This window comes from Streptomyces sp. NPDC055632 (genome assembly GCF_053618675.1).
The window spans coordinates 1-115343 of record NZ_JBSHHY010000023.1; the positions used below are offsets into that span (position 1 = coordinate 1).

The 115343-nt window shown below is 71.8% G+C and carries 87 protein-coding genes and 2 pseudogenes (1 of these 89 running past the window's edge); 24 read left to right on the forward strand and 65 right to left on the reverse strand.

Annotated features, from left to right (window positions below; genetic code table 11):
• The first annotated feature begins 146 nt into the window (after positions 1-146).
• The 3 genes from ACWGSR_RS25735 to ACWGSR_RS25745 all read left to right on the forward strand — a co-directional run bounded on the left by ACWGSR_RS25735 (position 147) and on the right by ACWGSR_RS25745 (position 4989).
• A complete protein-coding gene (locus ACWGSR_RS25735; protein ID WP_453569341.1) occupies positions 147-1430 on the forward strand; it encodes an HRDC domain-containing protein in 1284 nt (427 codons plus the stop codon).
• Positions 1431-1648: 218 nt separating this feature from the next.
• Positions 1649-2863: a thiolase family protein gene (locus tag ACWGSR_RS25740; protein ID WP_383158934.1), complete on the forward strand. Its 1215-nt coding sequence runs from the start codon at positions 1649-1651 to the stop codon at positions 2861-2863.
• Positions 2860-4989, forward strand: coding sequence for a 3-hydroxyacyl-CoA dehydrogenase NAD-binding domain-containing protein (locus ACWGSR_RS25745; protein WP_453569344.1), 2130 nt, complete (start codon positions 2860-2862; stop codon positions 4987-4989). The genes ACWGSR_RS25740 and ACWGSR_RS25745 overlap by 4 nt, the downstream gene beginning before the upstream one ends.
• 99 nt (positions 4990-5088) lie before the next feature.
• Here the strand turns inward: ACWGSR_RS25745 and ACWGSR_RS25750 are convergent, their stop codons facing one another.
• From ACWGSR_RS25750 to ACWGSR_RS25775, 6 genes are all read right to left on the reverse strand, one after another.
• A complete protein-coding gene (locus ACWGSR_RS25750) occupies positions 5089-6360 on the reverse strand; it encodes a phosphodiester glycosidase family protein (RefSeq protein WP_376232162.1) in 1272 nt (423 codons plus the stop codon).
• A complete protein-coding gene (locus tag ACWGSR_RS25755) occupies positions 6353-7081 on the reverse strand; it encodes a hypothetical protein (protein WP_376232161.1) in 729 nt (242 codons plus the stop codon). Before ACWGSR_RS25755 ends, ACWGSR_RS25750 begins: the two co-directional genes overlap by 8 nt.
• The gene (locus tag ACWGSR_RS25760) at positions 7078-7842 is read right to left on the reverse strand and encodes a rhamnogalacturonan acetylesterase (RefSeq protein ID WP_453569349.1); all 765 of its coding nucleotides are present in this window, start codon (positions 7840-7842) and stop codon (positions 7078-7080) included. The genes ACWGSR_RS25755 and ACWGSR_RS25760 overlap by 4 nt, the downstream gene beginning before the upstream one ends.
• A gap of 31 nt (positions 7843-7873) precedes the next feature.
• Positions 7874-12307: a bifunctional glycosyltransferase/CDP-glycerol:glycerophosphate glycerophosphotransferase gene (locus tag ACWGSR_RS25765; protein WP_453569352.1), complete on the reverse strand. Its 4434-nt coding sequence runs from the start codon at positions 12305-12307 to the stop codon at positions 7874-7876.
• Complete coding sequence (locus ACWGSR_RS25770) at positions 12304-13686, reverse strand: CDP-alcohol phosphatidyltransferase family protein (RefSeq protein WP_453569355.1); 1383 nt, start codon at positions 13684-13686, stop codon at positions 12304-12306. Before ACWGSR_RS25770 ends, ACWGSR_RS25765 begins: the two co-directional genes overlap by 4 nt.
• Before the next feature lie 200 nt (positions 13687-13886).
• Complete coding sequence (locus ACWGSR_RS25775) at positions 13887-15461, reverse strand: hypothetical protein (RefSeq protein WP_453569358.1); 1575 nt, start codon at positions 15459-15461, stop codon at positions 13887-13889.
• A 237-nt stretch (positions 15462-15698) separates the two neighbouring features.
• On the opposite strand from ACWGSR_RS25775, the gene ACWGSR_RS25780 reads away from it, so the two are divergent.
• Positions 15699-16781 carry an LCP family protein gene (locus ACWGSR_RS25780; RefSeq protein WP_376232154.1) on the forward strand — a complete coding sequence of 361 codons (1083 nt, stop codon included), beginning with the start codon at positions 15699-15701 and terminating at the stop codon, positions 16779-16781.
• A gap of 67 nt (positions 16782-16848) precedes the next feature.
• Here ACWGSR_RS25780 and ACWGSR_RS25785 read toward each other — a convergent pair whose 3' ends face one another.
• The 12 genes from ACWGSR_RS25785 to ACWGSR_RS25840 form a co-directional block, all read right to left on the reverse strand.
• Positions 16849-17937, reverse strand: a complete 1089-nt coding sequence (locus tag ACWGSR_RS25785) for a hypothetical protein (RefSeq protein WP_453569361.1) — start codon at positions 17935-17937, stop codon at positions 16849-16851.
• A gap of 109 nt (positions 17938-18046) precedes the next feature.
• Complete coding sequence (locus ACWGSR_RS25790) at positions 18047-19561, reverse strand: amino acid permease (RefSeq protein WP_376232151.1); 1515 nt, start codon at positions 19559-19561, stop codon at positions 18047-18049.
• A gap of 164 nt (positions 19562-19725) precedes the next feature.
• Positions 19726-21672, reverse strand: a complete 1947-nt coding sequence (dxs, locus tag ACWGSR_RS25795) for a 1-deoxy-D-xylulose-5-phosphate synthase (RefSeq protein ID WP_453569364.1) — start codon at positions 21670-21672, stop codon at positions 19726-19728.
• Positions 21673-21957: 285 nt separating this feature from the next.
• Positions 21958-23277: a sugar ABC transporter permease gene (locus ACWGSR_RS25800; RefSeq protein ID WP_376232147.1), complete on the reverse strand. Its 1320-nt coding sequence runs from the start codon at positions 23275-23277 to the stop codon at positions 21958-21960.
• Complete coding sequence (locus ACWGSR_RS25805; protein WP_376232146.1) at positions 23274-24062, reverse strand: ATP-binding cassette domain-containing protein; 789 nt, start codon at positions 24060-24062, stop codon at positions 23274-23276. The genes ACWGSR_RS25800 and ACWGSR_RS25805 overlap by 4 nt, the downstream gene beginning before the upstream one ends.
• Positions 24063-24370: 308 nt before the next feature.
• The gene (locus tag ACWGSR_RS25810) at positions 24371-25435 is read right to left on the reverse strand and encodes a sugar ABC transporter substrate-binding protein (protein ID WP_453569369.1); all 1065 of its coding nucleotides are present in this window, start codon (positions 25433-25435) and stop codon (positions 24371-24373) included.
• A 122-nt stretch (positions 25436-25557) separates the two neighbouring features.
• Positions 25558-26769, reverse strand: a complete 1212-nt coding sequence (locus ACWGSR_RS25815) for an ROK family transcriptional regulator (protein WP_376232143.1) — start codon at positions 26767-26769, stop codon at positions 25558-25560.
• Between the two features lie 225 nt (positions 26770-26994).
• Positions 26995-27933, reverse strand: a complete 939-nt coding sequence (locus ACWGSR_RS25820; RefSeq protein ID WP_376232141.1) for a carbohydrate ABC transporter permease — start codon at positions 27931-27933, stop codon at positions 26995-26997.
• On the reverse strand, positions 27933-28862 hold the full coding sequence (locus tag ACWGSR_RS25825) for a carbohydrate ABC transporter permease (protein ID WP_376232140.1): 930 nt from the start codon (positions 28860-28862) through the stop codon (positions 27933-27935). Before ACWGSR_RS25825 ends, ACWGSR_RS25820 begins: the two co-directional genes overlap by 1 nt.
• Before the next feature lie 106 nt (positions 28863-28968).
• Positions 28969-30411, reverse strand: coding sequence for an N-acetylglucosamine/diacetylchitobiose ABC transporter substrate-binding protein (gene ngcE / locus ACWGSR_RS25830; RefSeq protein ID WP_376232139.1), 1443 nt, complete (start codon positions 30409-30411; stop codon positions 28969-28971).
• Between the two features lie 458 nt (positions 30412-30869).
• Positions 30870-33584: an aconitate hydratase AcnA gene (acnA, locus tag ACWGSR_RS25835; RefSeq protein ID WP_376232137.1), complete on the reverse strand. Its 2715-nt coding sequence runs from the start codon at positions 33582-33584 to the stop codon at positions 30870-30872.
• Positions 33585-33734: 150 nt separating this feature from the next.
• Positions 33735-34361: a GNAT family N-acetyltransferase gene (locus tag ACWGSR_RS25840; RefSeq protein WP_453569375.1), complete on the reverse strand. Its 627-nt coding sequence runs from the start codon at positions 34359-34361 to the stop codon at positions 33735-33737.
• Positions 34362-34459: 98 nt separating this feature from the next.
• Here ACWGSR_RS25840 and ACWGSR_RS25845 point away from each other — a divergent pair, with 98 nt between their 5' ends.
• Positions 34460-34816 carry a VOC family protein gene (locus ACWGSR_RS25845; protein WP_376232134.1) on the forward strand — a complete coding sequence of 119 codons (357 nt, stop codon included), beginning with the start codon at positions 34460-34462 and terminating at the stop codon, positions 34814-34816.
• Between the two features lie 51 nt (positions 34817-34867).
• Complete coding sequence (locus tag ACWGSR_RS25850; protein WP_353796556.1) at positions 34868-36397, forward strand: helix-turn-helix domain-containing protein; 1530 nt, start codon at positions 34868-34870, stop codon at positions 36395-36397.
• A 63-nt stretch (positions 36398-36460) separates the two neighbouring features.
• On the opposite strand, the gene ACWGSR_RS25855 is transcribed toward ACWGSR_RS25850, so the two are convergent.
• Positions 36461-36673 carry a DUF397 domain-containing protein gene (locus tag ACWGSR_RS25855; RefSeq protein ID WP_376232116.1) on the reverse strand — a complete coding sequence of 71 codons (213 nt, stop codon included), beginning with the start codon at positions 36671-36673 and terminating at the stop codon, positions 36461-36463.
• Positions 36655-37497, reverse strand: coding sequence for a helix-turn-helix domain-containing protein (locus ACWGSR_RS25860; protein ID WP_453569380.1), 843 nt, complete (start codon positions 37495-37497; stop codon positions 36655-36657). Before ACWGSR_RS25860 ends, ACWGSR_RS25855 begins: the two co-directional genes overlap by 19 nt.
• 203 nt (positions 37498-37700) lie before the next feature.
• Here ACWGSR_RS25860 and ACWGSR_RS25865 point away from each other — a divergent pair, with 203 nt between their 5' ends.
• From ACWGSR_RS25865 to ACWGSR_RS25875, 3 genes are read left to right on the forward strand one after another with little or no spacing between them, the layout of a single operon-like run.
• Positions 37701-37943 carry a hypothetical protein gene (locus ACWGSR_RS25865; RefSeq protein ID WP_453569383.1) on the forward strand — a complete coding sequence of 81 codons (243 nt, stop codon included), beginning with the start codon at positions 37701-37703 and terminating at the stop codon, positions 37941-37943.
• The gene (locus ACWGSR_RS25870) at positions 37940-38176 is read left to right on the forward strand and encodes a hypothetical protein (RefSeq protein WP_453569386.1); all 237 of its coding nucleotides are present in this window, start codon (positions 37940-37942) and stop codon (positions 38174-38176) included. Before ACWGSR_RS25865 ends, ACWGSR_RS25870 begins: the two co-directional genes overlap by 4 nt.
• 49 nt (positions 38177-38225) lie before the next feature.
• Complete coding sequence (locus ACWGSR_RS25875; RefSeq protein ID WP_453569389.1) at positions 38226-39005, forward strand: hypothetical protein; 780 nt, start codon at positions 38226-38228, stop codon at positions 39003-39005.
• On the opposite strand, the gene ACWGSR_RS25880 is transcribed toward ACWGSR_RS25875, so the two are convergent.
• The 3 genes from ACWGSR_RS25880 to ACWGSR_RS25890 form a co-directional block, all read right to left on the reverse strand.
• Positions 39002-40561 carry an MFS transporter gene (locus ACWGSR_RS25880; RefSeq protein ID WP_453569392.1) on the reverse strand — a complete coding sequence of 520 codons (1560 nt, stop codon included), beginning with the start codon at positions 40559-40561 and terminating at the stop codon, positions 39002-39004. The genes ACWGSR_RS25875 and ACWGSR_RS25880 overlap by 4 nt on opposite strands.
• Before the next feature lie 98 nt (positions 40562-40659).
• Positions 40660-41073: a RidA family protein gene (locus ACWGSR_RS25885; protein WP_376232094.1), complete on the reverse strand. Its 414-nt coding sequence runs from the start codon at positions 41071-41073 to the stop codon at positions 40660-40662.
• A complete protein-coding gene (locus tag ACWGSR_RS25890; protein WP_453569395.1) occupies positions 41070-42359 on the reverse strand; it encodes an acyl-CoA dehydrogenase family protein in 1290 nt (429 codons plus the stop codon). Before ACWGSR_RS25890 ends, ACWGSR_RS25885 begins: the two co-directional genes overlap by 4 nt.
• A 696-nt stretch (positions 42360-43055) precedes the next feature.
• On the opposite strand from ACWGSR_RS25890, the gene ACWGSR_RS25895 reads away from it, so the two are divergent.
• From ACWGSR_RS25895 to ACWGSR_RS25910, 4 genes are all read left to right on the forward strand, one after another.
• On the forward strand, positions 43056-44678 hold the full coding sequence (locus ACWGSR_RS25895; RefSeq protein WP_453569398.1) for an AMP-binding protein: 1623 nt from the start codon (positions 43056-43058) through the stop codon (positions 44676-44678).
• Positions 44679-44838: 160 nt separating this feature from the next.
• Positions 44839-45666: a PaaX family transcriptional regulator gene (locus ACWGSR_RS25900; RefSeq protein ID WP_432087405.1), complete on the forward strand. Its 828-nt coding sequence runs from the start codon at positions 44839-44841 to the stop codon at positions 45664-45666.
• A 181-nt stretch (positions 45667-45847) separates the two neighbouring features.
• A complete protein-coding gene (locus ACWGSR_RS25905) occupies positions 45848-46411 on the forward strand; it encodes a dihydrofolate reductase family protein (protein WP_453569401.1) in 564 nt (187 codons plus the stop codon).
• 82 nt (positions 46412-46493) lie between these two features.
• On the forward strand, positions 46494-48002 hold the full coding sequence (locus ACWGSR_RS25910; protein WP_453569404.1) for a DUF4246 domain-containing protein: 1509 nt from the start codon (positions 46494-46496) through the stop codon (positions 48000-48002).
• A 16-nt stretch (positions 48003-48018) separates the two neighbouring features.
• Here the strand turns inward: ACWGSR_RS25910 and ACWGSR_RS25915 are convergent, their stop codons facing one another.
• The 22 genes and pseudogenes from ACWGSR_RS25915 to ACWGSR_RS26020 form a co-directional block, all read right to left on the reverse strand.
• Positions 48019-52344: an nSTAND1 domain-containing NTPase gene (locus ACWGSR_RS25915; protein ID WP_453569407.1), complete on the reverse strand. Its 4326-nt coding sequence runs from the start codon at positions 52342-52344 to the stop codon at positions 48019-48021.
• A 48-nt stretch (positions 52345-52392) separates the two neighbouring features.
• On the reverse strand, positions 52393-52782 hold the full coding sequence (locus ACWGSR_RS25920; RefSeq protein ID WP_453569410.1) for a CU044_2847 family protein: 390 nt from the start codon (positions 52780-52782) through the stop codon (positions 52393-52395).
• 100 nt (positions 52783-52882) lie between these two features.
• A complete protein-coding gene (locus ACWGSR_RS25925; protein ID WP_453569413.1) occupies positions 52883-55204 on the reverse strand; it encodes a bifunctional salicylyl-CoA 5-hydroxylase/oxidoreductase in 2322 nt (773 codons plus the stop codon).
• The gene (locus tag ACWGSR_RS25930; protein WP_376232077.1) at positions 55189-56016 is read right to left on the reverse strand and encodes an enoyl-CoA hydratase family protein; all 828 of its coding nucleotides are present in this window, start codon (positions 56014-56016) and stop codon (positions 55189-55191) included. The genes ACWGSR_RS25925 and ACWGSR_RS25930 overlap by 16 nt, the downstream gene beginning before the upstream one ends.
• Positions 56017-56170: 154 nt before the next feature.
• A complete protein-coding gene (locus ACWGSR_RS25935) occupies positions 56171-57574 on the reverse strand; it encodes an amino acid permease (protein WP_376232076.1) in 1404 nt (467 codons plus the stop codon).
• Between the two features lie 121 nt (positions 57575-57695).
• A complete protein-coding gene (gene argF, locus ACWGSR_RS25940) occupies positions 57696-58718 on the reverse strand; it encodes an ornithine carbamoyltransferase (RefSeq protein ID WP_453569417.1) in 1023 nt (340 codons plus the stop codon).
• 188 nt (positions 58719-58906) lie between these two features.
• Positions 58907-60139 carry an arginine deiminase gene (locus ACWGSR_RS25945; RefSeq protein ID WP_453569420.1) on the reverse strand — a complete coding sequence of 411 codons (1233 nt, stop codon included), beginning with the start codon at positions 60137-60139 and terminating at the stop codon, positions 58907-58909.
• A gap of 97 nt (positions 60140-60236) precedes the next feature.
• The gene (locus tag ACWGSR_RS25950; RefSeq protein ID WP_453569423.1) at positions 60237-62843 is read right to left on the reverse strand and encodes a polynucleotide kinase-phosphatase; all 2607 of its coding nucleotides are present in this window, start codon (positions 62841-62843) and stop codon (positions 60237-60239) included.
• Complete coding sequence (locus ACWGSR_RS25955; RefSeq protein WP_453569425.1) at positions 62840-64321, reverse strand: 3' terminal RNA ribose 2'-O-methyltransferase Hen1; 1482 nt, start codon at positions 64319-64321, stop codon at positions 62840-62842. The genes ACWGSR_RS25950 and ACWGSR_RS25955 overlap by 4 nt, the downstream gene beginning before the upstream one ends.
• Positions 64322-64469: 148 nt before the next feature.
• Positions 64470-65405 (reverse strand): homocysteine S-methyltransferase, encoded by a 936-nt coding sequence (gene mmuM, locus ACWGSR_RS25960; protein WP_453569428.1) that lies wholly within the window; start codon positions 65403-65405, stop codon positions 64470-64472.
• 17 nt (positions 65406-65422) lie between these two features.
• Positions 65423-66346 carry an LLM class F420-dependent oxidoreductase gene (locus tag ACWGSR_RS25965; protein ID WP_376232069.1) on the reverse strand — a complete coding sequence of 308 codons (924 nt, stop codon included), beginning with the start codon at positions 66344-66346 and terminating at the stop codon, positions 65423-65425.
• 135 nt (positions 66347-66481) lie between these two features.
• On the reverse strand, positions 66482-66973 hold the full coding sequence (locus tag ACWGSR_RS25970; protein WP_376232170.1) for a DUF6099 family protein: 492 nt from the start codon (positions 66971-66973) through the stop codon (positions 66482-66484).
• 304 nt (positions 66974-67277) lie between these two features.
• A pseudogene (locus ACWGSR_RS25975) lies at positions 67278-67610 on the reverse strand (nucleotide pyrophosphohydrolase); the annotation flags it as partial.
• A 26-nt stretch (positions 67611-67636) separates the two neighbouring features.
• Entirely contained in the window at positions 67637-69094 is a 1458-nt protein-coding gene (locus tag ACWGSR_RS25980; RefSeq protein WP_453569431.1) for an ATP-binding protein, read from the reverse strand.
• A 55-nt stretch (positions 69095-69149) separates the two neighbouring features.
• Positions 69150-69581, reverse strand: coding sequence for a cell division protein SepF (locus ACWGSR_RS25985; RefSeq protein WP_376232067.1), 432 nt, complete (start codon positions 69579-69581; stop codon positions 69150-69152).
• A gap of 159 nt (positions 69582-69740) precedes the next feature.
• The gene (locus ACWGSR_RS25990) at positions 69741-70973 is read right to left on the reverse strand and encodes an aminotransferase-like domain-containing protein (RefSeq protein WP_453569435.1); all 1233 of its coding nucleotides are present in this window, start codon (positions 70971-70973) and stop codon (positions 69741-69743) included.
• Between the two features lie 153 nt (positions 70974-71126).
• A complete protein-coding gene (locus ACWGSR_RS25995; RefSeq protein WP_376232064.1) occupies positions 71127-71813 on the reverse strand; it encodes a GntR family transcriptional regulator in 687 nt (228 codons plus the stop codon).
• A 100-nt stretch (positions 71814-71913) separates the two neighbouring features.
• Positions 71914-72918, reverse strand: coding sequence for a proline racemase family protein (locus ACWGSR_RS26000; RefSeq protein WP_453569438.1), 1005 nt, complete (start codon positions 72916-72918; stop codon positions 71914-71916).
• A 122-nt stretch (positions 72919-73040) separates the two neighbouring features.
• Complete coding sequence (locus ACWGSR_RS26005) at positions 73041-73955, reverse strand: dihydrodipicolinate synthase family protein (protein WP_453569441.1); 915 nt, start codon at positions 73953-73955, stop codon at positions 73041-73043.
• 88 nt (positions 73956-74043) lie between these two features.
• The gene (locus ACWGSR_RS26010; protein ID WP_453569445.1) at positions 74044-75630 is read right to left on the reverse strand and encodes an FAD/NAD(P)-dependent oxidoreductase; all 1587 of its coding nucleotides are present in this window, start codon (positions 75628-75630) and stop codon (positions 74044-74046) included.
• Positions 75611-75931: a (2Fe-2S)-binding protein gene (locus tag ACWGSR_RS26015; protein WP_366378229.1), complete on the reverse strand. Its 321-nt coding sequence runs from the start codon at positions 75929-75931 to the stop codon at positions 75611-75613. The genes ACWGSR_RS26010 and ACWGSR_RS26015 overlap by 20 nt, the downstream gene beginning before the upstream one ends.
• Positions 75928-77124 (reverse strand): NAD(P)/FAD-dependent oxidoreductase, encoded by a 1197-nt coding sequence (locus ACWGSR_RS26020; RefSeq protein WP_453569448.1) that lies wholly within the window; start codon positions 77122-77124, stop codon positions 75928-75930. Before ACWGSR_RS26020 ends, ACWGSR_RS26015 begins: the two co-directional genes overlap by 4 nt.
• A 251-nt stretch (positions 77125-77375) precedes the next feature.
• On the opposite strand from ACWGSR_RS26020, the gene ACWGSR_RS26025 reads away from it, so the two are divergent.
• Positions 77376-78623 (forward strand): SLC13 family permease, encoded by a 1248-nt coding sequence (locus tag ACWGSR_RS26025; RefSeq protein WP_453569451.1) that lies wholly within the window; start codon positions 77376-77378, stop codon positions 78621-78623.
• 86 nt (positions 78624-78709) lie between these two features.
• Positions 78710-79165, forward strand: coding sequence for a tellurite resistance TerB family protein (locus ACWGSR_RS26030; protein WP_453569454.1), 456 nt, complete (start codon positions 78710-78712; stop codon positions 79163-79165).
• Positions 79166-79331: 166 nt separating this feature from the next.
• Here ACWGSR_RS26030 and ACWGSR_RS26035 read toward each other — a convergent pair whose 3' ends face one another.
• The 4 genes from ACWGSR_RS26035 to ACWGSR_RS26050 all read right to left on the reverse strand — a co-directional run bounded on the left by ACWGSR_RS26035 (position 79332) and on the right by ACWGSR_RS26050 (position 82736).
• Positions 79332-80282, reverse strand: coding sequence for a M48 family metalloprotease (locus ACWGSR_RS26035; RefSeq protein WP_453569457.1), 951 nt, complete (start codon positions 80280-80282; stop codon positions 79332-79334).
• A gap of 5 nt (positions 80283-80287) precedes the next feature.
• A complete protein-coding gene (locus ACWGSR_RS26040) occupies positions 80288-80719 on the reverse strand; it encodes a BlaI/MecI/CopY family transcriptional regulator (protein WP_453569460.1) in 432 nt (143 codons plus the stop codon).
• 231 nt (positions 80720-80950) lie between these two features.
• On the reverse strand, positions 80951-82243 hold the full coding sequence (locus ACWGSR_RS26045) for a cation:proton antiporter (protein ID WP_376232052.1): 1293 nt from the start codon (positions 82241-82243) through the stop codon (positions 80951-80953).
• A gap of 7 nt (positions 82244-82250) precedes the next feature.
• On the reverse strand, positions 82251-82736 hold the full coding sequence (locus tag ACWGSR_RS26050; RefSeq protein ID WP_376232051.1) for a cation:proton antiporter regulatory subunit: 486 nt from the start codon (positions 82734-82736) through the stop codon (positions 82251-82253).
• A 449-nt stretch (positions 82737-83185) separates the two neighbouring features.
• Between ACWGSR_RS26050 and ACWGSR_RS26055 the strand changes: the two genes are divergently transcribed.
• The gene (locus ACWGSR_RS26055; RefSeq protein ID WP_453569512.1) at positions 83186-84187 is read left to right on the forward strand and encodes a histidine kinase; all 1002 of its coding nucleotides are present in this window, start codon (positions 83186-83188) and stop codon (positions 84185-84187) included.
• 143 nt (positions 84188-84330) lie between these two features.
• A complete protein-coding gene (locus ACWGSR_RS26060; protein WP_453569465.1) occupies positions 84331-84990 on the forward strand; it encodes a response regulator in 660 nt (219 codons plus the stop codon).
• Here ACWGSR_RS26060 and ACWGSR_RS26065 read toward each other — a convergent pair.
• Entirely contained in the window at positions 84950-86284 is a 1335-nt protein-coding gene (locus ACWGSR_RS26065; protein WP_376232048.1) for a preATP grasp domain-containing protein, read from the reverse strand. The two genes, ACWGSR_RS26060 and ACWGSR_RS26065, sit on opposite strands and share 41 nt — an antisense overlap.
• Positions 86284-87969, reverse strand: a complete 1686-nt coding sequence (locus tag ACWGSR_RS26070) for a PP2C family protein-serine/threonine phosphatase (protein ID WP_376232046.1) — start codon at positions 87967-87969, stop codon at positions 86284-86286. The genes ACWGSR_RS26065 and ACWGSR_RS26070 overlap by 1 nt, the downstream gene beginning before the upstream one ends.
• Positions 87970-88659: 690 nt before the next feature.
• Here ACWGSR_RS26070 and ACWGSR_RS26075 point away from each other — a divergent pair.
• Entirely contained in the window at positions 88660-90042 is a 1383-nt protein-coding gene (locus ACWGSR_RS26075; RefSeq protein ID WP_453569470.1) for an SMI1/KNR4 family protein, read from the forward strand.
• Positions 90043-90081: 39 nt separating this feature from the next.
• On the opposite strand, the gene ACWGSR_RS26080 is transcribed toward ACWGSR_RS26075, so the two are convergent.
• On the reverse strand, positions 90082-91014 hold the full coding sequence (locus ACWGSR_RS26080) for an NAD(P)/FAD-dependent oxidoreductase (RefSeq protein ID WP_376232044.1): 933 nt from the start codon (positions 91012-91014) through the stop codon (positions 90082-90084).
• A 611-nt stretch (positions 91015-91625) separates the two neighbouring features.
• Here ACWGSR_RS26080 and ACWGSR_RS26085 point away from each other — a divergent pair.
• From ACWGSR_RS26085 to ACWGSR_RS26100, 4 genes and pseudogenes are all read left to right on the forward strand, one after another.
• Positions 91626-91805 (forward strand): annotated as a pseudogene (locus tag ACWGSR_RS26085) (restriction endonuclease fold toxin-2 domain-containing protein); the annotation flags it as partial.
• A gap of 487 nt (positions 91806-92292) precedes the next feature.
• Positions 92293-92589, forward strand: a complete 297-nt coding sequence (locus ACWGSR_RS26090) for a restriction endonuclease fold toxin-2 domain-containing protein (protein WP_376232043.1) — start codon at positions 92293-92295, stop codon at positions 92587-92589.
• 67 nt (positions 92590-92656) lie between these two features.
• A complete protein-coding gene (locus ACWGSR_RS26095) occupies positions 92657-93115 on the forward strand; it encodes a hypothetical protein (RefSeq protein WP_376232042.1) in 459 nt (152 codons plus the stop codon).
• A 956-nt stretch (positions 93116-94071) separates the two neighbouring features.
• Positions 94072-95418: a hypothetical protein gene (locus ACWGSR_RS26100; protein ID WP_376232041.1), complete on the forward strand. Its 1347-nt coding sequence runs from the start codon at positions 94072-94074 to the stop codon at positions 95416-95418.
• Between the two features lie 63 nt (positions 95419-95481).
• Here ACWGSR_RS26100 and ACWGSR_RS26105 read toward each other — a convergent pair whose 3' ends face one another.
• From ACWGSR_RS26105 to ACWGSR_RS26145, 9 genes are all read right to left on the reverse strand, one after another.
• Complete coding sequence (locus tag ACWGSR_RS26105; protein ID WP_453569475.1) at positions 95482-96570, reverse strand: tyrosine-type recombinase/integrase; 1089 nt, start codon at positions 96568-96570, stop codon at positions 95482-95484.
• 66 nt (positions 96571-96636) lie between these two features.
• Complete coding sequence (locus ACWGSR_RS26110) at positions 96637-96843, reverse strand: helix-turn-helix domain-containing protein (protein ID WP_376242050.1); 207 nt, start codon at positions 96841-96843, stop codon at positions 96637-96639.
• A gap of 228 nt (positions 96844-97071) precedes the next feature.
• Complete coding sequence (locus ACWGSR_RS26115; protein ID WP_376242052.1) at positions 97072-97689, reverse strand: tyrosine-type recombinase/integrase; 618 nt, start codon at positions 97687-97689, stop codon at positions 97072-97074.
• Between the two features lie 1034 nt (positions 97690-98723).
• Entirely contained in the window at positions 98724-100178 is a 1455-nt protein-coding gene (locus ACWGSR_RS26120; protein WP_376242054.1) for a hypothetical protein, read from the reverse strand.
• 310 nt (positions 100179-100488) lie between these two features.
• A complete protein-coding gene (locus ACWGSR_RS26125) occupies positions 100489-103632 on the reverse strand; it encodes a type I restriction endonuclease subunit R (protein ID WP_453569480.1) in 3144 nt (1047 codons plus the stop codon).
• Positions 103632-104828 (reverse strand): restriction endonuclease subunit S, encoded by a 1197-nt coding sequence (locus ACWGSR_RS26130; protein ID WP_453569483.1) that lies wholly within the window; start codon positions 104826-104828, stop codon positions 103632-103634. The genes ACWGSR_RS26125 and ACWGSR_RS26130 overlap by 1 nt, the downstream gene beginning before the upstream one ends.
• Complete coding sequence (locus ACWGSR_RS26135; RefSeq protein WP_453569486.1) at positions 104825-106492, reverse strand: N-6 DNA methylase; 1668 nt, start codon at positions 106490-106492, stop codon at positions 104825-104827. The genes ACWGSR_RS26130 and ACWGSR_RS26135 overlap by 4 nt, the downstream gene beginning before the upstream one ends.
• A 505-nt stretch (positions 106493-106997) precedes the next feature.
• Positions 106998-108326: a class I SAM-dependent RNA methyltransferase gene (locus tag ACWGSR_RS26140; RefSeq protein WP_376242061.1), complete on the reverse strand. Its 1329-nt coding sequence runs from the start codon at positions 108324-108326 to the stop codon at positions 106998-107000.
• Positions 108327-108453: 127 nt separating this feature from the next.
• A complete protein-coding gene (locus tag ACWGSR_RS26145; protein WP_453569489.1) occupies positions 108454-110505 on the reverse strand; it encodes an APC family permease in 2052 nt (683 codons plus the stop codon).
• 234 nt (positions 110506-110739) lie between these two features.
• Here ACWGSR_RS26145 and ACWGSR_RS26150 point away from each other — a divergent pair, with 234 nt between their 5' ends.
• Both ACWGSR_RS26150 and ACWGSR_RS26155 read left to right on the forward strand, forming a co-directional pair.
• Complete coding sequence (locus tag ACWGSR_RS26150) at positions 110740-111408, forward strand: potassium channel family protein (protein ID WP_453569492.1); 669 nt, start codon at positions 110740-110742, stop codon at positions 111406-111408.
• The gene (locus ACWGSR_RS26155) at positions 111408-112079 is read left to right on the forward strand and encodes a potassium channel family protein (RefSeq protein ID WP_453569494.1); all 672 of its coding nucleotides are present in this window, start codon (positions 111408-111410) and stop codon (positions 112077-112079) included. Before ACWGSR_RS26150 ends, ACWGSR_RS26155 begins: the two co-directional genes overlap by 1 nt.
• A 185-nt stretch (positions 112080-112264) precedes the next feature.
• On the opposite strand, the gene ACWGSR_RS26160 is transcribed toward ACWGSR_RS26155, so the two are convergent.
• The 4 genes from ACWGSR_RS26160 to ACWGSR_RS26175 all read right to left on the reverse strand — a co-directional run.
• The gene (locus tag ACWGSR_RS26160; RefSeq protein ID WP_376242068.1) at positions 112265-113002 is read right to left on the reverse strand and encodes a DUF3159 domain-containing protein; all 738 of its coding nucleotides are present in this window, start codon (positions 113000-113002) and stop codon (positions 112265-112267) included.
• A 3-nt stretch (positions 113003-113005) separates the two neighbouring features.
• Positions 113006-113404: an OB-fold nucleic acid binding domain-containing protein gene (locus ACWGSR_RS26165; protein WP_376242070.1), complete on the reverse strand. Its 399-nt coding sequence runs from the start codon at positions 113402-113404 to the stop codon at positions 113006-113008.
• A 126-nt stretch (positions 113405-113530) separates the two neighbouring features.
• Positions 113531-114217, reverse strand: coding sequence for a response regulator (locus ACWGSR_RS26170; protein WP_366378253.1), 687 nt, complete (start codon positions 114215-114217; stop codon positions 113531-113533).
• A gap of 69 nt (positions 114218-114286) precedes the next feature.
• Positions 114287-115343, reverse strand: partial view of a DUF4118 domain-containing protein gene (locus ACWGSR_RS26175; RefSeq protein ID WP_453569498.1) — the 3' portion only. It continues 1490 nt past the right edge of the window; only the last 1057 of its 2547 coding nucleotides appear in the window; the start codon falls outside the window, past its right edge; its stop codon occupies positions 114287-114289.

The window sequence follows — 115343 nt, forward strand, 5'->3', positions numbered from 1 at the left end:
ACCCCGCACCCGCCCACCCCCCCGGTCTGTGCCCGGTCCCCGTGCGCCGGGGCAACCCCCTGTTTCCTCGGGTGCCCCGGGGGCGGGCACCTGTCGACGGAACGTTCCGTCGACAGGTGCCCGCCGTTCACCGATACCCTTGACGGGTGACCGACGCCCAAGAGACCGCAGCAGACACGGCACTGCGCACCACCGGGGGCGGCCCCCCGGACGACGACGTCCCTGCGAATGGGCTTCCGACCCCGTTGCTGGCGCCCCGCGAGGGGGTTCCGCCCGTCGTCGAGACCGAGGACGCCCTCGCCGGGGTGATCGCCGCCTTCGCCGCCGGAACCGGCCCCGTGGCCGTGGACGCCGAGCGCGCCTCCGGCTACCGCTACGGCCAGCGCGCCTACCTCGTCCAGCTCCGCCGCGAGGGCGCGGGCACCGCCCTGATCGACCCCGTGGGCTGCCCCGACCTCTCCGGGCTCGGCGAGGCGCTCGCCGGGGCCGAGTGGATCCTGCACGCCGCCACCCAGGACCTGCCCTGTCTGCGCGACATAGGCATGCGGCCGACCTCGCTCTTCGACACCGAGCTGGCCGGGCGGCTCGCGGGCTTCCCGCGCGTCGGCCTCGGCGCGATGGTGGAGTCCGTCCTCGGCTACGCCCTGGAGAAGGGCCACTCCGCCGTGGACTGGTCGACCCGGCCGCTCCCCGAGCCCTGGCTGCGGTACGCGGCGCTCGACGTCGAGCTCCTCGTCGACCTGCGGGACGCGCTGGAGGAGGAGCTCGACCGGCAGGGGAAGCTGGAGTGGGCGCGCCAGGAGTTCGACGCGATCGCCGCCGCCCCGCCCGCCCCGCCGCGCAAGGACCCGTGGCGACGGACCTCCGGCATGCACAAGGTGCGCCGCCGTCGCCAGATGGCGGTCGTCCGGGAGCTGTGGACGGCCCGCGACCGGGTGGCCCAGCGGCGCGACGTCTCCCCGGGCAAGGTGCTGGGCGACGCGGCGATCGTGGAGGCGGCGCTCGCGGTGCCGGTGAACCTGGCCGCGCTGACCGCGCTGACCGGTTTCGGCCATCGGATGGGCCGGCGCCAGCTGGAGCAGTGGCAGGCGGCGGTGGACCGGGCCAGGGCGCTGCCGGAGAGCGAGCTGCCCCAGCCGGGCCAGCAGCCGGCGGGGCCGCCCCCGCCGCGCGCCTGGGCCGACAAGGACCCGGTCGCGGCGGCCCGCCTGTCGGCGGCCCGCGCGGCGGTCTCGGCGCTCGCGGAGGAGCTGAACCTGCCGCAGGAGAACCTGATCACCCCGGACACCGTGCGCCGGATCTGCTGGGAGCCGCCGTCCCCGGCCGACGCCGACCGCGTCGCCGCCGCCCTGACGGGCCACGGCGCGCGCCCCTGGCAGGTGGAGCTCGTGACCCCGCTCCTGGTGAAGGCGCTGGCGACGACCGCGTAGTCCCGGGGCGGAATCCCGCTCGCGGACCCCCCGCACCCGGAAGGGTGACGGGGGCTCCGCCGTTTCCGGCCATCTGCGGCAGAGTTCCCGGTGTGACCTTCGCCGCTTGGCCCCCAGGGGGTGGGCAGCATGGTTACCCGCAAGTAGCATGGGGGAGCAAGCGCACGCTTAGCCGTGCGCCGCAGCAGTGCCATCCCGCACCCTGGAGGAGAGCCATCGTGCCTCGTACCGTCAGGGACGTCGTCTTCGTCGACGGCGTCCGCACCCCGTTCGGCAAGGCGGGCCCGAAGGGCATCTACCACGAGACCCGCGCCGACGACCTCGTCGTGAAGGCCATCCGGGAGCTGCTGCGCCGCAACCCGGGCCTCGACCCCGCGAAGATCGACGAGGTCGCCATCGCCGCGACCACGCAGATCGGCGACCAGGGTCTGACCCTCGGCCGGACGGCGGGCATCCTCGCCGGCCTGCCGCAGTCGGTGCCGGGCTACTCCATCGACCGCATGTGCGCCGGCGCGCTGACCGCCGTCACCACGGTCGCCGGCTCGATCGCCTTCGGCGCCTACGACGCCGTCATCGCCGGTGGCGTCGAGCACATGGGCCGCCACCCCATGGGCGAGGGCGTCGACCCGAACCCGCGCTTCGTGTCGGAGAAGCTCGTCGACGAGTCCGCCCTCTTCATGGGCATGACCGCCGAGAACCTGCACGACCGCTACCCGAGCATCACCAAGCTGCGCGCCGACGAGTACGCCGTGCGCTCGCAGGAGAAGGCCGCCAAGGCGTACGCCGACGGCAAGATCCAGCAGGACCTGGTGCCGATCTCGGTCCGCCGCACCTCCCCCGAGGGCGGCGAGACGGGCTGGGGCCTGGTCACCGCCGACGAGCCGATGCGCCCGGGCACCACCCTGGAGTCGCTGGCCAACCTGAAGACGCCGTTCCGCGTCCACGGCAACGTGACCGCGGGCAACGCGGCCGGCCTGAACGACGGCGCCACCGCCTCGATCATCGCCTCCGAGGACTTCGCCCGGGAGAACGACCTCCCGGTCAAGATGCGCCTGGTCTCGTACTCCTTCGCCGGCGTCGAGCCCGAGGTCATGGGCTACGGCCCGATCCCGGCCACCGAGAAGGCCCTCGCGCAGGCCGGCCTGTCCATCGAGGACATCGGCCTCTTCGAGATCAACGAGGCCTTCGCGGTCCAGGTCCTCGCCTTCCTGGAGCACTACGGCATCGCCGACGACGACGCCCGCGTCAACCAGTACGGCGGCGCCATCGCCTACGGTCACCCGCTGGCCTCCTCCGGCGTCCGTCTGATGACGCAGCTGGCCCGCCAGTTCGAGGAGAACCCGCAGGTCCGTTACGGCCTCAACACCATGTGCGTCGGCTTCGGCATGGGCGCGACGGTCATCTGGGAGAACCCCCACTGGGAGGGCAAGTGAGCACCACCGCCGAACTTCTGAAGGGCGCCGCCGAGCTCTTCCCGGACGAGGTCGTCACCAGCGCCCACGTACGGCACTTCGAACTCCCGGCGAACGCCGGTCGGTTCGCGCTGATCACGCTGGACAACGGCTTCGACCACACCAAGCCGACCACCTTCGGGCCGCAGTCCCTCGCCAACCTGAACACGGCGATCGACCAGGTCGAGGCCGAGGCCGCGAACGGCGAGATCGTCGGCGTCGGCATCACCGGCAAGCCGTTCATCTTCGCCGTCGGCGCCGACCTCAAGGGCGTCGAGCTGCTGAAGAAGCACGACGAGGCCCTCGCCATCGGCAAGGGCGGCCACGACGTCTTCAAGCGTCTGTCCTCCCTCGCCGTGCCGACCTTCGCGTACTACAACGGCGCGGCCATGGGCGGCGGCGTCGAGGTCGGTCTGCACTGCACCTACCGCACCGTCTCGAAGGCCCTGCCGGCCTTCTCGCTGCCCGAGGTCTTCCTCGGCCTGGTGCCCGGCTGGGGCGGCTGCGCCATCCTGCCGAACCTGATCGGCGCCGAGAAGGCCGTCTCGGTCATCATCGAGAACTCGCTGAACCAGAACCGTCAGCTCAAGGGCAAGCAGGTCTTCGAGCTCGGCATCGCCGACGCCCTGTTCGAGGGCGCGGACTTCCTGGAGCAGTCGCTGATCTGGACGGCCTCCGTCCTCAACGGCACCACCACCGTCGAGCGCCCCGAGGTCGACCGCGGCGAGGCCTGGGACCAGGCCGTCGCCAAGGGCCGCTTCGTCGCCGACTCCAAGGTGCACGGCGCCGCCCCGGCCGCCTACCGCGCCCTCGACATCATCGAGGCCGCCAAGGACGGGGACCTGCAGAAGGGCTTCGACGCCGAGGACCAGGCCCTCGCGGACCTGATCATGGGCGGCGAGCTGCGCTCCGGCATCTACGCCTTCAACCTGGTGCAGAAGCGCGGCAAGCGCCCCGCCGGCGCCCCGGACAAGTCGCTGGCCCGCCCGGTCACCAAGGTCGGCGTCGTCGGCGCCGGTCTGATGGCCTCCCAGCTGGCCCTGCTCTTCCTGCGCCGCCTGGAGGTGCCGGTCGTCCTGACCGACATCGACCAGGAGCGCGTCGACAAGGGCGTCGGCTACGTCCACGCCGAGATCGAGAAGCTGCTCGGCAAGGGTCGGATCAACCAGGACAAGGCCAACCGCCTCAAGGGCCTGGTCTCCGGCGTCCTGGACAAGGCCGAGGGCTTCGCGGACGCGGACTTCATCATCGAGGCCGTGTTCGAGGAGATGTCCGTCAAGCAGAAGGTGTTCGCGGAGGTCGAGGCGGTCGCTCCGGCGCACGCGATCCTCGCCACCAACACCTCCTCGCTGTCCGTCTCGGAGATGGCCTCCAAGCTCCAGCACCCCGAGCGCGTGGTCGGCTTCCACTTCTTCAACCCGGTCGCGATCCTCCCGCTCCTGGAGATCGTGCGCGGCGAGCAGACGGACGACGCCTCCCTCGCCACCGCCTTCGGCGTGGCGAAGAAGCTGAAGAAGACCGCGGTCCTCACCAAGGACGCCCCGGCGTTCGTCGTGAACCGCATCCTGACCCGCTTCATGGGCGAGATCCAGAACGTCATCGACGAGGGCACCCCCGTCGAGACCGCGGAGAAGGCCATCGAGCCGCTCGGCCTGCCGATGTCGCCGCTGGTCCTCCTGGAGCTGGTCGGCCCGGCGATCGGTCTGCACGTCTCCGAGACCCTGAACCGCTCCTTCCCGGACCGCTTCACGGTCTCCCCCAACCTGAAGGCGGTCGTCGAGGCCGGCAAGCGCGGCTTCTACGTGTACGACTCCGGCAAGCCGGAGCTCGACCCCGAGGTCGCCGCCCTCCTCAAGCAGGGCGACGCCGTCCTGACCGAGGAGCAGGTCCGCGACCGCGTCCTGGACGCGGTGGCGCAGGAGATCGGCCTCATGCTGGAGGAGGGTGTCGTCGCCGAGGCGCAGGACATCGACCTCTGCCTGATCACGGGTGCGGGCTGGCCCTTCCACCTGGGCGGCATCACGCCGTACCTGGACCGCGAGGGCGTCTCCGAACGCGTCAACGGGAAGCGTTTCCTGGCGCAGGGCGTGGCGAGCGTCCCGGCGTAACGCCTGCGGGAGCACATGAGGAGGGGCCGGTGGCACTGCCACCGGCCCCTTCTTCCGTACTGCTCGGTTCGCCCCGTTCTCCGTCCGCCCCGTCCTCCCTCAGCGGGGCAGCAGGGCCAGGACGGTGGCCACCTTCCGTTCGCCCACCGGGTCGCCCACGGCCTCCCGGGGGCGGTTGCGCAGCTCCCCGCCCACGACCATCGTCGTGGAGCCGCCGCCGTCGAGGTTGAGCCCGTCGACGGCGCCGAGGGAGCTCAGCAGCCCGGCGGACTCGGCGAGGGTGGCGCCCTCGCTCGCGCCCGGGTCGCGCCCGTCGACGGTGACCAGCAGGACCGAGCCGTCGGCGGTGACCCCGGCCAGGGTCCGCGGCGGCCGGTCGGTCGCCGCGCGGTCCCGCTCGCTCAGCACGACGCGGCCCCCGGAGAGGAGCCGCCTGCCGCCGCCCACCGCGGTGTCGACGAAGCCGGTGAGGTCCTCGCCGGAGGAGTCGGTCAGCGGGATCGAGACGTCCGGCGCGGTGCCGGGCCGGGCGTGTTCCCGCAGCCAGTCGGCGCCCTCGCCGATCCCGTACAGGACCCGGCCGTCCTTCGGCACGGGACCGCCGGCCGGGGAGCGCAGCCGGCCCACGGTGCCGTCGCCGTTCAGCACCGCCTCGACGCCGTCGCCGCTCGGGGTCGCGACGCCCCAGTCGGGCGTGAACTCGACGATCTCGTCGGGGTCCTCGCACAGCCCGGTGGCCGGGTCCTGGCGCCAGACGCGGCCCTCGGCCGCGAGCCGGTCGTGATCGGTGCCGCGGCAGGGGCGGAGCCGTCCCGCGACCCGGTCGACGCCGTCCAGCCGCCGGGTCTCCCCGTCGGCGGCGGTGATCAGGCCGGGCGTGGCGACCTCGGTGATCCGGGCCCACAGGCGCCCGTCGCGGTGGCCGAGGAGCAGGGCGGCCCCGTCGTCGCGGGCCTCGCTGAGGACCCGGCCGTTCTCGACGTACAGGCCGACGGGGTCGCCCGGGTAGCCGCTGTAGGCCTTGCCGCCCTTGATGTCGAAGTACGAGCCGTTGACGGCGGCGAGCGCCCCGGCCCGGCGCGCCGCCTGACGCACCGTCTGCGGCAGGGCCATGCTCGCGCCGTGCGCGCCGACGAGCCGGGCCTCGGCGCCCGGGGCGATCCGCAGGACGGAGATCCGCACCGGTCCGGCCGGGCCCCGGTGGACGGACTCCCGGTAGTCGACGCCGGCGGCGAGCGGCCGCTCGGCGACGGGACCGGACGGCTTCGCGGAGATGCCGGGGTCCTCCTCCGACCGGGTGCACGCCCCGGTCACGGCCAGCAGGGCGAGGGCGAGGGCGGTGACCCGGTGGCGGGCCGGAAACCTAGCCATCCGCGGGCAGCACACCGGGCGAATCGCCCAGGCCGCCGACGTGGATGGTGATCTCCTGCCGGACGCGGTGCCCGCCCTCGTCCTCGAAGACGCAGGCGAAGCCGTCGTAGCCCAGGAAGTCGGGGGCGGCCTGGTAGGTGAGGCCGCCGCCGGGCGCGTGGAAGAGCGTGCCGTGGGCGGGGAACGAGTTACCGGTGAACCGCAGGCCGTCGGCGGGCTGGTAGTCGGCCGGGACGGTGAAGCGCCCGCCGGGGTTGAGGATCATGGACCGGCCCGCCAGCCAGTGCCTGCGGACCCGGAATCCGAGGTGGGAGTTGGACATCGAGGAGACCAGCCCCTCGTCCTCGGTGCGCTTGACGCCCACGACGATCCGCGGCAGGAGGTACGAGGCCTCCGGCGCGTCGTCGTCGATCTTGACGGTCATGGTGGCGGTGCGCGGCTCGGCGCCGGAGGAGTAGGTCGCGTAGCGCCCGTTGCCGAGCTTGCCCAGGCCCTTGTGCCGGAGGACCTTCGTCACGCCTTCGAAGATGTCGCCGAGCAGATAGCCGTAGACCCGGTAGGGGGCGTCCTGCGGCGTGATGGAGAGCGCGAACTGGAACTTCTGCCCGGGGACGAGCGGGCTTCCCGGGTCGACGTCGGAGAAGAGCTCCAGGTGGCCGCCGTACTGCGGAGTCTCCGGGTGGCCGACCCAGGAGCGGGCCAGGGGGTACCAGTCGCTCATCGCACTACCTCGCTCACGCGGGACTTGGTCAGGTGCTCGAAGACGTCGTCGGACAGCCAGCCGACCTCCTGCTCCGGCACGTGCGCGTCGAGGTTGCGGAAGCTGTTCGGGTGCAGCAGGCCCTGTCCGTACATCTCGCGGGAGACGAAGCGGGCGCACTCGATCACGCCCTGCGGCCTGAGGTGGGTGTTGTCCTCGACGCCGTCCGGGTAGTTGGGGCTCTCCCCGGGCTGGAGGTAGACGAAGAGCTTCTTGCTCTCCTCGGCGCCCAGCTGCTGCCACCAGTTGGAGGAGAACTCGTGCAGGTCGATCAGCGGGACGGAGAGGGTCCGGGACAGCTCGCGGATGGCCTGCGGGTAGACGCCGAGGCTGCGGCGCATGTTGCCGTGGGCGTCGAACACCCGGCGCTCCTGGCCGGGGATCAGGACCGGATGGGCGCCGCGGGACCGCGCGCCGTCGACGTACTTGCGCAGGTAGAACTGGAAGTCGGAGAACGGCGCGCTGAACCGGCCGGCCTCGGAGCGCATGTCGTTGTGCCCGAAGGAGACGAGCAGCAGGTCGCCGGGGGCGATGTTCTCCAGGATCCACGCGAGCCGCCCGCGCTCGTAGAAGCTGCGCGAGCTCGCGCCGGCCCGGGCGCAGTTGACGACCTCGACGCCCTGCAGGAACAGGTGCATGGCCTGTCCCCAGCCGGCCATCGGGGCCATGCTGATCTGCCGGGTGCAGACCGAGGATCCTCCCGCCAGGAAAATTCGTTTCATCCGACCGTTCGTCCCTGCTCGCCTTGCCACTTCATGGAATCTGCACCCCGCGGTAGTCGTCGGAGTCGGGGTCCGCCACGACCGAGGAGTCCAGCGTCTCGATGACGCGGTACGCCCGTTCGCAGTTCGACGTGTCGCGCAGCACGAAGAACTCGGCCGCGCGGCGCTGGTACTCGGGTTCGACCTGGAAGCCGCGCTCGATCGAGCCGATGATCTCGTGCACGGCGTGCTCGACCGTCGCACACGCCGGGCCGAAGCCGTCCCGCCCCAGGTCGAAGTACCCGCGCTTGTAGTGCTTGCTGTAGAACTCCTCGTCGTCGAAGTTCGTGTAGACGATCGGCTTGCCCATGTAGGCCACGTCGAAGAACACGGACGAGTAGTCGGTGACCAGCATCGAGCACTCGCGCATCGCGAGCTGGACGTCCCGGCCGGTGGTGGACACCGTGATGGACGGGTGGTCGATCGTGAAGTGCTTGAGGTACGGCCGGATCTCGTAGTGCGGCATGAACTCCAGCTCGACGCCGTAGTACTCCAGGGCCCGCAGCAGGCGCTCGTCCCGCAGCAGCGAGGAGAAGAAGCGGTAGTACTGCGAGGCCGCGAAGGGGACCTCGGGCTTCGCCGCCTTGTTGTACGAGGGGGCGACGATGTCGCGCCGCCAGGTCGGCATGACCAGGATCCGGCGCAGGCCCGGCACCGGGGCGAGCGCGTCGTAGCGCGGCAGCCCGGTGGCGGCGACGCGGTCGTAGCCGTAGCCGCAGTGCTCGGCGAAGTAGGCGCGCTCGCTGCGGCCGGTGGTGAGCACCATGTCGACGTTGGTGGCCTGGGCGTGGATGGAGGCCACCACGTCGTTGTAGACGACGCCGTGCTGGAGGAAGACCCGCTTGTAGCGCAGCAGGTCTCCGTAGCCGCGCAGGAAGGCGCGCTTGGGCAGCCCGGGGAAGCCGAGGTACGCCTCCAGGTCGTAGGCGTTGATCAGGCGCTCGGCGTGGAGCAGGTAGGCGCGGTGCTTCCAGGAGAGGCGGTCGATGACCTGGCCGTGCGGGGCGAGCTTGGCCCAGTCGGCCGAGGTGCGGTTGATGGAGTAGTAGACCTTGCGGCGGGGGTGGTTCTGCCGGATCCACTTGAACAGGTGGTAGCTGTTGTCCTGGGCGGTGTCCTCGCGCTCACCGATGATCCAGATGCCCTTGCGGTGCAGGAGCGGATGGGTCAGCCAGTACATCAGGCGGGTGCGCCAGCCGGGGCGGCCGGGCAGCGAGGCGCGCAGCTCCCGGAAGAAGCGGCGGCGCTTGTCCCTCCGGCGGGCGAGGAAGCCCCGGACCCAGCGGACCCTGGGCGTCTCGTCCTCCTCGACGGAGAGCACGAAGCGCTCCTTGCCCCGGGTGTGCACGCCCTTGAAGCGGTGCAGCATCTGGCGGGCGGCCAGCGGGGTGTCGTGGTGCCGGTCGCCCTCGTGGACGCGGATCGTGAGGGTGAGTTCGGCGTTGGCGAGGGCGGACGCCAGCCTGGTGGTACGGACGCGGGCCCGCCACCCGGCGTACAGGTCCTGGTCCTTGCGGGTGCGCCAGCGGTCGCGCCGGTAGACCTGCTCGACCGGGACGGCGTGCTCGCGCCGGCCGTCGGAGAGGACCAGTTCGACGCGGTTGGTGAAGGGCCGGTCGATGTCCGTGGCGGCGAGGACCAGCAGGCCCTGGAACTCGATCTCGCCGCCGGACCAGTCGAAGGTCTCCAGGACGGCGCTGATCCGCGGGACGCGCAGCAGCCCGGTGTCGATCGGGTCGCCGGCGAGCCTGCGGTAGACGCCCTCGTCGTCGAGGTAGAGGGTCGGCAGGTAGTCCGGCGTGGTCCGCGGCTCGGCGAACAGGTCCAGGTCGTTGGTGACGATCGCGTGGTGCTGGATCCGGGCCAGGGGCTGGACGGTGTACTGGAGGATCAGGTCGGCGGGTATCCCGGCGTAGATCTCGTGCAGCCAGGGCAGGGCGGCGGCGATCTCCGGCTTGCTCATGACCCGGTGCATGTTGCGCACGTAGGGCTGGAGCGAGCGCACGACGAAGCGCTGCGCGAGGCGCACCGTGCGCTCCGGTTGGTCCTGGACCGCCTTCAGCACGTGGGCGGCGAGCCGGACGAGTTCCTGGCTCTTCACCGGGTCGTTCCACGGCCGGTCGAAGAGGGAGCCCCGCAGTTCCTCGTCGCGCTCGTAGAAGCGGGCGCCGCGGGCGATCGCGATGCGGCGGGAGCGCAGCAGCGCCGGGACGGTGAACCAGTCGTCCTCGAAGCCGGGGCCCGGGCCGCAGCGGAGGCGCTGGGCGCGCACGTAGGAGGTCTTGAACAGCTTCGCGCCGAGGGAGGCGGAGAAGACCAGGTACGGCGCGTCGTCGAGGCGGTCGACGGCGCCGGTCTCCTTGAAGTACCGCTGCCAGGGCTCCTCGCCGTTCCGCTCCGGGCCGGGGAAGTTGTCGCCGCGGCCGACGACGACGTCGACGCCGGTGTCGACGCGGCGGGCGGCGGACAGCAGCCGGGCGACCGCGGCCTCGCCGAGGATGTCGCGGGCCCGCGCGAACATGACGTAGGCCGCGGTGACGTACTGGAGCCCGTGGTCGAAGGAGGAGCGCAGGCCGAGGCTGTACTGCGTGATCACGCGGGCGTTGGGGTGCCACGCGGTGAAGTCGGCGAGCAGGTACGGCGTCGCGTCGGTGGAGCCGTCGTCGACGAACACGACCTCGAGGTCGGGGAAGTTCGCCTGGGCGGAGAGCGAACCGAGGAAGTCGGGGAGGTTGTACTCGTCGTTGCGGCAGTGGACGACGACCGCCGCCGCGTACCGGCCGGGGGCGGTGGCCGGGGCCGGCGGCGGGGCGTCCTGCCACCAGAGCCACGGGGTGCCGCGCGGCTGGACCTTGGACCGGGTCTCGGTGGTCTGCGGGCGCAGGCCGAGGTTGCCGCTGACCGTCTCGTAGACCTCGTAGGTCGCCGCGTCGGCGGCGTACCGCAGGTCCTCGGTGTCGACGGCGCTGATGTTGAGCGCGGTGGAGGCGCGCTCCCCGCCGTACCGGAGCTGGACGAAGAAGTTCCAGTGGCCGCCCTGGCCGGCCTTGCCGAGGGTGGCGGCCAGGTCGATCGTGGCGTGGTAGCGGATCCAGTGCTCGTCGACCTCCACGCCGGTGGCGGGGAAGTGGTGGTCCGTCTTGGTGCTGCGGCGGCGCAACACGGCCACCAGGGAGATCTTGCCCTCGGGGTCGACCCGGCCGAACTGGTTCCTGACGGCGCCGGCGATGTGCAGCCGGTCGCCGACGATCTCGACCCGGGACGCCTCGTTGTACAGCCGCGCGTCGGCGAGCTTGGTGCCGGTCAGTTCGAGGTCGGTGACGTCGAGGAACCGCTCGGCGCCGTCGATGCCGAGCATCGAGGCCGACCAGTAGACGCGGCCGTCGCGCTCGACGACGTCGGAGCTGACGACGCTGCGGCGGCGGGTGAAGTCGGCCGCCGACACGGCGATGTCGGTCCGCCCGTGCATGAGGCCGAAGGCGCGCACCCGCTCCATGGGCCCGCACAGGTCGTAGGTCTGCGGGTTCAGGCCCTGCAGGTACGGGGCGACGGCCCGCACGAAGCCGCGGCGGTAGGTCTCGTCGCCGGTGCGCAGCTCGGGGGTGTAGAGGCGCAGGTCGTGCGTGAGGAACTTGGCGCCCTTGTGGGCGAGCAGGTCCGGGCGGCCGACGTCGGCGAGGAAGCGGTCGGTGTACTGGTGGACGAGGACCCGGTCGCGGATGCTGCGGAGCTCGTGGCGGCGGTTGGTGATGGACGGCTGGTCGCCCTCGCGCTCCCACATCCACCGGTAGACGGGGGTGGCGAGGAGGGTCAGGGAGCGGGCGTGGAAGTTCGCGACCGTCGAGAAGTAGGTGTCCTCGAAGAAGACGCCTTCGGGGAAGCGGATGCCGAAGTCGTCGAGGAAGTCGTGGCGGTAGAGCTTGCCGGCCGCGATGGGGTCGCTGAAGAGCTCGGGGAGGGCGCCGAGGCCCCCGACGGTCCGGTCCCCGGCGTAGAGCTGCGGCTGCCAGACGGTGACCTCGTCGGTGCCCAGGTTGACGCGCAGGGCGCGGCCGGCGGTGACGTCGGAGCCGGTGGCGAGCGCGGAGGAGAGCAGTTCCTCGACGGCCTTGAGCGGCAGTTCGTCGTCGGCGTCGAGGAACATCACGTACTCGCCGGTGGCGGCCTCGATGCCGTTGTTCCGGGGCGCGCCGCAGCCGCCGCTGTTCTCCGGCCGCTCGATGATCCGCACCCGGTCGTCCTGGGCGAACTGGCGGGCGGTGAGCAGCGTGCCGTCGGCGGAGCAGTCGTCGACGACCAGGACCTCGACGTTGCGGTGGGTCTGGGAGAGGGCCGACTGGAGGGCGCGGGAGAGCGTGGCACTCGCGTTGTAGGCGGGTACGACGATGCTCACGCGGTAGTGCGTGATGTCCGGCGGAACGCTCATGACCAGTTCTGCCCCGAGTCCACGTGGTACTGGCCGGGGTGGGGCTGCGCGGGGACCCGCGGGAGCCACGCGGTGTCCTGCCCGCCATGGCCGTTGTGCCCACCGTGCCCGTTGTGGCCGTTGTGGCCGTTGTGGCCGCCGTGACCGTTGTGGCCGCCGTGCCCGTCGTGGCCGTTGTACGTGTCGTGCGCGTCGTACCCGTCGTGGGTGTCGGGGTAGGGGTGCGGGTACGGCTGGAAGCCGGGGTCGTCGTCGGGTTCGGGGGCGGGGAAGCGCTGGTCCATCCACACGACCTGCTCGTTCCAGCCGTCCTGCTCCGTCCGGCCGTCCCGGGCGTACGGGTCGTCCCGGTCCGTCCACGCGTCCGGCCCGGCGTCCGGGAGGTCCTGCTCGCCCTCGCGGCGGCGGTGCCGGCCGGCCTGGAGGTGGGGCGAGATGGAGCCCGCGCGGGTGGGCACGCTGTCGGGCGCGAGGCGTTCCATCGTGCGCGTGAAGTCCCGGGTGGAGAGCCAGAACTTGAACATGATCACGAGCTCGAAGACGCCCAGGAGGATCGCGGAGACCGCGGTCGTCACCAGGACGTGGCCGACGAGGGGGCCGACGATGAAGATGAACATCTGGAACTCGATGCCGCTGATCAGGTGCGGCCGGATGCGGCTGCGCAGGAGGGCGTGGCGGAACCGGGCGTACCAGGGGAACCTCTTGCGGAACTGCTGGTGGAGGTCGATGACCTCGGGCTGGCCGGGCTTGGTGGTCGCGGCCGCCTTGAGGGTCTCGCCCTCCGCGAGCGGGTTCTCGCGGAGCAGGTCCTCCATGAAGACGACCTTCTGCTCCTCCTCGCTCACGCCGGCGTCGGCCTGCCGGGCGAGGGTGACGGCCTCGATCTTGGCGCGCATGGACATGCGCATCTTGTAGATCTGGAGCGCGTCGACGTAGCGGAGCATGTCGAGGAAGACGACGACGAGGGCGGCGAGCAGGAAGACGGGCTCGTCGGTCCGGAGGAACTGTCCGCCCATCAGCGCCAGGGCGCAGAACAGCACCCGGATGCGGTCGAAGACGTAGTCCAGCCAGCCGCCGAACACGGAGCCGTTGCCCTTGAGGCGGGCGAGCTTGCCGTCGATGCAGTCGAGGATGAAGCTGATGTGGTACAGCCCGGCGCCGATCGCCAGGGACGTGTAGTCGCCCTCCAGGAAGAAGAAGGCCGAGGCGAGGCCGACGAAGAGGGCGGCCCACGTGACGCGGTTCGGGGTGATCCAGTTGAACCGGGCGAACAGGCAGACCAGCCGGGTCGCGACGGGGTCGACGAGGAGGACGGTCCACCAGGCGTCACGCTTCTTGCACGTGAGTTTCTGGACAGCCCGGAGTGACAGCTTCTGCATGAGCCCCTCAGTCATCGGCGCACGGACATCTGGGCGGCAGGGCAGCCATTGGCCTGCCGCGCGGAGCACCCGAGCCAGGGGCCGTCCACGCGATCCACACATGTGGTCCACTTGTGGTTCACATAAAGACGGCACGACAGTAGCAAAAAAGAGCGGTGTTCGAAAGTTTGACCATGAGGGCCCGGTGGGTCCCATCTGCGTCAAAGCACTCGCCAGGGCTCGAAGTCCAGCCCCTCCGACCCTTCGCGCTGGCGCATGATCCGGGGTCTTCCGTCGGTGCCGAGGACGGCGGCCACCGCGCGTCCCGAGGCGTCCAGGGCCACCGCGGGCGCCACCAGGGAGCGCTCGCCGCCGGGCGCCCACCAGGTTCCCGTGTCGGGGCGGCCGTCGGCGTGCACCCCGATCACGGACGTCCCGTCGCCGCCCGGCCGGACCAGCACGGTACAGGACCAGCCCTGGACCGCCGCGCCGACGGCACCGGTCGCGGCGCCGCTCCCGTCGGCGCCGCCCAGGGCCTCCGGCGCGGGCGCGCCCGGTCTCCAGAGACAGAGCTCGTTGGTGTCGGCGTACCGGAACCGGACGCCGCCGGCCTCGGGGGCGGCCGCGAGGCTGCCGGGGACCATCCGCACCGGGACCGTCCGGTCCTCGGTCCAGCTCCGGGCCGCCGGGTCGTAGTGCCAGTGCACGGCCCGCGTGTGGTCGCGGCGCCGGGCCACGAGGTCGACGCCGCCGTCCGGGCCGGGGAGGGCGGCCAGCTCGTCGGCGATCCGCAGGCCGCGCAGGTGCTCCCAGCCGGTCCAGTGCCCGTTCCGGTCCTGGCGCCGGGTGCTGATGCCGCGTCCGACGTTGCGCACGAAGACGTGCAGGGTGCCCTGGGCGTCGATCGTGGCGACGGGGAAGCCGAGCTGCCGGGCCCGCTCCCACTCGCGCGCGTTCGGGTTGCCGATCGACTGCCAGGGGGCGAGCGGCCGGCCGCTCTGGTACTGGACGGCGGTGACGACCTCCAGGGCCTCGGCCCCCTTGTCCGTGGCCCTGCGCAGGCCGAAGAGCCGGACGTATCCGTCGGGGCCCTGGAGCACGGTGAGGCCCGGCATCAGCTCCGGCGGCGTCTCCAGCGACTCGGGGCCCTCCCAGTCCGGGCCCCCCGGCACGGTCTCCGTCCAGCGCAGGACGCCGGCGGCGGACAGCAGGTGGACGGAGAGCCGCCCGTCCGTGCCCCGGGTGAGCCAGCGGCTCTGCCGGGGGTACCGGGAGGCGGCCTCCCCGGGGGCGTACGGCTCGACGCCGGCGCGCCGGCAGTCCACGTAGACGGGCCGGCCGGTGCGCTCCTGGCAGGCGCGCGCCGCGTGCAGGGCGGCGCGGGCGGCGGCACCGCGACCGGGGGGTTCGAGGACCGCGTACTTCCGCTCCGCGCCCTCGACGGCGACGCTCTCCGGGTCGGGGTCGAGCGTGCCGATCCGGGTCGGGCCGAGGTCGAGGAAGAGGTCGAGCAGGCGCTCCTCGGCATCGTCCCGGGGGTCAAGCACGTACGGCTTGCCGGCGATCCGGTGTCCGCGCTCCCGTGCGGCGGCCAGGGCGGAGCCGAGCGCCTCCGTCTCGCCGGGCTCCCCCGGGCCGAGGCAGACCACGGCGACGGGCACGCCGGGCGGCTCCGCGCCGAGCGGCGCGATCGCGTCGGCGGGCGTGGCCACCACCAGGAGCAGCAGGCCCTCTCCGGGCCGGGCGTCGCCCACGAGGCGCCCGGAGCGTGCTCTCCGGTCGGTTCCGCGCGCCATCTCCGCCCCCTGTCGTCGACTGCCGTTCCCCACTGCGTCGATCGCCCTTTCGACCGACGCCTTCCGGGAACGATAGTCGGCCGCACGGGGGTCGGAAAAATCCGTCCCGGTCGTACACATTTACGACAGCGGCCTATACTGCACGGTCACAGGCGCCCGTGGCCCCTGTGAGACCCGGGGGGAAACCGGGTTCCCCATCGCCCGACGCTGCCAGCAGATGCGAGGAATCACCGCACCATGAGCCAGGACACACGCACGCCCGACACCGGCGGCCGACGTTCCGCCCGCGCCTCGCGTCCGGCCCGCAAGCGCCGCAGGACCGGCCGTATCGTCCTGCTGACGCTCCTGGTCCTGGTCCTGGCCGCGGGCGGCGGCCTGTACTGGATGTACAACAGCCTCGACGGCAACATCAAGGGCGTCGACATCGAGAAGGCGCTCGGCGACGACCGCCCGGAGAAGCTGCCCACCAGCGGCCAGAACCTGCTGGTCCTGGGCTCCGACTCGCGGGCCGGCGCCAACGGCGACCTGGCCGGCGGCGACGCCGGCGGGAGCCGTTCGGACACCGCGCTCGTCGTGCACGTGCCCGAGGGCCGGACCGAGGCCGTCGCCGTGAGCATCCCGCGCGACACCCTGGTCACCCGGCCCGAGTGCGCCCGCCGCGACGGCTCGGCCGCGCCCTCGGCCCAGCGGGTCATGTTCAACTCCGTCTACGCCCAGTTCGGCCCGGCCTGCGTGGTCAAGACCGTGGAGGCGATGTCCGGGGTCCGGCTCGACCACTTCCTGGAGATCGACTTCGCCGGGTTCAAGGACCTGGTCGACACCATCGGCGGGGTCACGGTCGACGTGAAGGAGCCGATCGACGACAAGCAGAGCGGCCTCCACCTCGCCGCCGGCGAGCAGCGGCTCGACGGCACCCAGTCCCTCGCCTTCGTCCGCACCCGCCACGGCGTCGGCGACGGCAGCGACCTCGGCCGCATCAGCCTCCAGCAGCAGTTCCTGACCTCCCTCCTCTCCGAGGTCAAGAAGCAGGACCTGCTGGGCAGTCCCACCAAGAGCTACAAGATCGCCAGCTCGGCGACCAAGGCGCTCACCACCGACTCCGCGCTGGCCTCCCTGACCGCGCTCAGCGAGTTCGGCCGGAGCCTGAACGGCGTCGACCCGCAGAACATGGAGACGATCATGCTGCCGGTCGCCTACGACAAGAAGGACCCGAACCGCGTCGTCGCCGCCGAGCCGAACGCCTCCCAGCTCTGGAAGGCGATCCGCGAGGACGCCGAGATCCCCGAGTCCGCGAAGAAGTCCCCCGCCACGGGCGGCTGACCGAGCGCCCCGGCACGACGGTGCCCCGGACCCCGGAAGGGGGTCCGGGGCACCGGTGCGTCCGGGGTCAGATCCGCGCCCACGCCCCCGGGGCGGCGTCCGTCCCGCCCTTCCCGCGCGCCACTATCGGCTCGCCGCCCGCCGCGACCGCCGCGGCGACGACACCGCCGGAGGCGTCGCTCCGCAGGGCCGGGGGGCCCTGGACGTCGGGACCGGGCGCGGACCAGCGCAGCTCCTGCGCCCCCTCCCGCTCCGCCGGGTAGGAGGCGAACACCACCCGCCCCGAGGCGTCGCGCTGGGCGATCAGCGTGTGGTCGACGCCGTCGACGGGACGGCGGACGACGGTCAGCGGGCCCTCGCCGGCCGCGTCGACGAGGGGCGTGGGCGCCAGGTCCCGCTCGGGCGACCAGGCGCACACCCTCCCCTCCCTGTCCAGGTAGAAGGCCGTGACGTGCCCGGAGGGCCCCCGCACGGCGCCCATGGTGCCCATGGTGACCGGGGCGGGCAGGAGCTCCTCGCGGAGCGGCTTCGCGCCGGACTCGCGCTGCACGTAGCGGACGAGCCCCGCGGCGTGCGAGGAGTACAGCTCGACGAAGCCCGAACCATTGGTGACGGCCACCGGCAGGGGGTCGGTCTTGGAGCCGAGCAGGTCCCACCACGGGTGCCAGCCGCCCGCGTCCTTCTGCGCCCGCACGCTGATGCCGCCGCCGCCGTTCCGGCAGAAGACGTACGCGCGCCCGATGCCGTCGACGGTCACGCTCGGGGTCCCGGTCCACCGGAAGGCGGCGCCGTTGGGGTGGGTGATCGAGCGCCACTCCAGGGCCGGGCGGCCCGTCTGGTACTGGGTGCTGTGCACCAGCTCGACGCGGTCCGGCTCGCCGCCCGCCACGGGTCGCAGACCGACGAGGTGGACGTACCCGTCGGCGCCCTGGCCCACCGAGAGGCTGGGCAGCAGCCCGCCGCTGCCGCCGCCGATCGCCTCGGGCCCGCTCCAGCCGCCGTCGGCGCCCTCGGTCCAGCGCACCGCCCCGCCGTTCCGGGGCAGGTAGACGCTGAGTCTGCCGTCCTTCCCCCGGGCCAGCCAGGAACCCCTCACTTGCGGGGTGTCGGGAGAGCCGTGGAGGTGGGTGGCGGGGGCCTCGGATCGATTCGCCATGGGAGTGCAGCGCTCCGGTCAATCAGGATGCGGGTCGGGTACGAGCCGACTGTAGCGGCCCCTTCCGACCCGCCCTCCCCGCGCCTTCGGCACCGCTCCCGGCGGCCCCTCAGTACCGGGCTTCCCGGCCCTCCTGGCCCAACCGGCTGTGACTCCGCCCGTACAGGAAGTACACGACGACGCCGATCGCCATCCAGACCGCGAACCGGAACCAGGTCTCGCCCGGCAGGTTGAGCATCAGCCAGAACGAGGCCGCGATGGAGAGGATCGGCAGCGCGGGCACCCAGGGGGTGCGGAAGGCGCGCGGCAGGTCGGGGCGGGTGCGGCGGAGGACGATGACGCCGGCCGCGACCATCACGAAGGCGAAGAGGGTGCCGATGTTCACCAGGGTCGCCAGCTCGTTGATGCTGGTGAAGCCGGCGACGATCGCGATGATCACGCCGAGCAGGATCGTCGGCCGGTACGGGGTCCTGAACCGGGGGTGGGTGACGGAGAAGAAGCGCGGCAGCAGGCCGTCGCGGCTCATCGCGAAGAAGACGCGGGTCTGGCCGAGCAGCAGGATCAGACAGACCGTGGTGAGGCCGACGGCGGCGCCGAAGCTGATCACGCCCGCGTAGAAGGGGTGGCCGGAGGCTTTGAAGGCGTCGGCGAGCGGGGCGCTGACGGACAGCTCCTTGTAGTTCTGCATGCCGGTGACGACGAGGGAGACGGCCACGTAGAGCACGGTGCAGATGAGGAGCGAGCCGAGGATGCCCCGGGGCATGTCCCGCTGCGGCAGCTTGGTCTCCTCGGCGGCGGTGGCCACCACGTCGAAGCCGATGAAGGCGAAGAAGACCACGGAGGCGGCGGTGAAGATGCCCATGACGCCGAAGTTCGTCGGCTCGTAGCCGAAGATCAGCTGGACCATCGGGGAGTCCCAGCCGGAGCCGCCGCCCTCGGGGGTGACGGCGGGCGGGATGAAGGGCTTGTAGTTGTCGCCGACGATGAAGAACAGGCCGGCGACGATCACGATCATCACCACGGTCACCTTGATCGCGACGACGAGCGCGGTGATCCGGGCGGAGAGCTTCATGCCCAGGACGAGGACGACGGTGATGACCAGGACGAGCAGGAACGCCAGGATGTCGAAGGTGCCGCCCTCGATGTCCGGGCCCTCCAGGGCGGCCGGTAGGTGCCAGCCGATGTTGTCCATGAGCGAGCGGACGTAGCCGGACCAGCCGACGGCCACCACCGCCGTCCCGAGCGCGAACTCCAGGACGAGGTCCCAGCCGATGATCCAGGCGGGCAGTTCACCGATGGAGGCGTACGCGAAGGTGTACGCCGATCCGGCCACCGGCACCGTCGAGGCGAACTCGGCGTAGCAGAGGGCGGCGAGGGCGCAGACGATGCCGGCGGCGACGAAGGCGAGGGCCGTCGCCGGGCCGGCGTTCTCCTTGGCGACCTTGCCGGTGAGGACGAAGATGCCGGTGCCGATGATGACGCCGACGCCGAAGACCGTCAGGTCCCAGGCGGACAGGGACTTCCGGAGGGCGTGCTCCGGCTCCTCCGTGTCCCGGATCGACTGCTCGACCGATTTGGTCCGGAAGACTCCGGAGTTCGCCCGTGGCTGCTGGTCCGTACTCACCGTGGTACCTCCGCGCTCCGCCCGACGTCGGTCTCGGTGCCTCCGCGGGTCGGAGGCTGTGATGACGTCTGCCCGGACAGAGCCAGAATGCACGCGAACGGGCCGGTCGGCACCCGGGAGGGTGAACCGACCGGCCCAAAGGGTGGTGCGGAGGTGGTGCGGGGTCAGTCCCGGGCGGGTTCCGCGGTCTTGGCGCCGCTCTTCTCCGCGCTCTCCCCGGCACTGTCCTCGTACCGGCCGTCGAGGCGCGAGACGAGGCCGGTGACCTGCCGGGCGACGTCCGGGGCGGTCAGGCCGATCTCGGCGAGGACCTCGGCGCGGGAGGCGTGGTCGAGGAAGCGCGGCGGGATGCCGAAGTCGCGCAGCGGGACGTCCACGCCGGCGTCGCGGAGCGCCTGGGCGACGGCCGAGCCGACACCGCCGACGCGGCTGTTGTCCTCGACGGTGACGACGACCCGGTGGCGCGCGGCGAGCGGGGCGAGGGCCTCGTCGACGGGCTTGACCCAGCGGGGGTCGACCACGGTGGTGGAGATGCCCTGCCGGTCGAGCAGGTCGGCGATCTCCAGGCACATCGGCGCGAGGGCGCCGACGGAGACCAGGAGGACGTCGGGCCTGTCGGTGCCGGGCTCGCGGAGCACGTCCATGCCGCCGACGCGGCGCAGGGCGGGGACGGCGGGGCCGACCGCGCCCTTGGAGAAGCGGACCACGGTGGGGGCGTCGGTGACCTCGACGGCCTCGCGGAGCTGGGCGCGGACCTGGTCGGCGTCGCGCGGGGCGGCGAGCCGCAGGCCGGGCACGACCTGGAGGATCGACATGTCCCACATGCCGTTGTGGGAGGCGCCGTCGGTGCCGGTGACGCCGGCCCGGTCGAGGACGAAGGTGACGCCGCACTTGTGCAGGGCCACGTCCATCAGGACCTGGTCGAAGGCGCGGTTGAGGAAGGTGGCGTACACCGCGAAGACCGGGTGGAGGCCGCCGGTGGCGAGGCCGGCCGCGGAGACCGCGCCGTGCTGCTCGGCGATGCCGACGTCGAAGACCCGCTCGGGGAAGGCCTTGGCGAACTTGTCGAGGCCGACGGGCTGGAGCATGGCCGCGGTGATGGCGACGATGTCCGCGCGCTCCTTGCCGAGGGCGACCATCTCGTCGGCGAAGACGCCGGTCCAGTCGGCGCCGGAGGTGGAGATCGGGAGGCCGGTGTCGGGGTGGATCTTGCCGACGGCGTGGAAGCGGTCGGCCTCGTCCTGGAGGGCGGGCTGGTAGCCGCGCCCCTTCTCGGTGAGGCAGTGGACGATGACGGGGCCGCCGAAGCGCTTGGCGCGCGTCAGGGCGGACTCCAGGGCCTCGATGTCGTGGCCGTCGATGGGGCCGACGTACTTGAGGCCGAGGTCCTCGAACATGCCCTGGGGGGCGATGAAGTCCTTGAGGCCCTTCTTGGCGCCGTGCAGGGTCTCGTAGAGCGGCTTCCCGACGACCGGGGTGCGCTCCAGGATGTCCTTGCCGCGGGCGAGGAAGCGCTCGTAGCCGTCGGTGGTGCGCAGGGTCGCCAGGTGGGTGGCGAGGCCGCCGATGGTGGGCGCGTAGGAGCGCTCGTTGTCGTTGACGACGATGACCAGCGGGCGGTCCTTGGCGGCGGCGATGTTGTTCAGCGCCTCCCAGGCCATGCCGCCGGTGAGGGCGCCGTCGCCGATGACGGCCACGACGTGGTCGTCCTTCTTCAGGACCTCGTTCGCCTTGGCCAGGCCGTCGGCCCAGCCGAGGACCGTGGAGGCGTGCGAGTTCTCGATGACGTCGTGCTCGGACTCGGCCTGCGAGGGGTAGCCGGAGAGGCCGCCCTTCATCTTGAGCTTCGAGAAGTCCTGGCGGCCGGTGAGCAGCTTGTGGACGTAGCTCTGGTGGCCGGTGTCCCAGAGGACCTTGTCCTTCGGGGAGTCGAACACCCGGTGCAGGGCGATGGTCAGCTCGACCACGCCCAGGTTGGGCCCGAGGTGCCCGCCGGTCTTGGAGACGGCGTCCACGAGGAACGTCCGGATCTCGTCGGCCAGCTGGTCCAGCTGTTCCGGGGAGAGCCGGTCCAGGTCTCGCGGTCCCCTGATACGGGTCAGCAGAGCCACCCGTTCCTCCTTGCGTTTGAGCTGGTCGAGCTTGCCGATTTGTCGAGTCTAATGTTCCGTCTTGGATCGTGGGCAGCGGGCCGGGGAGTGAGGCGTCACTCCGACGGTCTACGGGCCGGTGATCCGTACGGCTCCGTGCGGGCGTGTGCACTGGTCCGGACGCACCGGTGCCCGGCGCCGGTTTCACGGCGCCGGGCAGGTGTGGCGAGCGTTACGCGCGCGTGGCGGGGCTTTTCCGGGCGCGCCCGGCCGGTTTTCCGGGTGCGCCCCGCCTTCTTCCGAGCGCTACGCGCGTCCGGCCGTCTTCTGGGTCTTGCGGGAGACGGAGTCGATGATCACGGCGATGAGCAGGACCGCTCCGGTGATCATGTACTGGATCGCGTTCGAGGACAGGTTCATCTGGTTGAGGCCCTGGACGATGGACTGGATGACCAGGATGCCCAGGAGCGCCGACCAGACCTTGCCGCGTCCGCCGAACAGGGACGTGCCGCCGATGACCGCCGCGGCGATGCACATCATGAGCTGGTTGCCGCCGCCGAGGGAGCGGTCGGCGCCGCCGGTCGCGGAGGCGAGGAACAGACCGCCGATCGCGCCCATGGTGCCGGAGATCATGAAGACCGAGATCCGGATCCACGAGACGTTGATGCCGGCGCGGCGGGCGGCCTCGATGCCGCCGCCGACCGCGAAGACCTGGCGGCCGTAGGTGGTGCGGCGCAGCACGAAGTCGGTGACGAGCAGGATCACCAGGAAGATCACCAGGGAGAGCGGCAGGCCCTGCTCCTGGTTGAAGCCGTACGCGGCGACGAGGACCAGGACCGCCAGGACGGCGGTGCGCAGGATGATCTCGCTCTGCGGGCGGTGCGGCAGGTCGGCGGCCTTGCGGCGGTGCGCGTCGCGGAACTGGGCCAGGTAGAAGGCGGCGATCACGGCGACGGCCAGGCCGTAGGCGGCGGCGACGTCGGAGAAGTAGTACTTCGTCAGGTCGTTGACGAAGCTGCCGATCGGGGTGGAGATGGTGGAGCGCTCGCCCATCACCCAGGTCTGCAGGCCGGCCCAGCCGAGGAAGCCGGCGAGGGTGACGACGAAGGCGGGCACGCCGATCTTGGCGAACACGATGCCGTGGAAGGCGCCGATCAGGGTGCCGGACAGGATGCCGAGGAGGATGGCGAGGCCGTCGGGCATGTCGGTGCCGAGGACGCCCCAGACGGAGCCGGCGAGACCGGCCACGGAGCCGACGGCGAGGTCGATCTCGCCGAGCAGCAGCACGAAGACGATGCCGACGGCCATGATGCCGGGGCCGACCGCGTACAGCGTGATCTGGTCGAGGTTGTAGGAGGTGATGAAGTTGCCGGTGAGGGCCTGGAAGACGACGCCGATGACGATGAGGCCGACGACGACGGGCAGCGAGCCGATCTCGCCGGAGCGGATCTTGCGCTTGAACTCGTCGACGTAGCCCTTGAAGCCCTGCTCGCGGACGAGGAGGCGGGGGTCGACGGCGGGGATCGCGGCGGCGGCCGGGGTCTCGGTGGCCGGCGCGTCGGCGTCGGGGGTGCGGGGCTCGGGCACCGCGGCCTCTTCGCTCGCGGCGGGAGGGGTCTTGCTCACTTCGCTACCTCCGCGTTGCGGGCCTGGCGGCGGGTCACGGCGTTGTCCGTGGCACCGGTGATCGCGGCGATGATCTCTTCGTGCGTGGTGGTGGCGACCGGGAAGGTTCCGTTGTTGCGGCCCAGGCGGAGGACGGCCACGGTGTCCGCGACGGCCTTCACGTCGGCCATGTTGTGGCTGATGAGGATGACGCCGAGGCCCTGCTCGCGCAGCCGCTCGACCAGGTCGAGGACCTGGGCGGTCTGCTCGACGCCGAGGGCGGCGGTCGGCTCGTCGAGGATCACGATCTTCGGGTCGCCGACCAGGGCGCGGGCGATGGCCACGACCTGCCGCTGGCCGCCGGAGAGGGCGGCGACGGGGATGCGGACGCTGGGGATGCGGATGGAGAGGGTGGAGAGCAGGTCCTTCGCGCGCTTCTCCATGGCGACCTCGTCGAGGACGCCGCCCTTCTTGATCTCGCGGCCGAGGAACAGGTTGGCGACGACGTCGAGGTTGTCGCAGAGCGCGAGGTCCTGGTAGACGGTCGCGACGCCGAGGTTCTGGGAGTCGTGCGGGCGGGAGATCTCGACCCGCTCGCCCTCCCACTCGATGGCGCCCTCGTCGATGGGGTGCACGCCGGCGATCGTCTTGACCAGCGTGGACTTTCCCGCTCCGTTGTCGCCGACGAGCGCGACGACCTCACCTGCGTGGACTTCGAGATCGACACCGGAGAGGACCTGGACCGCTCCGAATCGCTTGAAGATCCCGCGCAACGCCAGCACGGGCGTCTGGGACACGTGAACCAACTCCTTCGCCGCCCGCGGACGGCGGCACGTCGCGCCGCCGGTGCAGCGCCAACAAAGTTCTGGGGGGTGGGCTTCGTCCGGCCCCCGGACCGACAGCGGGGTCTGGGTCGGCCGGGGACCGGACGGGCTCGGGGGAAAGGATCCCGGCCCGTCGCCGGTCGTCGTACGGGGTGTTCACCCTCTGTACGCGAGCGGCGGGGCCGCGCGTCCGGCGCCGTCTCGGTCGGGAGACGGCCGGGGGCCGGGCGGGGCCGGGCCGGGATCCGTGGTGCCGGGCCCTCGGGGGGCCCGGCGGGGTGGAGCGGGGGTTACTTGACGCCCAGCTCGGTGCACTTGGCGGCGAGGTCCGCGGTGCAGAGGTCGGCGGCCTTGTAGATGCCGTCCTTGACGACCGTGTCCTGGATGTTGGTCTTGTCGACCACGACCGGCGGGAAGAGCGTGGACGGCACGCCGTCGGTGTCGCCCTGGGCGCCGAGGTCCTTGCCCTGGAGCAGGTTCACCGCGAACTTGGCGGCCTCGGGGGCCAGCTGGAGCGGCGACTTGTAGATCGTGAAGGTCTGGGTGCCGGCGATGATGCGCTGGATGCCCGCGACCTCGGCGTCCTGGCCGCCCACCGGGATGCCCTTGATGCCGGCGTTCTCCAGGGAGGTGACGATGCCGCCCGCCATGCCGTCGTTGGCGGAGTAGACGGCGCCGATCTTGTCCTTGCCGACCGAGGAGATCGCGGCGGACATCTTCTCGCCGGCGATCTTCGGGTCCCACTCGCCGGAGGCCTCGTAGGCGATCTTGCCGACCTTGCCGTCGAGCGCGGTGTGGGCGCCCTTCTTGAACAGGGCGGCGTTCGGGTCCTTCTCGTCGCCGTTGATCATCACGACGTTGGCGGTGGCGGCCTTGCCGCCGAGCGCGGCGAGGAGGGCCTGGCCCTGGAGCTCGCCGACCTTGTTGTTGTCGTGGCTGACGTAGGCGTCGGCGCCCTTGACGGCGCGGTCGTACGCGACGACCTTGACGCCCTTGGCCTTGGCGTCCTTGACCCAGCTCTCGGCCTTGGTGGCGTCCACCGGGTCGAGGGCGATGACCTTGATGCCGTCGGCGATGAACTGGTCGAACTGCTGCTTCTGCTTGACGACGTCGGAGACGGCGTTGTTGTACACGACCTCGCAGTCGCCGCACGCGGCCTTGACGGCCTTCTCGAACTGGGGCTTGTCCAGGGCCTCGTAGCGCGAGGTCTTGTTCTCGGGCAGGAGCAGACCGATCTTGGTCGAGCTGCCCTTGTCGCCGCTGTCGTCGCCGCCGGCCTGGCCACAGGCGGCGAGCGAGAGGGCCATCGACACCGCGGCCGTGGCTATGACGGCACGACGCGTCACTGCGTTCATTTGGGGTTGCCTCCCTGACGAGGCCGCGACGTTGCGGCCGAGGTGGCACGAAGTCAACTCGGCCGCAACGTTGACGTCAAGAAGTAAATTCTTAACGAGATGACAACGGTGGTGTTCGTTATCTAAGTGAAGGCAAGCCGGGAGGTCGGCGCGGCAGCGGGCAGGGCACTCTCCAACAGGGTCGAATCACCCATTTCGCTCAGCACGAGGGCGAGCGCGCCAAGGACCTCGGCGCGCCCGCCGAGGGCCCCCTGGGCCAGCGAGAGCTGCCGGGCGGCACTGGGGATCGCGTACCGCGAGACGGAGTCCCTGATGGGCGCCAGGACCAGCTCCCCGGCCTCCGCGAGGTCCCCGCCGAGCACCACCCGGCTGGGGTTGAGGAGGTTGCAGAGGTTGGCGATGCCGCTGCCGATGTACCGGCCGACGTCCGCGATCACCCGGCGGCAGCCGGGGTCGCCCTCGCGGGCCAGCTGGACGACCCGCTCCATGGTCAGGTCGGGCCCGTGGCTCGGCTGGAGCAGCGGCAGGACGTAGCGGGCGGCCGTGAAGGTCTCCAGGCAGCCCCGGTTGCCGCAGCGGCAGACCGGCCCGGACTCGTCCAGGGTGATGTGCCCGATCTCCCCCGCGGTGCCGCCGGGGCCCCGGTAGACCCGTCCGTCTATGACCAGACCGGCGCCGACGCCGCTGGCCACCTTGATGTACGCCAGGTCCTTGACGCCCCGGCCGCCGCCCCAGACCAGCTCGCCGAGCGCGCCGAGGTTGGCGTCGTTGTCGACGTGCACGGGGACCCCGAGGCGGCCCGAGAGCTCCTCGGCGGGGTTGATGCCGCTCCACCCCGGCAGGATCGACGTCGAGCCGAGGGTCCCGGAGGAGACGTCGATCGGGCCCGGTACGCCCAGGCCCACGCCGATCACCTTGTCGGGGCCGATCCCGGTGGTCAGGACGAGCCGTTTGACCAGCTGTTCCGCCCGGTCGAAGCCCTCGGCGGCGGAGGCGTCGACGTCGAGCGGCTCGGCCTCCTCGGCGAGCACCTGGTGGGCGAGGTTGCCGACGGCGACCCGGAGGTGGGTGTGGCCGAAGTCGACGCCGATCACGATGCCGGCGTCGCCGGAGAGCGAGACGCTGCGGGCCCGGCGCCCCCCGGCGGAGGTGGGCGTGACCTCGACGGTGCCGCCGTCCTTCAGCTCCCGCACGATGTTGGAGACCGTGGCGGCGGAGAGGCCCGTCGCCCGGGCGATCTCCGCCTGGGTGAGCGAGCCGGCCATGCGCACCGCCCGGACGACCCGTTCGAGATTGGCCCTGTGCAGAGAAGTCTGCGACCCCGGAGTCTCCATCGACTCACTCACTCCCACCGTTTTCTCCAACATGTGAACTCTAAGGGGACGCTTTCGGCTTGCTCCCCGTCAAGACCTTGAGTGTCGGAGGTGAGGGTCACACGGTGTTCGCACCGGGTTTCCCGGGCCGTCCTCCCCCGGCCCCGTACCGCCGGAAGGGCCCCCGGCGCGCGGTGCGCCGGGGGCCCTTCGGGAGCGGTGGCGGGGCCGGTGCGGCCCCGGGGATCACTTCACGGCGCCGGCGGTCAGACCGGCCACCACCTGCCGCTGGAAGACGATGTACGCGACGAGGACCGGGAGCATGGCCATCACCAGGCCGGCGAAGAGACCCGACCAGTCGCCCTTGTAGCCCTGGCTGACCGCGAGCTGGACGAGCCCCTGCGAGAGCACCTTCCGCTCCGGCTCGGTGTTGAGCACGGTCGGCAGCAGGTACTGGTTCCACTGCCCCAGGAAGTTGAAGATGCCGACGCTGATGAGGCCCGGCTTGGCCATCGGCAGCATCACCTGGAAGAAGGTCCGGGTGTGCGAGGCGCCGTCCACGAAGGCCGCCTCCGCCACCGAGGTCGGCAGGGTGCGGAAGAAGGCCGTGAGGAAGAAGACCGTGAACGGCAGCGAGTACGCGATGTAGACGAGGATCAGGCCGTGCAGCGTGTTGAGCAGGGCCATGTTCTGCATCACGTAGAACAGCGGCACGAGCGCCAGGATGATCGGGAAGCTCATTCCTCCGATGAAGAGGAAGTAGAGGAAGCGGTTGCCCGGGAACTCGAAGCGGGCCAGGACGTAGGCCGCCATCGAGCCGAGGAGGAGCGTGCCGATCAGCGAGCCGCCGACCACCAGGATGGTGTTCAGGAAGTAGTCGCTCATGTGCGCCTCGGTCCAGGCGCGCGACCAGTTCTCGAAGTGCAGCCTGTCGGGCAGCGACCACGGGGAGGTGAAGATCGCCCGGTCGGTCTTGAAGGAGGTCATGACCGCCCAGAGCAGCGGCATGACGACCATGATCGCCCAGAGGATCAGGATGCCGTGGGAGAAGACGTTGAGGGTGGTGCCCTCGCCCTTCGGCTCCTTGCGGGGCGCGGGGGCGGTCGTCTTGGTGACCACGGGGTCCGGTCCCGCCGGGGAGCCGGAGTTGTCCACTCCGGCGGGGGTCGTGTCGGTGATCTTCATCAGAACTCCAGCCGCTCGCGCCGGCCCAGCTTCATCACGACGGCCGCGAAGGCCAGCGTCACGAGGAGCAGGGCGACACCGATGGTCGTGGCGTAGGCGGCCTGACCGTCCCGGAACGCCTTCTGGTACACGTACAGCGGCAGGACGATGGTCGAGTAGTCGGGCCCGCCGCCGCTGGGACCGACGGTCATGATCTGGACGACGGCGAAGGACTCGGCCCCGAGGGCGAGGATGCCCATGTAGATCCAGCCGGACTGCACGGTGTCCCAGAGCAGCGGCAGGGTGATCTTGAAGAAGGTGGTGAAGCGGTTCGCGCCGTCGAGCAGGGCCGCTTCGTAGAAGTCCTTGGGAATGGACGCCATGCCGGCCGAGAAGAGGACGACGAAGAATCCGACGGTGGACCAGACGAGGACGACCATCACGCAGATGAGGGCGAGGTCCGGGTCTCCGAGCCAGTCCGGCTGGACGCTGCCGAGACCGACGCCCTTCAGCACGGAATTGATGGCTCCGCTGTTCGGGTTGTACGCGAACTGGAAGAGCAGCGCGACGATCGCGATCGACAGCACCTGCGGGAAGAAATACACGATCTTGTAGAAGGAGGACCCGCGCACACCGGCGATGGCCGCGCCCTTGCGGCGCCGACCGCCGACATTGAGCATGAAGGCGAAGAACAGCGCGAGGCCGACGGTCACCAGCGGCAGCACCACCGCGAAGGTCAGGCTGTGCTGGAGCGATTTCCAGAAGATCTCGTCGTCCAGCATCCTGCTGTAGTTGTCGAATCCGATCATTCCGAATTCGGGGCTCAGTCCGGTCCAGTCCGTGAGGGAGTAGTAGATGGACTGGATGAACGGCCAGATGACGAACAGCGCGTAGAGCGCGAGGGGGGCCGCCAGGAACCCCACGATGAAACGGTACTTGCCGTGTTGCATGTCCTACCGACCCCGATCTTTCCCGCGCCGGGCACGCCGCTCGTGCCGCGCGCCAAGGGGCCGGGGCCCGCTCCCGGTCGGCGGGAAGGGGCCCCGGCACCGCTCATCAGTGCTTGTAGTGCTTGATCGAGGAGTCCTGGGCCGCCTCGTCGGCGAACTTCTGGATCTTCTTGATCGTCTCGGCCGGGGTGGCGCGCCCGGCCATCATCTCGCCGATGCCGGCGACGCCGATCTTCTCCTTCTGGAGGGCGACGTACCAGTCCTGGAGGCGCGGGTTGACGACGTTCTGGCCGGCCTTCTCCAGGGCGGCGACGCCGGACTTGAGGCCCGGGGAGAGCTCGATGCCGTCGGTGCCGCCGTTGAGGGCGGTCAGGGACTTCACGGACTGCGTGAAGTTCTTGGAGGAGGCCTCGCTGAGCATGATGCGGAGCTGCTCCATGCCGCCCTCGGCGTTCTTCGCCTTGGCCGGGACGATGAAGGGCTCGCCGCCGGCGGCCCAGATGGTGCCGAACGGCATCTTGTCGGAGGCGTCGAGGCCGGTCGGGCCGGAGACGGCCAGGCCGAAGTCGGCCGGCATGGTCTTCGCGGCCTCGTTCTCGACCCAGGAGCCGTTCGGGATGAACAGCGCCTTGCCCTCGGTCCAGGCGGTCTGCGACTGGATGTGGTCGAGGCCGGGGGTGCCCTTGAGGATGTAGCCCTTCTGGACCAGCTCGTAGTACGCCTCGAAACACGCCTTGACGGCGGGGTGCTCCCAGGCCTTGGGCTCCAGGTTGTCGATGGCGTCCAGGACCTCGCGGCCGCCGACCTTGCCGATCATCGGGTAGAGCGAGAAGGGGACGTAGTACGGGTGCTTGCCCGCGTACGTCCAGCCGGCGATGCCCTTCTTCTTGGCCTTCTCGCAGACGGCCAGCATCTCGTCCCAGGTCTCCGGGTACTTCGCGTCGAGCGAGTCGAGGAGCTTCTGCGAGTACCAGACGCCGTAGACGGTGTAGGCGTAGTTGAGGATCCAGCACTGCTCGCCGTCGAACTGGCCCATCTCGACGATGCCGGGCCGCAGCGTGTCGCGGACCTTCTTGCTCGGGTCGTCGACCGAGGGCGCGTCGAGCAGCGGGGTGAGGTCCGCGAGCTGCTTCTGGCCGACGAGGACGCCCATGTCCATCTGCTCGGCGCCGGAGTTGTCGATGAGGTCCGGCGGGGTGCCGCCGTTGAAGCGCGGCTGCAGCGTGGTGGTGATCTTCTGGGTCGGGGTGAACTTGACGCTGGCCTTGGGGTAATTGGTCTCGTAGACCTTGATCGCGTCCTTGGCGTACTGCTGTCCGAATCCGCCGTCGAAGAGGACGAAGTCGAGCGGCGCCGACTCGTTCACGCCGAGCGGGTTCTTGTCGGACTTCGTACCCTTCTCGACCTTTCCGTTGCCACCGCTGTCGCTGCTCGCACAGGCGGACAGGAACCCCATGGTCGGTACGGAGATCAGACCGATAGCGGCGGAACGCTTGATCAGATCGCGACGGCCGAGGCCCTCATTGGTCTGTGCGGAGGTGGATCCCATGCTCAAGTCCTCGCCTTCATTCAGGACTCAGGCGGTGTACCGGTCGCCCGTTCTCAACTCGCCACAGGCGAAGGGCCCCGCCACCGCGGTCATTTGCAGCCGGGTCGTGCAGGCGTCGGGCCGTCGTGTGTGGGAACCGACTGGCTGGACGCCGACAGGTATAGTCCACTTCCCTTCGCCTGAGCAAGATCGAAAGCAGGTTTCGACAGCCATCTTTCCCGAGTTGAGACCTGCGGGATAAGCACGCTGGATCTGCGGCGTTTCGTCCAACCATCCGTCCGTCGACACCCTTGACACCGGTCCCGGTATACCCGTACTGGGGCCCGTGGAGGCGGCGCCACCCGGACCCGCGAACGACAAATCGGACACGCCTTCGAGAATCGAAGGGAAACGCGAAGCGGGCCCCGCTCCTCGGAAAGAGGAGCGGGGCCCGCCCGGTGTCACCGGGTCCTACGGCATCAGCCGCGGATGAGGTTCCGGAGCACGTACTGCATGATGCCGCCGTTGCGGTAGTAGTCGGCCTCGCCGGGGGTGTCGATGCGGACGACCGCGTCGAACTCGACGCCGGTGTCGGTGGTGACCTTCACCGTGCGCGGCGTGGTGCCGTCGTTGAGCTCCTCGATGCCGGTGAAGGAGAAGGTCTCCTCGCCCGTCAGACCGAGGGACTCGGCCGACTGGCCCTCCGGGAACTGGAGCGGCAGGACGCCCATGCCGATGAGGTTCGAGCGGTGGATGCGCTCGTACGACTCGGTGATGACGACCTTGACGCCGAGGAGCGCGGTGCCCTTGGCGGCCCAGTCGCGGGACGAGCCGGAGCCGTACTCCTTGCCGCCCAGGATGACGAGCGGGGTGCCCTGCTCGATGTAGTTGCGGGAGGCGTCGTAGATGAAGCTGACCGGCCCGTCGGCCTGGGTGAAGTCGCGGGTGTAGCCGCCCTCGGTGCCCGGCGCGAGCTGGTTGCGCAGGCGGATGTTGGCGAAGGTGCCGCGGATCATGACCTCGTGGTTGCCACGGCGCGAGCCGTAGGAGTTGAAGTCACGACGCTCCACACCGTGCTCGGTGAGGTACTGGCCGGCCGGGGTGTCGGCCTTGATGGCGCCGGCCGGGGAGATGTGGTCGGTGGTGACCGAGTCGCCCAGCTTGGCCAGGACGCGGGCGCCGGCGATGTCGGAGACCGGGGTGGTCTCCATCGTCATGCCCTCGAAGTACGGGGGCTTGCGCACGTAGGTGGACTCGGTGTCCCACTCGAAGGTGTTGCCGGTCGGGATCGGCAGCGCCTGCCACTGGGCGTCGCCCGCGAAGACGTCCTGGTAGGACTTGTTGAACATGTCCTCGCCGATGGCGTTGGCGACGACGTCGTTGACCTCGGCCTCGGTCGGCCAGATGTCCGTCAGGTAGACCGGCTTGCCGTCCTGGTCGGTGCCCAGGGCGTCCTTGGTGATGTCCACCTTCATGGATCCCGCGAGGGCGTACGCGACGACCAGCGGCGGGGAGGCCAGGTAGTTCATCTTGACGTCGGGGTTGATGCGGCCCTCGAAGTTGCGGTTGCCCGAGAGGACCGAGGTCACGGCCAGGTCGTGGTCGTTGACCGCCTTGGAGACCTCATCCGGCAGCGGGCCGGAGTTGCCGATGCAGGTGGTGCAGCCGTAGCCGACGAGGTTGAAGCCGACCTTGTCGAGGTACGGGGTGAGGCCCGCCTTGTCGAAGTAGTCGGTGACGACCTTCGAGCCCGGGGCGAGGGTGGTCTTGACCCACGGCTTGCGGGTCAGGCCCTTCTCCACGGCCTTCTTCGCGACGAGCGCGGCGGCGACCATGACGTACGGGTTCGAGGTGTTGGTGCAGGAGGTGATCGCGGCGACGGTGACGGCGCCGTGGTCGAGCGTGTAGGTGGAGCCGTCGGGGGCGGTCACCTGGACCGGGTTCGACGGGGCCGAGCTCGCGATGGCCGGGGAGTCGGAGGCCGGGAAGGACTCCTGGCCCGCCTCGTCGACGCAGTCCACGTAGTTGCGGACGTCCTGCTTGAACTGCTCGGCGGCGTTCGCGAGGACGATGCGGTCCTGCGGGCGCTTCGGGCCGGCGATGGAGGGGACGACCGTGGAGAGGTCGAGCTCCAGCTTCTCGGAGAAGTCGGGCTCGGCGGCCGGGTCGAGCCAGAGGCCCTGCTCCTTGGCGTACGCCTCGACGAGCGCGACCTGCTGCTCGGAGCGGCCGGTGAGCTTGAGGTAGTTCAGGGTCTCGCCGTCGATCGGGAAGATCGCGGCGGTGGAGCCGAACTCCGGCGACATGTTGCCGATGGTGGCGCGGTTCGCCAGGGAGGTGGCGGCGACGCCCTCGCCGTAGAACTCGACGAACTTGCCGACGACGCCGTGCTTGCGCAGCATCTCGGTGATCGTGAGGACGAGGTCGGTGGCGGTGGTGCCGGCCGGCAGCTCGCCGGTCAGCTTGAAGCCGACGACGCGCGGGATGAGCATGGAGACCGGCTGGCCGAGCATCGCGGCCTCGGCCTCGATGCCGCCGACGCCCCAGCCGAGCACGCCGAGGCCGTTGACCATGGTGGTGTGCGAGTCGGTGCCGACGAGGGTGTCGGGGTACGCCTGGCCGTTGCGGACCATGACCGTGCGGGCCAGGTGCTCGATGTTCACCTGGTGGACGATGCCGGTGCCGGGCGGGACGACCTTGAAGTCGTCGAAGGCGGTCTGGCCCCAGCGCAGGAACTGGTAGCGCTCCTTGTTGCGGCCGTACTCCAGCTCGACGTTCTGGCCGAAGGCTTCCTTGGTGCCGAACTTGTCGGCGATGACCGAGTGGTCGATGACCAGCTCGGCCGGGGAGAGCGGGTTGACCTTCGCCGGGTCGCCGCCGAGCTCCTTGACGGCCTCGCGCATGGTGGCGAGGTCGACGACGCAGGGCACACCGGTGAAGTCCTGCATGATCACGCGGGCCGGCGTGAACTGGATCTCCTGGCTCGGCTGAGCCTGCGAGTCCCAGTTGCCGAGGGCCCGGATGTGGTCGGCGGTGATGTTCGCGCCGTCCTCGGTGCGGAGCAGGTTCTCCAGGAGGACCTTCAGGCTGTAAGGGAGGCGCGCGGAGCCCTCGACCTTGTCCAGCTTGAAGATCTCGTACGACTCGTCGCCCACGCGCAGCGTGCTGCGGGCGTCGAAGCTGTTCGCCGACACGACAGTCTCCTTCATCAATGTGCGCGTACTACCGTCATGCTGCCGCCACGACCCCTCGCGGATCCGTTAAGGTAGGGCTAAGTTAGGTAACCCTTACCGGCCGGGCGGCCACGGTGCGCCGTAAGCAGTTATCTCGATGTCGAGATAACTCTAGTGCATCCCGGTCGCTCGGTCATGCCCGGGCGCCCGCGAGGTGCGTGATGTCGCCCCCGCGCGGCGCCCCGTCGCGCGCCCGCCGCCACGGGACAGGACGAACACGAGCACGTCCCGGCGCTCGCCCCCGACCCGCAGCCACCCCTCCCGTACCCCTTCGCGCCGGAAACCCGCGCGCTCGGCGACCCGCACGGAGGCGGCGTTCCACGGCTCGACGTGCAGCGCGAGCCGGGGAACGCCCAGCTCCCCCAGGGCCCAGTCGGCGACGGCGGCGAGGCCGGCCGCGGCGGCGCCCCTGCCCCGGGCGGAGGCGACGACCCAGTACCCCAGGGTGGCGCCCGCCCCCTCCCCCGCCTCCGGCCACAGACCGACGGCGCCGACGGACCGCCCGCCGGCGTCCACGAGGACGAACGGATACCCGGCCCCGGTCTCCGCCCTCCCCCACTGGCGCTCCACGAAGGCGCGGCCCCCGGCCTCGGAGTACGGGGAGGGCACGGTCGTGACGAGCGGGATGTACGGGTCCTCCGCGGCCTCGCGGACGAGGTCGAGGTCGGACATGCGCCACGGCCGGAGGACGAGGCCGCCGGGGGCGGCCAGGTCGGGTACGCGCAGGGCTCGCTCCATGCAGGCATCCTGCCGCGCGGGGGCCGGCCGGCCGCCCGCACCCCCCGTACGGACGCGGACGACTGGCCGCCCCGGCGCGTGAGGCCGAGGATCGGACCATGTTCAGCGGCGTGCACGTGACCTTCTACAGCCGGGACGCCGAGGCGGACCGCGTCTTCCTCCAGGACGTCTTCGGGTTCGAGCACGTGGACGCGGGGGGCGGCTGGCTCGTCTTCAAGCTGCCGCCCGCCGAGATCGCGATGCATCCCGCCGAGGACGGGCCGAGGCACGAGGTGTACCTCATGTGCGACGACCTCACCCGCACCCTGACGGCCCTGGAGGACCGGGGGGCGGAGATCTCACGGGCCATCAGCGACCGGGGCTGGGGGCTGCTCGCGGCCGTCCGGCTGCCGAGCGGCACCGAACTCCCCCTGTACGAGCCGCGTCACCCGACCGCCCACGGCCTTTCACCCTGACGGCCCACCCCGAGTCCGATCTTCATCTCATATCTGAGATAACGTGACGCCATGGCAGACGACTACCTCGTACGCATCGGCAAGCTCATCCGTGACGCCCGGCAGCACCGCGGCTGGACCCAGACGCAGCTCGCCGAAGCACTGGCCACGAGCCAGAGCGCCGTCAACCGGATCGAGCGCGGCAACCAGAACATCAGCCTTGAGATGATCGCCCGGATCGGCGAGGCCCTCGACAGCGAGATCGTGTCGCTGGGATACGCGGGCCCCATGCACCTCCGGGTCGTCGGCCGCCGCCGGCTCTCCGGCGCCATCGACGTCAAGACCAGCAAGAACGCCTGTGTCGCGCTGCTCTGCGCCTCGCTCCTCAACAAGGGCCGTACGGTCCTGCGCCGGGTCGCCCGCATCGAGGAGGTCTTCCGGCTCCTGGAGGTCCTCAACTCCATCGGCGTGCGCACCCGCTGGATCAACGAGGGCGTGGACCTGGAGATCGTGCCGCCGGCCGAGCTGGACATGGAGTCCATCGACTCCGAGGCCGCCATCCGCACCCGCTCGATCATCATGTTCCTCGGCCCGCTGCTGCACCGCATGGACCGCTTCCGGCTGCCGTACGCCGGCGGCTGCGACCTCGGCACGCGCACGATCGAGCCGCACATGATCGCCCTGCGCCGCTTCGGCCTGGAGGTCACGGCCACCGAGGGCATCTACCACGCGCAGGTCGAGCGCTCGGTCTCCCCCGGCCGCCCGATCGTCCTGACCGAGCGCGGCGACACGGTGACCGAGAACGCGCTGCTGGCCGCCGCCCGGCACGACGGCACGACCGTCATCCGCAACGCCTCCTCCAACTACATGGTCCAGGACCTCTGCTTCTTCCTGGAGGCGCTCGGCGTCCGGGTCGACGGCATCGGCACCACCACCCTCACCGTGCACGGCGTGCCGCAGATCGACGTGGACGTCGACTACTCCCCCTCCGAGGACCCGGTCGAGGCGATGAGCCTGGTGGCCGCCGCCGTCGTCACCGAGTCGGAGCTGACGATCCGCCGGGTGCCGATCGAGTTCATGGAGATCGAGCTCGCGGTCCTGGAGGAGATGGGCCTCGACCACGACCGCTCGCCCGAGTACAACGCCGACAACGGCCGCACCCGCCTGGTCGACCTGACGGTCCGCCCCTCCAAGCTGGAGGCGCCGATCGACAAGATCCACCCGATGCCGTTCCCGGGCCTGAACATCGACAACGTCCCCTTCTTCGCGGCCATCGCGGCCACGGCGCAGGGCAAGACCCTGATCCACGACTGGGTCTACGACAACCGGGCGATCTACCTCACCGACCTCAACCGCCTCGGCGGCCGCCTCCAGCTCCTCGACCCCCACCGCGTCCTCGTCGAGGGCCCGACCCGCTGGCGCGCCGCCGAGATGATGTGCCCGCCGGCCCTCCGCCCCGCCGTGGTCGTCCTCCTCGCGATGATGGCGGCCGAGGGCACGTCGGTCCTCCGGAACGTGTACGTCATCAACCGGGGGTACGAGGACCTGGCGGAGCGGCTGAACTCGATCGGGGCGCAGATCGAGATCTTCCGGGACATCTGACCGGCCCGGACACGCCGACGGCCCTCGCGCTCCCGAAGGTTCGCGGGGGCCGTCGCCATGAGCTCAGCCGTTCAGCCGCCCGCCCTTGACCGCCTCGACGAAGCGGGACCAGCCGCCCGCCGGGAACACGAGGGCCGGGCCGTACGGGGTCTTGCTGTCCCGTACGGGGACGGCGAGGGGGGCGAAGTCGTCGGAGACCTCGACGCACGCACCGCCGTCCGGGTTGCTGTAGCTGCTCTTGCGCCAAGCTACGTCGCTCAGGTCGATGGGTCGCACGGCACTTCCTCCAACATGTGCAGGATGAACTTCCGCGACTCAGCGGGGGACAGGGCCATGTCGCGCACCACATCGTAGGCACGCTGCATGCGCTCGATCATCGTGCTTTCTTCGACGAGTTCGCCGCTGTGGGCGTTCTCCGTATAAGCCACCGGACGACCGTTCGCGAGGCGCAGGAACCATGCTTCCGTGCCGACCAGTCCGTGCACTCCCGCGCTCTGCGGCAGGACGTGCACAGTGATGTTCTGCCGCTCGGACATCTCCCGCAGGTACTCCAACTGTGCGCGCCACTCCTGCCCGTCCCGCACCGGTGTGCGCAAGGCCGCCTCCGCCAGGATCGTGCGGAACGGTGGCGCGTCCTCACCTTCCAGCAGCGCCTTCCGGCTCATCCTCGCCTCGACCTGCTGCTCCAGCTCCTTGCCCTTGTAACCGCCCGCAGCCAGGAGTTCCCGCGCATACTCCGGCGTCTGCAACAGCCCCGGCACCACACTCACACCGAAGTGCCACAGGCTCACCGCCTCGGCCTCCAGCGTCATGTACCGCCGGTACCGCTCCTTGAACTGGGACTTGTCCCCCGCCGCGAGCTCCCACAACGCAAGGAGCAACCCCGGCGTCTCGTAGAACGTGTCCAGGCCCTGGACGACGTCCGGGCTGCCCAGCGTCTCGCCCTTCTCCATCTTGCCGAAGAGGGACCAGTCCCAGCCGACTCGTTCGCCGAGCTGCCGGAGGCTCAGCTTCCGGGCCGTCCGGAGCCTGTACAGCTCCTCCGCGAACCGCTGGCGCGGTTCCTGGCTTCGGCCGCTGACCACTCGTCGCTGCGGCATCGCGTCGCCCTCCGCGTCGCTCGTACGGACCGGCGGTGTGGAAGGTGTGGAACCGGCGCCGTACGCCGGGGAAGCACTCCCCCGTCCACACCCGGCCCACCCGGGTCCGGGCACATCCTCGTCACACCTGGACTACGCAGCGTAATCCACCGCACGTCAACGGGTCCGTGAAACGGCGGAACCGACCCACGAGGAGTGAACCCATGGCACCCACCCCGCGCGAACCGAGCGCCACGCCCAAGATCCAGGAGGCCCTGGACGCACGGGACGCCCTCGCCGCCGCCCTCTCCCGGGCCGGCGTCCAGTTCCCCGCCATGGACATCCGCAGCCCGTGGCCGGACGAGCGCGAGGGCGAGGCCTCCTACGCACTCGTCCACCTCGGCGTCTGCTCCGCGCCCGTCGCCCACGCGCTCGCCGAGGTGATCCTGAACGGGCTCACGCGGTGACCCGTGAAGGCGGCCTCCCCCACGTCGGCGCGGTCGTCCTCGACACCACCCGCAACCTCGTGGGCCGTGTCGTGGGCGCGGACGGCCCGGACCTCCGGCTCCGTCCGCTCGGTGGCGGCGTCCCGTGGGACGTCTCCCCGGCGGACCTCCACCCCCTCACCGGCGCGGAGCTGCTGAGCGCCCTCGTCGCCGAGGCCAACGCGCGCAGTCGGCGCGGCCGGTGCGGTCGCTGATCCGGGCATAAGTCGGCGGTGGTCCGGGGAGCGGGCCTACGATCCCGGCGTGGACCCCTATGCGCCCGTGCCCCCGCCGCCCCCGTCCCCTCCGCCCGCCGCGCGTCCCTGGTGGCGGCGGCCGGGGTTCGTCGCCATGGGGGTGCTGGTCGTGTTCGGGGGCGGACTTCTGCTGTTCGGCGATCCGTCCGGAGAGCCGAGAGGGGATGTCGGAGACGCGAAGAAGGGCGGCCGGCCGGAGGCTCCCGTCTCCCCCTCCTCCGCAGAGGCCACGGCCACGGGGACCCCTTCCACGAGTCCGCCGACACCCGCCGAACCCCCGCAGCTCCTGGGAAAGGTGCTCAAGGAGGCGCAGGAGGTCGCGGACGGGGCCGGGTACGACGTCGTGACGCATGACGCGTCCGACCGGGACGACGGGCAGTGGGACGCGGACGGGTGGAAGGTGTGCTTCCAGGTGGCGGGCGGGCAGCGGGGTGGAGGGCGGCCCGTGCTGGACCTCGGGGTGGTGCGCGTCGACTCGCCCTGTCCCGCCGCGGACGGCGAGAAGGTCTCCTGGCCGTCGATGCCGGGGGTCGCCGGGGCGACCTTCGTACGGGCCGGGGAGATGCTGGAGGCGGTCGGGGTGAGGAAGGTGCGGCCGGAGAGCGTCTACACCGACGTCACGCTGCCCGCCGACCCGAGCACGTGGCGGGTCTGCTTCCAGGATCCCGCGCCCGGCAAGGAGATCGAGAACCCGCAGTACGCGACCGCCTATCTCAAGCTCGCCCCGCCGGACGCCGCCTGTCCCGCGGAGCCGTACGCCCGGCTGCGGCCCGAGCCGACGTCCTAGCCGCCGCCCGGCATCATGGCCGCGCCGCCCTTGAGGCGTTCGATGTCCGAGGCCCGGACCTGGATGACGACGAGGGCGATCAGGGCGGCCACCGCGGCGAAGATGGCCGCCGTGACGAAGCCCGCCGAGACGCCGGAGGTCAGCACCTGGTCGCCCCAGGGCGGCGGGAGCTGGCCGGTCTCGGCGAAGCGGGCCTTCTCCAAGGGGCCCGCCTGGGAGAGGAAGGCGGGGACCTGCTTCTCCGCCTCGTTGCGGCTGGCCGTGCCGAAGACCGTGACCAGGATCGACAGGCCGAGCGAACCGCCGACCTGCTGCATGGCGTTGAGCAGGCCGGACGCGGCGCCCGAGTCGCGCGGTTCGACGTTCGAGAGGGCCATGATGGTCAGCGAGACGAACATCAGGCCCATGCCCAGGCCGAAGACCAGGATCGGGCCGAGGATGCTCCCCAGGTAGGTGGAGTCCACGTCCGTCAGGGTCAGCCAGGCGAGGCCCGCCGCGGCCAGGACCGAGCCCGTCACCATGAAGGGCTTCGGGCCGTACCGGGGCAACAGGTTCGACGTGAGTCCGGCGCCGACCGCGATGATCGCGCTGACCGGCAGGAACGCCAGGCCCGCCTTCAGCGGGCTGAAGCCGAGCACCTGCTGCACGAAGAGCGTGAGGAAGAAGAACATGCCGAAGATCGCCGCCGCCAGGCACAGCATGATGGCGTAGGTGCCCGAGCGGTTGCGGTCGGCGAACATGCGCAGCGGGGTGATCGGCTGCTGGGAACGGCGTTCGACCAGGATGAACACGGCCAGGAAGACGACCGCCGCGACGAACGAGCCGATCGTGTACGGATCGCGCCAGCCCTTGTCCGCGGCGCGGATGAACCCGTACACCAGGGCCACCATGCCGATCGTCGAGGTGAGCGCGCCGGTGAGGTCGAAGTGGCCGGGGCTCGGCTCCGACTCCTTGACGTGCCGGGGCGTCAGGAAGGCGATCAGCAGGGCGATGGGCACGTTGACGAAGAAGATCCAGCGCCAGTCGAGCCACTGCACGAGCATGCCGCCGGCCACCAGGCCGATCGCGCTGCCGCCGGCCGAGACGGCGGCGAACACCCCGAAGGCGCGGTTGCGTTCGGGACCCTCGTCGAAGGTCGTGGTGATGAGGGAGAGCGACGTCGGCGAGGCGATGGCGCCGCCGACGCCCTGGAGGGCGCGGGCGGCCAGGAGTTGCCACTCGCTCTGGGCCAACCCGCAGAAGAGCGAGGCCAGTCCGAAGAGCAGCACGCCGAACATGAAGACCCGGCGGCGGCCCAGGATGTCGCCGAAGCGCCCGCCGAGGAGGAGGAGCCCGCCGAAGGTGAGCGTGTAGGCGTTGACCACCCAGGCCAGGCTGGTGGTCGAGAAGTCGAGGGCGCTCTGGATGTGCGGGAGCGCGATGTTCACGATCGTGATGTCGAGGACGACCATCAGCTGGCAGGAGGCGATCACGAACAGGGCGATGCCCTTGCCGTCTCCTCCGCTTCCGCGGGGCGCGGTCGCCGCGGGAGTCGTCGGCTTCGGGGTGCTAGACATGAGCGGTCATGGCGCGTAACGCCCTCACGGGAGGGAGCCGTGGGCCGGTCGGCCCACTTTTTCGACCCTAAGCCCGGTCCGTGAGGGCGACCAGTTGATCAAGTGTGCGCGGGCTCGTCCAGGACGGCGAAGCCGTCCAGCTCCACCAGGGCCTGTTCGTCCCAGAGGCGTACGACTCCGATCACGGCCATCGCGGGGTAGTCACGGCCCGCCAGCCTCCGCCAGATGCCGCCCAGTTCGTGGGCGTGGGCGCGGTAGTCCTCGACGTCGGTGGCGTAGACGGTGACCCGGGCGAGGTCGGCGGGGGTGCCGCCGGCGTGGCGCAGGGCGGTGAGGAGGTTGGCGAGGGCGGTGGTGAACTGCTCGGGGAGGGTCTCCCCCACGACCGTGCCGTCGGAGTCGAGCGCGGTCTGCCCGGCGAGGAAGACGAAGCGGGTGCCGGTGGCGGTGACGGCGTGGCTGAAGCCGGTGGGCGGGGCGAGGTCGGCGGGGTTGTGGCGGTGCAGGCTCATGGGGCCGGCTCCTTCCGGGGGGAAGCGTGTCCCTGTTCCCCATGGTGACGGAGTTCCTCGCGGTGACGGGCTTCCTCGCCGTGACGGGCCTCCTCGTCGTGACCGGCCTCCTCGCCGTGACGGGCTTTCTCGTCGTGGTGGGCTTCCTCGCCGTGACGGGCATCCTCGCGGTGGCGGGCGTACAGGTCCTTGGCGATGATCGTGCGCTGGACCTCGGTGGCCCCCTCGTAGATCCGGGGCGCGCGGACCTCGCGGTACAGGTGTTCCAGGAGGTGGCCGCGCTGGAGGGCGGCGGCGCCGTGGAGCTGGACGGCGGAGTCGACGACGTACTGGGCGGTCTCGGTGGCGAGGAGCTTGGCCATGGCGGAGCGCCGGGGCACGTCCGGGTCGCCCCGGTCGTACGCGCTCGCCGCCGCGTGGACGAGGAGGCGGGCCGCCTCGGTACGGGTGGCCATCTCGGCGATCCGGTGGGAGACGGCCTGGAGGTCGGCGAGGACACCGCCGAAGGCGGGGCGGGCGGCGGTGTGGGCGAGGGCCGCGTCGAGGGCGGCCTGCGCCATGCCGACGGCGAAGGCGCCGACGCTGGGGCGGAAGAGGTTCAGGGTGCGTATGGCGACCCGGAAGCCCTGGTCCGGGGCGCCGAGGAGGTCGTCGGGGCCGACGGGGACGCCATCGAAGGTGAGGGTGCCGAGCGCGTGCGGGGCGAGCATGTCGAGCGGTTCGCCGCCGAGGCCGGGGCGGTCGGCGGGGACGAGGAAGGCGGTGACACCCCGGGCTCCGGCGCCCCGGGTGGTGCGGGCGAAGACGGTGGCGAAGTCGGCCTCGGGGGCGTTGGAGATCCAGCGCTTCTCGCCGTGCAGGTGCCAGCCGCCGCGTCCGTCGGGGACGGCGTCGAGGGCGAGCGCGGCGGCGTCGGAGCCGGCGTCCGGCTCGGAGAGCGCGAAGGCGGCGACGGCCCGGCCCGCGGTGGCCCCGGGGAGCCAGCGGGCGCGCTGGGCGGGGGTGCCGAAGGCGGCGACGGGGTGGGTGCCGAGGCCCTGGAGGGCGAGGGCGGTCTCGGCCTCGGTGCAGACCCGGGCGAGGGACTCGCGCAGGAGGCAGAGGTCGAGGGCGCCGGCTCCGAAGAGGCGGGAGAGGAGGCCGAGGTCGCCCAGGGCGGCGACGAGGGGGCGGTTGACCCGGCCGGGTTCGCCCCGCTCGGCGAGGGGCTTCAGGCGCTCGGCGGCGAGGGCGCGGAGCTCCGCACACCAGGTGATCTGTTCCGGTTCGAGCGAGAATGCGGGCATGCGGGCCCTCTCCGGCGCCCTCGGGCGCCCTCGTCACGGCGCCGCCTCCGGGCGCCTCCGTCGCAGCGCCGCCTTCCGGCGCCCTCGTACCGGCGCGCGGTGGCGCCTCTGCCGGGGTGTGCCCCGGCGTCTCCGTCCCGGCGCACGGCGGCGCCCTCGTCACAGCGCTTTCCGGCGTCTCCGTACCGGCGCGCGGTGGCGCCTCGGCTCCGACGCCTCCCGGCACCTTGGTCCCGGCACCTTCCAGCGTCCTCGTCCCGGCACCTTCCAGCGTCCTCGTCCCGGCACCTTCCAGCGTCCTCGTCCCGGCACCTTCCAGCGCCCTCGTCCCAGTGCCTCCCGGCGCCCCCGCACCGGTGCCTTCCGGCCTCCTCGTGCGGGCACCTCCCGGCACTCCCGCACCGGTGCCTTCCGGCCTCCTCGTACCAGCGCCTTCCGGCCTCCTCGTCCCGGCTCCTTCCTGCCTCCTCGCCCCGGCATCCCCCGGCGCCCGCGCACCGGTGCGACGCCGTGCTCCTCTTCCGGCGTACCCCGGCGCATCGGCCCCGCCGCCCTGCGGCGATCCCGTGGCCCCGCCCTCCGGCGTCCCCTTTCCGGCGCTTCCCGGCGCCCTTGTCGCGGACCGTTGACTGTCGTCACCGACACGATACGCTCGTGGAGCGACGGGCGACCCCACCACGACAGGGGGACGGACTCATGGAGCTGACACCCTCGGCGCACCTCGACACCTTCGCCCGCGACCGGCTGCCGGCGCCGGAGCGGTGGCCCCGGCTCCTCTTCGGCCTTCCGGAGCTGGCGTACCCCGACCGGCTCAACTGCGGGACGGAACTCCTCGACCGCACGGTGGAACGGTTCGGCGCCGACCGGCCCGCCTTCCACGACGGCGACGGCACGGTCTGGAGCTACGGGGAGCTGCGGGACCGGGTCGACCGGATCGCCCACGTCCTCACCTCCGACCTGGGGCTCGTGCCCGGCAACCGGGTCCTCCTCCGCGGGCCGACCACCCCCTGGCTGGCCGCCTGCTGGCTCGCCGTGATGAAGGCCGGCGGAGTCGCCGTCACCGTTCTGGCCCAGCAGCGCGCCCCCGAACTGGCCGTCATGGCGGACGCGGCCCGCTGCACCCACGCGCTCTGCGACGCCCACTCCCTCGACGAACTCCTCTCGGCCCGGATCCCCGGGCTCCGGATCACCCCGTTCGGCGGGGACGGGCCGGACGACCTGCTCGCCCTCGCCGCCCGCCGCCCCGGCCCGTACGAGGCCGTGCCGACCGCCGCCGACGACGTGGCCCTCATCGCCTTCACCTCCGGCACCACCGGCCGCCCCAAGGGCTGCGTCCACTTCCACCGGGACGTCCTGGCCGTCGCCGACACCTTCTCCGCGCACGTCCTGCGCCCGCTGCCCGACGACGTCTTCGCCGGTTCGCCGCCGCTCGCCTTCACCTTCGGCCTCGGCGGACTCCTCGTCTTCCCCCTGCGGGCCGGCGCGAGCGCGGTCCTCCTCGAACAGGCCGGCCCGAAGCAGCTCCTCGCCGCGATCGAGCGGCACCGGATCTCGGTGCTCTTCACCGCACCGACCGCCTACCGGGTGATGCTCGACGAGCTGGCGCAGGGCGTCGCCCCCGACACCGGCTCGCTGCGCCGCTGCGTCTCCGCCGGGGAGAACCTGCCGGAGGCGACCTGGCGGTCCTGGTACGCCCGTACGGGCCTGCGCCTGATCAACGGCATCGGCGCGACCGAGCTGCTCCACATCTTCCTGTCGGCCGCCGACGGCGACATCCGCCCCGGCACCACCGGCCGCCCGGTCCCCGGCTGGCACGCCAGGGTCGTCGACCGGGAGGGCCGGGAGGTCCCGGACGGCGAGGAGGGGCTGCTCGCGGTGCGCGGCCCGGTCGGCTGCCGCTATCTGGACGATCCCCGCCAGAGCGAGTACGTGCGGAACGGCTGGAACGTCACGGGCGACACGTACGTCCGCGAGCCCGACGGCTGGTTCCGGTACGTCTCCCGGGCCGACGACATGATCATCTCGGCCGGGTACAACATCGCCGGGCCCCAGGTCGAGGAGGTCCTCCTCGACCACCCCGACGTGGTGGAGACGGCCGTGGTGGGCCGCCCGGACGAGCTGCGCGGCCAGGTCGTCGTGGCGTACGCGGTGGTGCGGGACGGGGTGCCGCGCGACGCGAGCACGGCCGCCGCGCTGCGGGCCTTCGTGCGGGCCCGCCTCGCCCCGTACAAGTCGCCCCGCGAGGTCGTCTTCCTGGACGCGCTGCCGCGCACGGCGACGGGCAAGCTCCAGCGCTTCCGGCTGCGGGAGCCGGTGTGACCCGGCGCGGGAACCGGTACGGCCGGTGCTACCGGCATCCGGCGCGGTCCGGTGACCGGCGCGGCCCGGTGACCGGCCCGGCATCCGGCGCCGCCCGTGCCCGGCGGTGACCTCACCTGACGTGTGCACATCCCACGCACCCACCGCCTAAAGTGATCACGTGGCCGAGCAGCACACCCCCCGATCCCTGATCGTCTCCCTCTACGGCGCGTACGGGCGCACGTCCGACGGTTCGCCGATGCCGGTGGCCGCGCTCGTCCGGCTGCTCGCCGTGCTCGGCGTGGACGCGCCCTCGGTGCGCTCCTCGGTGTCGCGCCTCAAGCGGCGCGGCCTGCTGCTGCCGCGCCGGACGGCGGACGGGGCCGCCGGGTACGCCCTCTCGGAGGACGCCCGCCGGCTCCTGGACGACGGCGACCGCCGGATCTACGCCCGGAGCGAGCCGAAGCTGTCCGAGGGCTGGGTCCTGGCCGTCTTCTCGGTGCCCGAGGCCGAGCGGCACAAGCGGCACCTGCTGCGCTCCCGGCTCGCCCGCCTCGGCTTCGGGACGGCGGCGCCGGGCGTCTGGATCGCGCCCGCGCGCCTGTACGAGGAGACGCGCAACACCCTGGAGCGCCTTGGGCTCTCCCCGTACGTGGACCTCTTCCGGGGCGACCACCTGGGGTACGCCGCGACGGCGGAGGCGGCGGCCCGCTGGTGGGACCTGCCCGCCATCGCCGCCCTGCACGAGGAGTTCCTGACGGTCCACGAGCCGGTCCTGCGCACGTGGCGGGCGTCCCCGGGCGACCCCGGGGACGCCTACCGCGACTACCTGCTCGCCCTCGACTCCTGGCGCCGCCTCCCCTACGCGGACCCGGTCCTCCCGGCGGAGCTCCTCCCCGACGACTGGCCGGGCCGCCGCTCGGCGGAGGTCTTCGCGTCCCTGCACGAGCTGCTGCGGGACCGGGGGGCGGAGTTCGTACGGCCCTTCCTGGCCGGGTACGGGGAGTAGGGCGCCGGGCGCCGCCCCGCTTCCGGGACCAGGGCGGCGACGGCACTTCGTCCCCAACGGGGAGGGTTCGCAGGGGCGTTCGACCGCCCACCCGGACCCGGGCGGGCGCCCGCGCGTCGTGACGGGTGCCCCGGCGCCCGGCGGCCGTACTGTCGGAACCCCGTCACCGAGGAGGCTCCCGATGCGCAGAGTGACCTATTCGATGGGCGTCTCGCTCGACGGCTACATCGTCGGGCCGGACGGCGGCTTCGACTGGTCGGACCCCGACGAGGAGGTCTTCCGCTTCTGGATCGACGACATCCGGGGGGTGGACGTCCACCTGATGGGGCGGCGGCTGTACGAGACGATGCTGTACTGGGAGACCGCCGACCAGGACCCGTCGCTCGACGCCCCGGGGCGCGAGTGGACCGCGCTCTGGAATCCGCTCCCGAAGGTGGTGTTCTCCACCACCCTGACGGAGGTGCGGGGCAACGCCCGGCTGGCCTCCGGGAGCGTGGCGGAGGAGATCGAGCGGCTGCGGGCCGAGCCGGGAGGGGGCGAGATCGCGATCGGGGGCGCGACCCTGGCCGCCGAGGCGGCCGCGGCGGGGTTGATCGACGAGTACCGGACCGTGGTCCATCCGGTGCTGGTCGGCGGCGGCGTCCCGTTCTTCCCCCGGGACGAGCGCCGGGTGGACCTCGAACTCGTCGAGAGCCGCACCTTCGGTTCGAAGGTCGTATACCTCCGCCACCGCGTGGTGCGTTGAGGTCCCGCCGGACAGGCCCTGGGTGTCGGTCCCCCGAAGTATCGTTCCCGCCATCGCACACCGACCGTGAGGAACGAGAGCATTGTCCGGCCCGTCCGCTTTCCCCTTGCCCTTCCAGTCCTCCCGCTCCATGGCGTCCGCGACGCCCAGGACGCTGCGGGAACTCCAGATGATCGAGTGCAGCGCGCACATCCGGGAGAAGCCGGACTGGTCCGAGAAGATGCACGACCCCGAGATCGTCGGCAGGTGGACGCGGGAGGCGGTCGCGCAGGGGCTCACCGAGGCGCAGGTCCGTCACGTCCTCGCCGAACTCGCGTACTACGCCGCGCTGCGGGACGGGCGGACCGGCGCCGAGGTGTCCGGCGTCGACGGCGTGTGGCAGTCGGACGCGCTGGTCGACGACGGTCTCCGGTCCCGGCTGCGCGAGGCGGTCCGGGTCCTGGAGGAGGTGCCCGAGGCGGAGAGGGACTGGCACCCCGGATCGGACGACCAGGTCCTCGACCTGGTCCATCCCTCGCTGTTCTGCCTGGTGAGGGAGGTGAGCGGGGCTCCCGAGGAGGCCTGGCGGAACCCGACGAACAGCTACGCGAAGCACGAGTTCTCGGAGCGGTTCCAGTGGCTGCCCACGGACGTCGAGGTCGACGAGGACGGCACCGTCGCCTTCCGTTCGTACGTCAACAACGTCCACCCCGAGGCCCATCGCGAGCTGGCCGCCGTCCTGCCGGAGCTGTTCGCGCGCTTCCGCCCGCTCCTGGAGAACGTGCTCACCGATCTGCGCCACCCCCGGCCGCCGCGGATCGAGGCCGACCCCTACGGGTGGTACGACTCGGAGCCGGAGTACCCGCACAAGGCCTCCTACAGCGATGAGAGGGCCTACCGCGACGCGCTCGACGCGTGGGGGCAGGCCCATGAGGAGTGGTGGGAGAACCGCCGCCCGGTCGTCCCGGACGCCCCGGACTTCACCCCGCCCGAGCCGCCCGACGCGTCCGCCCGGGTCGACCTGCGCGGCCACCGCCTCCAGGTGATCGTCAAGCTCGCCACCCTCCACCTCACCCCGGAGAAGCCCGAGTACGCCGGCGGTTCCTGGCACGTCGAGGGGATGCTGAACGAGCGGATCGTCTCGACCGGCCTCTACTACTGGGACAGCGAGAACATCACCGAGAGCCGGCTGGGCTTCCGGGCGGCGCTCGACGACCCCCACTACGCGCAGAACGACGACAACGGTCTGCGCGAGATATACGGCCTGGAGGACGAGGACGCGCTGAACCAGGTGCTGGGATCGGTGCCGACCCCGGCGGGCCGCTGCCTGGCGTTCCCGAACGCCCTCCAGCACCGCGTCGCCCCGTTCCGCCTCGCGGACCCCACCCGCCCGGGACACCGCAAGATCCTCGCGTTCTTCCTGGTCGACCCGTCGGAGCGGATCGTCTCGACGTCCGACGTGCCCCCGCAGCAGCCGTGGTCCGACACCTCGACCATGACGCGCGCGCAGGCCGAGGAGTACCGCGAGGAGCTCATGCGGGAGCGCAAGTTCTTCGTGGACGAGCACAACGAGCAGGTCTACGAGCGCGAGTTCTCCCTCTGCGAGCACTGAGCCGCCGGCGTCGCGCTCAGCGGGCGGGGCACGTCCTGTCCGGCAGCCGGCCGGACAGGCCGATGCGTTCGGCGTCGGTGAGGTCCCGGCCGAGCACGTCGCAGAGGTGCCGTTTCCACAGGGCGGGGTCGAGGCGGGTCAGGAGGAGGGGCTGCCCGCCGAACACGGAGGAGAGGGAGTCGCCCCGCTGCGGCGAGCCGAGCAGGGCCCTGCCGTCCCGGCTCGCGGCGAGGACGCGCTGGTTCTCGGCGAACTCGTAGGTGTCCCGCCGCGACGGGTCGTCCGCCCTCATGAAGGTCACGGAACTGCCGGCGGCGAGGAAGTACTCCGCCCCTCCGGGATTTCCCGTCGCCCAGTTCTGCGGGCGCAGCGGCCCGAGCGAGCCCGTCACCCGGCGCGGTGGCCGGCCCGGCTCGACGGACCACAGTTCCAGCATGCGCCCCGTGGTCAGTACGGCCAGATAGCGCGTGTCCTTGAGGAAGTACGCGGTGAGGAAGTCCTCGGCGAACCGGATGCGGAGCTCCTTCCGCTCCCGGCCCGTTCGCAGGTCGACGACGTGCAGGTCGGACTCCTCGTGCACGCTGACCAGCAGCGACTCCGGTTCGTGGTGGGGGCCCACGAAGTAGGACGGCCGGTCGCGGGTGGTCAGCCGGAGGGCGTCCAGGTCGATCGGAGGGGCGAGGCGGCGTCCCGTGCGTGCGTCCCACTGCTCGACGTGCGGACCGGCGACCGTGACGAGGCGGTCGCCGGGCAGGAGGGCGAGGTGGACGGGGCCCGGCTTCCCCTCGTCGTCCACGGGCGGTGCGGCCGTGGTGACGTCCGTCAGGCGTTCCAGGGAGGGCAGTCGGCGGACCGTCACCCGGTTCCCGTCCGACACGTCCGCCATCAGGGTCTCCGCGCCGTCGACGGCGATGAGCTGGTTCTCGGCCGGCGGTTTCCCGGCCCCGAAGGCCGCCTCGGCCAGGACGCGGTTGTCGCCCTCGGTCTCCACGACGCCCAGGGACTCGCCCTTCTTCCCGAGCCGGACCAGCATCGTGCTCCCGTCCCCGAGCAGCCTCGGCACTCCGTGGGCGGTCTTTCCCCCGGCGGACGCCAGGCGCCGTCCGGTGATCGAGTTCTCGTTCACGGCGACCACGACGGGCTCCTTCCCGGAGCCGAGCAGGGGGAGCCCTTCGGCGATGTCGAAGCGGTTCATGCCCGAGGGGGCGAGGAACTCCCGCGGCCGGGCGGTGCCGTGGGTGTCCACGACGTACCAGGCGTTGTACTCGCACACGGCGAACCGGTCGCCCGCGGCGTCGAGGATGACGGGTGCGCACAGGGTCTCGCCGGAGCGGTGGGTGCGCAGGACCCGTCCGTCCGCCACGCGTATCGCCCGGTAGAGGGCCTTGCCCGGGGGCATGGCGTCCGTCTCGCCCGGGTGGCAGGTGACCGCCGTGGTCCCGTCGCTCGACACGGTCGAACCGCCGGCGTCCATGCCCGCGTCCAGCTGCCGCGCCCCGTCGGCCCGGACGTCGAACGCCAGCAGCAGCTCGGTGCCGGTCCCGGCGCCGTTCACCAGCAGCGTGTCGCCGTCGGGGCCGAACTTCACGGACCGGATCCCGGTGATCCTGTTCGCCAGGTCGCGCGGTCGCTCCGTCTCCAGGTCCCAGACGCGTGCGGGGGACGTCGGGAAGCCGGCCTCCGCCTCGACGAGGAAGCGGGCGTCGCGCGAGAAGTCGACGAGCTTGTGAGGGCGGGCCCCGTTCCCGTCCGCCGTGTCCGGCGGGTCCTCCAGCGGATGCGCCGGCCCCAGCAGGCTCTTCCCCCCGGGGGTGACGTCGTGCCAGACGACCACGCCGTCCCCGTCGCGCACGTAGGCGACGCGCCGTCCGTCGTGGCTGACGACGGGGGACGTGGCGTTGGTGCCGAGGCGGAAGCTCTCCTGACGCACCCCGCCGTCCTCCGCGCGCGTGAACAGGGTCGCGCGTCCGACGTCGGACGCCACCAGGGTCACCGCTCCGTCCCCGCTCATGTCCGCGCCGTCCCCGCCGAGGAGCGAGCCGTTGATCATCCCCTCCGCGCCCGACAGGATCCAGGTGACGTCCTTGACCTCGGTGTAGCGGCGCAGCAGCGCGTTGCGGGCCTCCTGGGTCGGTGCGATCTCGTACGCCGCGAGCGCGGCCAGGGCGGCCTGTCCCGGGTTGGAGTCGGTCAGTCCGTCCGACTGCACCGCCAGGCTGCGCGACCGTCCCTCGGCCTCGCGCTGCGCGCTGACCCGCGACTGCTGCGCGAGGAAGGTGCCGAGGCCCGCGATCAGGGCGAGCGCCAGGGCCGCCGCTCCCCACTGCGCCCGGGTCCGCCGGGTCCGCGTGCGCTGCCGGCGCCGCGCCAGTGCGAGGAACGCGCGCTGCGGCGCGGTCAGTTCCTCCTCGCGTCCGTGCAGGCGCTTCTCCAGTGCCGTCAGGTGCGGGGACCGGGGCAGCAGGGAGGCCGGGCGGCCGGCGTCGGTCCACCGCTCCAGGTCGTGCTGCGTCTCCGCCCGTGCCGCGAGGAAGTCGGCGTCGACGCGGACCACGTCGGCCAGCGCCGGCCAGACCGTGATCAGCGCCTCGTGCGCCAGTTCGGCGCTCTCCGGGTGTCCGTCGCCGCCCGACAGCACCAGCAGACGGCGCTCGGACAGGGCCCGGGCCAGGGCCCAGCGCTCCTCCCCGGCCTCCTGGCGGGCGAGGGCCCGCCGCAGGGTGACGTCGCCGCCCGGCAGCACGCGGACCAGGCCCGCGAGGAGCCGGCGCGCCTCCGGCTCGTCCTCCGGCCTGACGCACTCCCGCCAGGCCTCCTCCGCGTGGTGCCGCAGGGCGCCGGTGACCCCGCCGGTCTCCTCGTACGCCGACGCCCGCAGCCGGCCCGCGTCGCGCCGCTCCCAGAGTCGCTCCAGGACGAAGCCGAGGAGCGGCAGGACGCCCGGTTCGCCGCCCGCGTCGTCCAGGATGCGCCGGTCGAGCCCGGGGTCGTAGTCCACCGCAGGGACGTCCCGGAGCGGTCGGGTGATCACCGCGTGGAGCTGGTCCCGGGTCATGGGCGTCAGCGGCAGCGTCGCGGACCGCCGCAGCGCCGGGCCCAGGCGGGGATGGTTCAGGGCCGCGTCCACGCAGTCGGCGCGCAGCGTCAGGAGGACCCGCAGTCCGGCGGGCGGACGCGGCGGGAAGAGCAGGTCGAGGGCGTCGGCGAGGTCGGCGTCGGGGAGGTCGAGGAGCGCCTCCGCCTGGTCGAGCACGACGAGCAGGCGCGCGGCCGGGCGGCCCGTGGCGCGGTGGAACGCGTCGGCGAGCCCCAGCCTGCCCAGCCACGCCTCCACCCGGTCGGCGTCGACGGCCCGCGGGGAGACGGCGGAGGGCGGTTCGGTCCGTACAGAGGCGGCGGAGGACGCTCCGGCCAGTGCGGAGAGTTCCGTCGCGAGCGCCGCGCGCAGGTTCTCGACGCGTCCGGAGTCGACGGTCAGCACGTCGTGTCCGGCCTCGCGCATCCGGGGCACCACGCCCGCGAAGGCGAGCGAGGACTTGCCGCAGCCGGAGGGTCCGTACAGGGTGACGGCCGGGCGGTCCCCGCGCAGCGCCGTGGCCACCCGGTCGACGTCGTCCTCCCGGCCGAAGAACACCCCGGCGTCGGCCTCCCGGAAGGCGGCGAGGCCGCGGAACGGCGACTTCGGGAGCAGGACGGCGGCGAGTGCGGGCACTTCGCGGGCCAGTGCGCCGGTGCGCAGCACGAACGCCTGCTGGGCCTCGCGCACCGGCTGGGCCGCCACGACCAGGCCGACCGCCGCGCCCAGGCGGTCGTCCCAGACGGGGCTGCCGCTGAAGCCGGGCCGGACGTGGACCGCCTGGCCGTCCGTCCGCGACAGCTGCACCCAGCCGCGCCCGGTGGGGCCGCGGAAGCGTCCCCCGTGCCAGATGCCGTCCGGGTGGTCGTCGGGGAAGCCGACGGTACGGGTCTCGTGGTCCCAGACGTCTCGGGCGTCGGCCATCGGCAGCGGGAACGCTCCGGGCAGCGGGCCGGCGAGCCGCAGCACCGCGACGTCACCGCTCTGGTCGTCCCTGGTCGCGACCCAGTGCAGGACCTCGGCGGGCGCGGCGGGGACGCCGTCGGCAAGGGGCAGGTCGACCTCGACCCGGGCGCCCGGGTCGACGGCGGTGTCCCGGGGCAGGTCGAGCGCGTCGGACACCACGTGCGCGCAGGTGAGGACCCATTCGCCGGTCACCAGGAAGCCCGCCCCGGCGATCGTGCCGTCCCGCCCTCTGATCCGGACCACCGCCGACGCGATCACCGACTCCGGTCCCCCGGCACCGGCGGGCCTCTCCTCGGTCATGGGCACCTTCCGGTCGGCAGCGGGCCTGTGCTGGGTCGGGTCCTCGTCCTAGGGGGTGTCCGACGGATCGGGGTCGGACAGGGCCTGGCCCCGGCCGTCGTCGCTCCGCGCGTGCCAGGTCAGGCTGACGGAGAAGTTCGCCGCCGCGGAGGAGCCGGCGATGAGGACCTTGGCGTCGGCCGACAGCGACATGCCGAACTCCAGGGTGGCCTCGTCCGGTGGTGTCGCCATCCCCCGGCACTGCCCGACGAACGCGTCCGCCACCGGGCGGACCACGCCGAGGACCTGGTCGAGGGACTGCTCGGCGCGCGCCACCGCGCGGCCGCCGCGGCCCACGCGCACGAGGCTCTCGTCGGCGTCGCTCACCTGGACCCGGACGACGTCGTCGCCGTCCCCCGTGGGCACTTCCACCGTGCAGAAGGGCTGTCGTTCACTCAAGAGCCGCACTTCCTTCACCTCGAAGCGGATGTCAACTCGGCCTGCGAAAAGCCCTGTTGATGCTACCGAACGACAGAGGGGGGCGGCAGGCGGCTCGGGCTCAGGGGGATTCCCGGTCGCTGCGGCCGGTGGGCGGGCGGCGGCTGCCCGCGCGGTACGGGGCCGGCCAGGGGGCCGCCGGGCCCTCGTAGCCCTGTTCGGCCGCCGCGTGGAGGGTCCAGTGGGGGTCGTAGAGGTGGGGGCGGGCGAGGGCGCAGAGGTCGGCGCGGCCCGCCAGGAGGAGGGAGTTGACGTCGTCCCAGGAGGAGATCGCGCCGACCGCGATCACGGGGATGCCGGTCTCGTTGCGGATGCGGTCGGCGTACGGGGTCTGGTAGGAGCGGCCGTACGCGGGGGTCTCGTGGGGGACGACCTGGCCGGTGGAGACGTCGATCGCGTCGGCGCCGTGCGCGGCGAGGGCGCGGGCGATCGCGACGGCGTCCTCGGCGCTCGTGCCGCCCTCGGCCCAGTCGGTGGCCGAGATCCGGACGGTCAGGGGCCGGTCGTCGGGCCACGCCTCCCGTACCGCGTCGAGGACTTCGAGGGGGAAGCGGAGGCGTCCTTCGAGGTCGCCGCCGTAGGCGTCGGCGCGGCGGTTGGTGAGCGGGGAGAGGAAGCCGGAGAGCAGGTAGCCGTGGGCGGCGTGGAGTTCGAGGAGGTCGAAGCCGCTGCGGGCGGCGCGCCGGGCGGCGGCCGTGAACTCCTCGCGCACGGCGGTGAGTCCGGCGCGGTCGAGGGCGGCCGGGCTCTGGTTGACGCCGGGCCGGTACGGGAGGGGCGAGGCGGCGACGAGGGGCCAGTTGCCCTCGGGCAGCGGTCGGTCGATCCCCTCCCACATGCGCCGGGTGGAGCCCTTGCGCCCGGAGTGGCCGAGCTGGACGCCGATCGCGGTGCCGGGCGCGCTCGTGTGGACGAAGTCGGTGATCCGGCTCCAGGCGGCGGCCTGTCCGTCGGTCCAGAGGCCGGTGCAGCCGGGGGTGATGCGGCCGGCGGGACTGACGCAGACCATCTCGGTCATGACGAGTCCGGCGCCGCCGAGGGCCCTGGAGCCCAGGTGGACGAGGTGGAAGTCGCCGGGGACGCCGTCCTCCGCGACGTACAGGTCCATGGGGGAGACCACGATCCGGTTGCGCAGGGTCAGTCCGCGCAGCCGGAAGGGGGTGAACATGGGCGGGGTGCCGGGCGGGCAGCCGAAGTCGTCCTCGACGGCGGCGGTGAGGGCCGGGTCGCGCAGGCGCAGGTTGGCGTGGGTGACGCGGCGGCTGCGGGTGAGGAGGTCGAAGGCGAAGCGGCGGGGCGGGCGGTCGACGCGGTCCGCGAGCTCCTCGAACCAGTGCAGGCTGGCGGCGGCCGCGCGCTGGGTGGAGGCGACGGCGGGGCGGCGTCCGGCCTCGTAGGCGGCCAGGGCCTCTTCCGTGGTGCCGTGCGCGTCGAGGCCGTCGGCGAGGGCGAGGGCGTCCTCGACGGCCAGTTTGGTGCCGGAGCCGATGGAGAAGTGCGCGGTGTGGGCGGCGTCGCCGATGAGGACCGTGTTGCCGTGCGACCAGCGGTCGTTGACGACCGTGCGGAAGGCGGTCCAGGCGGAGTTGTTGGCGCGCAGCCTCCGGCCGCCGAGGGCCCCGGCGAAGATCTCGGCGCAGCGGGCGGTGGACCCGGCCTCGTCCAGGGCGTGGAGGCCGGCGGCGCGCCAGACCTCCTCGCGGGCCTCGACGATGACGGTGGAGGAGCCGGGCCCGTAGGGGTAGGCGTGGAGCTGCATCACGCCGTGCTCGGTCTCGGCGGTCTCGAAGCGGAAGGCGTCGAGGGCGAAGTCGGCGGCGAGCCAGATGTAGCGGCAGCGGTGGGTGGTGATCCGGGGGCGGAAGTGCGCGGCGTACGTCTCGCGGGTGCGGCTGTGGACGCCGTCGGCGGCGACGACCAGGTCGTGTCCCGCGGCGAGTTCGGCGGCGGGCGGGGCCTCGGCGCGGAAGCGGAGCCGTACGCCGAGGTCGGCGCAGCGGGCGTGCAGGAGTTCCAGGAGCCGGCGGCGGCCGAGGGCGGCGAAGGCGTGGCCGGTGGAGGTGGTGCGCCGGCCCCGGTGGACGACGTCGATGTCGTCCCAGCGGACGAGTTCGCGGTCGAGCGCCGCGTACGCGACGGGGTCGGCCTCCCGGATGCCGCCGAGGGTCTCGTCGGAGAGGACGACGCCGAAGCCGAAGGTGTCGGTGGGCGCGTTCCGCTCCCAGACGGTGACCTCGCGCCGGGGGTCCCGCCGCTTGAGCAGGGCGGCGGCGTAGAGCCCGCCGGGGCCGCCGCCGACGACGGCGACGCGGTACGGGGACGGGGGCGCGGCCCGGGGCCCGTGGGGGGCCGGGCCCCCCGGCGCGGTCAGCGGCCCCGCCATTTCGGGGGCCTCTTCTCGGTGAAGGACGCGTGGAACTCGGCGTAGTCCTCGCCGTGCATCAGGAGGGCCTGGGTGGCCGCGTCCAGTTCGACCGAGGCGGCGAGGGGCATGTCGAGTTCGGCGGTGAGCAGGGCCTTGGTCTGGGCGAGGGCGAGCGCGGGGCCGTCCGCGAGGCGCCGGGCGAGGGCGGCGGCGCGGGCGTCGGCGGCGCCCTCCTCGGTGAGCTCGCTCAGGAGGCCGATGCGCTCGGCCTCGGCGGCGTGGACGGGCTCGCCGAGCATGAGGAGCCGGGTGGCGTGGCCGAGGCCGACGACCCGGGGCAGCAGGTAGGCCGCGCCCATGTCGCCGCCGGAGAGGCCGACCCGGGTGAAGAGGAAGGCGAAGCGGGTGGTGGGGTCGGCGATCCGGAAGTCGGCGGCGAGCGCGAGGACCGCCCCGGCGCCCGCGGCGACGCCGTGGAGGGCCGCGACGACGGGGAAGGGGCATTCGCGCAGGGCGCGGACGACCTGGCCGGTCATCCGGTTGAAGTCGAGGAGCCGGGCGGTGTCGAGGGCGAGGGTGGCGCCGATGATCTCGTCCACGTCGCCGCCGGAGCAGAAGCCGCGGCCCTCGCCGCCGAGGACGAGGGCGCGGACGGTCCGCTCGCGGGAGAGCTCGGCGAGGAGGTCGCGCAGGTCGGCGTAGGCGCCGAAGGTGAGGGCGTTGAGCTTCGCGGGCCGGGCGAGGGTGACGGTGGCGACGCCCTCGTCGACGTCCAGGCGCAGGTGTCGCCAGCGTGCGGTGCGGGGCGCGGAGCCGGTAAAGGGGCTCATTCGGAACGGCCTCCTTCCTCCGTTTCGGAGCGTATCACCGTCCTGTGACCGTCGTCACGAGTACGCGATAGGAGGGTGGCCGCTCCGCGGCTTCTCCCAGGGCGTGTCCGGCGGATCATGGCCAGGGCGACGACGCCGATCCGCCGGACGTGCCCTACCGCGCGGCGAGCCGCGAGTTGCGGCGCCCGTAGACCGCGTACAGCAGCCCGCCCGCCACCAGGAAGACCGCGAACTGGAGCCAGGTCGTCCAGCCCGTGCCCCAGATCAGGTACAGGCAGAAGCCGATGCCGAGCACCGGGCTCAGCGGGAAGAGCGGCACCCGGAAGGAGCGCGGCAGCTCGGGGGCGCGGCGGCGCAGCACCATGACCGCGAGGTTGACGACCGCCATGACGGCCAGGGTGCCGATGGTGGTCAGGTCGACGACCACGTCGAGCGGGGCGAAGGCGGCCGGCACGGCGAAGACGGCGGCGACGATCCAGGTGTTGGCGACGGGGGTCGAGGTCTTCGGGGAGACCCGCTCGAAGACCCGGGGGACGAGCCCGTCGCGGGACATCGACATCAGGATGCGGGTCTGGCCGTACATCACCGCGAGGACGACGGAGGCGATGGCGACGACCGCGCCGAAGGCGACGATCCCGCCGCCGACCGACGAGCCGGTGACCTCGTCCACGACGACCGAGAGCGCGGCCGGGCTGTTCGCGACGGCGTCGGCGCCGATCGCCCCGATCGCGGAGAGGGCGACCGCGCAGTAGAGCAGGGTGACGAGCCCGATGCAGACGAGGATGGCGATCGGGATGTTGCGGCGCGGGTTCTTCACCTCCTCGCCGGCCGTGGTGATCGCGTCGAAGCCGATGTACGAGAAGAAGGCCACGGAGGCGCCCGCGGTGATGCCGGCGGCGCCGCTGCCCGTGAACGGCGAGAGGTGCCCGTCCTGGAAGGCGGAGAAGCCGATGGCGCAGAAGACGATCAGGATGCCGATCTTGAGGACGGCCATGGCGGCGGTCGCCCGGGCGCTCTCGCGGACCCCGCGCACGAGCAGGGTGGCGGCGAGCAGGATCACGACCACGGCGGGCAGGTTGACCGCGCCGCCCTCGCCCGGTCCGGCGGAGAGCGCGGCGGGCAGCCGCAGGCCGACCAGGCTGTCCAGGAGTTCGTTGAGGTACTGGCTCCAGCCGACCGCGACGGCGGAGACGGACACGCCGTACTCCAGGAGCAGGCACCAGCCGACGAGGAAGGCGGCCCGCTCGCCGAGGCTCGCGTAGGCGAAGGAGTACGAGGAGCCGGAGACCGGGATCGCGCTGCCCAGCTCCGCGAAGGAGAAGGCGGTGAAGACGCAGGTGATCGCGGCGAGCACGAAGGAGACCACGACCGCGGGGCCGGCCTCCGCGACGCTGTCGGAGAGGCCGACGAAGATGCCGGTGCCCACGATCGCGCCGACGCCGAAGCAGACGAGCTGGAAGAGGCCCATGGTGCGCTTGAGGCCGTGGCCTTCGAGGTCGGCGCCGGACTCGGCGATGAGCTGCTGCGGCGTCTTGATCCGCGCGGCGGACGGGGGCATGCGGGGGTTCTCGTTTCTGGTGCGGGCACGCGAGAGGGGGGTTCGGGCTTACCCGCCCGAACCCCCCTGAACCGTGCGATCGTAAACCGCACCCCGCATGTTCACCCAATCGGGCGCGACGCTATGCCCCCGCCCCGGCGCCGGTCCCCGCCATCGTGGCGACCAGGACCGCCTTGATGGTGTGCATCCGGTTCTCGGCCTGGTCGAAGACGACCGAGTGCGCCGACTCGAAGACCTCGTCGGAGACCTCCAGCTCGGTCAGGCCGTGCCGGGCGTGGATGTCGCGGCCGACGGCGGTGCCCAGGTCGTGGAAGGCCGGCAGGCAGTGCAGGAAGCCGACGTCCGGGTTCCCGGTGGCGCGCAGCACGTCCATGGTCACGGAGTACGGGGCGAGGGCGGCGATCCGCTCGTCCCAGACCTCCTTGGGCTCGCCCATGGAGACCCAGACGTCGGTGGCGACGAAGTCGGCGCCCCGGACCCCCTCCGCCACGTCCTCGGTGAGGGTGACGGTGGCGCCGCTCTTCCCGGCGAGCTCGCGGGCCCGGTCGACGACCTCCTCAGCCGGCCAGTACGCCTTCGGGGCGACGATCCGGACGTCCATGCCGAGCAGGGCGCCGGTGACCAGGTAGGAGTTGCCCATGTTGAAGCGGGCGTCGCCGAGGTAGGCGAAGGCGACCTCGTCCAGCGGCTTGTCCGTGTGCTCGGTCACGGTGAGCACGTCGGCGAGCATCTGGGTGGGGTGCCAGTCGTCGGTGAGTCCGTTGAAGACGGGCACGCCCGCGAAGGCGGCGAGCTCCTCGACCGCGGCCTGGCTGTCCCCTCGGTACTCGATGCCGTCGAACATCCGGCCGAGGACGCGGGCCGTGTCCTTGACCGACTCCTTGTGGCCCATCTGGGAGCTCGCGGGGTCCAGGTAGGTCGTGGAGGCGCCCTGGTCGGCGGCGGCGACCTCGAAGGCGCAGCGGGTGCGGGTCGAGGTCTTCTCGAAGATGAGGGCGATGTTCCGGCCGTGCAGCCGCCGCACCTCGGCGCCCGCCTTCTTGGCGGCCTTGAGCTCGGCGGCGAGCGCGACCAGCCCGCGGAACTCCTCGGCGGTGAAGTCCAGCTCCTTGAGGAAGTGGCGGCCGATGAGGTCTGTGGCCATGGGTCGCGCTCCTGTGGGTACGGTCGGGGACGGCGATCGGGGACCATGGAAGTCTATACGCACTTCAACATTTATATACAGCCCCCTCCCGGGAGGCCGGCCGCCCCGCGACCCCGCCGCCCCGGGGCCCACACGCCCTCCTCCCTCCTCCCTCCTCCCTGCTCCCTCCTCCCTCCTCCCTCCTCCCCTCAGACGGCGTCCCGCTCCACCGGACAGCTCATGCAGCGCGGGCCGCCCCTCCCCCGGCCCAGCTCGCTGCCGGGGATCTCGATCACCTCGATGCCCTGCTTGCGCAGGTGCGTGTTCGTGGTGACGTTCCGCTCGTACGCGACGACCACCCCCGGCTCCACGGCGAGCACGTTGCACCCGTCGTCCCACTGCTCGCGCTCGGCCGCGTGCACGTCCTGGGTGGCGGTCAGGACCCTGATCTCCGGGAGCCCCAGGGCCGCCGCGATCGCGTCGTGCATCCGCTCCGGCGGGTGGTCGGTCACCCGCAGGGGCTGCCCCGCGTCCCCCGGCTCGATCGTGTACGAGCGGAGCATGCCGAGCCCCGCGTACTGGGTGAACGTGTCCTGGTCCACCATCGTCATCACCGTGTCCAGGTGCATGAACGCGCGCCGCTTCGGCATGTCGAGCGCGACGATCGTGCGCGCCGAACCGGCCGCGAACATGCCCCGGGCCAGCATCTCCACCGCCTGCGGGGTGGTGCGCTCGCTCATCCCGATGAGCACGGCGCCGTTGCCGATGACCAGGACGTCCCCGCCCTCGATCGTCGACGGGTAGTCCGCCTGTCCCTCCGACCAGTGGTGGAAGGGGCCCGCCTCGGGCCCGGTGAAGAGCGGGTGGTGCTTGTAGATCGCCTCGAAGTGGACCGTCTCGCGCTGCCGGGCCGGCCAGCGCATGGCGTTGATGGAGACGCCGTCGTAGATCCAGGCCGAGGTGTCCCGGGTGAAGAGGTGGTTGGGCAGCGGGCCGAGGACGAAGTCGTCCAGGTCGAGGGCGTGGAAGCGGACCGAGGTCGGCTCCCGGTGCGCCGCCAGGAACTCCCGCTTCGTCATCCCGCCGACGAGCACCTCGCCGAGCGCGACGGCGTCGAGCGAGTCGAAGGCCGCCCGGAGGTGGTCGGCGGCGAGCGGACCGTACTCCTTCTCGTCGAAGACCCGGTCCAGGACGAGCGCGCGGGCGGCCGGCACCTTGAGCGACTCGCTCAGGAGGTCCGCGAAGAGGTGCACCTCCACCCCCCGGTCCCGCAGCACGTCGGCGAAGCCGTCGTGCTCCTGCCGGGCCCGCCGCACCCAGAGCACGTCGTCGAAGAGGAGGGCGTCCTTGTTGGTCGGGGTGAGCCGCTTCAGCTCCAGATCGGGGCGGTGGAGGATGACGCGGCGCAGCCGCCCGGTCTCGGAATCGACATGGAATCCCATGGGTCCATCCTGACGGAGGGGGGCCTCCCCGGCCCGTGTTTCGGCACAGGGCGGGTGCGCGGGGGCCGTGCTCCCCGCGCACCCGTGGGGCTCCGGCTCAGAGCCTCGGGTCCACCGGCTCCGACTCCAGGGCGAGGACCGCGAAGACGGCCTCGTGGACGCGCCAGAGCGGTTCGCCGTCCGCGAGCCGGTCGAGCGCCTCCAGGCCGAGCGCGTACTCGCGCAGGGCGAGGGACCGCTTGTGGCCGAGGAAGCGCTGCCGCAGCCGCGCCAGGTTCTCCGGGCGGGTGTACTCGGGGCCGTAGATGATCCGCAGGTACTCCCGGCCGCGGACCTTCACGCCCGGCTGGACGAGCCGGCCCTTCGTGTCGCGGACGAGCGCGGCCAGCGGCTTGACGACCATGCCCTCGCCGCCCGCGCCGGTCAGCTCCAGCCACCAGTCGGTGCCCGCGCGGACCGAGGCCTCGTCGCCCGTGTCGACGACGAGCCGGCGGGTGACCTGGAGCAGCCCGGTGGGGTCGTGCTCCACGAGCCGGTCGAGCCGTGCGAGCTGCTCGTCGTGCGGCACGGCCGCGAGCGGGCGCCCGCGTGCCGCCAGGAGCTGGAAGGGCGCGAACCGCACGCCCTCCAGGCCCTCGGTCGGCCAGCAGTACCTGCGGTAGGCGGCCGTGAAGGCCTCCGCGTCCACCGCCCGCTCCCGCTGCCGGCCGAGCAGCCCGTCGAGCCCCTCGACCCCGCGCTCCACCGCCCGCCGCAGGGCGCCGGTCGCGCCGGGCAGCACGGCGCCCGAGGCGGCGCCGACCGCCGCGTACTGCGCGCGGAGCAGACCGGCCGACTTGAGCGACCACGGCATCAGCTCGCCGTCGAGCAGCAGCCAGTCCGTGTCGAGCTCCTCCCAGAGCCCGGCGGCGCCGATCGCGGTCCGCAGCCGCCCGAGGACCTCCTCGGTGACGGCGGGGTCGTCGAAGAAGGGACGTCCGGTACGCGTGTGCAGGGCGCCCGTCACCCCGTCGGCGCCGAAGCGCTCGCGGGCCGCGTCGGCGTCCCGGCAGACCAGCGCCACGGCCCGGGAGCCCATGTGCTTCTCCTCGCACACGACCCGCTCGACGCCGTCGGCCCGGTACTGCGCGAAGGCCTCGGCCGGGTGTTCCAGGTAGCCCTCCTCCTTCGAGGTGGCGGTCGGAGCCATCGTCGGCGGCAGGTAGGCGAGCAGGCGCGGGTCGACCGCGAAGCGGCTCATCACCTCCAGGGCCGCCGCCGCGTTCTCCTCGCGCACGGCGACGTTGCCGTGGTGCCGGGTCTCCACGGTCCGCCGCCCGTGCACGTCGGCCAGGTCCAGGGGCCTTCCCTGGTGCCCGCCGGGCGCGTCGGTCGCGAGCGGCCGGGCCGGCTCGTACCAGACCCGCTCGGCCGGTACGTCGACGAGCTCGCGCTCCGGCCAGCGCAGCGCGGTCATCCTCCCGCCGAAGACGGCCCCGGTGTCGAGGCAGAGGGTGTTGTTGATCCAGGAGGTGTCCGGGACGGGAGTGTGCCCGTAGACGACGGTGGCCCGTCCCCGGTACTCCTCCGCCCACGGGTAGCGCACCGGCAGCCCGAACTCGTCGGTCTCGCCGGTGGTGTCCCCGTACAGCGCGTGCGAGCGCACCCGCCCCGAGGTGCGGCCGTGGTACTTCTCCGGCAGTCCGGCGTGGCAGACGACGAGGTCGCCGCCGTCGAGGACGTAGTGGCTGACGAGCCCGTCGATGAACTTCTCCACCTCGGCCCGGAACTCCTCGCTCTCGCCCTCCAGCTGCTCGATGGTCTCGGCGAGGCCGTGGGTCCGCTGGACCTTGCGGCCCTTCAGCCAGCGGCCGAGCTTGTTCTCGTGGTTGCCGGGGACGCACAGGGCGTCGCCGGAGGCGACCATGGACATCACGCGGCGCAGGACGCCCGGGGAGTCGGGTCCCCGGTCGACGAGGTCGCCGACGAAGACCGCCGTGCGCCCCTCGGGGTGGTGGCCGTCGACGTAGCCCAGCTTGCCGAGCAGGGTCTCCAGCTCGGAGCGGCAGCCGTGGACGTCGCCGACGATGTCGAAGGGGCCGGTGAGGTGGCGCAGGTCGTTGAAGCGGCGCTCCAGGACGACCTCGGCGGCCTCGACCTCCTCGACGGAGCGCAGTACGTGCACCTTGCGGAAGCCCTCGCGCTCCAGACCGCGCAGCGAGCGCCGCAGCTCGCGGCGGTGGCGCTGGATGACGTGCGCGGGCATGTCGGCCCGGTCGGGGCGGGCCGCGTTCCGTTCGCGGCACACCTGCTCGGGCAGGTCGAGGACGATCGCGACCGGCAGCACGTCGTGCGCCCTGGCCAGCTGCACGAGCTGCCGCCGGGCCTCCTGCTGCACGTTGGTGGCGTCCACGACCGTGAGCCGTCCGGCGGCCAGGCGCTTGCCGGCGATGTGGTGGAGGACGTCGAAGGCGTCGCGGCTGGCGGACTGGTCGTTCTCGTCGTCGGCGACGAGCCCCCGGCAGAAGTCGGAGGAGAGGACCTCGGTCGGCTTGAAGTGGCGCCGGGCGAAGGTGGACTTGCCGGAGCCGGTGGCGCCGACGAGCACGACGAGGGAGAGGTCGGTGACGGACAGGACCCGGCGCGCGGTGGTGGGCGTGCCGTCCGTGGTGTCCGTGCCGTCCGTGGTGTCCGTGGTGTCCGTGCTGTCCCTGGTGGCGGTCATGCCTGCCCCTCCTTCTCGTTCTTCTCGTCGTTCCCGGTGCTGGTACGGGTGAAGACGGCCATCTGCGTCGGCGGTCCGACCTCGGGGTCGTCGGGGCCGACGGGGGTGAACCCGACCTCGTACCCGTACTCCCCCGCCACTCCGGACGCCCAGCTCCGGAACTCCTCGCGGGTCCACTCGAAGCGGTGGTCGCTGTGCCGGACCCGCCCGGCGGGCAGGGTCTCCCAGCGCACGTTGTACTCGACGTTCGGCGTGGTCACGAGGACCGTACGGGGCCGGGCCGAGCCGAACACCGCGTACTCCAGGGCCGGCAGCCTCGGCAGGTCCAGGTGCTCGATGACCTCGCTGAGCACGGCCGCGTCGTAGCCGGACAGGCGCTTGTCGGTGTACGCGAGGGAGCCCTGCACCAGTTTCACGCGGGCGGCCTGCCGCTCCCCCATGCGGTCGAGCCGCAGCCGGCGCGCGGCGACGGTCAGGGCGCGGACGGACACGTCGACGCCGACGACCTCGGTGAAGCGCGGGCTCTTGAGCAGGGCCTGCACCAACTGGCCCTGGCCACAGCCCAGGTCGAGCACGCGCGCCGCCCCGGCCGCGTCCAGCGCGGACAGGATCGCGTCCCGCCGCCGCTGGGCGAGCGGCACCGGACGCTCCTCGGTGTCGGTGGTCTCGTCGACGGCGTTGTCGACGTCCTCGACGTCCAGGCCCTCGGCCTCGGCGAGCCGGACCAGTTCGAGCCGCTCCGCCGCCTCCCGGGCCAGGCCCCGGCGGCGGGAGAGGTAGCGCTCCGTGATCAGCTTCCGCTCGGGGTGTCCGGCGAGCCAGCCGTCACCGGCGCGCAGCAGCTTGTCGACCTCGTCGGGCGCGACCCAGTAGTGCTTGGCGTCGTCGAGTACGGGCAGCAGGACGTACAGGTGGTTGAGGGCGTCCGCGAGCCGCAGCTCGCCCTCCAGGACCAGCCGCACGTACCGCGAGTCGCCCCACTCGGGGAACTCGGCGTCCAGCGCGACCGGTTCGGCCTCCACGACGGACCAGCCCAGCGGGTCGAACAGCGCGCGCACCAGCCCGGCGCCGCCCCGGGCGGGCACCGCGGGGACCTCGATCCGCAGCGGCAGCGGCGCGGCGGCCCGCTCGGGCATCGCCTTGCAGTCGCCGTGCAGCGCGGTCTTGAAGACCTTGGCGAGCGCGACGGCGAGCAGCGAGGACGCGGCGTAGGGCCGGTCGTTCACGTACTGCGCGAGCGCGGAGTCCGGGGCGCCGCCCCGGCCCTTGCCCTTGCCGCGGCGCACGAGCGCCACGGGGTCCACCTCCAGGAGGAGCGCCGCCGTGCACCGCTCGGCGCCCGCCTCGGGGTAGAAGACGTGCGCGGTGCCGTGGGAGGTCGAGAACGACTGCGCCCGCTCGGGATGCTTGTGCAGCAGGAAGCCGAGGTCGGTCGCGGGTCGCTCCGGGTTGCCGGTCGTACTGATCGTCAGGAACACGTCTTCGAGTATGGTGCGGGCCTCCCCCGTCCCACCAGGCATTTTCCGCGCGCCCCGGATGCGCGGGACCGGATGCGCGGGACCGGATGCGCGGGACCGGATGCGCGGGACCGGATGCGCGGGACCGGATGCGCGGAGGGCGCCCGGCTCAGCCGGTGCCGTCGGCGGCGTCGGTGCCGTCGGCGGCGGCCAGGGCCTCGGCGAGGGCGGCGATCCCGGACGGGCCGACCCGGCAGCAGCCGCCGACGAGCCGGGCCCCGGAGCGCGTCCAGGCGGCGGCCCGCCCCGGATCGAAGGCGGACCCGCCGCGCCAGTCGCGCGCCCCGGCGTCCCAGCGCTCCCCGCTGTTGGGGTAGACCACGGCCGGCTTCCCGGTCACGGCGACGGCCGTCTCCACGGCGGGGCCCGCGTCGGCCGGGTCGCAGCAGTTGACCCCGACCGCCACCACCCGGTCGTTCCCCGCGGCGACCGCGAACGCCTCCGCCAGGTCCTGTCCGGCCCGGGTCCGCCCGCCCTCGACCGTGTACGACAGCCAGACGGGCACCCCGCACCCCTCGGCCGCCCGCAGCAGCGCCTCCGCCTCCTCCGCGTCCGGCACCGTCTCCAGGGCGAGGACGTCGGGCCCGGCCGCCGCGAACACCTCGATCCTGGGCCGGTGGAACGCCTCCAGGTCCCGTACGGAGAGCCCGTACCGGCCCCGGTACTCGCTGCCGTCCGCCAGCATCGCGCCGTACGGTCCGACGGACGCGGCGACCCAGACCTCCCGCTCCCCGGCGTCCGCCGCCGACCGCGCGAGCTCCACGCTCCGGGCGAGCAGCCGCGCCGCCTCCTCCCGGCCCAGGCCCCGCCGGGCGAAGCCCTCGAAGGTGGCCTGGTATCCGGAGGTGATGAGGACCCGTGCCCCGGCCCGTACGTACGCCGTGTGCGCCTCCTCGATCCGCTCGGGTCCGTCGGCGAGGAGCCGCGCGGACCAGAGCGCGTCCGAGAGGTCGCAGCCCTGCGCCTCCAGCTGATTGGAGAGTCCGCCGTCGAGGACGAGGACCTCCGCCCGGAGGGCTTCGGCGAGCGTACGGGCCGGTCGCATCGGAGCGCTCCTCCCGCTCAGCCCAGCTGCGACTGGACCTGGGCGGAGATCAGCTCCAGATGGTCCAGGTCGTCCAGGTCCAGGACCTGGAGGTAGACCCGGGAGGAGCCGATGGCCGCGTACCGTCCGAGCTTGTCGACGACCTCGGCGGGCGAGCCGGCCAGGCCGTTCGCCCTGAGCTCGTCGACGTCCCGCCCGATGGCGGCGGCCCGGCGGGCCACCTCGGCGTCGTCCCGGCCTACGCAGACGACCAGTGCGTTGGAGTACACCAGGTCGTCGGCCGGCCGGCCGATCGCCTCGGCGGCGGCCCGCACCCGGCCGAACTGCTTCTCGCTGTCCTCCAGGGAGGCGAAGGGGATGTTGAACTCGTCCGCGTAACGGGCGGCGAGCCGCGGGGTGCGGGTCGCGCCGTGCCCGCCGATCAGGACCGGGATCTTCTCCTGGAGGGGCTTGGGCAGCGCCGGGGAGTCGGTGAGCCGGTAGAACTCCCCCTCGTGCGTGAACGTCTTGCCGACCTCGGTCTCCCACAGACCGGTGACGATCGCGAGCTGCTCTTCGAGGCGGCCGAACTTCTCCTTCGGGAAGGGGATGCCGTAGGCCTTGTGCTCCTCCTCGAACCAGCCCGCTCCCAGGCCCAGTTCGACCCGGCCGCCGGACATCCGGTCGACCTGGGCGACCTGGATGGCGAGGACTCCGGGGAGCCGGAAGGTGCCGGCCGTCATCAGCGTGCCGAGACGGATCCTCTTGGTCTCCCGGGCCAGTCCGGCCAGGGTGATCCAGGCGTCCGTCGGGCCGGGCAGACCGTCGGCGGACCCCATGCTGAGGTAATGATCGGAGCGGAAAAAGGCATCGAAATTGAGTTCCTCGGTGGCGCGGGCCACGGTGAGGAGGGTGTCGTAGTCGGCCCCCTGCTGGGGTTCGGTGAAGATGCGGAGATCCATGCCTCCATCCTGCACCGTCGGCCGCGCGTCAACCTCCCGGCCGGCACCCGCCGGACCCGCACCCGCACCCGTCGGACCCGCGTCCGGCACCCCGGGGAGGCCGGCCGAGACGGAAGGCCGGTCGAGCCGGGGGCGTCAGCACGACGGCTCCCGTCGTGGGGCCGCGCGGCCCCGGGCGGGGTCGGGCGGGCGGGCGCGCTCTCCGTCGCGGACGGCGAGGCGCCGTAACATCCCGCGCACCCGGTCGCCCGACTCGTCGGTGGCGTCGATCGCCTCGATGCACTGCCAGTAGAGCCCCTCGTCGTCGGTGGCGCAGGCCACGCCCACCAGCGCGATCCCCACCTCGCCGAGCAGCTCCCCCAGCGCGGTCAGCGCCCGGTGGGGGTCCGCGACCTCGGTCAGCCGGGCCGCGCGCGGCCCTCCGGCGCCCCACACCGCCGGATACTCCCCGGTCTCGCCCAGACCCCGCGCCTCGCCGCGCAACTCCTGCGGCCCGCAGAGCGCGAGCCTGTTCCCCATCGCCTGGGCGAGGGCCTGGGCCTGCCAGGCCTCCGCCACGATGTCCTGCGCCGTCCCGCTCTCCGCCAGCGCGTGCCGGCCGAGCGCGATCAGTCGCTCCGCTTCCATCAACACCGCCCCCGTTCCTGCGACTTGCCACCCACTCAGTCATTACCCAGAGTGAGGCGGCCTGAGCCCAAACACCAGGGGAATTCGGAAATCTGTGGACAGGAGGCCTGACGGGGAGAAGTCGATCACTCCGAAGAGTGACGATCTTCGCTCACGGCCCCTCTCTCATCGCTTCCTCACCCCGCTCCCCACCCGTCTCCTCCCTCTCGCCCTCTCCGCCACGCCCCTCACCCTCTCCGTCCCGCTCCTCGCCCTCTCCGTCCTGCCTCTCGCCCTCTCCGTCCTGCCTCTCGCCCTCCCGGTCCCGCCTCTCGTCCTTCCCGCCCCGCCGCCCGGCGGGGAACCGGAGCTCGTTGCGGTCGATCTTGGCCGCGAGCGCCGCCAGCGGATCGATCCCGAGCGCCTCGCAGAACTGGAGGAGGTAGGCGAGCACGTCCGCCACCTCGTCGGCGACCCGGTGGGCCGACTCCGGGTCCTCCATGACCCGCTCGGCCTGCTCGGGGGTCAACCACTGGAAGATCTCCAGGAGTTCGGCCGCCTCCACGCTGAGGGCCGCCGCCAGGTTCTTGGGCGTGTGGTAGGGCTGCCAGTCGCGGGCGGCCGCGAACTCGACCAGCCTGCGCCGGAGCCCCACCACGCTGTTGTCCGTCGCGTCTTCGTACGTCACGCGCTCAGGTCTACCACCGTCACCCCGGGCGTCCGGCGCGCCTCCGCCGCCGTCCGGTCGCCCACCGCGCCCGCCAGCCGGATGTGCCCGTCCCCGGCGATCTCCACGGCGAGGCGGAGCAGTTCGCCCGACTGGCGCCGGTCGAGGCCCCGGTCGAGGCCGTCGGCGAGCAGCGTCAGGCTCTGCATGGCGTCGGGCACCTCGGCGATGCGGTCCATCTCCAGGACCCCCGGCCCCGTGAGCAGGGTGAGCGCGAGCGCCAGGTAGCGCAGTTCCCCGTCGCCGAGGCGGCCGAGCGGGGTCTCGGGCCGACCGCCCCGTTCGAGCACCGCCCGGACGGTGCCCTCGCGGAGCTCCCGCACCCCGAGCCCCGTGACGGTCCCCGCGCAGCCGGCTCCCGCCACGGTCGCGAGGCGGTGGTGGCGGCGCGGGCAGTCGTTGTGGGTGCGGTGCAGGACCTCGGCGAGGTTGGCGCAGTCGCGCCGCAGCCGTCCCTCGCCGGGCGGCACGGGGGCCCGCATCCGCTCGGGCCGGGGGTCGCAGGCGAAGGCGGACCGCAGTCCGACGACCACCTGTTCGGCGGCGGCCAGGACCTCCAGCTGTCCGGGGGTCCGGCCGGCGACCCGCAGCGGCAGCAGGGCCGTGCCGAGGAGGTCGTCGGGGAGCGGGGCCCTGGTCACGGGGGTGGTGCCCGCCGTGTGCCACTCGGCCTGGACGGTGCTGCGGCCGGGATCGCGCAGGGCGGTGGCGAGCAGGGTGCGGCCCCGGGCGGTGAGCCGTTCGCCGACGATCCGGAGCCGGGGCTCGGCCTGCACGGCGAGGTCCAGGAGGACGGGGCCGCACGGCCCGTCGACGGTGCAGCCGATGCGGAATCCGCGCCTGCCCTGGGCGTCGGGCCGGGCGCGCTCGGGGACGAGGTCGGCGGCGTCCGGGAACACCTCGTCGAGCGGGTCGCCCGCGCAGAGCCGGGCCAGTGCCTCGTACGCCCGCAGGGTGGTGGTCTTGCCGCTGCCGCTGGGCCCGGCGAAGAGGGTCACGGGGCCGAGCGCGTGCGCGGCGGAGCGGTGGCCGGCGAACGCGGAGAGGCGCAGCTCGGTGACGGTGGGCCGGGCGTCGGGCCGCTCCTCCCGCGCCTCCGGCACGACCGGGCCCCGTGCCTCGGGGACGGAGGCGCGGGGCCGGGAGGCGCGCGGAGGGGAGGTGCCCGCACCGGAGGGGGCGGCCGTCCGGGAGGGGACGCCCGTCCCCGGAGCAGGGGCGTACGCGGCGGGAGTACGGGCCTCCGGGACACGCGGTCCGGCAGGGGGAGCGGCGTCGGAGGGGGAAGCGGCGCCGGGTACGGAGGCGGAGCCCGGGACGGAAGCGGAAGCGGGATCAGGAACGGGAGCGGAAGCGGGGTCGGAGGGGTGGTTCTTCGACGTGCGGGCGAGCGCGGAGCCGCCGGTGAGGTCCATGTCCGGACCGTACGCAGGCCTTTCCCCGGCGAACCGTTACGTCGAGCGGACCTTCCTACGATCGGGGGACGCCGGCGGCCCGGCCGCCCACGGCCTCCTCCTCGTCCGCGCCCTCCGCACCCTCGACCTCCGTGCCCGCCGGGGCGAGGAGGAAGACGTTGCGGTCGACGCGGTGCATCCCGCTGCCGAGCCCGAAGACGACGCCGCTGCTGAAGTCGAGGATCCGCTTGGCGACTTCGGTGTCGGCGCCGGTCAGGTCGAGGAGCACCGGGATCTGGGCGACGAGGTACTCGGCGACCTCGCGGGCGTCGGCGAAGACCTGCACGCGGAGCACGACCATGCGGCGCTGCTCGGCGGTTTCGTACTGCTCGGGGATCGTGCGGTGGTCGACCCTGGACGGCCATTCGTCACGGCCGCGCAGGGGCACGACCTGCGCGAGGCCCTCCCACTGCTCGTCGGTGACGTCGTACCTCTCGTACCTACTCATGGGTCCATCCTCCCGCTCCTCACCCGTTCGGCCCAACAACGACACGACGTGATGACGGCATGGCGGGCGGACGGACCGGAAGGTCACCCGGTCGGCCCACTCCGCCCCCGTGCCGGGCCCCCGTCGCCCGCCCCCGTTCGCCGTCCCCCGTCCGCCGTGTCAGACGAAGCTCTTGGCGAGCCTGCGGAGGCCTTCCCCGATCTCCTCGGCCGAGTGCGTCGTGAACGACAGACGCATGGCGCCCGGGTCCGGTTCTCCGCAGAAGAACGGAGCCCCCGGCACGTACGCCACCTCGTGCCCGACGGCGGTCCTCAGGAGCGCGGTGGCGTCGTACCCCTCGGGCAGGGTCGCCCAGACGAACATGCCGCCCTCCGGCCTGTTCCACCGGCTGCCCTCGGGCAGCGCGGCCGGCAGTCCGTCGAGCATGGCGTCCCTGCGCTCCCGGTAGGCGGCGCGCATCACCGCGACGTGCGCGTCGAGGTCGCTGTCGCGCAGGTAGCGCACGGCCGCGGCCTGGTCGACGGTCGAGGTGTGCAGGTCGGCGGCCTGCTTGGCGATGACGCAGGAGCGGCGGAGCCCGGCGGGGGCGCGCAGGTGTCCGAGCCGCAGGCCGGGGGCCATCACCTTGGAGAAGGAGCCGAGCAGGACGGTGCGGTCGGCCGCCGCGGGATCGGCGGCGATCCAGGGGACGGGCTCGCCGTCGTAGCGCAGTTCGCCGTACGGGTCGTCCTCGACGATCCAGAAGCCGTGGCGGGCCGCGGCCTCGGCGACGGCGGTGCGGCGCTCGGCGGGGAGGGTGCGGCCCGTGGGGTTCTGGAAGGTGGGGACGACGTAGAGGAGGGTCGGGTTCTCGCGGGCCGCGATCTCCTCAAGCGCCTCCGGGACGATGCCCTCCTCGTCGGTGGGCACGGGGACGACGCGGGCCCCGGCGAAGGCGAAGGTCTGGAGGGCGGCCAGGTAGCAGGGGTCCTCGACGAGGACCACGCCGCCCGGTTCGAGGAGGGCGGTGGCGAGGAGCGTGAGGGCCTGCTGCGAGCCGGTGGTGACGAGCAGGTCGTCGGCGTCCGTGGGCAGTCCGCGCGCGGTGAGCCGGCCAGCGACGGCGGCGCGCAGCTCCGGGTCGCCCTCGGTCGTCGAGTACTGGAGCGCCTGCCGCGGGAGGTCCGTGAGGACCCCGTCGTACGCGGCCCGGATCCCGGCCACGTCGAACAGCTCGGGTGCGGGCAGCCCGCCCGCGAAGGAGATCATCTCGGGGCGCGCCGTGAGCGCCAGGATGTCCCGTACCGGCGACGAACCGACACCGGCCAGCCGGGAGGCGACGGCCGGCACGGGCGCGGAGGCGGCGGAGGAGGCGGAATCGGCGTGCGCGGGCGTGGCGGCGGCGGAAAGCATGGTGTCAGCATATAGATGCCCGGGAGGGTGTCCAGGTCGTGCGATTCCCGCCGGGAAAGGCCGAGTTGGCGTGCTCCGGGGCCGTCTCCGGAGGGACTCCGGAGCCTTCGCGGGAGGCTTCCCGGCGGGAGGCTCTTCCCGGCGGGAGGCTTCCTACCGGCGTCCCGCCGGCTCGTCGCGGCCCTCGGCCCACAGGGAGCGGACGTGGCCGAGGTGGCGGCGCATGCAGGCCTCGGCGCCGCGCGCGTCCCCGGCGATCATGAGGTCGAGGAGTTCGACGTGCTCCTCGGCGGAGGAGACGAGCAGGCCGGCCTCGTCCAGGCCCGTCAGGCCGTAGAGGCGGGAGCGCTTGCGCAGCTCCCCGACGGTCTCGACGAGCCGCTCGTTGCCGGAGAGGCCGAGCAGGGCGAGGTGGAAGCGGCGGTCCGCCTCCAGGTAGCCGATGAGGTCGTGCTCGCGGGCGCGGGCGACGATCTCCTCGGCGACCGGGCGGAGTTCCTCCAGCTGCTCCCGCGCGGCCGACTTGGTGACCCGGCCGACGGTGGGGACCTCGATGAGGGTGCGCAGTTCGGTGTACTGGTCGAGGTCGCGCTCGCTGACCTCGGTGATGCGGAAGCCCTTGTTGCGGACGGGCTCGACCAGGCCCTCCCGGGCCAGGTCGAGCATGGCCTCGCGGACCGGGGTCGCGGAGACGCCGAGGTCGGCCGCGAGGCCGGGGGCCGAGTAGACCTGGCCGGGGCGCAGTTCCCCGGCGATCAGGGCCGCGCGGAGGGCGTGCGCGACCTGGTCGCGGAGCCTCTCCTGCGCTCTGACGAGGCCGTACTGCTTCAGGTCACCCATCGTGCGTCCTCCGAGAAGTCACGGAGGAGCATCGTACAATGTCACGTTTCGCCGTCCGACCGCCCGCCTCCCACGGACCCGGAGCGGGAAACCGGCGGTCTCAGAGGAGGAAGCCGGCGGGGAACGGGTCGTCGGGGTCGAGGAAGTACTGCGCCGTGCCGGTGATCCAGGCCCGGCCGGTGACGGTCGGGACGACGGCGGGCAGTCCGCCCACGGTGGTCTCGCCGACGATCCGGCCGGTGAACTCGGTTCCGATGAAGGACTCGTTGACGAAGTCGGCGCCCGGGGCGAGCAGCCCCCGGGCGTGCAGCTGGGCCATGCGGGCGCTGGTGCCGGTGCCGCACGGGGAGCGGTCGAACCAGCCGGGATGGATGGCCATGGCGTGGCGCGAGCGGGTCGCGTCGGAGCCGGGCGCGGCCAGGTAGACGTGCTTGACCCCGGCAATGGCGGGGTTCTCCGGGTGGACGGGCCGGTCGGGCCCGGCCTCGATCGCGGCCATGACGGCGAGTCCGGCGGCGAGGAGTTCGTCCTTGCGGGCGCGGTCGAAGGGCAGCCCCAGGGAGTCGAGGTCGACGAAGGCGTAGAAGTTGCCGCCGTAGGCGAGGTCGTAGGTGACGGTGTCGTACCCGGGCACGTCCGCCTTGAGGTCGAGGCCGACGCAATAGGAGGGCACGTTGGTGAGCGTGACCGCCTTCGCCGCGCCGTCCTCCACCCGCACGTCGACGCTCACGAGCCCCGCCGGGGTGTCGAGGCGGACGGTGGTGACCGGTTCGACGACCGGCACCATGCCCGTCTCGACGAGGACGGTGGCGACCCCGAGGGTGCCGTGGCCGCACATCGGGAGGAGGCCGGAGACCTCGATGTAGAGGACGCCGTAGTCGGCGTCGGGGCGGGTGGGCGGCTGGAGGATCGCGCCGCTCATCGCCGCGTGGCCGCGCGGCTCGTACATGAGGAGGGTGCGGACGTGGTCGAGGTGCTCGGCGAAGTGCAGCCGCCGCTCGGCCATCGTGGCGCCGGGGATCACCCCGAGGCCGCCGGTGATCACCCGGGTGGGCATGCCTTCGGTGTGGGAGTCCACCGCGTGGTAGACGTGGCGGGTGCGCATGGGTCCCCTTCTGTCGTGGGAAGCGGCTTCGGGGCCGGGGGTGTACGCGGCTTCGGGGCCGGGGGTGTACGCGGCCTCGGGGCCGGGGGTGTACGCGGCCTCGGGGCCGGGGGTGTGCGGGGTTACGCGTGGCCCTCCGCGAGGACCTTCTCCGTGGCGGCCCGCACGGCGGCCTCCTGCTCGGGGGCGAGCGGGAGCCGGGGCGGCCGGGAGACGCCGCCGTGGTGTCCGGCGAGGTCCATGGAGAGCTTGATCGCCTGGACGAACTCGGTCTTCGAGTCCCAGCGGAAGAGCGGGTGGAGGGACCGGTAGAGCGGGAGGGCGGTGTCGAGGTCCCCGGCGACGGCGGCCCGGTAGAGGGTCGCGCAGGTGCGCGGGAGGGCGTTGGGGTAGCCGGCGACCCAGCCGACCGCGCCGGCGAGGACGAGTTCGAGGAGGACGTCGTCGGCGCCGGCCAGCAGGTCGAGGCCGGGGGCGAGTTCGGCGATCTCGTAGGCGCGGCGGACGTCCCCGCTGAACTCCTTGACGGCGACGACGCTGCCGTCGGCGTACAGCCGGGCGAGGAGGCCGGGGGTGAGGTCGACCTTGGTGTCGAGGGGGTTGTTGTAGGCGACGACGGGCAGGCCGACGGAGGCGACGGAGGCGAAGTGGTCGCGCACGGCGGCCTCGTCGGCCCGGTAGGCGTTGGGCGGCAGGAGCAGGACGGAGCCGGCGCCGGCCTCGGCGGCCTGCTCGGCCCAGCGGCGGGCCTCGGCGGCGCCGTACGCGGAGACGCCCGGCATGACGCGGGCGCCGTCCCCGGCGGCTTCGACGGCGGTCCGCACGACGCGGGCGCGCTCGTCGTCGGTGAGCGTCTGGTACTCGCCGAGGGAGCCGTTCGGGACGACCCCGTCGCAGCCCTCGGCGATCAGCCGGGCCACGTGGCGCGCGTAGGCGTCGTGGTCGACGGAGCCGTCGTCGCGCAGCGGGAGGGCGGTGGCGACCATGATCCCGCGCCAGGGTCGGTCGCGGTGCACGGGTGCTTGCTCGTGGACCATGAAAGGACTCCCTTGTGTGATGTGTGACATTTTACTGATGGACGGACGGGCCACAAGAGGCCCGCACACGTTCGGTTCTGACGGCCGATCAGTTATCGGTGCGGCCCCGCTCCGGGAGCTCCGCCAGGTGCCGGAGCGGTACGGGGCAGGAGAGCGGGCGCCGGTCCGGGGCCGCCCCGTCCCCGGAGGCCGTTCCGGCGAGGGCGGCCACGGCGGGACCGCACACGCGGCCCTGGCACCAGCCCATGCCGGCCCGGGTGAACAGCTTGACCGTACGGGCGTCCCGCGCGCCCAGGAGGTCGACGGCCTCCGTCACGCGGGCCGCCGGCACCTCCTCGCAGCGGCAGACCTCGGTGTCCGGCCGCAGCCACCCGGTCCAGCCGGGCCCGGGCCGGTGCACGGCGCCCATCGCCTCCGCGAAGGCGCGCAGCCGGTCGCGGTGGCGCCGGAGCGCGGCCTCGCGGGGCTGCGGCCCCCGGCCGCCGAGGAGGGCGCGGGCGACGGAGAGGGCCGCCAGCGTCCCTTCGACGACCGCGAGCCGGGCGCCGCCGATGCCGCCCGCCTCCCCGGCGGCCCAGACGCCGGAGACCGAGGTCGCCTGTGCGGCGTCGAGGACGAGGGCGGCCGTCCCGTCGGCGGCCGTGCGGGTCGCGCAGCCGAGCGCCGTGGCGAGTTCGAGCTGCGGTACGAGGCCGTGGCCGACGGCGAGCGCGTCGCAGGGGATCCGGCGGCCGGTGCCCGGCAGGGGCCGCCAGTCGGGGCCGAGCCGCGCCACGGTCACCGCCTCGACGCGCGCGGAGCCGTGGGCCTCGACGACCGCGTGACGGGCGAGGAGCCTGGTGCCGTACCGCAGCAACGCGCTCCCGTGCAAAGCCCCTTCGGCGAGCTTGGCGGGGTTGCGGAGGAGCGCCGGGACGAAGCCGGAGTAGCCGAGGTACGCACCGGCCTCGACGACTGCGGGGACACGGGCGCCCGCCGCCGCCAGGGAGCCGGCGACCGCCAGGAGCAGGGGGCCGCTGCCGGCCACGACGACCCGGCGGCCGGGCAGGACGAGCCCGCCCTTGAGCATCGCCTGCGCTCCCCCGGCACCCACCACGCCCGGCAGCGTCCAGCCGGGGAAGGGCAGTTGGCGCTCGTGGGAGCCGGTGGCCAGGAGCACCGCGCGGGCCCGGACGGTCGCGGCGCTCTCGTCGCCCGCGGCCACGGCGTGCAGCGTCCGGCCCGCACCCTCGGCCACCACCGCCCAGACGTGGTGGCCGGGCAGGTGGACGACCCGGCCCGCCCGGACGAAGCCGTCCAGGGCCGCCGTCCGGCGGGTGAACTCCCGCCAGTCGTGGTGGAGCGCCCCGGGCCGCAGCGCGCCGAGACCGGGCGCGGGATGCCGGTGGTACTGACCCCCGGGCCGGTCCCCCGCGTCGACGAGGACCACCCGGAGCCCGCGCCGGGCCGCCTCCACGGCGGCGGCGAGCCCGGCGGGCCCGGCGCCGACGACGGCGAGGTCGGAGTCGTACGACGCTCCCGATCCCTTCTCCGAGGGCCCGTTCGAGGGCGCGGGCGGCTCGGACGGCGCGGGCGGCGCGGGCGGCTCGGACGCGGACCCTCCCGGCGACCCGGACGACCCGGACGGCCCGGACGACTCAGACGGATCGAACGGCTCAGACGGTGAGTTCGGCACGGCCCGTCCCCTCCTGTGTCGTGACGGCGTCGCCGGGGCGGGCCGGGGTGAGGCAGGCGCGCTGGTTGGGGCGTCCGTTGACCGTGACGAGGCAGTCGAAGCAGCTGCCCATGCCGCAGAAGACCCCGCGCGGCGCCCCGGCGTTCCGCGTGGTGCGCCAGGTCAGGATGCCCGCGCCCCACAGGACGGCGGCGACGGACTGGCCGTCGAGCGCGGTGAGCGGGCGCCCGTCGAACGTGACGGTGAAGGCGGCCCCGGCCCGGCCGCCGACCAGGTCGCGCGGGGTGCGGCGTCGTCTCATCGGATGCTCTCCCGTCGTCCGGGGCCGGAGGTGTGGTCGAACCGTTCGGGCCGGAAGGGCCCCGGGTCCACGCCCTCCGCCTCCTCCGCCCCCTCCCCCGCGCCACCCGTGAGCGCGGCGGCGATCAGGAGTCCCGTGGCCGGGGCGAGGCCGATGCCCGCGCCCTCGTGACCGCAGGCGTGCAGCAGTCCCGGGACGCGCGGGTCGGGTCCGATCGCCGGGAGGTGGTCCGGCAGGTAGGGGCGGAAGCCGTGGTAGGCGCGCAGCACCCGCACGTCGGCGAGGACCGGGAAGAGCGCGGCGGCCTGGACGGCGAGCCGGCGCAGGGCCTCGGTGGACAGGGAGCGGTCGAAGCCGACGCGCTCGCGGGTGGCGCCGATGAGCACGGGCCCGGCGGGGGTGCCCTCGACGACGGCCGAGGACTGGAGCGTGGCCGAACCGCTGGCCACGTCCGCGATGTAGTCGGCCGCGTACACCTTGTGGCGCACGACCCTGGGCAGGGGTTCGGTCACGAGCACGAAGCCGCGCCGGGGCCGTACCGGAAGCTCCGTGCCGGCGAGGGCGGCGACCGCGCCGCCCCAGGTGCCGGCCGCGTTGACGACGGCGGGGGCGGCGAGTTCGCGGCGGGCGGTGCGGACTCCGCGCACGGCCCCGGAGGGGGTGCGGAGGATGCCGGTGACCTCCTCGCCGAGGTGGACGGCGGCGCCGGAGGCGGCGAGGAGGCGGGCCGCCGCGCGGGCGGGCTGGACCTGGGAGTCCTGCGGGTAGTGGAAGCCGCCCGCGAGGCCGTCGGCGAGGTGGGGTTCGAGGGCGCGCAGCCCGTCGCCGGGGACCTCGGCGGTCTCGACGCCGGCCGTCCGCTGCCCCTCCGCGAAGGCGCGCAGGGCCTTGAGGGCGGTCGGGTCGGGCGCCACGACGAGGCCGCCCTTGGCCTCGTACTCGATGTCGGGCGGGAGCAGGGCGGAGAGGTCGCGCCAGAGGCGCACGGAGAGCAGGGCGAGGTCGAGTTCGGGTCCGGGCTCCTTGTCGGAGACGAGGAGGTTGCCCTCGCCGGCGCCGGTGGTGCCGCCCGCGACCGGGCCCCGGTCGACGACCGCGACGGAGAGTCCCGCGCGGCCGGCGAAGTACGCGCAGGCGGCTCCGACGACGCCCGCGCCGATGATCACGGCGTCCGGGCTCTGGCTCTTGGACACGGCGGCGGTGTGTCGCATTCTCTCGGGGACGGGCGGGGCGGTGCGGGGTGCCTCACGGTCATCTCGCTCGTGCGCGCGCCGAGTTGACCTCGCTCACGACTGCGGCGCGATCGGTACAATAGTAATGTGAAATTGCACTGACAAGGGGTGAGCGAGAACCCGGCCGAAAAAAGCACGGCGGGAGCAGGCCCGCCGGGACCCGCCGGGACCCGGGGCCGTCGCGCCCTCCGCCACCCCGGATGATCGGACGCATGCTCGTCTCGTCCGTGTCCGTGCTCGCCCTGGCCGTGGTGCTCCTCTGCGCCGTCGTCCGCCCCTTCCGCCTCCCCGAGGCGGTCTTCGCGCTGCCCGCCGCCGGCGCCGTCCTCGCGGTGGGGGCGGTCACGCCCGACGCCGTACGCGAGGAGGCCGAGCGGCTCGGGCCGGTGATCGGCTTCCTCGCGGCCGTCCTCGTCCTCGCCAAGCTCTGCGACGACGAGGGCCTCTTCCACGCCTGCGGCGCCTGGATGGCCCGCTGGTCCCGCCGCCGGCCCCAGCGGCTGCTCGGCGCCGTCTTCGGCCTCGCCTCGCTGATCACCGCCGTGCTGAGCCTGGACGCGACGGTCGTCCTGCTGACCCCGGTGGTCTTCGCGACGGCCGCCCGGATGGGGGCCCGCCCCAAACCCCACGTCTACGCGAGCGCCCACCTGTCGAACACGGCCTCGCTGCTCCTGCCCGTCTCGAACCTGACCAACCTGCTCGCCTTCACGGCCACCGGCCTCGGCTTCACCCGGTTCGCGCTCCTGATGCTGCTGCCCTGGCTCACCGCCGTCGCGGTCGAGTACGCGGTCTTCCGCCGCTTCTTCGCCCGCGACCTCGCCGCACCGGCCGACGCCCCCGAGTCGCCGGAGCCCATCGAGCTCCCGCTCTTCGCCCTGGTCACCGTGGCCGCGACCCTCGTCGGCTTCGCCGTCGCCTCGGCCGTCGGGGTGGACCCGGCCTGGGCGGCCGCGGCGGGCGCCGCCGTCCTCGCCGTACGGGCCCTGGCGCGCCGCCGCACCACCCCGCGCGCGCTCGTCCGCTCGGCCTCGCTGCCCTTCCTCGCGTTCGTCCTGGCCCTGGGCGTCGTCGTCCGCGCCGTCGTCGACAACGGCCTCGGGACCGTCCTGGCCCACCTCCTGCCGGACGGCACCTCGCTGCCGGCCCTGCTCGGCGCCGCCGCGCTCGCCGCCGTCCTCGCCAACCTCATCAACAACCTGCCCGCGACCCTGGCCCTGGTCCCGCTGGCGGCCGGCTCCGGGCCCGGCGCGGTGCTCGCCGTCCTGATCGGCGTGAACATCGGCCCCAACCTCACGTACGCGGGCTCGCTCGCCACCCTCCTCTGGCGCCGCATCGCCCACCACCACCGCCATCCGGTCGACCTCGGGGAGTTCACCCGCCTCGGCCTGCTCACCGTCCCCGCCGCCCTCGTCGCCTCGACGGCGGCCCTGTGGGTCTCGCTCCTGGTCCTGGGCGGGTGACCGGGATCCGCGGGCCCGGAAACTCCCGGCGGCACTGCTAAGTTCTACACACACGTAGAAGTAAGCGATCGACGTCTGGAGTGCTCATGGCCCTGTGGGACCGCATCAAGGAATCCGCATCGACGATGCAGACCCAGCTGGTGGCGAAGAAGAACGACCTCAAGAGCGGCGCGTTCCGGGACGTGAGCATGGCCATGTGCGCCCTCGTCGCCGCCGCCGACGGCACGATCGACGCCTCCGAGCGCCGCCGGGTCGCCCAGCTCATCGCGACCAACGAGGTGCTGCGGAACTTCGACGCGCTCGACCTCCAGCGCCGCTTCGACGCGAACCTGGACAAGCTCACCGCCGACTTCGACCTCGGCAGGGTCGGCGTCCTCCAGGAGATCGCCAAGGCGAAGAAGAAGCCCGCCGAGGCCCGCGCCGTCGTCCAGATCGGCATCGTCATCGGCGGCGCCGACGGCGACTTCGACAAGACGGAACAGTCCGTGGTCCGCGAGGCGTGCTTCACCCTGGACCTGCCGCCCCACGAGTTCGACCTCTAGGGCCCGTCCGGCCCTGATCCGCCGGGCAATCCCTGGGGCCCGTCCGGCGGTTTCGGTACGGTCGGCACGCCGGGAGCCGAGGGTCCGGCACACCGGCCGCACCGACCACACCAGCCGCACCAGCCGCACCAGCCGCACCAGCCGCACCAGCCGTCCGGCGTACCGGCTACACCGACGTCGTGGCCGCGTGCAGCACGAAGTACAGCGTGACGGCCGAGTTGGCCGAGGACAGGGCCGAGACCGTCGTGCCGAAGGCGGCGCCCCAGGCGGCCAGACCGGCCGCCGTGCACACCGGCGGCCAGGCGCGGCCCATCGGGGCCGGGCGCATCAGGGCGGCGACCCGCCGGGGCACCGGGCCCACCGCCGCCAGGGCGGGGAGCGTGGCGGCGGGCGCGCGCGGGGCGAGCAGCGCGGCCCTGCCGATCGCCCGGGCCACGGTGCGGCGGCTGCCGACCTCGGCCGCCGCCTCCTCGTCGGCCCAGCGCTCGGCGGTGTACGCGACGGCGGTGCGCAGCGGGCGCAGGAACGGGTTGGCGCGGGCCGCCAGGTGGACCGTGAGCAGGTGCCGGTGGTGACGCCCGTTCAGATGGGCCCGCTCATGGGCGAAGAGGGCCCGGCGCTCGGCGGACCCGAGCCCGGCGAGCATGCCGGTGCTGACCACGACCCGCCCTCGGCCGTGCCCACGACCGCGACCGCCGGGGAGCGCGTACGCGTACGGCGTGCGGTCCGGCAGCACCGCGACGGACGTCGGCGGCAGCCCGGCGAGCGCGCCCGCCGTCCGGCGGCGCACCCGCGCCTGCCGCCACGCGGCGACGGCGCAGGAGACCAGGACGGCGAGCAGCGCGGGGATGGCCGCCCGGCCCGCGATCTCGTCGTACGGGACGGCCGCCCGCACCTCGGGGTCCGACCAGCTGTCGGGGAGCGGGTTGCCGGGCAGTTGGGCGGTGCCCACGATCATGAGCAGCCCGAGGCAGAGCGTGCTGCACACGGCGGAGACACCGGCGACGGCGGCGAGCAGCCGGGTCGCGGTGCGGGGGTGGAGCCGCTGTTCGGCGAGGCGGGCGACCGGCCACGCGGTGAGCGGAAGGACCAGGGGAAGGAAGACGAAGACTCCCATGACGGTCAGCCTTCCTCCTCCGGGGTCTCCGGGGTCTCCGGGGTCTCCGGGGTCTCCGGGGCGAGGAGTTCACGGAGGAGTCGCTCGTCGTTCGGCGAGAGGGCGGTCACGAAACTGGCCAGGACCGCCTGCCGGTCCGCCTCGGCGTCCAGGACCTTCCGCATCCGCAGCGCGGCGAGCCCCGCCTCGTCCGCGACCGCCGTCCACCGGAAGGACCGGCCGGCGCGCTCGCGTTCGACGGCGCCCTTCGCGCGCAGACGGGTCAGGATGGTGATCACGGTGGTGTAGGCGAGGCCGCCGCCGAGCCGCTCCCGCACCCACGCCACGGGCACCGGCTCGGACGCCTCGCGGAGGACGGCGAGCACCTGGGCCTCCAGCTCGCCCTGCCCGCGCCTGCGGGCAGGGCCCTCCGCCCCGTCCTCGCTCCGGTCCACCATGCCGCCGCCCTTCCGCTCCTGCCGCGCCCGGCGGCACCGTCCGCCGCCCGCCCGGTCGGCAGACCATCGTACTGAGCGGGCGGGGAAACCAGGGGAACCAGGGCGGGACCGTCGAGATCACCGGCTGAGGACCGGGGACGAGGAAAAGGCCCGGGGACGAGGAAAAGGCCCAGGGATGAAGAAAAGGCCCAGGAGACGTGCCCCGGGCCTTTTCGTCCGCACGACGCGGCGTCAGACGCGGCCGGAAGCCCCGCTTCCCGCCTCCACGTCACCGCTGTCGGCCTTCGAGAGGTCCGGGGCGGACCCCGCGTCCGGCGCGGACCCCGCGAGCACCGCCCCGTCTCCCGAGGCCGGAGTCGTCGGCGTGCCCCGGCGACGGGCGACGTAGGCGGCGATCGGCTCGGTGAAGCGGGCGGTGAGCGGCCCGATCACGACGAGGACCAGGACGTAGGCGGTGGCGAAGGGCCCCATCTGCGGCTGGACGCCGGCGCTGACGGCGAGTCCGGCGATGACGATGGAGAACTCGCCGCGCGCGACCAGCGTGCCGCCCGCCCGCCAGCGGCCCTTGACCCCGATCCCGGCCCGGCGCGCGGCCCAGTAGCCGGTGGCTATCTTGGTCAGCGCGGTGACGATCGCCAGGGCGAGCGCCGGCAGGATCACCGGCGGGATGCTGGCGGGGTCGGTGTGCAGGCCGAAGAAGACGAAGAACACCGCGGCGAACAGGTCGCGCAGCGGGCTCAGCAGGGTGTGGGCGCCCTCCGCGACCTCGCCGGAGAGGGCGATGCCGACGAGGAACGCGCCGACGGCGGCGGAGACCTGGAGCTGCTGGGCGACACCGGCGACGAGCAGGGTCAGGCCGAGGACGACCAGGAGCAGCTTCTCCGGGTCGTCACTGGAGACGAACCGCGAGATCAGGCGCCCGTACCGGAGGGCGAGGAAGAGCACGAGTCCGGCCACGCCCAGGGCGATGGCCAGCGTCACGCTGCCGGCGGCCAGGCCGACACCGGCGAGCAGGGCCGTGATGATGGGCAGGTAGACGGCCATCGCCAGGTCTTCGAGGACCAGGATGCTGAGGATCACCGGGGTCTCGCGGTTGCCCAGGCGGCCGAGGTCGCCGAGGACCTTGGCGATGACCCCGGACGAGGAGATCCAGGTGACGCCCGCCAGGACGACGGCGGCGACCGGCCCCCAGCCGAGCAGCAGCGCGGCGACGGCGCCGGGCACGGCGTTGAGGGTGAAGTCGACGAGCCCGGCCGGGTACTGGGTCTTCAGGTTGGAGACGAGGTCGCTCGCCGTGTACTCCAGGCCCAGCATCAGGAGCAGGAGGATGACCCCGATCTCGGCGCCGATGGCGACGAACTCCTCACTGGCGCCGAGCGGCAGCAGACCGCCGTTGCCGAAGGCGAGGCCCGCGAGGAGGTAGAGCGGGATCGGGGAGAAGCTGAACCGGGCCGCGAAGCGGCCGAGCAGGCCCAGGCCGAGGATGATGGCGCCGAACTCGATCAGAAAGACAGCGGAGTGCACCCTCCCCTCACTCCCGTCCGAGAATCGCGGCCGCGGCGTCGACGCCCTCGCGGGTGCCGATCACGATGAGCGTGTCGCCGCCCGCGAGCCGGAAGTCCGGCGTCGGGGACGGAATCGCTCCGGAGCGGCGCAGTACGGCGACGACGGAGGCGCCCGCCTCGGTGCGCATCCGGGTGTCGCCGAGCACGCGCCCGTTCCAGTACGAGTGCCCGGACAGCTCGATCCGCTCGGCGACGAGTCCCAGGTCCGTGGTGTGCAGGACGTTGGGGCTGTGGTGCGCGGGCATCAGCGCGTCGATCAGGGAGGCCGTCTCCCCCTCGGTGAGGTGGAGGGACTGGGCGCAGGCGTCGGGGTCGTCGGCCCGGTAGACGTTCACCGTCCGCGTTCCGTCGCGGTGCGCGATGACCGAGAGGTGCTGGTGCTCGCGCGTCGTGAAGTCGTACTGGACTCCGATTCCGGGCAGGGGTGTCGTTCTGGTCCGCGGGGCAGGCACTGGCCCGTCGCCTCCTGTCGTCGTGACCGGCCACAGCCGGTCGGGGCCGGTTCCGGCCATTCATGGAAAGGGATGCGCCACGGGGGGAACGGCGTCGTCCCGCGCCCCGCGGCCCCGTCATGGTGCCATCCGCGTGGAGACGCGGAACATGGGTGTCAGCACGGATGGACAGAACACCGACAAACCGGTCAGGATGAGGCGGGACACGGGTCCCGCCGCGGGCCGGAGGGCGCGCGGCGCGCATCGGACGCACGGTGCGCGTCACCTGCGCGGTACGTACCGGATGCGCGGTGCGTACCCGGTACGCGGCGCGTATCGGATGCGCGGTACGTGTCGTATGCGCCGTGCGTGTCGGATGCGCGGTACGTAGCGGATGCGCGGTGGGCATCGAACACGCGGTGAGCATCGAGCGGCCGGGCGACACGTCGGGCCCGGAGAGAGGCGGGACGGTGTCGCTGTACTGGCGCCTCTTCCTGCTGAACGCCGTGATCCTGGTCGTCGCCGTGCTGCTGCTCTTCGGCCCCGTCACGGTCTCCACCCCGGTCCTCGTCGGCGAGGCGTTCGTCCTCGTGGTCGGCCTGGTGGCGATGCTCGTCGCCAACGCCTTCCTGCTGCGGGTCGGCCTCGCGCCGCTCCAGCGCCTCACCCGGGTGATGCGGACGGCGGACCTGCTGAGGCCCGGCCGGCGCGCGGAGGTGGCGGGGCGCGGCGAGATCGCCGACCTGACCCGTACGTTCAACACGATGCTCGACCGGCTGGAGGCCGAACGGGCCGCGAGCAGCGCCCGGGTGCTGTCCGCCCAGGAGGCCGAGCGGCGGCGGATCGCGCAGGAGCTGCACGACGAGGTGGGGCAGACCCTCACCGCCGTACTGCTCCAGCTGAAGCACTCCGCCGACCACGCCCCCGCCGGCCTGCGGGCCGAGCTGCTCCAGGCGCAGGAGACCACCCGGGGCAGCCTCGACGAGATCCGGCGCATAGCGCGCCGGCTGCGGCCGGGCGTCCTGGAGGAGCTGGGGCTGCACAGCGCGCTCAGGTCGCTGGCGTCGGAGTTCTCCACGCGCGGTCTGACGGTGCGGCCCCACATCGACGCGGGTCTGCCGAAGCTCGACCACGAGACGGAGCTCGTGCTCTACCGGGTGGCGCAGGAGGGTCTGACCAACACGGCCCGCCACTCGGGCGCGAGCCACGTCGACCTGCGGCTGCGGCTCCTGCCCCGGGGCGGGGTGGGGCTGCTCGTACGGGACGACGGGCGGGGCATCGGGAACGCGGCCGAGGGCGCCGGGCTGCGGGGCATGCGCGAGCGGGCCCTGCTGATCGGCGCGGAACTGACGGTGCGGGACGGCCGGGACGGGGGGACGGAGGTCCGCCTGGACACGGCCGGTGGCGCGGGGGCCCGTCATGACGACGCGGAGAGCGGCACGGCCGACGGCACCGAGGAGGGGCCGTCGTGACCGGCGGTGCGGAAGAGGAGACGCCATGACCGGCGGTACGGCGAAGGGGGACGGCATGGCCGGCGGCCCGGAAAAAGAGGTGCCATGAACGGGGACGCGGGGACGAGGACCGTCACGACCGGCGGCCCGGGGAGGAAGGCGTCGTGACCGGGGAACGCCCGACCCGCATCCTGCTCGCGGACGACCACGCCCTGGTGCGCAACGGGGTGCGGCTGATCCTCGACGCCGAGCCGGACCTCATGGTCGTCGCCGAGGCCGCGGACGGGGCGGAGGCCGTCGCCCTGGCCCGCTCCGAGCGGGTCGACCTGGCCGTCCTCGACATCTCCATGCCCCGCCGGACGGGGCTCCAGGCGGCCCGCGAACTCAGCCGCCTCGTGCCGGAGCTGAGGATCCTGATCCTCACGATGTACGACAACGAGCAGTACTTCTTCGAGGCGCTCAAGGCCGGGGCGAGCGGTTACGTCCTGAAGTCCGTGGCCGACCGGGACCTGGTGGAGGCGTGCCGGGCGGCGGTGCGCGACGAGCCGTTCATCTACCCCGGCGCCGAGACCGCCCTGATCCGCACCTACCTCGACCGGGCGGAACAGGGCAGGCCCCTGCCCGACAAGGCCGTCACCGAACGCGAGGAGGAGATCCTCAAGCTCGTCGCGGAGGGGCACAGCTCGAAGGAGATCGCGGACCTCCTCGTCATCAGCCCGAAGACCGTCGAGCGCCACCGCGCCAACCTCCTCCAGAAGCTGGGCATGCGCGACCGCCTCGAACTCACCCGCTACGCGATCCGGGTGGGCCTGATCGAGCCGTAGAGCCGCCGGGGGCGGGGGCCCAGGAGGCCCGCAGCAGCTCCTCGTAGCGCGCCACGCCCGCGTGGTCGTCGGCGATCACCGCGTAACGCCAGGTCAGACCGTCCGGCGGCGGTCCGGCGTACAGGACGATCCCCTCGCCGCGCGCCGGGTCGTAGGCGAGCCGTTCGCGGCGCAGCCGCTCGACGGCGGCGCCGAAGGGGTACGCGGCCGGGGCCCGGACCTTGCCCGTCGCCCAGACCGGACCCCCGGCCCCGGCCCTGCTCACGTCGTCTGCGACGAGCCGGGTCACCATGGCCCGCGGAGTGGTGGTGGCCGTGCGCCGCACGTTGCTCTCCCCCGCGAAGACCTCGCCGCCGGGCGTCACCATCGCGTCGAGGCCGAAGGGCCCGGCGTACCCGCGCGCCGCGAGGAAGCCGCCCAGGGCGTGTCCCCAGGCCTCCAGCGCGGCCGCGACGTGCGCCGCCGGGTCGGGCAGGGGCGAGAGGTAGCCGGTGAAGGCGCCGTCCGCGGTCCGCATCTCGCCGCTGAACAGCGCCCGCGTCCCGCCGGGTCCCGTCTCCATCTGCACGCTCACCGACCGGGCCACGTCGATCCGCTCCTCGACGACCCACAGCCCCTCGGGGCCGCCCACCGGCGCGAGTCCGTCGCCGGTCCACGGATCCGGCGCGTCCGCGGCCTCCGTGAGGAAGAGCATGCCGTGGCCGCCCGCCGACCGGTCGGGCTTGACCACGACCCGTCCGTACGAGGCGAGGAGTTCCCTCACGGCGCCCGGCACCCCGTCGCGGCGGCGGACCAGGCCGTCCGGCAGCCTCATGCCCAGGGCGAGCGCCGCGCTCCGGAACCCGGCCTTCGTGTTGAGCAGCCCGGTCACACCGAGGGCCGCCTCGGCCGCCGCCACGGAGGAGTACGGGGCGACGGGGACGCCCAGGGCGCGCGCCAGGCCGATCGCCGCACCGTCCAGGGCCGTGGGGAGGACCGCCCGGAGGGGCCGGCCGCCCACCGCCCCGACGACGTGGTGGCACAGGTCGGCCGTACCGGCCCCGGGCGGGACGACCACCGTGACCGAGTCCCGGGGGACGCCGGTCAGCCCGCAGACGTACCGCAGGAACTCCTCGCCGACCGGCACCGGGGAGACCAGGACGTCGCCGGGCCGCAGCAGCCACGCCTCGCGCGGCGCCTGCTCCGCCCAGGCGCGGAGCACCGCGCGCTCCTCCGGGTCGACGGCGAGGTCGGAGACGAGGTTCGCGTGGACGACGAGGGGCCCGTCCGGTCCCGTGGGGTCGGTCCGTCCCATCAGACGCTGACGTGCAGGACGCAGATGTCGTCGCGGCGGGTGGCCGGGTCGACGAGTGCCTCCAGGACGGCGTCCAGGGGCCGCGGGCCGTCGCCGAGCCCGGCGACCGTGCGGGCCAGGCGGTCGAGTCCGTCGTCGAGGAGCACGCCCGGGGCCTCGACCAGGCCGTCGGTGAAGAACAGCAGGTGGTCGCCGGGCAGCAGGCGGATGGCGGACGATTCGTAGCGCGGGGCGGTCGTGGCGCCCAGGAGGACGCCGCGGGGCGACGGCAGGTAGCGGGTCTCGCCGTCGCGCAGGAGCAGGGGCGGCAGGTGGCCGGCCTGCACCCAGGTGAGGATGCCCGAGGAGGGCTCGTAGCGGCCCATGACCATCGTGGCCGTGCTGAAGGCGCGGTCCCCGCTGTGCCACAGGAGGGTGTTGAGGCGGGCGAGGATCGTGGCGAGCGGGGTGCCGGTGATGGCCATGCCCTTGGCGGTGAAGCGGAGCTGGGCCATCGTGGCCACGGCGTCGAGCCCGTGGCCGGCGACGTCGCCGACGACGAGCAGGGCGCTGCGGTCGGGCAGTTCGATGGCGCTGTACCAGTCGCCCCCGACGTTGAGACCCTGCTGGAGGGGCTGGTAGGCGACGTCGACGGTGAGGCCGGCCAGGCGCAGCGACTGCTGGGGAAGGGGCAGCAGGGCATGCTGGAGCCGGGCGGCGAGGACGCGCTCGGCCGTCAGCGTCTCCTGCTGCGCCACGGCGGTGCGGTCGCGTTCGAGGAGCTGCTCCTTGGCCCGCTGCACGGCGGTGAGGTCCTGGAAGAAGCCGTGGACCTCGACCGGCGAGCCGTGGGCGTCCGCCTCGGCCTCCGCGACGATCCGGAGGTGCCGGACCTCCCCGTGGGGGGTGGTGATGCGGAAGGTGTGGTCGATGGGCCGCCCGTCCCCGAGGAGGCGGCGCACCTCGGCGCCCAGGGCGGGCAGGTCGTCGTCCAGGACGTGCCGGGGCAGTTCCTCCAGCGTCATGGGACCGAGGGAGGGGTCGCGGGCGAAGATGTCGTAGACCTGTTCCGACCAGGAGATGGCGTTCCGTACGAGGTCCCAGTTGGCCCAGCCCATGTTGCCCAGGCGCTGCATCACCTCCAGGCGGCGCTGCTCGCGCTCGCCGCTGTCGAGGCGCACCCAGGAGACGATCAGTCCGCCCTGGCAGGCGGCCGCGCGGACGGCGAACCGGGAGAGGCGGGGGATGCCGGCGAGCACCTCCTCGTACGCGAAGGGCTCCCCTTCGTAGCGGACGCCGTTCTCCAGGGCGTCGAGGTATCCGCGCCACAGGTCGGTGCCGAGCACGCTCGGATACGTCTCCAGGACGCTGAGTCCCACCAGTTCCTTGCCCCTGCGGCCGCCGATGTCGAGCGCGTCGGGCGAGGCGGCCGCGATCCGGAAGTCCCCGACCCCGCCGTCCGCCCCGAGCAGCGGCACGAGGAAGATCGCCGAGCCGGGCAGGCCGTCGAGCACCTCCTGGACCGCGGACGCCGTCAGGGCGGGCGCGCGCGTGCCCGCGGCCGTCACCGTCGGCTGCCGGCGGGCCACGTAGCGGCTCGACGAGAAGGCGGATCCCTCACCGGCCGTACGGGAGAGCGCGGGAGCTCCCCCGAAGCCGCTGCTTCCCGGCTCAGGCACGTCCGGCTCGTCGCGACTACCCGTCATGGAACGAGCATGCCACGAACGGCCCCCGGGGATCCCGGACGGCTTTGGTCTTGTCACCCGGTTCGGGGGCTGCGGAGGAGGCGGGGCGAGGGGGTGCCGGTTACGGGTGGTCGAAGACCGGGCGCCCGCTCGGATTGCGGGTGGTCGAAGACCGGGCACCCGCTCGGATTGCGGGTGATCGAAGACCGGGCACCCGCTCGGATTGCGGGTGATCAAAGACCGGGCACCCGCTCGGATTGCGGGTGATCAAAGACCGGGCACCCGCTCGGATTGCGGGTGATCGAAGACCGGGCGCCCCGCTCGGAACGCCCGCACCGGCCCGGCGTCCGCGTCGCGCGGGCCGGACGCGGAGTTGACGTGACGACAGCCGGGTGATCGATAATCCACTGCCGCCCGCGCCTCGGCTTTCCCCTGGTCGCGCGGTGCGGTGCAGCCGTGTCCGGGCCGGGTGACCGCGTCCTCCTGGAGCGCGCCGGGGCCGGAACACGCGGCCCTGGCACGCGTGACCGAGGACCGCTCCGCCCCCTCCTGACGGGGCTGACGGCACTGCTCGGTCCGTCCTGGCCCTCGGCGCGACCGCGGCGGAGATCGCGGGACGCGGAGAGCACCCGGCTCGGCAGCATCCCGCACCCTGACGTCCCCGCCCGACCACACCCCTGGATCCGATGACGACCCGACGGAGGAAGAGAGTTGACCTCGATGCACGACGTCACCACCTGGGAGCCCCTGCTGCGGCTCCTGCTCCAGGACAACGCGGAACGGCTCGCCGCGCCCGGCGGGTACGTCGAGGGGAGGGTGGGCAGGGGGAGTTGGAGCGTGCCGACGGCCCGGCCGCGGGTCCGGCCCGGGCGGGCCTCGCTGGTCGGTGACACGCGGGCGGAGTGGGACGCGGTCGGCCGCGTGCGGGACGTCCTGGAGGAGTCGGGCGTCGACGGGGTCTCCTTCATGGTGGAGGCGCCCGCACCCGGCAAGGCCCTGCTCCACCTCTTCGACGGGGGCCCCGCCGTCGAGCCGGGCATCGGGACCCGCTTGGGCGCGCTCGTCCTGGTCGAGGGGGCCGTCCCCGAGCCCTGGCGGCGACTGCCGGACCCGGTACCGGACGCGGTGCCCGCCCCGACGGCGGACGCGGCGCTCCTGGAGCGGACGCTCCGGGAGCGGCTGCCCGACGCGGTCGGCGCCACCGGGGAGGAGCTCGCGGCGGTGGAGGAGCGCCTGGGCGTCGCGCTGCCCGAGGAGCTGAGGGCCCTGTACCGGGTCACCCGGGCGCGCCGGCAGGACCTCGGCGAGGACTACGACGCGGCGATGCGCGTGACGGAAGCGGTCGGCTGTGAACTCCTCTCCCCCGACAGGGTGTACGTGGCCGACGCCGCGTCCCGTCCGGCCCCCTGGAAGCACGCCGCGATGAACGCGGTCGAGACCGGGCCGGACGCGGCCGTGCAGGGGCTCGTCGGTTCGCCCGGCTGGATCGTCTTCGGGGACACCGGGGGCGGGGACCCGATCGCGCTCGACCTGACCCCGGGGCCGCGTGGCCACCTGGGGCAGGTCATCGTGATGAGCCACGAGGAGAACTGCGGCGCGGGGCTGGTCGCCGACTCCCTCACCGACCTGGTCCTCGGCCGGCGTGCGGCGGAGGGGCGCGGCACGGGTCGGGGGGAACGGTCCCCGGTCGTCGCCCGGGTGAACAGGAGCGGCGTCCCCGGCGTGGCGGCCGCCGCCCACCCCGGCCTGGAGGCACTGGCCATCGGCGTGTGGGAGGGCGAACCGCTCAGCCTCGAACCCCTCGTCGGCCTCCCGCGCCTGCGCACCCTGACCGCCTGTCCGGGCACCCTCGCCGACCCGCTGGAGATCGCCCGCCTCGACGGCCTGGAGTTCCTGGAGCTCGCCCCGGAGGAGTGGCGCGTCCTGCTCGACGCCGGGGCCGTACCGCGCGGGCTGTCGGCCGCCGCGATCGAGGTGCGGGGCGAACGGCACCCCCTGGAGATCATCGGCCTGGCCAACGAGATCCTCGCCCTGCGGAACCGCCCCCCGATCACCCGGACGGTCATCGAGGCCGACCTCGGACCACTGGATTGAACCTCTGCGCGATCCTCCACACAGTCCTCCCCCAGTCCCCTACACGGTCGGCTCCCTCGCCGCGTAGTAGGCACGCAGCGCGGCCTCACTGCCGGAGCCCATGGCGGTCATGATCCGCTGGAAGCGGGCGGACCGGAGGTCGCCGGCCACGATGACGCGGGGACGCTGGCCGGCGGGCGGGCAGTACCCGTCCGTGCCGCGTACGAGGTCGCCGGGCGGGGCGGTCGGCGCGTTGCCGATGCTGAGGTGAACGGCGTCCGCCGCGACCGTCCGCCGCTCACCGCCCGGGCCCACCACTTCCGCCGACACCGCAGCACCTTTGACGGAGCCCAACGTCAGGTGCTCGACGGGAAGCAGCACGACCCGGGGGTCCTCACGAACCTCCTCGACCTTGTACGCGTCGGCCGCCGGGTACGCCACGAGCAGACGCACATCGGCGGTCGGATGGGCACGCAGGAAGGTCCCGATCGGCCGGTCGCCACCGAGGACGAGCAGGGTACGGCCCCCGGCGTCGTCCGCGCCGGCCTGCCAGAGCGGGGGCAGGGACAGACTTCCGGGGGCGGTGATCCATGCGACGTCACGGGGCTGGAGGGGCCGGACGCCGGTGGCGACGACGGCGTACGGGGCGGTGAGGCGGACCCCGTCGTCGACCGTGACGGTCACCCGGTCCTCGTCGGCGCGGAGTTCGGTGACGTACCGGCCGAGTTCGAGACGGCACAGCTCCGTGCCCCTGAGCTCCTCGGTGATGGCGTCGGCGAGCGCGGGGCCGCCGGCGTGACCGCCGAGGACGTTGTTCAGGGCCGGAATCCGATACAGATTGCGGCACAGCCGGTCCGGCTCGATCAGGACCGAGCGCATGCCGACACCGGCGGCCGTACGGACGGCGGCACAGCCCGCCGGACCACCGCCGACGACGATCAGGTCCGTGTCGTGGTGGACGGGCGAACCGGTACGGGACGGGGTGTCGACCATGGTTCCATTCCAGCACCGGGCGCCGTATTTCCCCGGGTGTTACAGGAAACCGCAGAGTGAGAAAAGCGGAAAACCCGAGCCGCACAAGCGTTTTGCCCCGTACCCCGGCCTCCTCCCGGCTCCGACGACCTGTCGCCGTTCACTGCGAACGGCTCCAGACCCCACCAGTAACGTTCGAGCACCCCCGACGCTGGAGCTCCCGCACGTGCTCCGCCGCTGAGGGCGTTGTCGGACAGGCTCGCCGAGGAGTAGCCGCATGCCAGGGAGATCGCACGGATCAGCAGGTGCGACAAGGTGTGCAGGGCGATGTGGCGGGCCCCGGGCCAACCGCGCAGAGGGTCGTCGGCATCCTGCACCCGGCCCGAGTACCGATTGCGGTGGAACTCGACGTAGGCGTCGCGATGGGCCGTGAGAGCGGCTGATCCCACGACACGCTGTTCCCGGTCGGCGACCGAGGAGTCGTCGACGCGCAGGAAGATCCCCTCGCCGGCGCACCGGTCCGGAGGAGCCGGTACGAGCAGTACGCCCCCGGCGGCGGCAGCGACCGCTACCGGGGATCGCCCGAGAAGCTGCGCGAGGTGGCGGGGTCCTGGCACGGCGGGGGCAGGCTGATGCTGCGCTTCCTGGAGGACGCCCAGGCATCGGCCATGACGGCCGACAAGGCGCACTCGGGTGAAGCGGCCGACGCGTTCCGGACGTACTTCAAGATGTCCGTCGGCCTGGCCCGCCCTCCCGGCCAGGTCCAGGAGGACGAGCCGCTCGTCGCCAACCTCGTGGCCGCCTGCAACGAGATCGCGAAGGCCTGCGACCGATACGCCGAGCACGTCGAAGCGGCCGAGTCGGCGATCCGGCAGCACAGGCTGGACCTCTTCGCCGTCGACATGCCCTGGGACAGTCCGATGTTCGGCGGGAACGGCTCCGACGGGGGCCTGCTCGACGCCGTCCTGGGCGACCCGTGGATCCGTCGTCTGGGCGAGGTGGGGCACGCCCTGGACTCGGCCGAGAAACGGATACGGCTGCCGGAGGGCGGTGGGGGACCGAGCGCACCGGGTCTGCCGTTCCCGCCTCCGCCGATCCCCGTTCCTGTGCCGGTACCGGCACCCGTGCCGTTCGTCCTCGCCTCGTACACCGGCGGGATGCCGGGGATCGTGCCCGCGGTCTACCGGGACCCCGATCCGGGCATCCCGTGGCGGGACCCGATTCCGCCGGCCGCGGTGCCTCCGCCACGGTTGCTCACGCGGGAGGAGCGGAGGGAATCGGCCCGCCGACGGGATGACGGTGGACGCCAAGTACGTCGAGGACGCCGACGACGGCTGCCGGAAGAGCACCCGGCGTCGCCGGTCCACGTTCGAGATCGAGGACGAGTACAAGGAGGACGGGACGAAGAAGTGGAACAAGAAGGACGTCCTCATCGGCAAGGACGAGGCTGAACTCGAGAAGTACCGCCAGGCGATGAACGAGCACGACCGGATCCGGGGCCTGGAGATCGTCACCGACGACAAGGAGGCCGTGCCGTACCGGCAGACGCTCATGGCTCTCCAGCAGGTGCCCGGCACTGCCCGCCATATGAGGTGACGCCGGGTTCGCAGACCCCCGAGTCCGTCCCGTTCCCTTCTCCTTTGCCGCCTTCTCCCCCAAAGACTTGCCCGCGGCACCCGATGACGACGACCGGACCACCTTTCTCTTCTACGCCCCGGAACGGCAGCCGCATGCCTGGTCCCTGGACCTGGCCGGCCTGGGCGAAGCGCTGCGGCAGTCGTTCACCGAAGCCCGCTACAAGGTCCGTCAGGACCACACCCACCAGGGCGAGCCGTACCTCTCCTTCTGGGCCGCCACCGACGACGGCACCGAGTACGACGGCACGGCCACCGTCCACGGGCGGGACTGCGTGGTACTGGCCGACACGACGGCCGGTGAGGCCACGTCCTTCCTCATCCGGCTGCGGGACAGCCACCTGCCCGCCCCCGATCCGATCCGCTTCAGCGGCGAGGCGGCCGTGGACCAGGGCATCGAGACGGACTGGCGCCTGCCGGGTGCGGGCGATGCGGAGCGAGTGGCCGACGAACTGCGCCATCACCTGGCGGTCGTGGACGGGGCATGATCCACGCGTCGGCGGCCTCTCGGCAATCCCCCGCAGCAGGCGCCCGGTTCGCGGCTGCGGAAGGCCCGCTCACAGCCGTCGCAGGTGACGAGGGGCGCCGGGCCGGGCAATGCACCCGGCGCGCTCCAGTTCGTTCAGGGACCGGCGGACGACTGTCTCGCCTTCGCCGCAGTCGCCGCGCTACCCGCTACTACAGGTGCTCTTGCGGCATGTGGCACCGCTCAGGTCATGGCGTGCGACCATGCCCGGTCCTCCTCCGTGACGGGATGTTCCGCCGTGCTGAATGGCAGCACCTGAAGAACGGTGATTCCTCATGTCGTCTGTCAAGCTGCGAGGGCGGTCGGCAGCCGGCCTTACCGGCCCACTGCGGCGGCCACCTCCATATGGGCCAGTGCCCCGACCTGCACCCTGGAACCGTGCATGGCGACCCATCAGGCAACGTGTCGTCCGTGCGTCAGATACGCGTCAAGGCATCGCACGTAACACCCATGGCGCACACTCGGAGAAACGGCAGGTCGGGCGCCCTACTTCACCGGCTCCAGAATCGCCACGCACTCCACGTGGTGCGTCATCGGAAAGGTGTCGGCCCGGACGGCTGTGCACGAAACAGCAGGTCAGGCACCGTTTTCCGACTCGACCAGGGAGACGGACAGGGCTCGGAGCGTCAGACGAGCGTCACGGTGATGAATGGATGACGCTGGGGTAGACCGCTGCGAGACCCTGCACCGCCGCCATAACGGCCGTGGCCGGTATCAGCCCGAGGTACCTGTACGGAGGACCATCGCACTCCAGGTGCGGTCCACTCCCCTAGGTTGGCCTTCCCGCCCACGGACCGCCGAGGAGCCGACGTAGTGAAGTACGCGTTGACGGAGCCTCAAGTCGACTTGCTCCGTGAGATCGGGGCAGCTTCCAGTGCGATGCCTATCCCACCTGCCCGGATCCAGACGTCCTGGGCCTTGGAACAGCGGGACCTGATCAAGCGGACCTGGCGTGGAAGCGGACACGTCGCCGTAGTCACGGCGGACGGCCGTTACTACCTCAAGCACGGCAAGCATCCCCGGCAGGTCCAGGTCGAGAAGGAACGGCTGGAGGGCGATGCCGCCCAGGCCGCGCGGGCTCCGGCCGACGGAGCCGAGCTAATCTCCCGTCTACAGTCGGCCTCGGGGAAGATCACGGTTCCCAATCCTGCCGAGCAGACCCGGGGCCGATGGCGGGCGGCGTACTACGACGCGCTCCACCACGGGCACGTACCCACAGGGTGCAAGCTGCGGTGGAACGGCCGGCAGCGCGGCGATTGCGTCTTCACGCTGGTTGACGAGGAGGCTGAGAGTGCAGCCCAGCCTCCTCCCGTTCCGGCCGTCGACGTGCCGGAGACCCTCGATCAACCTCATCGTCTCGTTCGTGCGACGCGCAAGGCTCTCGGCCGATCCCAGAGGGTGGTCGACACCAGGGACAAGCCGGAAGTCATCCCGCTGCACCTGTCGCGTCCACTCGCCGACCGGGCTCTGCGGATCATGCACGCACTGTTGATGGAAGCGGAAAGCCGCGGCTACGCGGTCGAGACCCACCAGGGCGACCTGAAACGCGGAGAAGCCGTGCACACGGTGGCAATCGTGATCTGGGGCCGGGCCTTTCCCCTCGCTCTCACCGAACGGACGACCAAGGTCCCGCACAAGCCGACCCCACAGGAGCTGCGTCAGCAGGAGCGCAATCCCTGGACGCGCCTGCCCAAGTACGACGAAGAGTTCAACGGCCGCCTCGCTCTCGGCGCGCCCTCTGGGAGCTGGTACCAGCACTCGTACTCCTACAGCGACGGTGCCCGGTGGACACTGGAGTCACGGCTGGGCCATCTGCTGCAGGATCTCGAACGCATTGCGGCGGAAGCCGACCGCCAAGAACAGGAGAAGGAGCTGCGTGAGGCCGAACAGCGGCGCCGTTGGTACGCGGCCGTCGCGCGGGCTCGCGAGGAGCAGATCGAGCAGCACCGGGCGACGGTTCTTACCGGGCAGATTCGGGCCTGGCGGCAGGCTGACGAGATCCGCGCCTTCTGCCAGGCAGCCCGCGCCCGAGCCGGCGACGCGCCGGTTGCGGCGGACGAGGCGGACTGGCTGGAATGGGCTGAGGCGTACGCGGCGCAACTCGACCCCCTACGGGAACCCTTGCGCACTCCTGTGGATCCGCCGGCCGGGCGGGAGGTGCTGCGTGAGCTGGCGAAGATCGACTCCTACGCCTACCCGTGGCCGTTCGACACCGACGGCCGCTGGACGCTTCCCGACGACCGGCCAACCGACCCACGAACGTGACCCGACCCTATCCGGCCAGGAAACGACTTCGCCCTGTCCATGGAGGACAGGGCGAAGGAACGTTCATGCGGCGATGGTGAGCGGGGTTTCTATGCGTTCCCAGGCTCCAAGGACGGCCTTGTGGGCGTCCGGCTGGAGGTGGGCGTAGCGCTGGGTGGTCTGGAAGCTCTCGTGGCCGAGGAGGTGCTGGACCTCGTAGAGCGAGACCCCCTTCTGGACCAGCCACGAGGCGCAGGTGTGGCGCATGGAGTGCGGCGGGTAGTGGGGGACGAGCTGCAACTCGCCGTCGTCGCCGAAATGATAGGCAGCCTCGACAGCAGGCCACCAGGTCTGCCGACGCCAGTTGCTGTCGGCGAGGAGGCGCCCGGAGCGGCCCTTGGTGATGGTCGTAAAGACCACTGCGTCGCGGTCGAACCGGTGGATGTGGCGTTCGAGGGCTTCGAGGACGTGGGGCGGGAGCGGGACTTCCCGGCGGCTCTTGGAGCTCTTGGGGTACTCCTTGATGCCACTCTTGGTATTGACCTCCACCACGAACAGGCGCGAGCGGCGTGTGTCGATGCGGTGGCGGTGCAGGCCGGAGAGCTCTCCCCAGCGCAGTCCGGTATAGAAGCCGAGCAGGCACATCGTCCGCCAGGCGGGGGCGAGTCCGTCGAGGATGCTCTGCGCCTGGTCGGGCGTGAACCACTGCGGCGGTTTGACCGCGATGGGCGGCAGATCGATGCTGCGGCACGGGCTCACTGCGATCACATCGTCGTCGACCGCCGCACGCATGATGGATGACGTCAGGTTGTAGGCCCGCTTGATCGCGGCAGGGCCTGCGCCCTTCTCGACCAGGGAGCGTATCCAGCTCTGGACGTCCATGCGGGTGATGGCCCGCATTTCCCAGTCAGCCCAGTAGGGCATGACGTGATTCTTGATGCTGGACGCGTCGCCCCGCAGCGTGTGGGGTTCGACGATGCGGGCGTTCCACCACCGGTCGTGCCACTCCCGGAACGCGATCTCGCCGGCCCGCGGGTCGCGCATACCTCCGCGGGCGAACTGGGTCTCCAGCTCGATGCCCCAGGCCCGCGCCTGGGCCTTGAGGGGGAAGGACTCGCTGAACCGGTCTCCGGCCCGGTTGCGTACGGTCGCCTGCCACTTGCCGGACTTCAATTTGCGCAGGTACGCGGTACTACTCCTTTGTTCGGAAGCGGTGAGGGCTGGGCTGGGGGCGAGAATTCACCGACGGGGGCGCGGGGAACCAACCAATCTCCTGGCGATGAACTCCTCAAGCCCGGCAGCAGGGACACGGACGCGAGATCGTTCCGTCCCGGTGCGCAGATCGACGACGGGAAGATCGCCAGCGGTGATAAAGCGATAGACGGTGCGGCGGTCGACGTCCAGGGCGGCGGCCACAGCGGGAATGGACAGCAAACGGGCAGGCATGCGCGAGTCCTCGGAAACAGAAGGGGAAAGGCCAAGCAGGTAAATTGATCCAGCCGGGCTGCCGGCAGTCCACGGCACAGGTCAACCGGCCCTGTAGGGGAGTGGGACCAGATCGCTGGGGGTCGAGCCATGTGACACGGCCGCGTGCGGCGTGGACCGCCGACGTTCGAAATATGATCGGCGGGTGGTCTCGCGCTCGGATCGTGAGTCAGAGCGCGAGAGGGGAAACTACCGCTCGGGAATGTCCGGAAGGCGCAGGATCTCTTCCAGGTGCTGCCAGTCGATCTCGACGTCTTCCAGCCGGAAGCGGTGGGGGTACCGCAGTGCAATCCAGCTCGCATTCACGCCAGCCCACTCGGCGACGCCCCACGCAGGAACGCCCGCCCCGAGCCAGCGGTCCAGGCAGGAGTCACGCAGGCTGGAGACCTGCTCCCCCAAGCCCGCCTGCACCTCGTCCGGGCTCAACACCGCTTGGCGAGCGTGCCTCCACGCCCTCTTGTACTCGGAGGACGCCAACGGCCCGCCCCGCTCGGCCGGGAACAGCAGATCCTCAGCTTCCAGATCCACCTCGTCGATCCAGCGCCTCAGCACACGCACGATATCCGGGGAGACAGGAACCCTCCGGCTCTCGCCGGCACGAACCAGCACCTCCCCGAACTCCCCGTCCGGGAGCGTCACGTCCTTCACCCGAACCGAGGCTGCTTCGCCAGGCGAAAGCGCGACGCCTGCCATAGAGGCGAGGAACGGGAAAACGGCTCCCGAAGATTCCTTCTGGATCCACTCCAGAAGGGCGCGCACATGGTCTGCAGAGAGCAAAGACGATTCGTTTATGGCCAGCTTCGACAAGCTACATGACTCCTCACACGAGACATCGGGACGCGTTGGCATCCCCTGGTCATTCAATGGTCTGGAGAAGCGCCGGTTTGGCCAACCGGCGATTGTCGGCTATGTTGCGCCCGCGACGCACCTCTCACGGTCTCGGTTGATGCCGAGAGAGCAGGTTCTGCTTTCCCAAGACCGCTCTAGGTTTGCTTCCTTCGCCGAGTTAATCCAGTCCGTATGAGAATCAATGTGTCTGCTGTTGGCGAATCTTCCCAAACCCACACGTACCTGCACGTCGGCGGCCATGAAGCGCGAGGACAGAGCAGGTGCCTTCTAAGCACCCGCTCCATCACACCGGCTTCCAGTAATACCGCTGCAGAGCTAGAGCCAACCTTTCTATCGGACTTGATTGGCTGATGTTAGGGCTGTCCACCTGGCATCGCCCGGGACGATCCGTTAGCCCTGAGGCTGTGGCTTACGCGCAGGGCGGCGATTAGATCGACGCCGAGAGGGCCATGCGGGAGAGGCCGCGGCCGCGTTGCGGTGGATAAGCGGTCGGTGGACCGGTGGCACCGGCAGTGGCGGGAAGGCGACCAGATCTGGGTCCGCTAGAAGAGATCTCCGTGGTAGCGGAGGCTTAGGGAGAAACGAATTCGCAAACTTGAGACGACATTGAAGCGAGGTCTCCTGGTTCACGGAGGGCAAATCAGCAGGGGTGGACGCTAACCTGGTGAAGGCGTTCATCAGCCGACTGTTCAGTGGACTACAGCAGCCGGCCCGTAGGACGATCGAGCGCAACGATGAGGCCGTGAAAAAGGGAGGCCGCAAACAAAGGCAACGCGGCGGCTCGAGGACCCTGGCTCGTATTCGAGGACGAGGTTAGGAATCACCGAGACCGCCGCGCGCAGCAGCTGGGGCTTAGGTAAATGCACTCCGGAGAGAGTGTCGGTGCCGATGCCGTGGCTGGCCCATCCGGCGGGACCCAGAAGACTTCGGTAGTAGAGCGCAGCAGATTCCTCAGGCCGGGAAATTTAAACGCATGGCGATCACCCGTCACCCTATTCAAGACCAAAGATCGACTGCTGACCAGGGCCAGGATCACGAGATTGCCTACGGCGCACTTTCTTGGCGAGGGTCTTATCGTATCCCCGTGTGTGGTTTCGCTTGTGCCGTTCCTTAACCACCTCACTTGTCGGGGCGGTGGCCCGGTCCACAACGATGGATACGGACATTCCTTCCTCTGCTCGCTCCATACCGAGCGCCCTCAGATCGTCGAGCGTGGTGCCCACTGTGCCTACGAGCCCATTCTTCACGAGTTGAGTGAACTCAGTATTTCCCAAATACCGCTCGACATACCCGTACCCGAGGCGGCTACCCTGGTTCGGACCGCTCGTCACATCGTCATTCAACAGCATTCGCGCATATGGCACCGGGAGATACATGCCTGGCGCCGGCCCTGGGTCGGCAGTTTCCTTTTGTGACCAGTAGGCAAGTTTAATAAAGCAGGGGTCCGAACCCAGACGCCATTCGTGAGGCGACGATGGCACTTTACTCATTGCGGCCACTCGGTCCAAACGATCCATCTGTCCAAGGAGTTGCTTATCCGCATACATCCACCGTGCGCCCGCCTCAGAAGGGAGCCGCTTCACTTGCACAAGAATGAAACTCTGAGTGGCCTCGTGGTAATAGATCAGGTCTGCACCGAGTCGAGATTCCACTGGCGTTGCGTTGATATTCGCCACCTCGATACGGCTGCCGAGATGTTCGAAGACATGAATGTCACACCGGAACGACGCCCCGGTGGCACCGCCTCCGGAAGGCCACCCGGCCTCAGTGAACACGTCCGAATGGAAATCGATGTGCCGGGCATCGTTTTCGATCAAGCCCTGTTCAAACGGCTCCGGGATGAGCCCGGCCAAGTGAGGAGCATCCGGGTCACTCGGGCGCCGCCAGGCTGCGAGCCGCGCTGGAGGGATGTTGGCGATGGCCAGACCCAGGCGCGTCATGTCGTACTGCTCCTGCCAAGCACGATCCTCTGAGCGCCGAGGGTCGAACGGGTCGGGCTCGGCCGCCTCACCCAAGAAGTCGAGCATCCTTCGCAGCACGTCACCCTGCCGAGCCAGACCCTCCAGCAGAACCTCGGAGTCCTCGTCTTCGAGCACCGTGACTTCACTCGTCCAGGCACTTACAAGGGTGCGCCGGAGAGGAAGCGACATCTCGTCACTAAGTGATCGCATCAGGACTGGCACCGGGGTCTCCCGCACCAACTCGACGGTGATGCGGGAATCAACGGCCGCCACCTTGTCCCCACGAGGCTGCCGCACGACTCCCAGCCAGCGCAACGGACACTGGTCGGCCTCGCCGGCAGACCGCGTGACGAGCAGAGCAATGTGGGGCGTTCGATCGCTAGGTAGAGAGGCTGTAGCAACTGTTTTCGTGAAGGACTGCTTGACCAGCAGCTCCTCATCGATACGGTCCAACTCTTTGGCACTAAGAGCGATGACGTAAACCATGCACGGAGCGTACGTGGAGCGACACCAGCACGTCACCCAATACCTCGCAAGACAGGCGTACCCCCACTCGCCGGGGTGGAGCTGCCGCCCCGGCGAGGCCCTTCAGTGAATCCGTTAGCGATCGAACGGACTAGCTTCTGCGGCGTCGGCCGCCTGTCAGCATGCTGACCGCCTTCGGCCGGGTCGGCGCACAGCCAGAAACAAGGCGTCCACAGCACGCTGTCCCATCCCTCACGCGCCCCGCAGAATGCCTAACCCCTAGCATCTCAGTTCTGGAGAAGCAGGCCGGGGACCCTGCGTGCTGTCGTACCTAGGAATCCACCTGTTGATCGACCGCTGCTTCGTAGAAGGCATCCGCGAGGGCGATGATGATGGAGTTGATAGCCGGCCCGTCGGTGAAGAAGTAGTCAGCCATCGTGTTGTGGGCGTCCTGGTTATCTGCGACCGCCTCCGTGACGGCTGCCTGGAAGTCCTGCGACTCCACGAACTGCTTCTTGGAGTTCACCTTGGTCTGCTTCACCAGGTTCGGGTCGGCGAGCAACCGCTGGACGAGGCCCTGCACGAACTCCCTGATCTGGTACTCGGCGAACGACTCGGCGCCGAAGAGGTCGTTCATCTTGTCTATGACGACCTGGAGCGCGACATACTTCGGGTCCTTCTTCGTTCCCGTGCCGGCGGCGCTGATGCCCTTCAGTTGCCCGTCGCCCACGAGTGAGATGTCGACCGGGATCGCCCTGTTGTGCTTGACCCCGACCAGCACCACGTCGGAGAGGTCGACGTCGGCCGCCCACGCGGACTCGGCGATGACCTTCTCCAGCAGGCGCAGGAAGATCGAGAGCATCTCCATGTAGGGGTCGCCGTAGTCGACGATCTGGGACATGAAGTCATAGAGGCGTACGTAGGTGGAGACGTCCTTGCGGAACAGGTCGAGCGCCTGGAGCGTGACCTTGTCCTCTTCCTCGATCGCCCGCGCGTAGCGGCGCCGGAAGTCGTGCTGCGCCGGGCTGATCGCCGCCGAGAGGGCGTTGTTGCCCTTCCGGGTCACCCACAGTTCAGCGACCTTGCGGACGTCGTCCTCGGTGTAGATTCCGGCCTGGGCAAGCTTGTTGGACAGGTGGACGACGACGTACGGGTCGGTCTCGGTCTCCAGGGCCGCGTTCTTGAAGTACGGCTCGAAGGCCGCCTTGATGTCCTCGGGCTTGTTGGCGAAATCGATGACGAACGTCTTGCGCTTCTGCTCCCCACCAGCGGTGCGGTGGGTGCGGTTGAGCCGCGAGAGCGTCTGCACCGCGGCGACCCCCGACAGCTTCTTGTCGACATACATCGCCGAGAGTAAGGGCTGGTCGAAGCCGGTCTGGAACTTGTTGGCAACCAGCATGATCTTGTACGTATCACCCTTGAACGCGGCCGCCAGATCAGCCCCGGCACCGGGGTTCATGTTGGCCTCGGTGAACTCGTCATCCTTCGACGGCTGCGGGCCCCAGTCGCTGTGCCAGGTCTCGTCCTCGGCCATCGTCACCCCGGCAGAGAAAGCGACCAGGGTGCGATAGTTGTACGAGGCGTCCTCGGCGCTGCGCCTGGCGATGTAGGTGTCGATGGCCCGCTTGTACTTCACCGCGGACTTGCGCGAGTCGGTCACCACCATCGCCTTCGCCTTGCCTTCGAGGAGGTAGGCGACGTTGGAGTGGAAGTGCTCGACGATGATCCGCACCTTCTGGCTGATGTTCGTCGGGTGGAGCTGCACCCACCGCATCAGGCCCTTGCGGGCGGCGCCCTCCTCGACCTCCCCTCCGTCACCGCTCTCTGCCCTGCCAGCGATCTTCAACGCGGTGTCGTAGTGCTGGTAGCCCTTGAGCACGTCGAGGATGTAGCCCTCCTCGATCGCCTGCTTCATTGAATACAGGTGGAACTCGTGCGGCTTCCCGTCGGCGCCCTTGCGGCCGAACAGCTCCAACGTCTTGTTCTTCGGCGTCGCAGTGAAGGCGAAGTAGGAGATGTTCTCCGACTCGGCCCGCTCGGTCATCTCCGAGGCCAGCAACGACTCCACACTGATCTCGCCACCATCCTCGATCTCCTTCACCTCTTCAGCAGTCAGCACCTGCTTCAGCTTCGAGGAGATCTGACCCGACTGGGAGGAGTGCGCCTCATCGGCGATGACGGCGAACCGCTTGCCCTTCAGGCCGGCGTCGCTTCGTATCTCGTCCAGCGCATGCGGGAAGGTCTGCATCGTCACGACGATGATCAGCTCACCGTTCTTCAACGCCTGAGCCAGCAGACCCGACTTCGACTTCGCGCCGGCCTTGCGGACGTCTTCGGGGCTGATAGTTGCGACGATCTTGCCGGTGCCGTCGATCTGCCGGATCGCATCCTGCAACTGGGAGTCGAGCACCGTGCGGTCTACGACCACGATGACCGAGTCGAAGACCTTCTGGTCATCGACATGTAGCCGCGCCAGCCGATGGGCTGTCCAGGCGATGGTGTTCGTCTTCCCCGACCCGGCCGAGTGCTCAATCAGGTACCGCTGCCCGACACCCTCCTCCTTCACCGCCTCGACGATGCTCGTGACGGCCTCCCACTGGTGGAACCGCGGGAAGAGCATGCTCGTACGCCGCACCGAGTTGCCGGTGGTGACGTCCCACTCCTCCTTAGTCTGCACGATCATCAGCCGCCCGATGATGTTCAGCCAGGCGTGCTTCTCCCACACCCGCTCCCACAGGTACGCCGTCGACGACCGGCCGTTCGCGCCGGGCGGGTTACCGGCACCGCTTTCGAAGCCGATGTTGAACGGCAAGAAGTGGGTCTTTTCCCCCTCCAGCCTGGTGGTCATCGCCGCCAGGTCGTTCGAGACCGCGAAGTGCACCAGAGCCCGGTGGCCGAACGACAGCAACGGCTCCGGCCGCCCGTTCGTCAACGGGTTGCGATTCTGCTTGTACTGGTTGACCGCCTCGTCCAGCGACTGGGTGAAGTCGGTCTTCAGCTCCACCGTTGCCACCGGGAGCCCGTTGACGAAGTACACCAGATCGATACTGCGCTGGTCAGCGGTCGAGAAGTGCACCTGCTGCACCACCCGCACCCGCATCGCCTCGTAATGCGCCGTCGTGGTCTCGTTGAGCGACGTCTCCGGACGGAACTGCGCCATCTTCAACCGGCCGCCACCGATGTACTGCACCCCGTTACGCAGGATGTTCAGCGTCCCGCCGCCATGTTCCAGCGGCCGGTCGAGCGCCGCGGTCAGCACGTCGAGGAACTTCGCCTGCGACCCCGCCGCCTTCAACGCCTTCTCGTACGCCGGCCCCTGCGTCACCTCCAGCCACGCGAACAGATCCGCCGGGAACAGCGCCCGCTCCTGGTCGTACTCACCGCCATCACGGTCATTCTTCGAGTACAGCCAGCCATGTTCCCGCAGGTACTCGCAGATCTCCGTCTCGAAGACGACCTCGTTGTGGTCGGCCATCACGCCACCTCACGTACATCGATCTGCCCCGTCACCGCCGCCGTGATCAACGCCGACCGCCGTTCCCTAGAGAGCTCGATGAACCGCTCAGCCTCCGCAACAAGCTCGTCAATCTTGGTCGTCTGCTCGTCGAGGTACGCAACGATCTGGCGCTGCTCCGCAAGAGTCGGCAACCAGATCGGCGTTGTGCGCAAGATCGGAAGCCGAACGTTTGCCACTGTCGAGCCATTTGCCGAAAGCACGAAGTGGTCCTGCACACGGTCCGAGTAGATCTGCCACAACAGAAACTCCCCCACGCAAACTGTGTCGTCGATCCGTAGCAGGACCATCCGCTGGCCAAGGCAGATCTGCTCATTGGGAACCATGCATGCCTCACCGGCGGGCGCCTCACGCGTGAACAACACGTCGCCGACGGACGGTGCACCCCCAGCGTTCCGAGCCTTCCAAGTCTCCGCGCTGACGGACAGTCCGTTTCCCGGCCGGAACTTTCCATTCCTGACCGAGGCGGTTCGGACTGCCTCGTATGCGCCGTCAACCGCAACTTCCGGCGTCGTATGTGGGCAATCGACGACGTCCGTGCATGCGTTCTGCAGTCGGGCGTTGAGCGGCTGAATATCGAAGACTCCGTCGACAAGCGAGTGGCGGCGCTCGTGGAGCAACTCGATCAGCCGCTGCTGCTCCTCGATGAGCGTGTCGATGCGGGCCGTCTCGCGGTCGAGGTAGTAGGCAATGGCTCGCTGCTCGTCGGCCGGGGGCAGTACCAGAGGAATGCGAGCGAAGGTGCTCCAGTTGCGGAAGTCAACGCTGCGCTCGCGGACGTTCGGCGCCTGGGTGGCCAGGAAGCCCGAGGTACCAAGGTGACGTAGGAGGCGGGCAAGGTAAGCGGGATCGTCGCCCGCCACAGGCTCACAGACGTGGTAGACGGGCGAACCGTTGCCATGACTGTCCGAGACGCCGACGGCACCGGCAAAACCGTCGAGGGCGTGGAAGACCAGGTCACCGGGATAGATCTCCTGATAGCCGTTCTCAGTATCGGAGAAGGTATAGCCGCCCTCACGGCGGTTCGAGCGCAGAGTGACTGTGCCATCCCGATAGGCGGTGATAACGCCGAGCCCCGACTGAGCAGGTCGGTCCCAGGGGCGCAACACTCGCCGCACCGTTATCTCACGCCAGTCGGGCGGCGGCGTGGTGATCACTGCTCCACCTCCCGCAGCAGGTCGAGGATCTTGGCGACCTGCTTCTCCAGGTCGGCATCGATCTCTGCAAGGGGGCGGGGTGGAACGTACTTGTAAAAATGGCGGGTGAAGGGGATCTCGTAGCCGGTCTTGGTCTTGGCCCAATCGACCCAGGCGTCAGGAACGTGCGGCTTCACCTCCGCGTCGAAGTACGTCTGGATGACTTCACGCTCCCCTGCGGCGCCGACGGTTGAGCCGCCGTAGGTGAAGGGCACGTTCTCGATGTCACGCTTCTTCGAGTCGGGCTTCGGGTTGCTCTTCCGGTCGACGACAGGGTTCCCGTCCTCATCGAGTAGGGGACGCTCGACGGTGATGGTCCAGTAGCCGAACTCGTCGTTGCGAAGCACCTTGGAGAAGTCAGGGTCGCCCTCCTCGAAGTCGGCGTACAGCCGCACGACCTCGGCGCGGTCACGGCCGCTGATCTCGCGTCCCTTGGACCCGAGGTTCTTGCGCATCTTGGTCCAGAACGACGTGCCGTCGATGAGCTGGACCTTGCCCCGGCGGTCGGGGTGCTTGGTGTTGTCGAGGATCCAGATGTAGGTGGCGATGCCAGTGTTAAAGAACATGTTGGTCGGCAGCGCGATGATCGCCTCGACCAGGTCGTTCTCCAGCAGCCACCTGCGGATGTTGGAGGGGCCGGACTCAGCAGCACCGTTGAAGAGAGGGGAGCCGTTCATGACGATGCCGACGCGGCCGCCGCCATCCTCGGGTCCGCGCATCTTGTGGGCCAAGTGGAGCAGAAAGAGCATCTGGCCGTCCGAGGTCGCGGGGAGTCCCGGCGCGAAGCGGCCGAAGGGGCCGGCGGAGTCGCGCTCCTCCTTGACCGCCTTGGCGTACTGCTTCCAGTCCACCCCGTAGGGCGGGTTGGACATGCAGTAGTCAAACTGACGCCCCTTAAAGGCGTCGTCGGTAAGCGTGTTGCCGAAGGCGATATTGGTCGCGTCGTGGCCCTTGGCGAGCAGGTCGGACTTGCAGATGGCGTACGACTGCGGGTTGTACTCCTGGCCGTACAGGCTCAGCTTCGCCTCGGGGTTCTCGGCAAGCAGGTGTTCCTCTGCCAGGGAGAGCATGCCGCCGGTGCCGGCAGTGGGGTCGTACAGCGACCGGATGATGCCGTCCTCGGTGAGGTCAACGTCCTTCTCTGCGAAGAGCAGGTCGACCAGCAGCCGGATCGCGTCGCGCGGCGTGTAGTGGTCTCCGGAGGTCTCGTTCGCGGCCTCGTTGAACTTGCGGATGATGTACTCGAACGCATCCCCCATGTCCGCGTTGGACACCTCGTCGGGGTGCAGGTCGACGTCGCCGAAGGACTGGACGATCTCGCGCAGGAGCCCAGCCTTCTCCAGGGCCAGAATCTCCTTCTTGAAGTCGAAGGACTCGAACACGTCCACGTCGGCGGAGAACCGGTCGATGTAGTCAGCGAGGTTGTCCGCCAGCCCGTCCGGATCGGCCAGCAGGTTCGCGAACTCGTAGTTGGAGGTGTTGTAGAAGCTCCGCCCCGTGACCTTCTTGACCTCGACCTTGAGCCGGTTCGGGTTCTCGTACCTCGCAGCCAGCTCCCGTACCGCCGCGCGGTCCGGCTCGAGGATGCAGTCGAGCCGTCTCAAAATCGTGAACGGGAGAATCACCGTCCCGTACTGGTTGGGGCGATAGGGGCCCGAAGCCGGTCAGCAAGTGACCAGATGAAGCTACCGAGCGTGCTCACAAGGTTCCTTACGAGAATCGTCTAGCAGTGCCGATCACTCTGCCAGAGGCAGCAGCCAGCGTCCCATGGTTCAGCTTTGGGACCTCCTCGACGTGCTCTTGCCGATCGCCCCCGGAGCCTGCGCGTGCTGCCGGAGCGGAACTTCCCTAAGTGTTGGAAGATGGCATATCGAAACAGGCCCGGCGGACTTCCACTACGGCGAGATGAAGATGCGCCGGCACGGCACCGAAACACCTCTGGGCAAGCAACTGCTCCAGAGCGTGTACTGGACAGTGTCCGGATAGGAGCTGCGGGTCGTTCGTGCCCTCAGCGCCAACTGACTCCCCATCAGAACGAGCGTCAAATGAGCGTCACGAGCGTCATCTCAGCGTCAAGATATCGCCCGTAACGCCCACACGGCGCATACCGCGCATCCACAAAACCCCAGGTCAGGCGTCCTTCTTCACCGGCTCAAGGATCGCCACGCACTCCACGTGGTGCGTCATAGGAAACAGATCGAACGCCCTCAGCGTCCGCACCCGGTATCCCCGCTCCCCGAAATAACCCAGGTCGCGGGCCAGGGCCGCCGGGTCGCAGGCGACGTAGGCGATGCGGCGGGCGCCGAGGCCGGTCAGGTGGTGGACCGTCTGCTTACCGGCGCCGGCGCGCGGGGGGTCGAGGACGATGAGGTCGACCTCGGTGATGCCCGTGCGCGGGAGGACCGATTCGACCTTGCCCTGTTCGATGCGGACGCGCGGGAAGTCGGCCAGGTTGTGGCGGGCGTCCTCCACCGCGCGCTTGCCGGACTCGATGCCGAGGACCGCGCCCCGGTCGCCGACGCGGTCGGCGAGGGCGCCCGCGAAGAGGCCGACGCCGCAGTAGAGGTCGAGCGCGGTGTCGCCCTTGCGCGGCAGGAGGCCCTGCATGACGGCCTTCATCAGGGTGTCGGCGGCCTTCGGGTGGACCTGCCAGAAGCCGCCGCTGCCCACCCGGTGGGTGCGCTCGTCGGCGCGCTCGCGGACGAAGGCGCGGCCGTGGACGCGGTGGACCCCGCCGTCCTTCTCGTCGACCCGCATGACCGAGACCGGCTTGTCCAGCTCGACGAGCGGGAGGCGGGCGCCCGGGCGCGGGGTCAGGATGACCTGGCGGTCGTTCGAGCCCGAGGCCGCGATCGCCTCGACCGACGCCATGCCCTCCCAGGTGCGCTTCTCGACGCCCAGCTCCGAGACGCCCTGCGCGGCGATCATGCAGTGGTCGACGACCTCCACGTCGTGGGAGCGGTGCTTGCGCAGGCCGGCGCGGCCCTCGGGGTCGATCGCGTACTGGACGCGGGTGCGCCACTGCGGGACCTCGCCCGCGGGCAGCTTGTCGCCCTCGGCCGGCATGACCGTGCCGTCCCAGCCGGCCTCCTCCGGGGTGAGCCCGGCAAGGCGCAGGAGCTGTTCCGCGATGACCTCGCCCTTGAGGCGGCGCTGGGCGCCGGGCTTGGCGTGCTGCCAGTCGCAGCCGCCGCACTTTCCGGGGCCGGCGAAGGGGCAGGGGGCCTCGACCCGGTCCTTGGACGGGTCGAGGATCTCGACCGCGTCGGCGCGCAGGAAGCGGGAGGTCTCCTCGCCCTCGGTGACGCGGGCGACGACCCGCTCCCCCGGGAGGGCGTGGCGGACGAAGAGGACCCGGCCGGCCTCCGTACGGGCGATGCAGTGGCCGCCGTGGGCGACCGGGCCGACCTCGACCTCGTACTCCTCCCCGACCAGCGACGAGACAGGGGTGTTCTGCATGGCGGGGGCGCTCCAGACGAGAAGGGGGAAGAGACGCGTGGGCTGCCGTTCGGACGGCAGCCCACCAGTCTAGTTGTTCTTTTTCGGTTGTTCTTTCCGGCCGGTCCAGGCGTTCCTCTCGGACCGGCTAGTTGCTCTTTCCGGCCGTTTCCTTGTGGCCCTTCTCCACCGGGCCCCGGCGGACCGCGCCCGGCGGGTTCCACTCCTGGCGCTTCCTGGCCCGCTTCCGCGCGGCCTCGGAGGACCGGAGCTGGTACGGGACCGAGGTCACCATCACGCCCGGGGTGAAGAGGAGCCGGCCCTTGAGGCGCAGGGCGCTCTGGTTGTGCAGCAGGTGCTCGTACCAGTGGCCGACGACGTACTCGGGGATGTAGACGGAGACGGCGTCGCGCGGGCTCTCGCGGCGCAGGCTCTTCACGTACTCGATCACCGGGCGGGTGATCTCGCGGTACGGCGAGTCGAGGATCTTGAGCGGGACGTTGATGCCGCGCCGCTCCCACTCCTCCTTGAGCGCCTTCGTCTCGGCCGGGTCGACGTTGACGGTCAGCGCCTCCAGCTCGCCCGCGCGCATGAGCTTGGCGTAGGCCAGGGCGCGCAGGGTCGGCTTGTGGAGCTTGGAGACGAGGACGAGGGAGCGGACCCGGGAGGGGCGCACGTACTCGTCGGGGCGCTCCTCGGCGGCGGCGATCTCCGCGGCCACCGAGTCGTAGTGCCTGCGGATCGCGGTCATCGTCCCGTAGAAGATCACCATGCCGAGCAGGGCGACCCAGGCGCCGTGGGTGAACTTGGTGGCGAGGACGACGACCAGGACGAGGCCGGTGAAGAAGGCGCCGAAGGTGTTGATCGCGCGGGAGCGGATCATGTGGCGGCGCTTGGCGGGGTCCCGCTCGTCCTTCAGGTGCCGGTTCCAGTGCCGGACCATGCCGATCTGGCTGAGGGTGAAGGAGACGAAGACGCCGACGATGTACAGCTGGATCAGCCGGGTCGAGTCGGCTCCGTAGATCCAGACGAGGAGGGCGGCGGCGCCGGCGAGGAGCACGATGCCGTTGGAGAAGGTGAGCCGGTCGCCCCGGGTGTGGAGCTGGCGCGGCAGGTAGCGGTCCTGGGCGAGGATCGAGCCGAGGAGCGGGAAGCCGTTGTACGCGGTGTTCGCGGCCAGGAAGAGGACGAGCGCGGTGGCGGCGGCGAGGACGACGAAGAGGAACGTCCCGTCGCCGAAGACGGCGGCCGCGACCTGCGAGATGACCGGGTCCTGGACGTAGTCCGGGCCGACCGGGACGCCGTCGCGGAGCAGGTCGTGCGCGGGCTTCTCGGCCATCCGGACGTCGGTGGCCATGGCCAGGAAGATGATGCCGCAGAACATGGTGACGGCCAGGCCGCCCATGAGGGCGAGCGTGGTGGCGGCGTTCTTCGACTTGGGCTTGCGGAAGGCGGGGACGCCGTTGGAGATGGCCTCGACGCCGGTGAGCGCCGCACAGCCGGAGGAGAAGGCGCGGAGCAGCAGGAAGACGAGGGCGAATCCGGCCAGGCCCTGGTGCTCGGGCTTGATCTCGAAGTCGGCGGTGGGCGCCTTCATCGTGTCGCCGAGGACGATGCCCCGGTACGCGCCCCAGGCGATCATCAGGAAGACGCCGGCGACGAAGACGTACGTCGGGATGGCGAAGAGGGTGCCGGACTCCTTCACGCCGCGCAGGTTCATCAGGGTGAGCAGCAGGATGACGGCTACCGCCGAGGCGACCTTGTGCTCGACGACGAAGGGGACCGCCGAGCCCAGGTTCTCGATGCCCGAGGAGATGGAGACGGCGACGGTCAGGACGTAGTCGACGAGCAGGGCGCTCGCCACGGTGAGCCCGGCCTTCGGCCCGAGGTTGGTGTTGGCGACCTCGTAGTCGCCTCCGCCGCTCGGGTAGGCATGCACGTTCTGCCGGTAGGAGGCGACGACCGTGAACATCAGGACGACGACCGCGAGCGCGATCCAAGGACTGAAGTGGTAGGCCGACAGACCGGCCACGGAGAGGACGAGGAGGACCTCGCCGGGCGCGTACGCCACCGAGGAGAGCGGGTCGGAGGCGAAGACGGGGAGGGCGATCCGCTTCGAGAGGAGCGTTTCTCCGAGCTTGTCGCTGCGTAGGGCCCGCCCGATCAGGATCCGTTTGGGCACGTCGGTCAGTTTGGACACGGAGAGGATCGTAAGCGTTCGAAAAGAGCCAAGTTCACCGCGACCCCCTATCCATACGGAATCTTTCCGTCTACCACCTCGGATGCGGTCCCCGTCGGTGTTGCCGCTTAAGCTCGGAGCGGGCGACCCGACAGGGCGTCGCCCGCCGCGGCCCGGGCGGATCGGGCGAGGAAAGTTGTGAGCAGGGTGTTTTCGCAGGTCAGCAGGGCGATCAGGAGTGCGGGGTAAGGGGACGTGCACATCGTCATCATGGGCTGCGGGCGAGTGGGAGCCGCTCTCGCGCAGACCCTCGAACAGCAGGGGCACACGGTCGCGGTCGTGGACCAGGACCCGACGGCCTTCCGTCGCCTGGGGTCGGGTTTCGGCGGTCGTCGCGTCACGGGCGTGGGGTTCGACCAGGACACGCTGCGCGAGGCCGGGATCGAGGACGCCGGGGCCTTCGCCGCGGTGAGCAGCGGCGACAACTCGAACATCATCGCGGCGCGGGTCGCGCGCGAGATGTTCGGCATCGAGAACGTGGCGGCGCGCATCTACGACCCGCGCCGTGCCGAGGTCTACCAGCGCCTGGGCATCCCGACGGTCGCGACGGTCCGCTGGACCGCCGACCAGATGCTGCGGCGGCTGCTGCCCTCGGGCGCCGAGCCGCTGTGGACGGACCCGAGCGGCGGGGTCCAGCTCGCCGAGGTGCACACCTCGCCGGCCTGGATCGGTCACAAGATCAGCCGGCTCCAGGACGAGACGGGGGTGCGCGTCGCGTTCCTGACCCGGCTCGGCGAGGCCGTCATCCCCTCGTCGCAGACGGTGCTCCAGGAGGGCGACCTGGTGCACGTGATGATGCGCACGGACGAGATCGCGAAGATCGAGGAGGCCTTCGCCGAGGGTCCCGAGGAGGGTGGTCACTGATGCGTGTCGCCATTGCGGGCGCGGGTGCGGTGGGCCGTTCCATCGCGGGCGAGCTCCTGGAGAACGGGCACGAGGTCCTCCTCGTCGACAAGGCGCCGACCGCCATCTCGGTGGAGCGGGTGCCGCAGGCGGAGTGGCTGCTCGCCGACGCCTGCGAGATCACCTCGCTCGACGAGGCGGCGCTCCAGCGCTGCAACGTGGTGATCGCGGCGACCGGCGACGACAAGGTGAACCTGGTCGTCTCGCTGCTCGCCAAGACCGAGTACGGCGTGCCGCGGGTGGTCGCCCGGGTGAACAACCCGAAGAACGAGTGGCTGTTCAACGAGGCCTGGGGCGTGGACGTGGCCGTCTCGACGCCGCGTCTGATGTCGGCCCTGGTCGAGGAGGCGGTGAGCGTCGGCGACCTGGTCCGGCTGCTGCGCTTCAGCCACGGCGACGCGAACCTGGTCGAGCTGACGCTCCCGCCGGAGTCGGCCGTCGCCGGCACCGCGGTCGGGGACGTGGACTGGCCGCAGGACACCTCGCTCGTGACGATCATCCGCGGTTCGCGGGTGCTCACGCCGAGCCCCGAGGAGACACTGGAGGCCGGTGACGAGTTGCTGTTCGTGGCCGCGCAGGCCCGCGAGGAGCAGTTGGAGGACCTGCTCCAGGTGCGCCGCGAGACGCCCTGACGGCAGGCCGTCGTACGGGAAGGGCCCGGACCTGTTCGTCAGGTCCGGGCCCTTCTTCGCACACGTGCTCGGGGCCTCGCGCACGTACTCGCGTACGGGCGGGGCTCAGGTCCCCGGTCATACGGGCGGGGCTCAGGTCCCCGGTCGTACGGGCGGGTCCGAGGCCCCGGTCGTACGGGTGATGATCAGGCCTCCGGCCTGCCCTCGGCCGCGGCCGCCTCCTCGCGGGCCTTCTCCGCGCGCTCCTCGGCCTCCATCTCGGCGAAGACGTCGATCGGCGGCGGGGCCTTCGCGAGGAACACCCAGGTGAGGTAGACCGCGAGCAGGAACGGCGGGATCTTCAGGGCGACCGAGACCCAGCCGAACCGGGTCGGGTCGGCCCACCAGTACAGCGGGAAGAGGACCGCGCACTTGCCGAGCAGGATCAGGCCCCAGGCCCAGCTCGCCTTCGTGTACGCCTTCTTGCGGCCCGGGTTGCGGGTGCGCCAGGAGAGGTTCTCCTTGAAGACCGGGCCGAGGATCAGGCCGATCAGGGGCACTCCGGCGATGGCGGTGACGATGTACGCCAGGGCGAGGCCGAGCGTGTACAGCATGCCCGGCAGGTAGAAGTCCTTGGCGTTGCCCGTCATCATCGCGAAGACCACGCCGAAGGCGACGCCGAAGACGCCGCTGAAGGCGTGCTTGACGGTGTCGCGGCGGATCAGCCGGACGGCGACGAGGACGAGGGAGACGGCGAGCGCCGCGATCGCGGAGATCTGCAGGTTCTTGTTGATCGTGAAGATCGTGACGAACAACAGGCCCGGCACGACCGTCTCGACCATGCCCCGCAGACCGCCGAAGGCCTCGAACAGCGCGGCCTCGGTGACCTCCTTCGAGGCGCGTTCGTCCTGGTCCGTGCTGGTCGGCTTGTCGAGGGACGTCACCGGCTACTCCTGTCCGAGCGGTCGGAGCTCGTATTTGGGGTTGAAGAGGACCCGCCGGCCGTGGCTCATGGAGATCCGGCCGGAGGCGATCAGCTTGCGGCCCGGCTCGATGCCCACGATGGAGCGGCGGCCGAGCCAGACGACGTCGAGCGGCGCCGTGCCGTCGAAGAGCTCGGCCTCGAGGGCGGGCACACCGGCCCGGGGGCGCAGCGTGACCGTGCGCAAGGTACCAGTCACCTTGACTATCTGGCGGTCGGAGCAGTCGGAGATACGCGTGCACCCCGACGCCTCGGCGTCCTCCTGGAGCTCCTCGGACTCCAGGTCCTCGGGAGAGGAGGAGAGCCGGTCGAGCATCCGGCGGAACCTGCCGGCCGGCCTCTCTGTACGCGGTGCAGCACTCATACAGAAAGCGTACCGGCCGCCGCTGTCACGGGGGCCGGGCCCGGTGACAAGGGGAGCAGGGCCCGGATCCGGGGAGGCGACGGTCCCGGGTCCGGACGGGGAGACCGTCCCGGGACGCCTCTCCGTTCACCGTTCGAAGCGGTACCCCATGCCCGGTTCGGTGACGAAGTGGCGCGGGTGGGACGGGTCGCGCTCCAGCTTGCGGCGGAGCTGCGCCATGTACACCCGGAGGTAGTTGGTCTCCGTGCCGTACGAGGGTCCCCAGACCTCCTGGAGCAGCTGCTTCTGGCCGACCAGGCGGCCGACGTTGCGGACGAGGACTTCGAGGAGGTGCCATTCGGTGGGGGTGAGCCGCACGTCCCGGCCGTCGCGGTGGACCTTCTTCGCCGCCAGGTCGACGGTGAAGTCCTCGGTCTCGACCAGGGCGACCCCGCCCTCGGGGACGCCGACCGGCTCGTTGCGGCGCACGGCGGCGCGCAGCCGGGCGAGCAGCTCGTCCATGCCGAAGGGCTTGGTGACGTAGTCGTCGGCGCCCGCGTCGAGGGCCTCGACCTTCTCGTCGGAGGTCTGCCGGGCCGAGAGGACCAGGATCGGCACCCGCGTCCAGCCGCGCAGGCCCTTGATGACCTCGACGCCGTCCATGTCGGGCAGGCCGAGGTCGAGGACGACGACGTCGGGGTGCCGGTCGGCGGCGAGCCGGAGGGCGGTGGCGCCGTCGGGGGCGGAGTCGACCTCGTACTTCCGTGCCTTGAGGTTGATCACCAGGGCGCGGACGATCTGGGGCTCGTCGTCGACCACGAGGACCCGGGTCATGGGGAAAGGCCTTCCTTTTCGGCCGCCGGGCGGGCGGAGGGGAGTGCGGGGAGGGGTCGGGTTCGCGGCTCAGGTCGCCGCGTGGACCGGCAGGTCGGCGGAGGGTGCCGGGGGCACGCCCCGCGCGGCCCGCAGGGTGAGCACCATGGTGAGGCCGCCGCCCGGGGTGTCCTCGGCGCCGAGGGTCCCGCCCATCGCCTCGACGAAGCCGCGGGCCACCGCCAGGCCGAGGCCGACGCCGGAGCCGCGCGGGGCGTCGCCGAAGCGCTGGAAGGGTTCGAAGATGCCGTCCTTGGCCTCGTCGGGGACGCCGGGGCCGCGGTCCACGACCCTCAGTTCGACCCGGTCCCCCAGGGCGCTGGCGGCGACGGCGACGGGCACGCCCCCGGGGCTGTACTTCACGGCGTTCTCCACGATGTTGGCGACGGCCCGTTCCAGGAGGCCCTTGTCGACCTCGACCATGGGCAGCGTCTCGGGTATGTCGAGCTCGGCGCTGCCGTCCGGCACTCCCCCGAGGGCCATGGGGACGACCTCGTCGAGGTCGACGACCCGCATGAGGGGGGCGACGGTGCCGGTCCGGAGCCGGGACATGTCGAGGAGGTTGCCGACGAGGTGGTCGAGGCGGTCGGCCCCGGCCTCGATGCCCTCCAGGAACTCGGCCCGGTCCTGCTCGGACCACTCGACGTCGTCGGAGCGGAGGGAGGAGACGGAGGCCTTGATGCTCGCGAGCGGGGTCCGCAGGTCGTGGCTGACGGCGGCGAGCAGGGAGGTGCGGATCTTGTTGCCCTCGGCCAGCTTCCGCGCCTCCTCCGCCTCGCCGACGAGGCGCTGCCGGTCGAGGACGACGGCGGCCTGGGCGGCGAAGGCGCCGAGGACCCGCCGGTCCTCGGCGGGCAGCACCCGGCCGGACAGGGCCAGCGCCAGGCGGTCCCCGACCGGCATGTCGACGTCCGCCTCCTCCGGCCGGGCCGCCGGGTGGGGGCCGACGCTCGCGGCGGAGGTCCAGGGTTCGACCTCGTCCTCGCGCTCCAGGAGGGCGACCGACTCCATGGAGAAGGTCTCGCGGACCCGTTCGAGGAGGGCGTCGAGGCTGGTCTCGCCGCGCAGCACGCTGCCCGCGAGGTAC

Coding starts and splice junctions, on each gene's coding strand:
- ACWGSR_RS25850 (WP_353796556.1), top strand. CDS start 34,868: ATGGCAGACGACTACCTCGTACGCATCGGCAAGCTCATCCGTGACGCC.
- ACWGSR_RS25780 (WP_376232154.1), top strand. CDS start 15,699: ATGAGCCAGGACACACGCACGCCCGACACCGGCGGCCGACGTTCCGCC.
- ACWGSR_RS26140 (WP_376242061.1), bottom strand. CDS start 108,326: ATGCAGAACACCCCTGTCTCGTCGCTGGTCGGGGAGGAGTACGAGGTC.
- ACWGSR_RS25815 (WP_376232143.1), bottom strand. CDS start 26,769: ATGGAGACTCCGGGGTCGCAGACTTCTCTGCACAGGGCCAATCTCGAA.
- ACWGSR_RS26110 (WP_376242050.1), bottom strand. CDS start 96,843: ATGCCTGCCCGTTTGCTGTCCATTCCCGCTGTGGCCGCCGCCCTGGAC.
- ACWGSR_RS25970 (WP_376232170.1), bottom strand. CDS start 66,973: ATGGAAGCGGAGCGACTGATCGCGCTCGGCCGGCACGCGCTGGCGGAG.
- ACWGSR_RS25770 (WP_453569355.1), bottom strand. CDS start 13,686: ATGCAGAAGCTGTCACTCCGGGCTGTCCAGAAACTCACGTGCAAGAAG.
- ACWGSR_RS26155 (WP_453569494.1), top strand. CDS start 111,408: ATGCGTGTCGCCATTGCGGGCGCGGGTGCGGTGGGCCGTTCCATCGCG.
- ACWGSR_RS25925 (WP_453569413.1), bottom strand. CDS start 55,204: ATGGCGGGGCCGCTGACCGCGCCGGGGGGCCCGGCCCCCCACGGGCCC.
- ACWGSR_RS26005 (WP_453569441.1), bottom strand. CDS start 73,955: ATGGTCCACGAGCAAGCACCCGTGCACCGCGACCGACCCTGGCGCGGG.
- ACWGSR_RS25885 (WP_376232094.1), bottom strand. CDS start 41,073: ATGAGCCTGCACCGCCACAACCCCGCCGACCTCGCCCCGCCCACCGGC.
- ACWGSR_RS26165 (WP_376242070.1), bottom strand. CDS start 113,404: ATGAGTGCTGCACCGCGTACAGAGAGGCCGGCCGGCAGGTTCCGCCGG.
- ACWGSR_RS25995 (WP_376232064.1), bottom strand. CDS start 71,813: ATGGGTGACCTGAAGCAGTACGGCCTCGTCAGAGCGCAGGAGAGGCTC.
- ACWGSR_RS26035 (WP_453569457.1), bottom strand. CDS start 80,282: ATGGGAGTCTTCGTCTTCCTTCCCCTGGTCCTTCCGCTCACCGCGTGG.
- ACWGSR_RS25785 (WP_453569361.1), bottom strand. CDS start 17,937: ATGGCGAATCGATCCGAGGCCCCCGCCACCCACCTCCACGGCTCTCCC.
- ACWGSR_RS25755 (WP_376232161.1), bottom strand. CDS start 7,081: ATGAGCGACTGGTACCCCCTGGCCCGCTCCTGGGTCGGCCACCCGGAG.
- ACWGSR_RS25775 (WP_453569358.1), bottom strand. CDS start 15,461: ATGGCGCGCGGAACCGACCGGAGAGCACGCTCCGGGCGCCTCGTGGGC.
- ACWGSR_RS26080 (WP_376232044.1), bottom strand. CDS start 91,014: ATGGTCGACACCCCGTCCCGTACCGGTTCGCCCGTCCACCACGACACG.
- ACWGSR_RS26065 (WP_376232048.1), bottom strand. CDS start 86,284: ATGGGACGGACCGACCCCACGGGACCGGACGGGCCCCTCGTCGTCCAC.
- ACWGSR_RS25945 (WP_453569420.1), bottom strand. CDS start 60,139: ATGGGATTCCATGTCGATTCCGAGACCGGGCGGCTGCGCCGCGTCATC.
- ACWGSR_RS25890 (WP_453569395.1), bottom strand. CDS start 42,359: ATGCCCGCATTCTCGCTCGAACCGGAACAGATCACCTGGTGTGCGGAG.
- ACWGSR_RS26125 (WP_453569480.1), bottom strand. CDS start 103,632: ATGGCCGACCACAACGAGGTCGTCTTCGAGACGGAGATCTGCGAGTAC.
- ACWGSR_RS25860 (WP_453569380.1), bottom strand. CDS start 37,497: ATGCCGCAGCGACGAGTGGTCAGCGGCCGAAGCCAGGAACCGCGCCAG.
- ACWGSR_RS25985 (WP_376232067.1), bottom strand. CDS start 69,581: ATGAGTAGGTACGAGAGGTACGACGTCACCGACGAGCAGTGGGAGGGC.
- ACWGSR_RS25965 (WP_376232069.1), bottom strand. CDS start 66,346: ATGGATCTCCGCATCTTCACCGAACCCCAGCAGGGGGCCGACTACGAC.
- ACWGSR_RS26070 (WP_376232046.1), bottom strand. CDS start 87,969: ATGACGGGTAGTCGCGACGAGCCGGACGTGCCTGAGCCGGGAAGCAGC.
- ACWGSR_RS25810 (WP_453569369.1), bottom strand. CDS start 25,435: ATGAACGCAGTGACGCGTCGTGCCGTCATAGCCACGGCCGCGGTGTCG.
- ACWGSR_RS25825 (WP_376232140.1), bottom strand. CDS start 28,862: ATGCAACACGGCAAGTACCGTTTCATCGTGGGGTTCCTGGCGGCCCCC.
- ACWGSR_RS26170 (WP_366378253.1), bottom strand. CDS start 114,217: ATGACCCGGGTCCTCGTGGTCGACGACGAGCCCCAGATCGTCCGCGCC.
- ACWGSR_RS25990 (WP_453569435.1), bottom strand. CDS start 70,973: ATGCTTTCCGCCGCCGCCACGCCCGCGCACGCCGATTCCGCCTCCTCC.
- ACWGSR_RS25905 (WP_453569401.1), top strand. CDS start 45,848: ATGCGCAGAGTGACCTATTCGATGGGCGTCTCGCTCGACGGCTACATC.
- ACWGSR_RS25750 (WP_376232162.1), bottom strand. CDS start 6,360: ATGGCTAGGTTTCCGGCCCGCCACCGGGTCACCGCCCTCGCCCTCGCC.
- ACWGSR_RS26025 (WP_453569451.1), top strand. CDS start 77,376: ATGCTCGTCTCGTCCGTGTCCGTGCTCGCCCTGGCCGTGGTGCTCCTC.
- ACWGSR_RS25840 (WP_453569375.1), bottom strand. CDS start 34,361: ATGGAGCGAGCCCTGCGCGTACCCGACCTGGCCGCCCCCGGCGGCCTC.
- ACWGSR_RS26120 (WP_376242054.1), bottom strand. CDS start 100,178: ATGGTTTACGTCATCGCTCTTAGTGCCAAAGAGTTGGACCGTATCGAT.
- argF (WP_453569417.1), bottom strand. CDS start 58,718: ATGGCCACAGACCTCATCGGCCGCCACTTCCTCAAGGAGCTGGACTTC.
- ACWGSR_RS25765 (WP_453569352.1), bottom strand. CDS start 12,307: ATGAGCGTTCCGCCGGACATCACGCACTACCGCGTGAGCATCGTCGTA.
- ACWGSR_RS25915 (WP_453569407.1), bottom strand. CDS start 52,344: ATGACCGAGGAGAGGCCCGCCGGTGCCGGGGGACCGGAGTCGGTGATC.
- ACWGSR_RS25760 (WP_453569349.1), bottom strand. CDS start 7,842: ATGAAACGAATTTTCCTGGCGGGAGGATCCTCGGTCTGCACCCGGCAG.
- ACWGSR_RS25935 (WP_376232076.1), bottom strand. CDS start 57,574: ATGCCCCCGTCCGCCGCGCGGATCAAGACGCCGCAGCAGCTCATCGCC.
- ACWGSR_RS25950 (WP_453569423.1), bottom strand. CDS start 62,843: ATGACCGCCACCAGGGACAGCACGGACACCACGGACACCACGGACGGC.
- ACWGSR_RS25980 (WP_453569431.1), bottom strand. CDS start 69,094: ATGGACCTCACCGGCGGCTCCGCGCTCGCCCGCACGTCGAAGAACCAC.
- ACWGSR_RS26030 (WP_453569454.1), top strand. CDS start 78,710: ATGGCCCTGTGGGACCGCATCAAGGAATCCGCATCGACGATGCAGACC.
- ACWGSR_RS25880 (WP_453569392.1), bottom strand. CDS start 40,561: ATGTCTAGCACCCCGAAGCCGACGACTCCCGCGGCGACCGCGCCCCGC.
- ngcE (WP_376232139.1), bottom strand. CDS start 30,411: ATGGGATCCACCTCCGCACAGACCAATGAGGGCCTCGGCCGTCGCGAT.
- ACWGSR_RS25845 (WP_376232134.1), top strand. CDS start 34,460: ATGTTCAGCGGCGTGCACGTGACCTTCTACAGCCGGGACGCCGAGGCG.
- ACWGSR_RS25865 (WP_453569383.1), top strand. CDS start 37,701: ATGGCACCCACCCCGCGCGAACCGAGCGCCACGCCCAAGATCCAGGAG.
- ACWGSR_RS25820 (WP_376232141.1), bottom strand. CDS start 27,933: ATGAAGATCACCGACACGACCCCCGCCGGAGTGGACAACTCCGGCTCC.
- ACWGSR_RS26040 (WP_453569460.1), bottom strand. CDS start 80,719: ATGGTGGACCGGAGCGAGGACGGGGCGGAGGGCCCTGCCCGCAGGCGC.
- ACWGSR_RS25930 (WP_376232077.1), bottom strand. CDS start 56,016: ATGAGCCCCTTTACCGGCTCCGCGCCCCGCACCGCACGCTGGCGACAC.
- ACWGSR_RS26000 (WP_453569438.1), bottom strand. CDS start 72,918: ATGCGCACCCGCCACGTCTACCACGCGGTGGACTCCCACACCGAAGGC.
- ACWGSR_RS25895 (WP_453569398.1), top strand. CDS start 43,056: ATGGAGCTGACACCCTCGGCGCACCTCGACACCTTCGCCCGCGACCGG.
- mmuM (WP_453569428.1), bottom strand. CDS start 65,405: ATGCGACCGGCCCGTACGCTCGCCGAAGCCCTCCGGGCGGAGGTCCTC.
- ACWGSR_RS26015 (WP_366378229.1), bottom strand. CDS start 75,931: ATGAGACGACGCCGCACCCCGCGCGACCTGGTCGGCGGCCGGGCCGGG.